Genomic DNA, 115,343 nt, shown 5'->3' with positions numbered 1-115,343 from the left:
GATGGACTGAACTTTTCCAAGCACGCCAGAAGACGCCTGGATGAACGGGGAATCGATATCGACAGCAGGCTGATGGAGCAGCTGGAGCATGCCGTTGAGGGAGCCCGCAAAAAGGGTGCCAAAGATGTGGCGGTAATCGGCCCGGAGAATATTTTTATAGTCAATGTACCAAATAACACTGTGGTGACAACCATATCCCAGCAGGATATGAGAGAGAAAATATTTACCAATATTGACAGTGCCGTTTTGATGTAGCAGGACCTGAAACAGGATGCGCATTCCGTCCGTCCTGATGTGAAGGGCGGAGAACGGCGGAAAGGATGACACATATATGTTAAGATCAATGGATTCTGCGGTAGCAGGACTGAGAGCCCATCAGAACAAGATGGATGTAATCGGAAACAATATTTCCAATGTTAATACCTTCGGCTTTAAATCCCAGACCTACAGCTTTAAGGAGGCTATGTACCAGACCTCCACTGCTTCCACAGGAGGCGTGGTCAGGGATACCACCTCTGCCGGCGGTACAAACGCGGCGCAGTACGGCTATGGCACCATGATGGGTTCCATCGCTATGGATATGACCAGCAGTACTCCCTCCTATGTGGGAGGCTTTAACGCCTGTATTGATGGGGAAGGTTTTTTTATCACTAAGGCGGTAGTAGGGCCGGACGCAGGCTATGGGGTGGACAAGATGAAGGCCTCCGGCTTTGATTATACCCGCGTAGGCCAGTTCCAGATTGACAGCAACGGTTATCTGGTGGACGCCAATAAGAATTTTGTGTATGGGTTTAGGAGACGTGCTGATGATACGGATGCAAAGCCTTTGGAGGATAATCTTAAGCCTCTTAAGGTGCCGAAGGATTTAAACTTCGCTTATGATGGTGACGCGCTCCAGCTAAAGGATGTTCAGGTTAACAGCGCGGGGGAAGTGACCGGCACGGTAGTCTCTACCGATGCGGCTCAGGACGGCAAGACGGTTTCCCTCGGAAAGGTAGCCATCGCCACCTTCCAGAACCCCAACGGCCTTACAAAGAGCGGAGGCGGCTATTACAATGCGTCGGACAGTGACAACACCGGAGCCAGCTCAGCCACCATACCCGGCGGCTCCACCTCTATGCTTATGACTGGCTATCTGGAAGCCTCCAATGTGGACCTGGCCAAAGAGTTTTCAGAGATGATCACCACGCAGAGAGGGTTTCAGGCAAATTCCAAGATCATTACAGTCAGTGACGAGATGCTTGCTGATCTGGTTAACATGAAGCGGTAAAAATGATGAAATGGCCGTATGGACAGGATCAGGATATGGCAGACCGGGCCAGAGAGCTTAGGAGGAGCCGGATGGAAGCTGAAAAGCGGCATCCGGCTGCCGGGCAGAGCATCAGCAGGTCTGAAGAAAACAGGGAGAGAACGATGATTGAAGCAACCCGTTTGAATGGAGAAAAAATCTATCTGAATCTCATTCAGATAGAAAGCATGGAAAGTATTCCGGAAACAAAAATCAAGATGATGAACGGAGATTATTTTCTGGTGAAGGATTCTGTAGATTCCATCATTTATCAGATGAAAGCATTGGCAAACAGCGTGCTGACATTTAAAGATAAAATCAGATAAATATTAATTCTCGCAGGAGGACAACAACATGGATTTAACAACGCTGATTGGCATTGTGTTAGGCGGAATACTGATCGTATGGGGAATTGGACCGGTAAATCTGGGGAATTTCGCAGATACCTCCAGTGTACTGATTGTTGTAGGAGGAACGCTGGCTGCGGTAATTGCAAGCTATCCTTTGCGGCTGCTGATGGATATTCCTAAGCATATGCTGGTGTTGATGAGGGGGAAGAAATACAATATTCCAAAGCTGGTAGATCAGATTGTGGATTTGGCGATGATAGCCAGACAGAGCGGACTTCTGGCTTTGGAGGAGAAGGCGGATGAAATTCAGGATCCCTTTTTCAAGCAGGCCGTGCTTATGATTGTGGATGCCAATGACCCTGATAAGGTGCGCTACATGTTGGAGCGGGAGATGGATGATATGATGACCCGCCATGATGAGGCGGCGGGCATCTATGAGAAGGCTTCCGCTTTTGCCCCTGCTTTTGGAATGATAGGAACGCTGGTAGGCCTTATTAACATGCTAAAGCAGCTGGGACTGGACAGCGGAGAGGCCAATTCCAGTCTGGGTCAGGATATGGCAGTAGCTTTGATTACTACATTTTACGGCTGTGTACTCTCCAATCTTCTCTTTCACCCCATTGCTAAGAAGCTGAGAATCCGCCAGGAGGAGGAGGAGCTTTACTGCTCCACGATTATTGAGGGTATCATTGCCATCCAGGGCGGTGAAAATCCGAAGTTCATACGTGAGCGCCTTCTTTCATGTATGAAACAGTCCCAGCAGAAAAAGCTTCTGCTGAAGGCCGGTAGAGAGGAGAGGCGCACAGAAGGAGGCATCGGAGAAGAGGCATGAAAAAACGTAGGAAATCTGCGCCGGACGGCGGCGGTAACTGGATGGATACATATGGGGATATGGTCACCCTTTTGCTTACCTTTTTCGTGATGCTCTATGCAATGTCCAGCTTAAACCAGCAAAAATGGGAGGTATTTGTAAAAAGCATCTATCCTGATGTTAAGGATCAGGAGCAGATAGCGATTAATGAACATCCCAATGAAGGAACATATGATGTTAGCGGCACGATGCAGATCAATACAGAGCTTCCTGAGAATGTGGATATTAATAAGCTTTATCTGACGCTGGCTCAGAGACTGGAGGAATATGGAGTAAGCGGAGCCACTGTGTCCAGAGGAGAGAATTATACTTTTATACAATTTCAGGATCAGGCCTTTTTTGATGGAGAAAGCTCGGTGCTGACAGCGGAGGCTAAGAATGTACTGGATATTTTCTGCGATACCATTGCGCCTGAGGCAGATCAGATTGGACAAATACAGGTTATGGGCCATACATCTCAGGGGGATCCTAACCGGCCTAATAATCCCCGGACGGATCGGATGCTTTCATCCCTGAGATCGGCGGAGGTAAGCGCCTATATTCAGGAAAAAAACATCATTGATCCAGGAAAGCTGGTAGGGGTAAGCTACGGACAGTTCAGGCCCGTGGCTACCTTTGAGACAAGGGAAGGAAGGGCTGAAAACCGGCGGGTGGAAATTCTGCTCATTGATGCAGATTCAGATACCACTAAATCACTGAATGATTACTATGAAGAGGTTTACAATGGGGCAAATGCCGATAAAACCATTGTTACCGGTGGAGACGGATTTACGGCTGTTGAGAGCAGTCCGGAGAATGTAGCCAGTTTGCTTCCCGAAAGCAGCGCTTCTGCGGAACAGCCTCAGACAGTATCGGAGCAGCAGCCTCCAGCAGGTGAGGCGCCAGAATAATAAGGGAAAAGGTGGCATTTAGCGATGGCAGACGTATTATCTCAAAGCCAGATTGACGAGCTTTTGCGGTCCATGAACGATGAAAAGACGGAGCCGCATAAGGAGATGCAGAACAAGAAGGCTGAGACAGTGGAGAAAGATTACAGCAAGTATGACTTTTACAGCCCCAGAAAGTTCACCAAGGATAAAATGAAAATTCTCACAAGTATATTTGAGAATTACGCCAGAATTATCACATCTCAGGTGAACGGTATTTTCAGGGTAATGACGGATATTACAGTCATAGAGGTTCAGGAATGCCGGTATTATGAGTTTGTGAACTCTCTAAATGAAAATTCCAGTGTGACGCTGACGGATGTCTTTGTGGAGGAGCATAACAAGAATCTGGTTCCTCTCATGCTCTATATAAGCCCTGGCATGGTCATCACGCTCATTGACCATATGCTGGGGGGGTCAAGCGAAGCTGTTAAGGTGGAGGAGGGATACCGTTATTCAGATGTGGAAACGGCCCTTTACAAGAAAATATCTTCCCATCTGGTTCAGGCCTTAAAGGATGGCTTTTCCAATTATCTGAATGCAGAATTTAAAACGCAGAGAATTGAAGAAAATCCCAGCATGATTCAGGACGTGGGACTGGATGAGACAGTAGCCATCATTCATTTTAATGTGGATCTTGCCGGCCTGGCTGTTGAGCGCATTAAAATATGTATGCCTGGAACGCTTCTGGAGTACATGTTCCGGCTGATAGATAATCGCAAGCACATAGCCAGAGGATATGCCTATGAGGATAACCGGGAAAAGATTTTTGAAAATATCCGCCATTCATCACTCCCCGTTACAGGACAGCTTGGCAGGGTAGGACTTGAATTAAGCGATATTTATCACCTCAAGGTGGGCGATGTAATTGATATGAATAAGCCAAAGGACAGCGAGGTAAAGCTGTTTGTGGGTAAACAGTCCTGGTTTTCCGGTACCATGGGCATTTACAAAAAGAATGTTGCGGTTCGGATAAACAGAAGGTTTTACGGAGAGGATGAGAAACGTTCAGAGGAAACAAAGCCTCTGGAAGAAGTGCAGGAAGTCTCCGATTAAAGAATATTCGTAGAATGAATCATTAGATAGAAAAGTGAGGAAAGCAAAAATGGCAAAGATTATGCTGGTTGACGATGCTGCATTTATGAGAATGATGCTGAAAAAGGCACTGACTGAGAGCGGATACACAGATTTCGTGGAAGCACAGGACGGGGCTGAGGCAGTGAAAAAGTACGGTGAGGAAAATCCGGATCTTGTAATTATGGACATTACAATGCCTAATATGGACGGCCTTCAGGCATTAAAGAAAATCCGGGAGTCCGATCCCGACGCAAAGGTAGTTATGTGCACCGCGATGGGGCAGGAAGCGATGGTTGTGGAAGCGATTAAATCAGGAGCGAAGGATTTCGTTGTGAAGCCTTTTAACGGAGAGCGGATTGTTCAGACAGTAAGCTCCATTCTCGGCAAATAGTTCTTATTATTACAGGAGGAAGCAGCATGGCTTTTTTAAGTTCATTTGATATTAGCGCCTCAGGAATGAGCGCCCAGCGCATCCGCATGGATGTGGCTGCTGAAAATATTGCAAATATCGATACAACCCGGACGGAGGCAGGCGGAGCATACCGCAGAAAGGACGTTCTTTTTGAAAGCTATGGATCAGAATCCTTCAGCCAGGCGCTGCGCAATGCGTCTGAGGGAAAAGGCTTTTCCAGCAGGAATGCCGGCGTGAGAGTTTCCGGGATCATAGAGGATACCAGAGAGATGAAGCGAGTGTATAATCCGGGACACCCCGACGCAGATGGGGAGGGCTTTGTGACTCTTCCGAATGTAGACCTTCTTAAGGAAACGGTAGACAGCATGTCGGCCACAAGGTCTTATGAAGCGAATGTCACGGCGTTGAATGCAATGAAGCTGATGGCGCAGAAAGCTCTGGACATTGGGAAATAGGGTTCAGATAAGTAGATAATCAGGAACAAAAGGAGATGAAGCAATGGGCGCTAACAGCTTTAATGAGATGGAGATTGATGCGATAGGCGAGATTATGAATATCAGTCTCGGAGCCTCAGCTACAGCAGTGTCTACACTGCTGGGGGCAAAGGTCAACATAACTACGCCGGTGGTACAGATTCAGACAAAACAGGAATTTGAATTCAAGCGGCTGGAGCCTGCGGTTGGTGTGGAAATATCCTACACAGAGGGCCTGGAAGGCAAAAACATAATGGTATTTAGGCGGGATGACGTCCGGATTATTGTGGGAATGATGATAGGACAGGAAATATCCCAGGAGGATTTTCAGCTGGATGATATTAACATCAGCGCTATCTGTGAGGTAATGAACCAGATGATGGGCTCCTCCGCCACTGCGATGTCGGAATTCCTGGGCAGGACAGTCAATATCTCAACGCCCCTGTCCTCTGAGATAACAGATACGGAAAGCTTTAAGGAAAGCTACTTTGCGGAGGAATCCAGCATGGTTATTGTCAGATTCCAGCTGGAAATTGTAGGGACGCTGAAAAGCGAATTTATTAATATGATTCCTATTCCTCTGGCAAAGCACCTGCTGGTGCCCTTTAAGGATACAATTGTGGCAGCGGAAAAAAATGCGGAGAGTGAAATAAGGACTGCGGCAGAGCTGAAGATGGCTGAGACGGAGCAGGAAAAGCAAAGAGCTGTGGAGGAGGAAATGGAAAGCTCCAAAGAAGAGGCGCCGGAAGCACACCAGCCGGAGTCTTCAGAGCCTGTCCAAGAAGAACCGGACGCTGCTAATAAAGAAGCAGAAAGCCCGTCTGTGACAGAGGTACATATGGAAGCTGAAAAGCCGAAGGAGACAGAAGCTTGTGCTTCAGCCGGCCAGAGCGCCCAGCCAGGTACAGCCTGGATGCCTCAGCCGGGTATGCAGCCGCCTGTCTATGGTTATCCGGCTCCTGGAGATCCTGCCGTGCTTCAGCTTCTGGCGCAGATGCAGCAGACCCAGGTACAGATGATGGAATTGATGAAGAACATGGGGAAAGAGGGGAAAACGGCTCAAAGCAGTTCCATTATACGGCCTGTAAACTCACCTCAGCTTGCGGGAGATATGGATGAGGGAGAGGAAGAGAAGGCGAACCAGGAAATGCTTATGGGCGTTCCTCTGGAGGTTTCCGTGGAAATTGGACGCACAAAGAAGCTGGTGCGGGATATTCTGGAATTTACCCAGGGTACGTTGGTAGTCTTAGACAAGATGGCCGGAGAGCAGGTGGATTTGTTTGTCAATGGACAGTGTATTGCCAGAGGCGATATTGTGGTGGTAGAGGACAATTTTGGAATACGAGTGACTGAGATTGTTTCCAACGGGCTGAATGCGGAGACCCTGCAATGACAGATGGAAGCTATATAACTCTTTTTCAGTCTATTCTGATGCTGGCTTTGGTTTTAGCTCTGGCGTACTGGTGCAGCCGTTTTCTGGGAAAAGGCTGGAACCGGTATTCAGGAAGCGGACGCCTGAAGGTGCTGGATCAGATCCAAGTTGGACAGGATCGGAGGATTCTGGTTTTAAAGGTAGGAGAGCATTGTTATCTGGTAGGAGTAAGCCCTGCCGGTATTCAGCTTATAGATCGGCTGGAGGATGAGCCTGGACAAGAAGCTTGTGAGGAGGACACCGGTAAAGCCCCTGCGGATTTTAAGCAGCTTTTAGAAAAGAAGCTGGGGGCCTGGCGGAAGAAAGGCGGAGGAGACAGATGAACAATCTTCTAATGCAGCTTAACGGCGGAAATGTACCGGCTTTGGACCTGGTGTTCATGCTGACTTTAGTGGCATTGCTGCCGTCGATTGTTATAATGATGACTGCCTTTACCAGGATCATCATTATCCTCTCATTTACAAGAAATGCCATGGGAGTTCAACAGACTCCGCCCAACACGGTATTGGCAGGAATGGCCCTGTTTTTGACCCTTTTTATAATGAGTCCGGTGATTAGCCAGATTAATACAGAGGCCTATCAACCCTATTTGCGTCAGGAGATAACCCAGACAGAGGCAGTGGAACGGATGGTGGTTCCAATGAAGGACTTCATGCTGAGAAATACAGAAAAGCAGACACTGGACAGCTTTGTTGGGATGTCTAATACGCAGCCAAAGGAAAATGCTCAGGATTATCCTCTGACCGTAGTGATTCCTGCGTTTATGACAAGTGAACTGAAGGTGGGGTTTACCGCCGGCTTCCTGATTTATCTTCCCTTTCTGCTGATTGACGTCATCGTATCCACTACCTTGATGTCCATGGGTATGGTAATGCTGCCTCCGACGATGGTGTCGATGCCCTTTAAGCTTTTGCTGTTTATTTCCGTAGATGGGTGGCAGCTTCTCTTTGGAAATCTTATAAACAGCTTTAACCACTAGGGGGAGAGAAAGGAGAAACTATGACAGATCTACAGATACTGGATATCCTCTATCAGACTTTTCAGCTGGCCTTAAAGCTGTCGCTGCCTTTTCTGCTTGTGAGCATGGCTGTGGGAGTGCTCATATCCATTTTTCAGGCGGCCACTCAGATCAATGAGCAGACTCTGACCTTCGTGCCTAAATTCTTGGCCATTCTTGCAGTTATGGGCTTTTTGGGAAGCACTATGCTGGTTATGATGCAGGATTTCACAAAACAGATTTTCGGCATGATAGCGGGAGGTTAAAGGCTGATGTTTATACTTTTCTCCCTGATTGTGATGCGCATGAGCGGAGCCATTGCGCTAAATCCCCTTCTGGGAAGAAGCAATGTTCCCATCAGGGTGAGGACAGCCTTTATCTTTGCTCTTTCTCTCCTGCTTTATGTAGGAGTGGGGGGGAGCCTGGGACATGAGCCTGTGGGGATGCTGGAATATGGGATGATGCTTGTGAAGGAGCTGCTTTTCGGCTTTGCCCTGGGCTTTACCATGGAGCTGACCTTTCTTGTAGTACGTTTTGCCTCATCTGTGATGGATTATTCCATGGGACTTTCCATGGCGCAGATATACGATCCTCAGTATAACACACAGATGACTATCAGTTCCGGATTGTTCTATGCATTTTTGGCTCTTTTGTTTTTGGCGGTGAACGGACATGTGCGTCTGATTGCCATGTTTTTCTCATCGGCTTATCTGATTCCCTTCGGGGAGGTGACTTTACGTCCTGAGCTGACTGAGGCTATGATGGGCTTTTTTTCTACCGCCATTACAATGGGGATGCAGTTAGCCTTTCCTTTGGTAGCGATGGAGCTGATTGCAGAAGCTGCCGTAGGTATCCTGATGCGTATTATACCTCAGATCAATGTGTTTGTAGTGAACTTTCAGGTGAAGATAGTAGTGGGACTGATGATTCTGGTGATGATGTTCAGTCCTATGGCAGATCGTTTGTATACGGTAATCGGAACCCTGTTTACCGATATGCAGCAGGTGGTGCGTTTAATGATGCCATAGAATTGAAAAGGGGGCGGGAGCTTGGCAGGAGGCGGCGGAGGCGAAAAAACAGAAAAACCCACCAGTAAGCGGCGTCAGGATGCCAGAAAGGAAGGAAATGTATTTCAGAGCAGGGACGCTGCTACCGTGGTGGTGCTCTTTGGGGTTTTCTGGGGAATTAAGCTCTACCTTCCTTTTCTCCAGAAGACGATTGAGGAGTGCCTGAATCATTTTATATCTCGCGTAAGCTGGGAGAATCCACTGGGGGAGGCGCCTCAGATATTTATTTATCTGGTGGTCACTGTTGTAAAATGTACCGTTCCTCTCCTGCTGTGGGCCAGCCTTCTTGGGATTTTGGCTCACGGAGTCCAAACCCGTTTTAACGTGTCCTTTCAAAGCGTTAAGCCCAAGCTGAGCAAGCTGAATCCTATCAGCGGGCTGAAAAAAATGTTTGCTCTGCGGAATGTGGTAGAGCTGGTAAAGAACCTGATTAAAATAACCCTGCTTCTGGTTTTGCTCTATGGGATCTTAAAAAAGGATTTGGTGGCCATGTCAAAGCTTCTGGATATGCAGACCATGGCCTCGGCAGCCTTTATGCTCAAGGCAGTGTTTGACCTGGTGGTGAAGGTTTGCGCAGCCTTTACAGTGGTTGCTTTCTTTGACTTCCTTTACCAAAGGTGGGAGTATGAAAAGAACCTAAAGATGACGAAGCAGGAAGTAAAAGATGAGTTTAAGCAGACAGAGGGAAATCCTGAAATTAAAGGCAGAATCAGACGCATCCAGCGTCAGATGGCCTTAAGCAGAATGATGCAGAAGGTGCCGCAGGCAGATGTCATTATCAGGAATCCCACCCATTATGCCATAGCCCTGAAGTATGATCCCAAGAAGCATGGAGCGCCGGTGGTTCTGGCTATGGGGCAGGACGAGCTGGCCCTGCGTATTGTACGGGCAGGGGAGGAAAATGGGGTATTTATCATAGAGAATAAACCTCTGGCAAGGGCTCTTTATGGTTCCTGCAGGCTGGACAGGGAGATTCCGGCAGAATTTTACGGCGCAGTGGCTGAAATCCTGGTTCATATCTACAGGGCAGGCCACAGGGAAGATATGTTCAGATAATAATAGATGGATGGAGTTTCGATGAAGAAGATACTGAGCTATTCGGTGGTACTATTTGTACTGACGGTCATATTATTGTTAATCATACCTCTGCCAGTTGCTTTGGTAGATGTGGCAATCATCATCAATATGTCCTTTTCTATGATGATCCTGGTTACCACCATGACGATCAGGGAGCCCCTGGAATTCTCTATTTTCCCCTCCCTGCTGCTCATAACCACCCTTTTTAGATTGGGAATCAACGTTTCCACGACAAGGAATATTCTGACTAACGGAGGCTCCTCAGGCCAGGTGATCCAGGCCTTCGGAGATTTTGTGCTGAGAGGAAATGTAGTAGTAGGCTTAATTATCTTTCTTATTATTGTATTGATGCAGTTCATTGTTATTACAAAGGGCGCAGAGCGTGTGGCTGAGGTTGCCGCCAGGTTTAACCTGGACGCAATGCCAGGTAAGCAGATGGCTATTGATGCGGACCTAAGCTCTGGCCTTATTACGGAACAGCAGGCCAGAACACGGAGAGAGAAAATTCAGCGTGAGGCCGATTTCTACGGAGCCATGGATGGCGCCACCAAGATTGTAAAGGGCGACGCGGTTATGTCCCTAATTACGACTGCGGTGAATCTGATCGGCGGAAGTATTATCGGTATGGTGCAGTCTGGAGAAAGTATCGGACAGATTTTAAGCACCTATTCCATCGCCACGGTAGGTGACGGCCTTGTATCCCAGATCCCGTCGCTGCTGATATCGACTGCTACAGGCATGATTGTGACAAGAGCTGTATCTGAAGGAAGTCTGAACGAAGACATTTCCAAACAATTTATGGCCCAGCCCTATGCCATCATGATTAGCGGCGTAGTGGTTGCTGTTCTGACTTTGATTCCCGGCATGCCGGTTCTCCAGCTGGCAGTTGTTTCTCTGGGACTGGTAAGCGGAGGATACTATCTTTCCAGAAGAATAAAAGCGGAGCCAACCCTGACGGCTGTAGGCGGCGGCCTTGCAGGAAGCCAGCTTCAGGGGGAGGCTGCCTCCCAGGAAGCGGCGGCCTCAGCCGAGGTTACAGAGGAGGAGTATTATAAGGATGTGAATAATGTCTATACCCTTCTTTCGGTGGAATCCATAGAGATGGAGTTTGGATATAGCCTGATTCCTATGGCAGACGAGTCGGTAGGCGGCAGGCTGATCAGCAGAATTGTGATTTTCCGAAGGCAATATGCACAGGATATGGGCTTTGTTATACCTTCCATCCGGCTCAGAGACAGCTCTGCTCTGAATACCAACCAGTATTCTATTAAGATAAAGGGGGAGGAGGTTGCGAAGGGAGAAATCCTCACGGACTATTATCTGGCCCTGGAGCCGGAGAATTTGGAAAAGGAGATTGACGGAATCGAAACCATAGAGCCGGCTTACGGTATACCAAGCCGCTGGATAAGGCCGGAGGATCGGGAAATGGCAGAGCTTTATGGATATACGGTTATCGATCCTCTATCTGTGCTTGTAACCCATTTATCTGAGGTCATCAAGCAGCATGCCTATGAATTGATTACCCGTCAGGAAATTGTACGTTTGGTAGAGAATACCAAAAAGAAATCACCTGAGCTGGTGGAGGAGGCTTTCAGCGGGCCTATATCCTACAGCCTGTTCCAGAAGGTTCTTACCAGCCTTCTGAAGGAAGGTGTGCCCATAAAGGATATGGAAACCATTCTTGAAACGATGCTTGAAAGTATTTCGGAGACAGGATTACCAATCAAGGATGTGGACGGGCTGATTGAATCCATTCGGACGGCCCTGAAGCGAACCATCACCCGGTTATATTGTGAAGATGGCAGTATGAAAGTGATTACCATGGATTCTGAACTAGAGCGTACGATGGTAGGATGCCTTTCCAAGGGAGAAAGAGGGTACTATCTGGCGCTTAATCCAGATGTTCTGCAAAGTTTGGTACGTCAGATTGCAGAGCAGCTTAAGAAGTTCAGTGGGTTGTCACAGAATCCGGTAATTCTCACCTCCCAGATTATGCGGGTGCATTTTTACCGGCTGATCGATCAGTTTTATCCCAATGTCAGGGTGCTCTCTTTTAATGAGATATCCAACAATGTCCAGATACAGTCAATCGGTAATTTGATTCTTGAGCGTTCGGAGCGAAAAGAAGCATAATGGTGGAGGTGGCCTAATGATGGTGGAGACACAACAGCGGCTGAAAGAAAAAACAAATGAGGAGCTTTTGGAAATGTACCGGGTGGAAAAAAGCCTGGAGGTCAAGCAGGAGCTGACCCTTCGCTATCTATATATTGTACAGACCATTGCTGTTCAGATGAGAGGCATATATGCCGGCTCTCTCCAGATGGAGGATATCATCAACGAGGGGGTCATTGCCATTATGAAGGGGATCGACCGGTATGAGCCGGATCGGGAACATAAATTCGAGACCTTTATATCTCAGAGGATTCGGGGAATGATCATTGACCTGGTCCGTAAGAATGACTGGATGCCCCGAAACTTTCGAAAGCAGAATAAGGAAATTGAGGAAGCCAGAAATAAGCTGGGGCTGACCCTTGGCCGTGCTCCCACGGATGAGGAGATTGCGGATTGTCTGGGACTCAGCGTTAAAAAATGTCAGAAGATTCAGCGTATGAGTGTGATGATGAATGTGCTTTCACTGGACATGGTAGTAGACAACGAGGATGACCGGCAGACCATTCAGCTTCCTAATATAGATATGGATCGGGAGCCGGAGAAGGCCTTTTTAAAGGATGAAGCCCTTAAGCTGCTGAGCGCGGCAGTGAAACGGCTGAGTGAAAAAGAAAAGCTGATGATTTCCCTGTATTATGTGGAGGAGCTGAATATGAAGCAGGTTGCCCAGGTTATGAATGTAAGTGAACCCAGAGTTTCTCAGATACATAGCAATGCCATACGGAAGCTGAAGCAGTATATGAGTGAGTACGTATAACAGATACAGAATCAATATATAAGGAGGAAACACAGATGTACCAGGGATTTTACAATCTGGCATCCGGAATGCTGACACAGAACCGGAATCTGAATGTTATAAGTAACAATATGGTTAATATCCAGACGCCCGGCTATAAGAGGGATAAGATGGTCAGCAGCACCTTTCAGGAGGAGATGCTTTACCGAACCGGCCGTCAAAACAAGGGGAATCCCACTCCCCTGGCTGTCACGTCTAAAATCAGAACTGCTACCCGGACCTACGTAAACTATGACCAGGGAAGCTTTGAGCAGACAGACGGCATATTTGATTTTGCTCTGAGCGGCAATGGGTTTTTCGCAGTTCAGGGTCAAAATGGAACGGTTTATACAAGAAACGGTTCCTTCGGAGTGGATGGGGAGGGCTTTCTGGCTCTGAACAACGTAGGACGGGTTTTGGGAACAGATGGTCAGCCGATTCAGATTGATAATGAAAATTTTACAGTAGATAGTGAAGGGAACATCAGCGTGGAAGAGCTGATCGATCAGGAGACAAGGGAGACGGAGCTTCGCCGGATGGGCACTCTTCAGGTTGTGGACTTTGCAGATTATGGACAGCTTCACAAGGAGGATTATGGCGTGTTTTCCACCAATCAGGCGCCGCAGCAGAGGGAAGGAGCACAGACAGCTGTTTTATGGAAAACAGTTGAAAAATCCAATGTGGATATGGTAGATGAGATGACGTCCATGATGTCTGCTCAGAGAGCGCTTCAAAGCGCCGCTCAGGCACTGAAAATGTACGATCAGATTATGGCAAAGGCTGTGAATGACGTAGGCAAGGCGTAAGGAGGAAGAACCGATGAATCAATCATTTTATGTGGGAGCTTTGGGAGCCGGCAGCAGTACGGAAAAAATGAGCGTTATAGCGAATAATATCGCCAATGTGAATAATACCGGGTTTAAGCCCAAAACAGCGGTGTTTTCAGATCTGCTCAACTATAACCTAAACGATGGGGAAGAGGCTGTTACTGAGCTTCAGGCAGGCAATGGGGTCAGGGTTCAGAGGACCTATACAAGCTTTGATACCTCCGGGGCTGTTCAGACCGGCAGCAGTCTGGACTATGCGATTTTAGAGGACAATGCATTTTTTATGGTTCAGGATCCAACCACAGGAACTATCAGCTACACGAGGGACGGGCATTTTCATAGAGCAGAGCGGGAGGACGGCTTTTACCTGATGACAGATGGGGGAAAGCTGGTTCTGGATCAGAACAGGGAACCCTTAAAGGCAGAGGTGGCAGATGTGGAGCGTCTCCAGGCGGAGATGGAGGAGAATTATGAGGAGATAGAGAACGAGAACGACGAGGATGAAGACAGGCCCCGAATCAGTTTGTATACGTTTGCAAATCCCAGCCGGCTGATAAGCATAGGCAGCAACGAGTATGTTCCTGTGGATCAGGGGGTGGAGCCTGTACGAATAGAAAATCCAAAGCTAGCCGAAGGAGCCCTGGAACAGTCAGGTACAGACCTGTCCAAGGAGCTGGTACGCATGATCGAATGCCAGAGAGCTTATTCCTATGCACTGAAGATGGTTACCACATCCGATGAAATTGAGGCAACGATTAATTCACTGAGAGGCTGAATGTATTAGGAAAGACGAGGAGGCTACATGAAACGAATCAAGTCTTACGGGGATATGAATCTTTTGGAATTGGATGTAATGAAGGAAATCAGCAGCATAGGTACCAGTCACGCGGCGACAGCGCTGTCAAAATTACTTCAAAAGGAGATACGGATTTCCATTCCCAGCGTAAGCATTCTGGGATATGAGGAAACTGTGGAAAGGCTGGGCAGCATCGAGGAGCTAGTAGCCGCCACTCTTGTAAGGATGAAGCGGGATGTGAACGGACTGATGCTGTTTATATTTAAAATGGATTTGGCTAATGCGGTTTTGGAAAAACTCATTGGTAAGACCTATGAGTCCTTTGAAGAAATGGACGAGATGGACTATTCGGCAATGGAGGAGGTAGGAAATATTATTATCTGCTCCTATGTCAATGCATTTGCTCAGCTTGCAGGCGTTGAGATTGATCTGTCTGTTCCAAGCTCAACTGTGAACATGCTGGGAGGAATTATCACAGTTCCCATGGCAGAATACGGCTATGATACAGATAAGCTTATGTATATTAACGCAGAATTTATAATGGATGGAAGGGTTCTCTCGGACGGACTGCTTATGATTCCGGACATAGAATCCCTGAATCATATATTAGAGAAATTAGGGGTTTCATAATGATGGAGAAGCGGCTGACGGTAGGAATCGGGGATATGAAATTTACCAGAGAAAATGGACAGATCATTACCTATGCTCTGGGCTCCTGCATTGGAATCTCCTTTTATGATCCTGTTCTTCGCCTGGGCGCCCTGCTGCACATCATGCTTCCAGAGCGGAATAACCAGGGAGATCCGAAGATATATAAATATGCAGACAGTGGAATACAGGAGACCCTTCGTAAATTATCAGCATTTGGCCTGGTAAAAAGAAGAACGGTTGTAAAGATTGCCGGGGGGGCAAAGATGTTTGATATCAAGGGCAGCGCTGATTTCGGAAATATCGGACAAAGAAATACGGATATGGTGAAGCGGATACTGTCTCAAGAGCAGCTGCGCATACAAGCCTCCGATACGGGAGGCAGCTATGCCAGGACTATGCTGCTGGATGTGTCAAATGGCGATGTTGCCATACGAACGGTAGGGAAACCGGAAAAACATTTATAGGGAGAGGAGTGAGCGGTTTTGGAAAAGGAACAGGAAGGAATTTTGCTGGAATCGGGGACGAATGAAATTGAGATCATGAAGTTTACCATTGCAGGAGAATTTTATGGAATTAATGTGGCTAAGGTAAAGGAAATCATGATGAGTGAGCATGTGAAAATCATGCCTCATGCGCATCCTGCCGTAGAAGGGATATTTAAACCGAGGGATACGCTGATTACAGTGATTGATCTAGGTTTTTATCTCACCGGGAACAGGCTGGAGCATCAATACCGGGATCTGTTTATTATAACCAATTTCAATAAGATGACAGTTGCGTTCCGGGTTCAGAGCATTGAGGGAATCAGCAGGATTTCCTGGAAGGATATTCAGAAGCCGGACAAAACCTTGTCCCAGGGGGATGAGAGCGTTGCCACGGGTATAGCCCAATGTGACGATGTTCTAGTAACTATTTTGGATTTTGAAAAAATTGTGGCAGAGATTGCGCCGGAGACCACCATCCAGGTAGCGGAGGTAGAGCAGATGGGAGACAGACCTCTCTGCGAAAGCCCCATTGTGATCGCGGAGGATTCCATCCTGCTTCAGAGGATGATCAATGACTGCCTGGAACGGGCAGGCTTTATAAATATTAAGAATTTTAATAATGGCCAGGAAGCCTGGGACTTTCTCCGTGAGATTCGATCAGAGGATGCTCTCTATGATAAGGTAAAGCTGATTATAACAGATATTGAAATGCCGGAGATGGATGGACACCGGTTGACGAAGCTGGTTAAGTCAGATGAAAGGCTGCGGAAGATTCCCGTAATTATTTTCTCTTCTCTGATTAACGAACAAATGCGCATTAAGGGAAAGGAACTGGGAGCGGACGAGCAGCTTGCAAAGCCTGAAATCGGGCACCTGGTAGCGGTAATAGATGAGCTTTTACAGCGCTCTTTTGCATAATAGAAATACAATTAAATTTACTATAACACAAAATGCTTGGGATGAAAGCCTCTTTCATAGCGTTTTGTGCCTGAGCAAAGGGAAAGGAATGAATATAAAATGAAATATGAAGTTACAAAAGATCTTGAGACAGGAAACACGCTGATTGACAGTGAACACCGGCAGTTATTTGATGCAGTGAATACACTGATGGACGCTTGCTCTGCTGGTAAGGGAAGGATGACTATAAAGAGTACAGCCCAGTTTCTGGGCGACTATGTAATAAAGCATTTTCGGGATGAGGAAAATCTGCAGAAGAACAGCCATTATCCGGGGTATGCTTACCATAGACAGTTTCATGGAGGATATACTCAAACTCTGAATAATATTTGCAAAGAGATAGAGACGGACGGTCCCACCATATCTGCCTTAAGCAAGATGAACCAGCATATCGGAGTTCTGGTAAGCCACATTCGCAGCGAGGATAAAAAATTAGCTGAGTTCTTAAAACATTAAGCAGAGAGCAGAAATCATAGAGAGGAGCTGGAAGTGAAAAAACATTTTATCATCAGCGCTTCTGCGATTGGTCTGATTTTGGCCCTGGCCTTTGAAGCTCAGGCTAAAGCCCAGGGAGAGTGGGATCAGGCTGAGAATGGCAGGTGGATGTACTGCTATCAGCCGGGAGAACCGGTGAAGGACGAGTGGATTGAAGATGCTGGAAAGGTTTATTATGTAGATTCGTCCGGCTATATGAAAACAGGCTGGGTACTGAACCAGCAGGATGGAAAACGATATTATATGGGGCCGGATGGCGCTATGTGTTTTCATACATTTGCTCCAGATGGACGTTACGCAGGTTCGGACGGTTCAGAATTGAAGGAATATGACGCTTACCGAAGAAAGATCCTAAGCAGCCTGAAGTCTGCCCAAAGCAGCAAGTGGTACAAAAGTGCAGAGGCCCAGGGCCGTCAGCCTGTTTTTCTTTTTTCTGATCTCAATGGAGATGGATACAGGGATCTTGTGATAAAGGACGGCAATGGGACAGATAGTCGTATAATGTCTGTTGCCGTATGGGATAAAGAGGAGAAAACGCTTCTGGCTGCCGCAGAATTTGATCTGGCGAATTCTGGAGATACGGCTGCAGGCGGAAGCTCTATCTACCTGGACGCTGATAAGCAGGAGGTATGGCTGGAGATTCAGGGCTCAGATGGCAGCCTGCAGCTTTTTCAGATGGAAGACAGCAGTCCCAGATTTGAACAGCGCTGGAGCTTTACAGTAGAGATGGATCAATGGGATGGAGCTGATTATAGAGTCAACGGTGATTCGGTTACAAGGGAGGAATGGGAGTATGAACGGGCTTATGCCCTGGCAGAACGGGGAGGACTCCCTCTGGAAGGGTTTTTAACCTTTATAGAGGAGAATATAACCCGTGAGGTGGATCGGATTCTTACATTGGAGGAAGAGGCCCTTTGGCAGTCCTGATTCAGAGGATAGGAACAAATAATAGCGGTATGCTTGCTAATTTTTTACGGAAGCATACCGCTATTATTAACGGCCTTAGTCAGTTGAGTGTGTTGGAGTACCTCAGATGGGGAACGAAGACATGGGAAATGAAGAACCACCTGCCTCAGTATGACACCCCAAGTAGTATTTTATAGGTTGGCACACTACTTGAGGGTATCATATCATTTGACGGTTAGGTATTGATTATTTATGTACCGCTGCTGTCAGACAAGCTCAGGGGTCTTAAGGGAATGCCGGGGCGTATCCCGTATTGTAATACAGGCTTTGATCAATTCTGTCATTATGCGTATTTTAAATTGGTTTTCATAATATCCCAGAAGGAGTGAAAGAGAGTCGCGGCTCACCACTACATATTTTGCAGGAAGGTTGGATAAAGTCAGTGCGTATACATCCGCCCGGCAGCGTTTGCAGGTGCAGACTTGATACTCTTTAAAATAAGAGTCCAAATCCTGGCGGAGAAGCAGGCGCTCCATGATATTAACAAAGGTATATTCCTTTGCCGAAAGGCCCTGGTTGAAATAGCAATCAGGAACAGGGTCAAGGCAGGGAGTCCGCCCGGTGTTCTTAAGCTCTCCCTTTAGCTCCTCCGTCAGGCTGGAGAGAATTTCACCGGAAAGGTGGTCGTTGCGGCTGGTTTCATCTACAACCGTCACCTTCTTTGAGGAAGTGGCTCGGGTTATCTGCTCCCGGCCTTTATCGGAAGCAGGGATATCTGGTTTCTGGGCGCCGCTGGATTCTCCAGAGGGGCCGTTGGTGATAAGATCTAGAATATGTGAGGTTTTGTTTGTCTTTTTAGCCATTGGCTTCTCCTCCTTTTAGATGAATGTCATCTGATATTTCATGTATAAATTCGGCATAATCCCTCACTGCCCCGGAGCGGGGATTGTAGGAGAAGATACTCTCTCCATGAGCAGGAGCCTCAGCGATGGCAACTCCGCTTCGTATCTTTGTGTGAAATACCCTGGAGTTAATTTGGGCGGCAAGCTGCTGAGCCATTTCAAAAACGTCTCTGGAGAGCAGTGTGCGGCGGTTATATTTGGTTAAAAGAATACCCAAAACATTTAGGTTGGGATTAAAGGTGTTTTGGACAGACTCAATGGTTTCCTTTAGCTGGGTAAGACCAACCAGACTCAAAATATCGGAAGCCAGAGGGATGATCAGAAAATCGGATACGGCATATGCATTAACTGTAAGGAGATTCAGCGCCGGAGGAGTATCTATAATAATGTAATCGTAGTCGTTTATAATAGGCGCGATGGCATTTTTTAAAATATATTCACGGGAGGATGGAATAATTTCCAATCCGCTGCTGCTAAGGGTGATATCTGAAATTAGCAGATCGCAGGAATCTGCATGGCAGACAGCATCCTGAACAGAGGCAGAGCCGTTGAGAACGTCCAGGACAGAGTAAGGATGCTCCGGATCTGCTCCCAGACAAAAGCCCAGATTACCCTGAGGGTCAAGATCGATACCAAGCACTTTTTTTCCAACAAGAATAATGCCGGAAGCCAAGGCCGCGGCAGTCGTAGTCTTTCCAACTCCACCTTTCTGATTGGAAACAGTTATGATGATAGACAAAATATAATACCTCCAATAATGATGGGATTATAGATAAAAAATGCTTCTCTCAGATATTATTTTTATTATATAACATGTCGATAAATAAGTATAGATAAAAATATGATTTTCTCAAAGATTCTTAAAAATTTGTGTATGGCAGATAAAACTGAAAGGAGTAATTGCTTATGGCCAGCGTATCGGGAACAAGCAGTTTAGGGAACACAGCCCTTAGAGGATTCGGAGGGATGACTTCCGGTATTGATCGGGACTCTATTATAGAACAGATGACTCTGGGCACTTCAACCAAAATAAGAAACCAGAAAAAGGCGATGACCAATCTGGAATGGAAGCAGGAAGCATATCAAAGCATAAGCGGGAAGATTCTGGACTTGTATGATAATTATTTCAGCTATGCTTCATCCAACAGCTTAAAAAATGGCAGTGTGTTTGCGCGGAATCAGATTACAGTACAGGGAAAGGACGAGTATACTAAGCTTATCAAGGCTTCCGGAACTTCTAAGCTGACGGATCAGCTGTCCATTCTTGGAGTAAAGCAGTTAGCTACGTCCTCTGTACGAAAGTCGTCGTCATATACAGGAGGCAGCCTTGAGACAAAGCTGACGGATCTGTCTCAGGATTTTCAGTATTCCAAGCTGGAAGGAACCCAGCTGCGTTTCGGACAGTGGAATGATAAAGAAAAGGCTTTTAAAAATAGTGTCATCTTTACCCTGCCCTCCACTTACAAGGATGATGCCGGAAAGGTTCAGACCATTGATTATACGGCAGCTCCTTCAGACCTCGCAGACCAGCTGAATAAGGCCATTGAGCAGTCTAACCAGACCTTGGGAGATACAAAGCTTTCAGAAGCTATTAAGTTCCGTTATGATGAGAATTCAGATAAAATGCTGATTGAAGATGCCGGTAACGGCAAGTTTGCTTCCTCCGGTTATTCGATACAGAATAATTCTTCTGCACTTTCTGCTTTTGGGTTTGACTCTCAAGATGGAAACAAGGCTCAATATGATGACGGAATCAGCCTGGAGGAGTATAAAAAAAGCGTGGAGATAAATTCAACAGGTTTTACAAATACCTATATTGGCAAGCAGAATGCAATTGATTACATGAAAGATAAAGCAGTTACCTTTACCTTTAACGGTTCCAGCAAGGAGATCACTTTGATTACAAGTGATGAGGCTGCCGCTTTAAATAGCATATCTGACAAGGCTCAGAAGATGGAGGCCTTTAAAGCAAATATCCAGTCCCGTCTGGACAAGGCCTTTGGAACTGGAAAGGTTGAGGCAAAGATTGATTCGACAGGAGCTTTATCCTTTTCTGCCACGAAGGGAAGCGATACAGTTTCAATTACATCCGATGATAAGAGCATTTTGAAAAACTGGGGAATTGTCTCAGGAGCTTCTAATAAGCTGAATGTAAGCGGTACCCTTGAGGATAACGCCAGTGTTCTTGGATTGCAGAAAACCGATACAGATGCTTTTCCGGCAGATGGCAAGCTTAATCTGGTAATTAACGGAGTATCCATAGAAGGGCTTACCAACCGCAGCTCCATAAGCGACATTGTGGACAAGATCAACTCTACCGCAGAGGCAGGAGTGAAAGCTACCTATGTAGATGCAACCGGCGAGTTTGCACTGGTTTCCTCCGAAACAGGAAAGGGACGCCAGATTTCATTGGATTCCGAATTAGCCCAGAAGCTTTTTGGACAAAAGGGGACTGACGGCAAGTATGATAAAATGGCAGGCTTTACAGACGGTCAAGATGCCATTATCGGCGTAAGCTACGGCAACGGAATGAACGTAACCCTGGAGCGTTCCTCCAATACCTTTGATTTAGAGGGTCTCTCAGTCACGGTATCAGGTGTGTTTAATGCTGATAAATACGATGCAGCAAAGAATACCTGGGACAATAGCGATATATCCGGCTCTGTTACTTTTAGCGCAAAGGCCAATGTAGATTCTGCTGTAGAAACGGTTAAAAAATTCTTTGAGGATTACAATGCTCTTGTAACAGAAATCAACACTCAGGTAACGACCCGCTCTGATTCCAGCTATGGCCCTTTGACAGATGAGCAAAAAAAGGAGATGTCAGAGGAATCCATCAAGAATTGGGAGAAGAAGGCGAAGGAGGGTATTCTGTATGGTGACACAACGCTCCGGGATTTGGGAGCGGATGTAGAAGGCGTATTTCTTAAGTTTCTGAATAGCGGAGCGGATTTTGAAAAACTCAAGGAGATAGGAATTACGTATTCTGATGATATGAGAGATGGCGGAACCCTGGTGTTTGATGAGTCCGCCTTCAGGGCAGCTATGGAAAAGGACCCTGAAAAGGTAGGACAGATATTTACCGGCGGAGGAGATATAAAGAAGGGGCTGTCTCAGATTGTGGAGGATACCTTGACTCCATACGCAACCAAATATGCCAGCAGAAATGGTAATTCCTATGGACGTTTGATAGAAGAGGCAGGATCGGGCAAGATACCGTTGTCTGCTATGAACAATCTGATTTATAATCAGCTTAAGGACATGCAGAGCACCATAGAAAAGCTGAGGACTCAGCTGAAAACAGAGCAGGATCGGTATATTTCCCAGTTTACCACCATGGAAACCCTGATTAGTCAGATGAATACCCAGTCTGGCTGGTTATCTCAGCTTCGAGGATAGGGAATTGGTATGGAGGAAAGGGATTGGAATGGACGGATACAAGCAATATAAGGAAAAGAGTATTTATTCGATGTCACCTCTGGAGCTGTTGCTTATGGTATATGACGAGGCTGTCAAAAATCTGATGAAGGCTGAGTATGCTCTAAATGAAACAGATTATGAGAAATTTGATGATTCCTTGGAGCGAACCACCAGGATTGTACGTTATCTGACGGATATTTTGGATATGAGACAGCCGATCAGCAGAGACTTGAAGCGGATCTACCATTATCTTATTTACGATATCAGCAGGGTAAAGGCGGGAAGAGCCAGACAAAAGGATGAATTAGGGCGTATCCGCCACATCCTTTCCGAACTGAGGGACGGATTTGATCAGGCCAGCAGAAAGGTGCACGATACCCATATAGCTGTACGGCCGGAAGTAAGAGGATAAGATATGGAGCAGATGGAGCTGGATATGAGGCAGGTTTTAAAATTGCTTGAAAAGCGGTATGCTTCTATATTAGAGATTGCAAGGCTTACCAGAGAACTTGAGGACGCTTTGGGGAGGGATGACCGGGCGTCCGCCCTTCTAACGCTTCAGATGCGGGCGGATGAGATGGCGAAGGCAGATGAATATATGGAGGAGATATGGAAGATGGGTGAGAGTAATGCTCAAAACCTTCAGAAACTCCGCTGGCTCTTCCGTACAGAGCCCTCGGCTGCCAGTGAAGAGGGAGAAGAGGAAAGAGCGGTATACTCCCTTCGGAAAAAAATCTGCCAAATGGTTGAAAGACTTCAAGCCTCTGATAAGAGGCTTAGCCAGAGGGTTGCTGGGCTGAAATCCTACTATGGCACAACGATAAAGATATAGCAGCATGCATAGGAGAGACAGATGAATCAACTATTGTTCGAGGGACACCTGCTGGTAGGAATTGTAGCTTCCATCATTGGTCAGAAGGGAATCCATATTGCGCATAAACGTCTGGATTGGGAACGGATGTATCGTCTGTCGGATTACCATAAGGTTGCCAACATTGTGTATCTCGGTATTTTGGGAGATGGAGAGGCTCTTCCAGACAGGTGGAGGGGCTTATTTTCCAAACGCTACCGGGAAGCTTTGATGTATCAGGAAAGCCTGGATGATTCTATCAGAGAGATACTGGCATGTCTGGATATGTATGAGATTCCCTGCACAGTAATCTCACGGGGGGAGGTACGGTCTTTGTATCCTCTTCCTGAGATATCCGATCGCAGCCCTCTGCGTATTATCCTGGATTCGGAAAATTATCCCCTTGCAAAGGGGTTTCTGGTTGATCTGGGTTATGAGACGGAAGAAATATTTACAGGAGCGGGAGAGTGCCTGGCAAAAGGACAGGGACTCAGAGTAGAGCTATACAGAAGGCTTCCCTTCAGGACGGCAGCCTATCATAAAAATGTGGAGTTGATTCTGGAGAGAGCTGAGATAGAGGAGCCTTATGTGCACATACGGGCGCTTGACAAAAAAGATGCCTTTCTTTTGAACATGGCTACAGCAGCCTACCGCTATGTGACGGATATGCTTACCGTGAGAGAAGTGCTGGATTTGTATCTTTTGCATAAGTCCTGCAGGGAGACTTTGGGGGAGGAGGAAATGCTAAAGCGTTTGGAGGGCTTTCGGATACAGAAGCTGGCAGAAAAGATTCTGCGTATTTCCTATATGTGGTTCGGGAATAAGGAGGACACGTACTTTTCACAGCTTCCGGATGAAATAGAAACCTATGATTCCCTTGAAAACCGCCTTCTTACAAAAGGTATACTGAACAGAGAGGAAGATATTCAGGCGCTGGGACTGGAACAGATGATCAAACAGGAAATAGAGAAGGAGCGCAGAAAAGAAAGACGCCGTCTCTTCAAAACAAGACTTAAGACTGCAATGAATGAGACGAGAAAAAAGCTGCGATGGGCTTTTCCTGATTACAGATATATGAGTGCTCTTTACCCTGCCATTGAACGGGTTCCGCTTCTGCTTCCCCTATTTTGGATGATCCGGGGACTCAGATTGGCCTGGCACAGTCGATGGTAAGAGGCATAACATTTGGAAAAACTGATTTACTTACAGGAGGAGGCTGCATGTTGATGCGCTTCCTCCTTGGCCGTCGTCTTTTTTAAATCATAGATGGAAATAATAGCAATTAAAGCCTGGAGCAAGTAATAAATCTTGATTTCTAGAATGATAAGGATATATGCTCTTATCAGCAGGATTATATATATGAATACGAATGCCTCTTTCGTGTTGTTTAAGGGATTGTATAGGGGAAAGCCTGGTTTGGAACTAAAAGCGCTGCCGCACTTACGCTTAAAATATTCGTAAGTGCGGCAGCGTTGTTATGAGTTATCCATCTAGAAAAAAGTTTATACATGCTCATCCGTATCAGCAGATGGGTACAGAAGTGATTGAAGGAAACGGACAGAATCTTTATCCGGTGCCAGTGCGCTTTGATTAGCTAGCTCAGCTTCGGAAAGTTCTTCGCGAAGAATGGAGATATGCTTTGGAGCATCGATTGCAAGGCGGACACCATCTGATCCACAGTCAACTACAGTGATTCGTATATCTCCGCCGATAAGAAGACTCTCATCCTTTTTACGCCTCAGAATTAGCATACTCAATCCCCCTCTCTTCATTAGTAACCGCTGCTGCAATGGATGGGAAAGAGCGGAAAAGATGACGGAATTCATAGTGGGATTGTTCCAAGATTACCTGCATTCCGCGCCGTGTGATGGGATTGATAGCCAGAGGACATTTGAGATTTACCGTGTTCTCCACATAATCCTTTTTTACTACACAGATTGCATAATAGCTCAATTCCCCACTGTCGGATACACCCAGGCAGGAAAGCTCCTCTGGAGAAAGCTCAGGGAAGTAGTCAGGGCAGAGAATAATCGGATTAATCAACACAAAGGCTACCTCAGGTTTTTCAACCGATACTAAGAGGATCATGGTATCCTCATCCTCCTTAAGGAAGAGAGGGAGAAAGCGGGTTAAATGATGAAAGCCAAAAAGGCCATCTTCAAAAATTACTAGATCCTCTTCGTCGTATTCAACTGTTCCATAATAATCGGTTTGTACTGTCATTTATAACAAGCTCCTATGTGTATAAATTGATAGATTCAATGTGGGCTCCTTCATCTCTGGGTGGAACATAGTTAAATCCACCCAAATATTCAAAATGGAGCTCTGGCATTTGAGTGATAATTGTCATAGTCAGGGCAGGGATAAAGGTAACATCTCCCCGGCTTACCCGCATCTCAAAGGCTCCTCGTTCTACTGCATAAGAAGAGTGAAACTCTGTGTCAGCTTCTGTTTCAGACGCAAGAGGCTGGGAAGAACCTTTTTCCTGTACCGTAACTGTATTATCAGAGGAAACAGAGGAGAAGGCATGGGAGGAAGCTACTATATTGGCCTGTCTGGAAGCAGGGGAGGCTTTCAGGACGGAGGATGAGGAAAAGGTCCGGTTTATCCTGACAATATCCGCAATGGGAATGTGCTTGCTATAGCCGCCCTGGCTAATTTGAGTAGAAATGCGGTATGCAATCGCTTTTCTCCGTTCCAGCTCTACAATATCGGAGGGGAGAAGGCGGGCCTGTTCTGTTATGCGAACGAGGCGCAAAGGATCAGATGTAATTTTGATAAGTGGTCCCATTGGCAACCTCCTTGTCTAATAAAATCCTATTTCATAAAATCAAACAGTGACGATCCCATCAGATTAGCTCCAACCTTCAGAGCTGCATTATAGGAATAATTGTTGTTATACATCTCCATAATAGCGGCATAGGGATCGGCTCCCAGCTTATCTTTGTACTGCTCAGTTAAAGAATCCTGAATGGTTTTTAAACGAGTCTCTGTAGTTTCCAAGATCTTGTATTTATTACCCAGATCAGAGTATACGGTGCCTATGGTATGTATAGAAGCTGTCATTGAATCCAGGGTCTTGCCAAGAACATCATGCATCATGCCGTGGGCCTTTTCCTTGTCTGCGGCAGGAGCGTCAGAGTAGTCTTTAATAACCAGGGCTGCTTCTCCGATCAGGCCCAGAGGACTATCAGAGATAGCCTTGGTGAATGAGGCTTTGAATTCAGCGTCAGTCATATTTCGCACTGCGTCGGAGGTGAGTCCGGTGAGCATATTCAAGCCGCCGGTATAGGTATCCAGCAGGGTTGATTTGTCATTGAGCGTTCCATAGCCGACGTCCACTCTCCCCTGCTCGCTCATTGCTTTTTTCAGCTTTGCCAGGTCAGCGTCCTTAACATTAAAATTATATGAGCCATCCTGCTGCTTCTCAAGGCTCATGCTGATCTCTGTGACATTTGTTTCCCCTGGAAACTGGTGGCGGTAGGTCAGTGTTTTTCCATCTGCGCTGAGTGAAAAGGGGGCTGTGGATATATCATTTCCCCCATACACATAAAAATTCTGGTATTGAGTATTCAGAGTATTGACAATGGACTGCTGCTGCTGAAGAAGGCTGTCCCCAATGGTGGCAATATCATTCTGCCCGCTGGAGGTTTCAGTCAGAGCATTTTGTATGTTAACCTTTGCGCCGGAGGAGCCTGACATTACTTCCTGAATGGAGCGGGCGCCAAGCTCCTGCTGATAAAGGCGGTTCTTTATATCTGTAAGCAGCGTAGCCTTGCTCACGGCATCTTGATACTGGTTGTCAATCTTTTGGCCATCATAATAAGCCAGGGGATTGTCCGCCGCGGTTTCATATTCCCTGCCGCTGGAAACCTTATTCATGCTTTTATTAAGCTTGTTGTGCACATCGTTTACCGAGGCGGTAAAATTTCTGTAGGTTGCTGTATTGGTAACACGCATAGGGCTATTCCTCCATTTTATAATTAAAAGGCATATTTACCGTCCTACTACTCCGGTGTTGTTAATGAGGGTATTTAGAGCCTCATCTAAGGTAGTCATAAGCCGGGAAGCAGCGTTGTAGGCGGAAATATAGGACATCATATTCGTAGCCTCCTCATCCATGCTGACGCCTGATATGGAATCCCTGGAATTCTGAATACCGTTCAGAACAGTCATATTGGTCTTCAGCGCCGTCTGATTGCTGCTGGAATCATTTGCTAACAGGGTAGAGGTATTGCTTGTATAATCGGCAAAGGATTTGTTGCCTAAAGCTGTCTGAGGCGCGGACATAGCCTTCAGCAGATCTAAAACAGTGTCCGTAGAGCTGGCTCCGGCAGTGGTGATATGGGTAGCTCCTTTTGCCCAATTCAGGCTGACTCCAATGTTGGCGGCTGTGATGTTTTGAACATTCTCCGTAATAACGCCGCCGTTGTTTGTTGTAGCAGCTTTGTTAATCAGAAGGTACTGATTTTTCTGACCGGCTGGAAGATTGGCGTTGTTTATGTTATTCATTGTTTCAGCAAAAGTTTTGGCCAGAGTATCCAGCTGTCCCATGTAGAATTGGTATCCCCGAAGGGAGCCGTTTGCGCCGCTTTTACCCAGCATGTCAAGACTGGCCTGGACAGAGCCAGAGGAGAACTGCCCCTTGGCTGAAGAAAATGCCGCAGCCTGTCCGTTAGCTGATGCTGCTGGTGTAACTGTGATCTCGGCAGCTGTAGGGTTATCTCTGGTACCAGCGGAAATGCTCAGCTTTGCATAATTTGCGTCGCCCTTTCCCTCGGTTCCGTCCACCAGAGTAAGACGTTGAGCAGCTCCGTTGGCATCCGTATAGAGCAGCTCTACCTTCAGGTCGTCCGGCCATTCCTTCTTGCCGATGACATTGCCTCTGGAGTCATAGTAGTAAAGCTCCTTATCACCTATGCCCTGATTGTTCTGACCGGTAGCGGGATCGATAAACTTCCCGTCATGCTCTGCGTCTTTAAAGTAGGTAACTTCGATAGGCACATAGCTGGCAAGCTCGTCCAGAAGACTGTTGCGCTTATCCATCAGCTCCAGGCTGGGCTGGCCTGTAATTTGGTTTTGCTTAATTTGACGGTTGAGAGTGCCGATTTGGCGAAGAAGGTCGTTGACCTCCTGAACAGCGCCGTTTTCACTGGTGCCGGTTCCGTCCAGACGGCTGAATTCATCCTTTTCGGCATTAAGAATCTTCTGAGAGGAGTTATTCAAAAGATTTGTCAGAGCTTCCATCTTGGAGCGCAGCTCAGTTTCATATACCGGATCGTTTACCTTAGGCGGATCCTGCATTTTTGTCAGTGTTGACTGTATATCAACAAAGGCCTGACATATGCCGGATATGCTGGTTTCGTCCAAAACCTTAGATAAGGAGTCCAGCGCTGTCTGAAAGGCCTCGGTATAACCGGATTTGCCTATCTGGCCTCTGTACTGGATGTCCAGGTAAGGATCCCGGATCTGAGTCACAGCGTCCATACGTACTCCAAAGCCCACGGCTAAAGTGGGGTTATTGGTGTAATGGGAAGGGGAAGCTGTATAATTCAAGCTGGACGTCTGAAGCTGCTGGCGGGTGTATCCCGGTGTGTTCATGTTAGCAAGGTTCTGGCCAGTGATGTCCAGCCGCTTCTGGTTCGCCTGAAGAGCAGATAAAGCGGTTCCAAAACCGGCAAAGGTTGCTCGTACCATAATTATATCCTCCAAGTTTGTTCATTTTATCAAATGGCAAGCTTTAGTAAACACTGGACGGCTTACGGCAGTATGACGGATTACACGTATTTATCCTGCATACGGGAGGGATGGAAGCCTAAGCTTCCTGCCTCCTTAAAGCTGTCCGCTGACTCTGCCCCTTTGGTATTGGACAGAAAAATCTGAAGCTCATGAATACGTGCTCCAAGGATGCGGTTTGCCGCCTCATGGGAAAATCGGAGTCTGTTGATTTCCCGGTCAAGGGAGATGAAAAGAGGGTTAAGTATCTCCCTTTCCTCCTCCGGAGCCTGAGAAAGGATGCTGCGGAAGGTAAGGGATTCCCAGCCTAAGCCTTTAAGTAGCTCTAAGCGGCGCTGCTCCAGGCCCTTCAGCTTCATAAGGAGGGCTTGTTCCTGGCGGATCAAGCCGTCCAAAAGCTCATGCCGTCTTTCGGAAGCTGCAGACGCCTTTTCCTCTTCCTGCTGCGCAAGGTGGCAGACTGTTTCTGTCAGACTTGAAAGCAGGCCTGAAAACTCTGCAAGAATGTTCTGTCTTTCCTGACTCATGTGGACAAAAACTCCCTTCTGTAAAACTGCCCGGTTAATGTAAGCCCAGAAGGCGGCGGGCTATTATATCTGCGTCAGGCTGATAGGTGCCGCTTGCCACCATTTCCTGAAGCTGCTCTATCCGTTTAGGGCCGGGGGCCGGGCTGAGCTGAGCAGCCGTCTGCCATGCCAGAATGCGGGCGAAATCTCCTTCTTCCTTTCCGCAGCGTGGGCCGTGAATGGTAACGGTATCATAATCTCCTTTTGCTTTAGAGACAAGCAGACCGGGTTTGTACGGGGAGGCGGTTTGTATGCGGCGATCCATGCCGGCCGCTTGAATGCCTGTATTCATTTTCATTAAGTCCATCTCCCTTGCACACTGGCCTGAGAACCAGTGCTAGGATTCATTATTGTGCTACACCATAAATATCGGCAATTCTTTTCAGAAGATAAGGGAAAAATCTTTTTAGAGTATTTTTTTGTACAGTACTAATATAAGTTGAAAATGCGCCGATATAATATAAGCGGATTGTTTCATTATTCAGAACAGATACACGGACAGCTTCCGGAACAAACGGAAGCTGGGGCTTATTATAAATTATTGGAGGAAGTATGGCAAATATTTTACAGGTTACACCTCCGGGCGTAAATACGGACAACAAAACCTTGTCAACGGGACAGGAGGCGAAGCATGCTGCGGACAGCCAGCTTATCCAGAACCCGGTGGATTTATCCAGAGTTACCAGGGCAGATGGGAGAGAAGGCGGGAAGACAGAGGATGCCGCCCGGGAGAACAGCTACAATAATATAATTGATTATGGCAGTAATTATGGAGCTTTTGTCAAAAGCCTGGGCGAGAATCAGGAGCTTTCAGCTTTAATGGAACGGCTTCTGTTTGCGGATCTGGCTGGAGCAGGCAGGCTTGGACAGGCGGAGATGGGAGCTCTTATGGATCAGCTGGCTGCCGCTATTACCATGGATTCTCCCCAGCGGCTGCTGGAGTTTATTATGGGACAGGCAGGCTCTCAGATACGGTTTGGAGGCGCTTTTTTTGACGGTCTGAGAATGCTTCTGGCTGAAGGGAATTCCGGCTATCTGCGGGATACGGCTTTGGAATTTTTAAAGGCTTATAACAGCTATTCTTCAGGCGCTCATTTGCTGGAACAAATTCGGACTTTGGGGGAAGATATCAGTCAACTGATGCTGCGCCAGTACAGGGAGGAATTTCGGGATCTTTTGCAGCAGATGAACTGGAAGGCGGCTGAGGGTGATACTGCGGCCAATGGAGCGCTGCTCAATGGCAGGCTGATTCCCTTTCTTTCCTCTTATATATCGAAAACCCATGACTACGGGGGAATACGGGATGCGGCTATGCTGCTGATTATGAACGCGGTGCGCTACGAAGGAGGCAGTGAGGAAAGGCTGACGAGGCTGTTTGGGGAAATGGCGGCAGACGGCAGCTTCGCCAGAATCTTCAAGGGAGATCCGGAGGAGATTCTGGCAGAGCTGCTCCGGGAGGGAACCAGAGCTTATCAGAGCGGTAAGGGGGGATTCGCCGGGGAGCTGTCTGCCCTGTTGGAGAAAGGAGCTGCAGGACAGGCCGGACTGGAACATATCCAGCACTTTTTTACGGCTATGAATGGGCTTCTGGTGAATGAAAGCGTATTCATGCCTTTGCTGCATCTGATTATCCCTTTCCAGTACGAGGGAGAAAATGTGATATCCGAAATGTGGGTGGACCCTGACGGAGAGCGGGAAAGCTCCCAGGAAGGCAGACGGATTAAACTGTTCCTGAAGTTCGATATTAAGAGCCTGGGAAAGTTTGAAATGATTATGAACATTGTAAATGGAGAGGCAGACGTCAGCCTTTATGTGCCGCAGGGGCTTGCGGGGAAAGGAAGAGAGATTGAGACAGGTGTGGAAGGTATCCTGAAGAAGAATGGAATCAGCTTTAAACATCTTTTGATAGGCCGATGCGTGAAAGACAGCAGGGTGGAGGAGGTATTTCCGGAAATCCGTGAGAAGGAGAAAAGGATTAATGTCAGAATTTGATGATTTGATGAAGCAGAAAGCAGTGGCTCTCAAATATGATCCCAAAAGAAACGGAGCCCCTGTCATTGTGGCTTCGGGTATGGGATATATGGCGGAGCGAATAACAGAGGCGGCAACCCGGTCAGGCGTCCCGGTGTATGAGGATGATTCTCTGGCCACGCTGCTGACCCAGCTTAAGCTGGGGGCCGAGATACCGGAGGGGCTGTATCAGGCGATTGTAGATATTTATATTTACTTTTTGGGCTATGTCCCTGAGGGGTCTGGGAAGATGCCGGAAGAGATGCCAAAGGAGAGGACGCCAGATAATGGGGAGCCAGGGGAGGAGGACGCAGCCCTGTAAAGTCAATGATTTCTTAATGGATATTTAATAGATAGCTGCAAGGCTTATTAGATGAGATATAAGCGCTTTATAGTAGTAATTGTGTCAATATGCAGTTTTCAGGGGTTTGCGATCACCTGATTATTTACGGAAGAAAGGGAAAACAGGAGGATAAGGAATGGGAAAAAAAACCAGGTGTATTGCCTTTGTGCTGATAATAGGACTGGGTGTTTTGTGGACATCCTTTTCCGGTCTGGCTGCTACCAAGCCGATTCACACAGTTAATATAAAGATTAATTCCGATCTGCAGCCTGGCAGTCATCTGCCAAGCATCCATATCGGTTCAGGCTCCGCGCCCGATGGAGGAATTATGGTGGATAAGGGTAACTCCCGTTACACTGTAACTGCGGCGCAATGGCTGGATAAAGGTTCGTCTTACGTGCTGGAGGCTGCTTCGGAGCCCCAGATGAGGGTGACACTGGAGCCGGAGGATGTAAGCGAATATTACTTTCTGGCCAGCTATAAGGAATCCAATGTAAAGATCAGCGGAGGCAGCTTTGTATCAGCCAGACGTGATGGGGATAATCTTTTGGTTACTCTGAGGGTAAGACCGGTAAAGGGGGAATTCAATCCCCCCAAGGACGCCTATTGGAATGAAAATAATCTTGGGGAGGCCAGATGGACGGCCCCGGAGAATGATTCAGGCTGCTATGAGCTGCAGCTTTTGCGGGATAACAAAAATGTGTATCGGGTGAGTCAGACTACTTCCCGAAGCTATAATTTTTATCCCTATATGACGGAAAAGGGGGACTATACCTTCAAGGTGCGTACCATACCAAAAACGGATGCCCAGAAGAAATATGGAAGTAAGAGCGACTATGTGGAATCTGGCGAGCTTCAGATTACGGATCGGTATGTTTCCGATGGAAAGGGGCAGCAGAAGAACGGAGCTGCGGCAGTCAGCGGAACCAGGGAAAAGGTAGGATGGTTCAGAGATGAGAATGGATGGCGCTACCGTTATCCTGACGGCAGCCTCTGCCGCAGCAAATGGTCGGAGATTGACGGACTTTGGTATTATTTTGATGAAAACGGGCGCATGATGACCGGCTGGCAGAATATAGGCGGCAGCAGCTATTATTTGCATGGTAACGGTCAGATGGCAGTTGGGTGGACGAAGATTGATGGGAAGTGGTATTATCTGCGGACAGAAACTGAGGATGGCCGGTATCCTGCCGGTTCCATGGTGTCTGGAGGCTGGAGGGTAATAGGACCTTACTATTATTATTTTAATGAGGACGGCAGCCTTTATACAGGCTGGCTCAAGTACGGAGGAAAGTGGTATTACCTCAATACAGTGGATAATAGCCTTCAGGGGGCTATGTTCACAGGCTGGATTAAACGGGATGGAAAAACTTATTTTACAGATTCCAACGGAGAGATGCTGGAGGGCTGGAGCCAGATTGACGGAAGCTGGTACTATTTCTATCCAGGATCAGGAGAGATGGCGTTCAGCACCTGGGTTGACGGAGCTTATCTGGATGCGGATGGAATCTGGAGACAGCAGTAGGAGGAAGTGCATATGAAAAACAACGATATGCCGTATAGAAGAATGGCCGCTGGTCTCACTGCTATTGCGGCAGTACTGGCCCTTGCGGGGGGGAAGAACATGACAGTTCAGGCAGCTGAATCCAGCGTGATTGAGACGGTTTCAGTGACCTTTAAGGCTAGCTTCGGAGAGCCGGAGGAGATACCGGAGCCAGAGATAACGGTAAGCGCAAGAGGGTGCTCTATGGGGGATATTCAGTTCCGCACAGATTATGACAAGTGGAAGCCGGGAAAGAAGGTTCGGGTTGAGGTTACGGTAAACGCAGAGGACGGAAAGGTATTTCCTGCCTCTCTCAACCGCTCTCAGTGCAAGGTAAGCGGAGCAGATTTCGTGTCGGCAAAGGCGCTGGATGACACCAGTCTGCAGGTTAAGGCAGATTACAGGCCCATAATGACGCTGGGAAATACGGAAAAAGCAGGGTGGAGCAGCACCTCCAAAAAGCGGGCGGTGTGGAAATCAGTGCCCTATGCGCCCGGCTATACCCTGACGCTTTATGGGGATGATAGGGTTGTCAAGCGTTTGAATACGGACACTAACAGCGCGAATCTGTCCGAATACATGAAGGATACAGACAAAACCTATTACTATGAGGTAAAGGCGGTGCCCCTTACCTCGGACGAGAAGAAATACCTTCGTGAGGGCGAGTTTGTCACTTCTACCGATCAGGAGTTTGACTGGAAGGATACAGAGAACGGATCCGTGCAGGAGGCAGGAGGAGCGGGAGACGGAGGTTCTCTGAAGGGCGGCAGCTATGTGCTTCCTGATGGCCGCAAAGAAACCAATGTCTGGAAGAAGATCTCCGGGAGCTGGTATTATTTTGATGGAAGCGGAAGGATGGTTACCGGCTGGCTGTTAGACGGCGGCAAATGGTACTATATGAATCAGGACGGAAGAATGGCAACCGGATGGGTGAATCTTAATAGCGATTCCTGGTTTTTGATGGCTGACAGCGGAGAGATGCTGACAGGCTGGCAGCAGCCTCAGCCGGGAAGCTGGTACTTTTTCAATCCGAGCGGTTATATGGAGCGGTATTGGATTCTGGTAAACGGCAAATGGTACTATATGGGGCAAGACGGAAGGATGGCGACTGGTTGGGTGAAGCTCAACGAAAGCTGGTATTATCTCTATAGCGACGGCAGCATGGCTGTTAATACAACTGTGGACGGATGGTCCATCAATGGAGAGGGAGTGGCCTCACAGCGCTGAAGATAAAGAAAAGGAGCAAGAGACATGGGACTGGTGACAACGGCAAAGGGAATCAATGAGTGGAGCGGAAGCAGCCTGAACGGCACCAAAGGGACTTACAAAGCCGGGGCCACAGGCGGGAATTTTCAGACAGCCCTGCTGAATGCGCGTCAAACTGTATCGGTGGATATGGACTCCATCTTTGAGGAGGCTTCTTCTGCTTACGGTGTGCCTGTGAACCTGATAAAGGCGGTGGCAAAGACAGAATCGAATTTTAATCCAAAGGCCGTATCGCATGCAGGAGCCATGGGCGTTATGCAGCTCATGCCGGGAACTGCCAAGAGCCTGGGGGTCAGCGATCCCTTTGACCCAAGGCAGAATATCATGGGAGGAACAAAGTATCTGAGAGAGAATCTGGAGCGTTTTAACGGAGACGTGAGTCTGGCTTTGGCCGCTTATAATGCAGGACCGGGAAGCGTGACGAAATACGGGGGCATTCCTCCCTACAAGGAAACACAGAATTATGTAAAGAAGGTAACCTCCTACATGGGAGGAGACGCTCTTTCTGCCGGACGCAGGGTTTACAGCGGGGGCTCAGGCTATGGAGGGGGAATGACCTACACAGGAGGTTCTTCCTTAGGTAAGAGCCTGTCTTTTGGCTTATACGGAAGCGGAAGCAGTAGTCAGGGTATTGGCTTATACGGAAGCGGAAGCAGTAGTCAAGGTAGTGGCTTATATGGAAGTGAAAGAAGCAGTCAGGGTGTTGGTCTATATGGAGGCGGCAGCCTTTATGGTATGTCATCCGATTCTCTGTCTATGGCGGCTTTGGGCAGCATATCTGTAGATCCGGACAGCAATACAGTGACTATGGACAAAGACAGCTACGTTGCTCTGGTACAGATGCTAAGGCTGCAGATGATGATGGATGCAAGCCGGGAGGTAGGAACAATTACTGTTTAGTGAGAGAAATTGAGGTATAACGTAATGGCGAACGACAGAAAAATGTATTCGATTCTAAAGGACTGTGACCGCTGCCGGGTATATGGAACCGACAACACCCCTTTGGCTGACGCCAGAGTGCAGAGCGTGGGGACAGAGGTCTGGCTGTATTTTAGAACCTCTCGTTTGAGAGACGCCAGAGTAAGGACACAGGTGGATTTTTATGACAGGCAGTCAGGGCTGCTTAGCTGTCTCTGCGAGCTTCTAATCCGCCGGAATCCGGCATTCCCCCAGATACCCGAAATCTGGATGGCAGACTGTAGGATTCTACGGGTGATTAAAATGGTGCAGAGACAGAAGGATGTGAGGGTCAAGACGCATGTGGAATCAGAGTTTCATACAGAGGCAGGAAGGCTCTTTTTTGGAACGGTTCAGAATCTGAGCGCGGGGGGATTGTACCTGCGTACCTTTCAGTCCCTTAAAACTAAGCAGAGACTTACCTTCCGGTGGCGTTCAGAGACTTTAGACAGGAATATTGCCTGTGTGGTCATAAGGGAGGATCCGCCTTTAAAAGGGCTCTTTGGATATGGATGCCAGTTTGTAAATCTTCCGCAAGAGGTAGAGGAGGATATTCGCCATTATGTGTATACAGAGCAGCAGAAAAGGAAAGAGAGATGCGATGAAGCTGAATCTAGTTATGATAGTAAAAAATGAGGAAGCCTCTCTGGGCCGCTGTCTGCAATCGGCAGGACCTTTGGCAGATGAGATCATACTGGCTGACACAGGCTCCACTGATGGAACGAGGGAGCTGGCTTTGTCCATGGGAGCTAGGGTGTGGGATTTCCCCTGGGCAGATGATTTTTCCGCTGCCCGGAATTTTGCTCTGGATCATTCGGATGGAGACTGGAATTTAGTTCTGGATGGAGACGAGTATCTGCGTCCCTGTAGCCGGGAAGTCTTAACCCAGGCAATCGAGGCTCATAAGGGAAGCTGGCTTGGCGGAATTGTCCGGCATGACGCATTTGCAGAGGGGAATGAAATCAGCTGCAGCACGTCTCTGCTTCCACGCCTCCTTCCCAGAGGAGTACGCTACACTGGGATTATTCATGAGCAGCCGGATTGCCCGTTCCCCTGTATTCCGCTTCCTTTGGAGGCGGATCATGACGGCTATTTAAGAAAGGGAAAGGGAGAGAGGAATCTTCCTTATCTTATTCATGCGGTAGATTTGCATCCTGAGGATGGGTATTACCAATTCCAACTGGCCTCAACGCTGCGGAATCTGGGACGCCTTGAGGAGAGCCTGGGGCCCTTCAGAGCTTTTTATCGCTATGGAAACAGGATGGGAGCATACTGGGCGGGGGGAGTAGTTCTTTATCTCTATACGCTGATGGATCTGGGGGGGAGTGAGAAGCTTAAGGAGGCAAAGAAAGTTGTGGAATCGGAGCGGCATTCTCTCAGCGCCTTAGCAGATTTTTCCTTTGTCTGCGGCCTTTTTTATATGAAGCTGGTACTGTCGGAACCCAGCCGCTATATTGCGTATCTGCCTGAGATAGAGAGCTGCTATCTCAGGTGTCTTTCCATTGGGGAGCGGCCGCTGGACGGAGGCGTAACAGGAACCGGCTCCTTTAAAGCAGCTTATAACCTGGGAACCTGGTACGAGGCGTCTGGACAGAGGGAGAAGGCGCTTCAATATTACAGGTTGGCTGCGGGGCAGGGCTATGCTCCTGCCGAAAAACGGCTTCAGGCTCTCCGTTCCTAGCGTATAGCTGAATGGCCTCCACTTGCACAGCCTGCTTTGTAGTATACCCGGTTCAGATTCATCTGGTATTGCCAACTGGCGGCTCTCACAGTTTTGCATGTATCTGACAGAAAGCATGCTGCCGGGAAACTATAAAGCACATCTTATGTTAAGGAAAATCCTGCCGATAATTATACTATACGATAAATGATTAAAAGCATATGCAAAGGTTGATGCATACAGGAAATAAACGAAAGGGGATAGAGGACAGATGTTCATTCAGCATAACATAGGCGGTATGAACGCCAACAGAAACAGAGGGATCACGAACAGCAATCTGAGTAAATCCCTGGAGAAGCTGTCCAGCGGGTACAGAATTAATCGGGCCGGTGACGATGCGGCTGGACTTGCTATCTCTGAGATCATGCGCAGGCAGATCAACGGTTTGGATCAGGCTATGCGAAATGTAAATGACGGAATCGGGATGTCCCAGACTGGGGAGGGAGCCCTGGCGGAGATTCATTCCATGCTCCACCGCATGGAAACCTTATCTGTCCAGGCTGCCAACGGCACCTACTCGACGGTAGCCAGAGAGAATATTGAGGCGGAACGGCTGCAGCTGTTAGATGAGATTGACCGAATAGGCAAGTCTACAGATTTCAACAGTATTCCTATGTTTGACAGCGAGGACCCGCCGCTTCCTATTGTGCCTCCCCAGGCAAAGGAGGCGATTACGCTTCAGATTGGCTATTCTTCTCCGGAGACTCTGGATATGACCCGCTATTACCTGAGCAGCAAGGCGCTGCGGCTGGACGCTACTGATTTTACATCTGAAGATGCTGCCAACGCTTCCGTGGACATAATCAGGGACGCAGTACAGGCTGTCTCCCAGATCCGTTCCCATTTCGGCGCGATCCAGAGCCATTTAGAGCATACTCATAATAATCTGGGCGTTACCAAGGAGAATATGACTGCTGCCGAGAGTCAAATCCGGGATACCAATATGGCTGAGGAGTTTACGGTTTACACAAAGGAGAATATCGTGTTCCAGGTAGGCGCTTCCATGTGCGCTCAGGCCAATGCCGTTCCCCAGGCGATTCTTCAGCTTCTCCGGGGATAGGCTCAATCATAAAATCTTTTTAACAAAGTCTTAAGTTAGAGAGAAGCTTGACGATATATATATTTGTAAGGCAAGCTTCTTTAATATAGATTGAAAAAGCTTTACAGATTTTTCAGCGAAGGGCCCGCGCTGGAAAATACCGGGGACAAGGAGGTTCCTGGCTCGACAACCATGGATGAGGAGGAAACATTATGATTATACAGCACAATATTGCGGCAATCAATTCATTCAGAAATTTAGGAATCAACCAGAGCGCTCTGAATAAGAACCTGGAGAAGCTGTCATCTGGTTACAAGATTAACCGTGCAGGCGACGACGCGGCAGGTCTGGCTATTTCTGAGAGCATGAGATCTCAGATCAATGGTCTGAATCAGGCAACTCAGAACGCTGAGGATTCCATCGGCTTGATCAAGACCGCTGAGGGAGCTCTGACTGAGGTTCATTCCATGCTTCAGCGTATGTCAACTCTGGCAACCCAGGCTGCTAACGGCACCTACAACAGCGTTGCAAGATCAAACATCCAGAGTGAGATCATAGAGCTGAATGCAGAGATCGACCGTATCGCTAAGAACACTGACTTTAACGGAATCAAGCCGATTTCCGCTCAAGGCATGATGACCTTCCAGATTGGACCAAGCTCCGCTGAGACCATTAAGGTTACACTTCAGGGCATGGCGTCTACAGATATCGGAGTAGATAAGATCAATGTAAGCAATGCAACCAATTCAGCTGGTATCAAAGCAGCAAATGAAGCCATCGATACAATCAGAGCTGCTATCGATAAAGTATCTCAGTTCCGCGCTAAGCTGGGTGCTGCTCAGAACAGGCTTGAGCATACGGTTAACAACCTGAGGGTTACCTCTGAGAACCTTACAGCAGCTGAGAGCCGTATCCGTGATACAGACATGGCAGATGAGATTACAGCATTTACGAAGAATAACATTCTTCTTCAGTCTTCCCAGTCCATGCTGGCACAGTCCAATGCAGCGCCTCAGGGCATCTTAAATCTGCTGCGGTAAGAGCAAATTTATATGCAGCCCGGTTCAGGGGCTGCATAAACAAAAGGGTGGATGTAATAAAAAGTCATTTCAAAAGCACAGGCTTGGAAATGACTTTTTATCATATCTTCAGAAAAAACGGAGGAAAACCTATTGAAACCAAAGGCAGGCGTGCGCGTCTCCCAGTGCATGATTGTAAAAAATGAGGAGAAAAACATAGAGAAGGCTCTCTCCTGGGGAAGGGACTTTATGTATGAGCAGATTGTGGTGGATACCGGTTCAACTGACCGCACCCCGGAAATAGCAAGAGAGCTGGGAGCCAAGCTGCTGTTTTACCAGTGGAGGGATGATTTTGCGGCAGCTAAAAATTTTGCCATTGAGCAAGCTGTGGGAGACTGGATTGTATTTATGGATGCGGACGAATACCCGGCGCCGGGGGATGAGGCAAAAATACTGCGCCTTTTAGAGCAGCTACAAGAAACAGATTTTGACGGGATCTCCACCGGTTGGCAGCAGATTGACGAAAGCGGGCAGATCACTGCCTCAGGTACTCAGGTCCGCATCTTTAGGAACCGCTCGGATCTTCGTTACAGGCGCAGAATCCATGAGCAGCTGGCTTCTACGGAAGGACGGGCCCTGCGGCTGGGGGACGCGGTTGCTGATATATCTATTTTCCATACAGGCTATCAGAAGGCCGTCATGAAGGAAAAGAAAAGCAGTGAACGGAATAAAAGGCTGATTTTGGCGGAGCTTAAGGAACATCCTGGAGACAGGGAAATGTTGGGCTATATGGGAGACGAGAGCTTTGAGGAGGGGAACACAGAGGAGGCGAAGAGATGGTACTATCAGGCCATTGGAGGGCTCCATGAGGAGCTTCCGGATAATGACCAAAGAAGCTCAGCCACCTTTTCCAAGCTTTTGCTCATTCTCACTGGCGAGGAATCGGGCAGGGCTCAGTCAGAGGAGGAGGCTTTACCGGAAGAACCTTCCCAGTGGACAGAGGCGGAGGCTGTTTATAGGCAAGCAGTTAAGGCGCTTCCAAAGGAGGCAGATTTCGATTACATTGCTGGACTATATTTTTATAGAAACAACCGGTTAAAAGAGGCCGCAGCCTTTATGGAGCTGGCTTTGGATAAGCTGGGCAAATACGGAAATTCAAACCGGGCTATGTATCTATCAGCCCAATTACCCTCCGCATACAATCTGCTGGTTAAGTGCCTCTGTGAGACAGGGCAGAGGGAGAAATGTGTGAACCAGGCAGTATCCTATCTGAAATGTATGCCTGAGGACATGGCAGTCTTGTCCTGGCTGCTGAGGGCCTTGTCTGTCCCAAACCTTACTGAAAAAGGGATGGGAGAGATTGTGGCATTTTTAGGAAGGCTTTACGATTTTTCTGGACTGAGAGCGAAGCTGCTGGTGACGAAGTGCGCCAGGGCTGCAGGCTGCGAAGCATTGGGAGGTTTTATGGAAAAGGAGCTCTTTACACAGGAGGAACAGAGCATTCTGGGGATTATATAGCGAAGGAGGATAAAGGTTTGAAAAAAAGGAAAAGGGAGGCAGGGATCTCCCAGTGTATGATTGTAAAAAATGAGGAGGAGAATATTGAGAGAGCCCTTTCCTGGGGCAAGGGAATTGTCACGGAGCAGATTGTGATTGATACGGGGTCAACGGATCGGACCGTGGAGCTGGCTCTCAAAGCAGGGGCACAGGTCTACCATTTTCAGTGGATTGATGATTTTGCCGCTGCTAAAAATTTTGCCATCAGCAAGGCTGGCTGTCCCTGGATTGCTATGCTGGACGCGGATGAATATTTTACAAGGGAGGACGCAAACAAGCTGTTAGAATATGTGGAAAAGCTTCAGGATTCCAAATATGGTCAGATTCTTACAGGTCTGGCGAATCTGGATGACGAGGGAGCCATGATAGCGGGGGGAAGCCATGTGCGTGTATTCAGGAACCGGCCGGGGCTGCGCTATAAGAGAAGAGTGCATGAATACCTGGCCTGTGAAGGAGAGAAGGACTGTGATCTGGTGGACGCCTCAGAGGAGCTGTGTATTTACCATACCGGTTATTCAGGAAAGGAATCGGCGAAAAAGCAGGGAAGAAACCGGGAGCTGATCCTTGCGGAGCTTAAGGAGCATCCGGAGGATGGAGAGATGCTGGCCTATCTGGCAGACGAATATTTTTCAGAGGGTAGGTTTGATGAGGCCAGAGAAGCCTATAGAGAGGCTATTCAAAAAATGGAGCCTGTACCCATGGACTATTCTGTAAGAAATGCTATGACCTTTGTTAAATTTTTGTCTATGCTCTCAAAGCAGGGGGTGGACTGTGAGGAGGAGCTTATAAAGGTGTATGGACAGGCAGTAAGCCGCCTGCCCAAGGAAGCAGATTTTGATTATGTTTTGGGGAGATATTACGCAGGGAAGGGAACCTTCGGAAAGGGAGAGGAGCATCTTTCTAAGGCGGTGGGGCTTTTGGAGAAATACGGCAATACATATAAAGCTATGATGCTGTCTGCTCACCTGCCGGAGACCTATGAGCTTTTGGCTGCCTGTTGCTATAATAATGGAAATTTAAGAGGCTGCGTCAACTATGCCACAGTCCTTTTGAGACAGAATCCTTATCTTATGTCCACCCTCTATCTGATGCTTTCTGCCTTCCGGCAGAGTGAACAGGAGGCAGAAGGGAAGCCCTCAGAGGATGCGGCGGAAGTAGCTGTGTTTTTAGGAAGGCTTTACAATTTTAATGCTATGAAAGACAGGCTTTTTGTGCTGAAGGCTGCCATGAAGGCTGAGTACGGCAGCCTGGTTAAAATCATCCGAGGAATGTTTTCAGAGGTGGAACTGGCTTGTGTGGACATGGCAGTTCATAAATAGTACCTGAAAGGCAATAAGATTGAAAAGAGAGGATTTCAAACGTTATTAGAAAATGTGCCTTACCTCTCTGAATCCTTGAGGATCCCTAGGGACCACAAGGGTCCTCCGCTGTCATAGCTGCCCTTCAGCTCATCCATAAGCTGCTGTAAATCCCACTCTACAGTACTATTGGGCAGGCTGTTGGGATCTGCTATATGGACATTTCCATTGTCACAGTAATTGGTGATTACAATAAAATGCCCCACTTTGGTCAGGCTTCCCCTTCCCATAAGGGCTACCAGAAGGCGTCCCTCTTTTAGAATATTTCTTACATTTTCAGGCGTTCGATCAGGTACGCTTTCCACAGAAAGGCCGAAGGCAGAAAGCCCATCAGGAATCAGGCTGTGAGAAGATCCGCTGCCCTGGACAAAGTAGCCGTTAGCGGCAGCCCAGTCGGCAATTTCCACAGGCGTGACTGTGGAGGGAGTGAAGCTGTTAACCACCATAGCCACGGCCGTAGGGCCGCAGCCGTAGCTGCCGATGGGATCTGTACCTCCGTACAGATAGCTGCTCCATCGAGCATCACCCTGGTTGTAATACAGCATTGGGCCCAGGGCTGTGTCCAGCATTACCATATAGATATTATCTTCAAAATAACTGTAGTCGGAGGTATTTGTATTTAAGTCAGATATTTCTCCTAAGTCAGTGGAGGGAGTTAAAAAAGGGATCTCCTCATCACTGGAGGGGAGATGTTCCTGGTATACAGGGGAGGATGGAGTGCCAAAAGGGACAGACTGAGGCTTTGCAGCAGCCTTTTGTCTGGAAGCAGCCAGGATATTAACCTGGTTCCGGATTTGGGAAAGTCTGCTTTCCGCCTCCTGATACAAGCTCTGGCTCCATTCTGCCGCTTCCTTAAAGGTAAAGGGGCGGAAATAAACGAAAAGACTGATTGCAAGGGATAAGGAGGCTGCTACAATGGAAGCAGCTATTATTCGCTCCAATCGGTTTTTATTCTTCATAGTTGCTTTTTTCATAGGTTCTATAGATGGGAAATGATATTTTGAGCAATCGAGTCCAGAGGAGCCTGTGAGCATACAGCCCCTATTTTCCATGCTTCCATGGGCATGCCATACACAACGCAGGTATCCTTATCCTGTCCGATGGTATATGCGCCGTTCTTTCTCATGCGAAGCAGGCCGGCTGCTCCGTCAGCGCCCATACCGGTAAGAAGGATTCCCATAGCCTTTTCACGGGCATGGATAGCCACGGAATCAAAAAGCACATCTACAGAAGGGCAATGTCCGTTCACCTTCTCATCCTTAGAGCAGGAAACTCCATAGCCGTTTCCCATGCGAACGACCCGCATCTGAAGTCCTCCAGGGGCCAGCAGAGCCAGTCCGGGATACAGCCTGTCACCATGCTTGGCTTCCCGCACTTCCATGGAGCATAGACGGTTTAGCCGCTCTGCATACATGGCAGTAAAGCCAGCCGGCATATGCTGGGTGATGACAATTCCCGGCAGAGTAGGAGGGAGCTGCTGCAGAATCTGAAGGATTGCTTCTGTTCCGCCGGTAGACGCGCCAATGGCGATAAGCCGGCCAGCATCTGCGGCGGATTTGTTTACACGTACGCTGGCGGATGCCCCGGAAGCTGTGCGCCCATAGGAGGAGCGTGAAGCGGCTGGCTTTGAGACAGGGGAAGCTTGAAGAGTGCCGGGAAGCTGAACCCTGGCTTTAGATCCGATAACCACCTTGGCTTTCAGCATATTGAGAAAGGCTTCCTTTCCCAGGCTGTTCTCCATATCAGGCTTGCGTACAAAATCCACTGCTCCGGCAGCCAGCGCGTCAAATACACACATGTTCAGGGAGGATACTAGAATAACAGGAATAGGATGTACAGGCAGAAGCTCCTTTAAAAATTCTAGGCCGGACATCCCTGGCATTTCTATATCCAGAGTCAGCAGATCCGGCCTTAAAAGAGGAATCTTATGTTTTGCGTCAAATGCATTGGCGGCATAGCCTACTATTTCAAAGCGGGGGTCCTTTCCAAGAGACTGGACCAGCCAGTTACGAAAAAGGACTGAGTCGTCAACGACCATTACCCGTATTTTTTGCTCCATATATAAAACCTTCTTTCTAATAGCCGCTTACAGGGGGCAGAAGCGGGCTTTCAAGTGCCGGACCTGAGAGCCGGCAGCGCCGGGAGTATAAAGCGGCAGAATAAAACGTTTGGATATTAAGCTTTCCGGTATATAGCCGGAAGAAGGTAGCGGTATGGGCAAACCGACTTGGTAAGACTTTCGGAATGTCCGATAAACAGGTAGCCTCCCGGCACAGTTGCCTCGTAGAACCGTCTGACCAGAGAATCCTTTGTTTCCTGAGAAAAATAGATCATGACGTTTCGGCAAAAAATCAAATCAAATTTCTTTTTGAAGCGTATAGGCTCCATTAAATTGAAGGGCTTAAATATAACGTTGCTCTTAATTGCCGGGGAGACTGCGTATTCTCCTTCGCCTGTGCGGATGAAATATTTCTGTTTCCAGGAAGCCGGAAGAGGAGACAGATTCTCCTCCGTATAGGAGGCAGTCTTGGCTGTGTCCAGGATTTTCTGAGAAATATCGGTTGCCAGAACTCTGGTATCCCAAAGAGGGGCCTTCGAGCCGAAGAACTCCTTCAGGTACATGGAAATTGTAAATGGCTCCTCTCCGGAAGAGCAGCCTGCGCTCCAGATGGACAGCGTCCGATCATGGCTGTGGGACTGGGCCAGGTAAGGCAAAACCACCTCCCAGAGATATTGGAAATGTTCCTTTTCTCTGAGAAAATAGGTGTAGTTGGTAGTGAGCTTGTTCAGCATAGCTGTAACCATTCCTGGGTCTCGGCCGGAGAGAATATCGTCTACATAGGCGGAGAAATCCTGAAAGCCTTGGGCAGCCAGGGAGTTGGAAAGACGGCTGACAATCAGCTGCTTTTTTTTGCTCAGGTCAATTCCATAATGCTTTTGAATATAACGGTACAGCCGCTGAAAATCGCTGTCTGTAAGGTTCAGCATATGATAGAGATCCTCCTGTCGGTTGGTTGTTAGCTGAATTCTTATTCAGCGTTTGCGAGAGCCTGGCAGTCAATGGACATGAGAACGCTTCCATCCTCCATAGTAACCATGCCGTCTAACAGCTTCTGCCTGCGTTTTAGGGGGATCGGGTGAACCTCCTTTAAATCAATATCAGCTACCTGCCGCACCGAATCTACGATAATTCCCATGGGAACTGAATCAATGTTCAGCACAATGACGCAGGTTTTGCCGGTGTATTTGGCGGCCTCCTTTCCCATGCGCTGCTGTATGTCTATCACAGGAAGAATCTGTCCTCTCAGATTGACGATCCCCTTAATATAGGGAGGAACCAGAGGAAGGGGTGTGATGGAGTGGTTGTCGATGATTTCAATCACATATTTTGTGCTGATATAGAGGACAAGATTACCCGACTCAAAGGTCAGGCAGCGCTCAATGGAGGCGCCCTCATTTTTTGGAGTGGCTCCTGCCATGTTCTGCGGTATATTCTGTTCACCCATGACGATTGCTCCTTTCTATATATTTTCCACGGCTGCACCGTGAAGACTCATAATATCCAGAATCAGGCTGATGTTTCCGTTTCCTAATATGGTACAGCCGGTAATTCCGTAATTTTTCAGCTCGAAACAATTCAGATAAACGGGAAGAGGCTTAACAACAACCTGCTGTTCTCCGATTAAATCGTCCACAAAGAGACAGAAGGAACGGTCGCTGGCCTCCACCCACATAAGGATTCCCTTATCAAGCTCTGTCACCTCCGTGTCAATATTGTAGAACTGGTGGAGGCGCACAATGGGATAAAAGTTTCCCATCCGTTCCACCATCTCGCTGTCATCCTCATCATGGATAATCTGATCGGCGGATACCTTAAAGGATTGACGGATATTGGCGATGGGGATGGTAAAAATGGAGCTGCCTACTGTGACCTTCATTCCATCCATAATGGCCAGAGTCAGAGGAATTTTCATGGTTACGGTGGTTCCCTTGCCCAGCTCGCTGGATAAAGAGACAACCCCTCCTACAGATTCCACATTCTTTCTTACAACGTCCATCCCCACGCCGCGTCCAGAGTATTCGGTGACGGTCTGATTGGTAGAAAATCCGGGGGCCATAATCAGCCCCAAAGCCTCCTTGCGGGTATATTCGCTTTCCGGCTTCGTAAGGATTCCCCGCTCTCTTGCCTTTGCCAGCAGCTTATCCGGGTCCATTCCCCTTCCATCGTCAGTGACCTCAATGACTACCTCGCTGCTGGTATGGGTAGCAGAAAGGATGATTTCACCCTGGCGGCTCTTGCCGGCGGCCACACGCTCTTCCTCCGTGTCCTCAATGCCATGATCCATGGAGTTTCGGACAATGTGCATAATCGGATCCTGAATGCTGTCCACAATGGTTTTGTCCACCTCTGTGTCTTCTCCTACAATGGTCAGGCGCACATCCTTGTCCAGCTTTTGTTTCATATCCCGGACAATCCTATTCATTTTCTGGAAAACACCAGAAACAGGCACCATGCGCAATGACATGGCAATATCCTGGAGATCGTCTGTCAGCTTGCGAAGCTGGCGGGCGGACTTCATGAAGTTGTCAAAGCTGTCTCTGCTTAAATGCCGAAGCTCCGGGGAGGAGGTGACCATGGATTCGGTGATAACAATTTCTCCCACAATATCCATCAGGCTGTCCAGCTTCATCAGATTGACGCTGATTAAATTCTGCTTGACAGGCGCATAATTTTTCAGCCCTTCCGTACTGTTGTTTGACGGAGGCTCGGAAACGGGAGTCTTTGCCGCACTCTGGGGCCGGTCTGTCTCGGCGCGAAAAGGAACTGTGGAAGGAGCCTTTGGCTTTTTGGAAGGAACTTTCTGACAGTTAACCCGCTCATAGGAATGGATATGGTTCTGAGACTTTAAAATATCCTCGGCCCGTTTCTCCATTTCCTCAGAGTCAAAGGCAAGATAGAAGCCATTGTCCACAATTTTGGAACAGGTACCCGGATTGCTGTCCAGATCCGGCGGGTAGTGACGGAAAGAGACATCGCAATCCCTTAAGGAGGTGATTATCATAAAGGCCCGCAGGTTTTCCATGCCGATTCCATCTTCCAGAAAAACATGGAGAAAGCAAAGGGCGTCCTTATCATCGGGAACCGTATCATCGCCGGAACGTACAGGGATATCCGCGCTGCCGTCCTCTTCAGAGCCCTTTGGGCCTGCGTTTCCAGCTGTGCTTCCTGTAAAACTCCCGTCTGACGAACTGCCTTCTGCTCCGCTGATTTTTTTCAGAAAAGCGTTTATCTCAGCTGTAAATGCATCCACGTTTTCCAGCAGCGGCTTGCCGCTTTCAACCTTTTCCACCTCGCCTCTCAGACAGTCCTCCGAACGGAACATCAGGTTAAACAGCTCCTTCTTGTGCTGAGAATCCAGAGATTCAATTCCTTTGTCACGTATATAGAAGAACAGATCTTCTACGTGATGGGCAATGGAGGAAAGAGAGCCAAACTCCATCATTGCGGAGGAGCCTTTAATGGTGTGCATGATGCGGAAAATTTCATTAACATCATCCTGAGAAAAGTCACCCAGCTTCTCATCATTCACCAGCAGCTCATCCAACTGATCCAGCAGGGAATTGGTTTCATAGAGGTATGTATCAAGCATACTGTCCATACCATTATCCATATATTCGCACCACCTATCTTTTGTTATTTAGCAGTCTGATACTAGTTTATATTATCGGCAGAATATTGGAATTATTAAGTGCAGGAAGGAGGTTTTTAAATGTTCAGGGAATGGGCCTTGTTTGTGCGAAAGTTTGTGCCTCCCCTCCTATTACTTAAAAATAAAAGTTGTCGACTATATTATTATAATTACAATTTATATTATAGCTCCTTTGAGCTTGAAAGAGAGGGTAAACAAATGAAGAATCTAAAAGTCGGCAAAAAATTTTTACTTACATTTGGAAGTATTGTAGTATTATTTCTGGTGTCGGTGATTTTTGCCAGTGTAGCGATGGTAGGCGCCAGGACAAGTTATGAGGAATTTTACGAAAGGGATTATCAGGCTACCAGCAAGGTTTATGATATACGTGTAAAACTTCAGGGGGAATTAAAAAGCCTGAGTGAGGCGGCTTTAGCCACAGACTCAGCTAAGGTTAATCAATATATCCAGCAGACGCAGGAGTATTACAGTGAAATCCAGTCAGATCTTCAATGGCTGTATTCCAATTATAATGGGGATTTAACCAAGCTGAAGGAGTTTCAGTCGCAGATGGATAAGAACGTAGGCCTTAGAGATGAGATTGCTGATTATGCGACGCAGAATACCTTACAGTCGGATCTTAAGGCAAACAAATTGTTCTTTGAACAATATGAACCCCAGGTGGAGCAGTATACAAATATTCTTTTGCAAGCTCTTAACGCTATGGAATCAGCCAGTGCTGACAGATATAATTCTTCTGCTTCCACACAGACCATTTTATTCAGCGCTGCAATTGTGATTGCTTCCATCGCACTGATAGCTACCATCATCATTTCCTTGAAATTGTCAGGAGATATTCTCAATCCTCTAAGAAAGATAGAGGCATGTATGGATGAGGTGAATAAAGGGAACCTTTCCGCAAAGGTGGATTACGAATCCGGAGATGAATTTGGATCAATGGCAAAGGCTATGTCCAATGTAACTGACGGTGTGAAGTATATGATTGAAGATATTGAACATATAGTCGGTCAGATGGCGGCAGGTGATTTTACCGTTGCCTCCCAATGTCAGGAGCGTTACGTAGGAGATTACCACCGGATTTTCGTTGCTATTAACAAGCTAAAGAGCAGCATCAACGATACCCTTGTGACCCTGGGACAATCGGCGGATCAGGTGGCCTCCGGCTCTGAACAGGTATCGGCAGGAGCCCAGGCGCTTTCTCAGGGAGCGACCCAGCAGGCCTCCTCAGTAGAGGAATTAGCTGCTTCGATTAATGAAATATCCAATCATATTAACCAGAATGCTCAGGATGCCAGCCAGGCGAGAGAAAAGGCGGAGGCTATAGGAAGCGAGGCCAGCGAAAGCAATAAGCGGATGCAGGATATGCTGGCTGCCATGTCAGATATCAGCAATTCCTCCAGCGAAATCGGCAAGATTATTAAGACCATTGAGGATATTGCTTTCCAGACCAATATTCTTGCTCTGAACGCAGCCATTGAAGCGGCAAGGGCAGGAGCGGCAGGAAAGGGATTTGCTGTGGTAGCGGATGAGGTGCGTAATCTGGCCAGCAAATCTGCGGAGGCCTCCAAAAATACGGCGGCATTGATAGAGAACTCCCTTCAGGCTGTGGAAAACGGCAGAAGGATTGCTGACGATACAGCTAATTCCCTTGAGATTGTGGTTGATGGCATTAACGACGCTAACACCATGATGGCGTCTATCAGTAAGGCGGCTTCGGAGCAGGCAGAGTTTGTGACCCAGATTACCCAGGGAATTGATCAAATTTCCAGTGTTGTTCAGACAAACTCCGCAACTGCGCAGGAAAGCGCTGCCGCAAGCCAGGAGCTCTCAGGACAGGCTCAGATGCTTAAGGATCTGGCTGATCGGTTTAAGCTGGATGGGGATTCTTCCGCATTTTCCTCTGGATCTTCCGTACAGAGCGACGTTTCCTACAGCACCATGGACAGCAAGGATGAAAGCATGAATGCTTCCTATGATAGTATGGGCTCCTCATATGATGATAAGTATTGATTAAAAGGCGGAAAAAGCAGGATAAGAAAAAAGGAGGAATGAAAAATGGATGTATCAATGAGTACGGCGCCGGGCAATATAAGTTTTAGCAGCGCCAGATGGATGACAGATATGAACGTTGCCCTTTTGGGTAAGGCTTTGGATACGGCTCAGATTCAGGGCCAGGCGCTCCAGGATATGATGGAGGCAGTTCCCGCTCCTGCCTCACGGCTTCTGGATGTATATGCGTAATATTTTTTCTGAATTTGCCCCATACTATTTCTGGAGGTGATATTCAATGAGAATAGAGAGAAATCCAGATACGGATCGTTATGGTGACGGAGATGTTCCAGAGATCGATACGGAGCGTTATAAGGACGGAGCCAGAGTGGAGGGACTGCCTGAGTCATTCAGAGAGCGTCGGGATGGCCCCGGAGGAAACTAGCTGTCGTTCAAATATGAACCCGCCTGCCTATATGCTGTCCGCTTAATAAGCACAGTCCCCAAGCCTTAACAGAGCGCTGCTGCGTCTGCGTTTGTGGGACTGTATTCCCGAAGCTTTAACCCAGTTCTATACTCGGATTATGGCGGACGGAAATAATTGGAAAGAGTTCGCAAATTGCCAGGTCAAATTCGTAAAAAGCCTCTGGGTACGGCTTTTCAGGAATTGGCCTGGCAATTTCTGAAATTAAATAAAATCCGGTTATAAAAACCTTGCTCTATTGAAACATAGTTTCCACATAATTTCGCATTTCATCACGGGATTTTATTTCTCTGGCTCCGTTGACAATGGAGTCCTGCTGCGGCTTTGGCAGCTTTGCGAATCTGTTCAGGCTGTCAGGGTGCATGGCAAGCTCCATGGTAAAGCCGATGGGGTATTCCTGATTGTCTAATATCATATTTCATCACCTCATGAATAGGGTGTGCAGCCTGCATGACTTTTATGCGGCCAGCATTCATTTACAGTTTATTCATTCATGGGCTTGTCCTGGAAAGACGGTGAAACAGCCTTGACATTTCCGCTGCCATGGTATAGGATAGTGAAAGCGGAACAGGCAGTTCAAACGATTGTAATAGAAGATCAGCACCCAGGAAGCTGCGGCTTTCTGGGTGCTTTCGTATGTTTGTAAGCTTAGGGCTTGCGTCAGGAGAACTTATGCGATATTATATGGCGCCCATGGAGGGACTCACAGGATATATATACAGAAATGCATACCATCGGTGCTTTCGCCCCATGGATAAATATTTTACGCCCTTTCTTTCCCCAAAGCAAAACAAAGGCTTAAGCTTGAGGGAGCTAAATGACATACTCCCTGAACACAATCAGGGACTTTGCGTTGTGCCCCAAATACTGACTAACCGTTGGGAGGATTTTACCCACACAGCCCTGATTTTGAAGGAGTACGGATATGGAGAAGTGAATTTGAATCTGGGCTGTCCTTCGGGAACCGTAGTATCCAAGAATAAAGGGGCAGGGTTTCTGGCTTTGCCGCAAGGGCTGGAGGCTTTTTTGGACAAGGTCTGCCGGGAACTGGATCATATGGGTATGGAACTTTCTGTCAAGACCCGGCTGGGGGTTGCGAATGAGGATGAATTTTATCGGCTGATGGAGATTTACAGCAGATATCCCTTAAAGGAGCTTATCGTCCATCCCAGAAGCCGTGCGGATTATTATAAAAATAAGCCCCGTATGGAGCTTTTTGCATATGCAATGGACGCCAGCTCCTGTCCGGTGTGCTATAATGGGGATATATTTACAGCCAGCGCTTACAGAAGGCTTACCCAGGCCTGCCCGATGCTGGATGCTTTGATGCTGGGCAGGGGAATACTGGCCAATCCGGGGCTGAAGGAGGAGCTTGAGAAGGCCGGAAAGCTGGACAAGGAACGGTTTTGCTTATTTCATGGCCTGGTCTATGAGGGATACAGGGAGATTATGTCAGGAGACAGGAATGTGCTGTTTAAGATGAAGGAGCTTTGGTCCATGATGATTCAGATATTTAATGATAACGGAAGATATATTAAGAGAATCAAGAAGGCCCAGCGGCTGGAGGAATATAAAGCAGCCGTGGACCTTATTTTAAGGGATTTGGATATTGTGGCAGGAGAAGGATTTAAGCCTGAACGGCATTAACGTATCATTTCAATTACACCGCAGGCAATCTTGCTGCCGGAATCCCCGGAGGGCTGGGTTTTAAAATCATCCTCATTGCTGTGAATGATGACGGAACGCCCCAGAATATCCTTGATGGAGAAACGTTTGTCGTAAAAAGCAGTCCAGGCGTAGCCTTCATTTCCAAGTAAAGGCGGAAAATCTCCTGCATGGAAGGGATGAAGTTGGCTGGTGGGATTAAAATGGTCTCCGGTGCGGGCAAAGTTACCGGAGCAGTCACCGTTTTGGTGGATGTGGAAAGCGTAGAAATCGGAGGAGCCGGGAATGCTTTTGTTAGGAAGATTGAAAATTTCAGCCTCCACCAGCACGCCCTGATAAGGTGTTTCATAGAATTTTACAAGGCCGCTTAAGGCAGGAACAGCTTCTCCGCCTCTGACCCAGGCCAGGGCAGAGGGGTTATTGTAGCGTAGAAGGTCGGCAAAGATATCGCCGGGAGTTGATTGATTGGTCATACATATCTCCTTATTGTGCTTTGTTTCTATTAGGATATGCAGACAAGAAAAGAACGTTAACAGGAAGCGCTTTTATAAAGGAGGGGCCGGCAAAAAGGGGAATTGCCGGCCATAGATATGAAAATGCTTCCTGTATGGTAAAAGGTTTATCACCTTACGGATACTACTATATAGGATAAATGTGGACAATATTTGATCATTGACGAAAGATTCCGTAAAAATACTAAAATAGAAATAAATAAATGATAAACAGCGGATATATTTACATTTGCAGCTTATGTCAACTTTGCAAGGGAATAGGTAAATAAAATGGAAGGAAAGGCAGGAATTATATGTACGACAGACTGACAAAACAGGATATAAAGAAAATGGAGGAGGAGATAGAATACCGCAAGCTGGTGGTCAGAAGGGAGGCTCTGGAAGCGGTGAAGGAGGCCAGGGCTCATGGGGATTTAAGCGAAAATTTTGAGTATAAGGCAGCCAAGCAGGATAAGAACCGGAATGAGAGCCGTATCCGGTATCTGGAGAAGATGATCAAGACAGCCAGAATTATATCTGATGACTCCCGGCCTGACGAGGTGGGTTTGAATGACCGGGTGACCATCTATATTCCCGAGGATGACGAATTGGAAAGCTATAAGCTGGTAACGACTGTGAGAGGAAATTCTCTTCAGGGCTTAATCAGTATCGACTCTCCTCTGGGAAAGGCTATCAAGGGACACAAGGTAGGGGACAGGGTGGATGTTCAGGTAAATGACTGCTTTAGCTACCAGGTGGAAATCCGGTCTATTGATAAGACGGCGGAGGGAGAGGAGGATAAGCTTAGGAGTTTCTGAGCAAAGGGGCGTTAAGAAGGACTTCTGCAAAATGCAAATGGGGCAATAGCTTATACAACAATGATTCTCTCTGAAACAGGGGTTAAGTAAAATTTGCAAATCAGCGGTCATTCGACCGCCGACTTTGCTGCTGAAATGAAAATTTTTTGCCATTACGATAAGCCTGGCAGCGTCCGTTATTTAACTTTGACCCTTCCCTCCGCAAAGGATATGATCTGGTAAAGAATAGTCGAGACAATACAAAGAACTACAATGGAAGTCACCACCATAGTCATGGCAAAGGTCTGTGACCCGTAGGTAATCAGGTATCCAAGTCCCGCCTTTGCGCTGAGAAATTCTCCGATAATCACCCCTACCAGGCATAATCCTATATTCACCTTCATATTGCTGATGAGCATAGGAAGAGAGCCTGGAAGCAGAACCTTTACCAGAACATCCTTCCAACTGCCTCCCAGGGAGTAGATTAGAGTTATTTTTGCACGATCCATCTGGGTGAATCCTGTATACAAGGTCAGAATGGAGCCGAACACTGCCACCGACACTGCAGCTACGATAATGGTTTTCATGTTATTCCCCAGCCATACGATCAAAAGAGGAGCCAGAGCAGATTTTGGAAGACTGTTCATGAGAACCAGGAAGGGCTCAAGTATCTGGGCCATGCTTTTGCTGGAACATAGCAAAAGAGCGCAGGTTAGACTAAGGAATGTGCATACAGCAAAGCTTGCAAGGGTTTCCATTAGCGTTACTCCCGTATGAAGAAAAAGGCTGCCGTTCTTTGTCATGGTTACCAGGCATTTTGCGATCATAGTGGGGGAGCTGAAGATAAAGCTGTCGATCCAGCCCCTGTGGGCAGCCAGCTCCCACAGGGCCAGAAGGAGAACCAAAAGCATAATCCGACAGATGGAGATTTGTCGATGACGGCGCAGCTCACCCATGACAAAGGCCTGCTGGGCAAGGGACATCTCACAGGTGGAGCATGCCTCATCCCTTGGCGAAAGCCTGCTGGCCGTCCGGCCTCTGGAAATGGTTTGTTTATTCATATAGTTTCAGCTCCTTCCATACCATATTAAAATAGTTTGAGAATTCCGAACAGTTACGCCGGTCCAGTGGGCGGACGCAGCCTTCCGGGAATTGGATGGTCAAAATATCCTTGACCCGTCCAGGTCTGGGGGTTAGAACCACGATCCGGTCAGCTACGCTAATGGCCTCAGACAGATCGTGGGTAACCAGAATTGCGGTTTTGTGAGCGCCGCGGATAATGGAGCTGATGTCGTCGCAGACAGCTAGCCTTGTCTGGTAATCCAGCGCGGAAAAAGGCTCATCTAAAAGAAGAATATCCGGCTTTAGAGCCAGGGTTCTGATGAGGGCCGCTCTCTGCCGCATACCGCCAGACAGCTCTGAGGGCTTTGCGTATTCGAATCCGGCCAGGCCATAGGCGGACATCATTTCCATAAGCTCAAGCCTGGCAGGTTCGTCCAATCGTTTTTGAATTTCAAGGCCCAGGGATACGTTAGATAAAACATTCCGCCACTCAAATAAATGATCCTTCTGCAGCATATAGCCTATGGCTTCAGGAGATGTTTCCAAAGGCGTGCCGTCAATGAAAATAGCTCCCTTTTCCGGCTTTGTCAAGCCGCTTAGCATAGAAAGTAACGTGGACTTTCCACAGCCTGAAGGCCCTACAATGGCCACAAATTCTCCGGCAGATACGTTAAAGGATATATCAGAAAGGGCCAGCGTCTCACCATCCAGAGAGTGGTAGGAATAGCTGACCCTGTTAACTTCCAGTTTGGGAATCATGAAAAACTCCTTTCCATTACAGATCAATTCCTTAGTGTATTATATGAAACAAGAGTTAAACCGTTCGTGTACAAGTTTGATATAAATACAGAATCAGAAAAGAAAGCAGGCATTCAAAGCCCCTTGGGGCTTTGAATGCCTGACGTGGAGTTAGGTTGATTTTTAGTAGCTCCATCCTACAGGAGTAGGTCTTGCAGGGTCAAAGACCTCTGAAGCCTCAAAGAACTGCGAAAGCCGCTTTTTGGAGGGATCCGTCTGAATCATATCCTGGTACAGACGATAGCCGTCCAGATTGATTCTTGCCATGCGGAAGTAATTGGTTCCCATCTGGCTCCAGTAAGGGGCACTGGCATCTACATTGCAGAAGTAACGGAAGCCCTTGGATTCCAGATAGTTAAATCTTGGATTATCCTGCTTGTAAGGCCGCCAGTCCGCAATATCATTGCCAAAGGGATAGAGGATAATGTCTGTAGGCCCAATTAAGGATTCAACCTCGGCCTCCCATTTATCCGTATCAGCCTGAAACCGTTCCTCTGTGATGGCAAAGCCTTTTGACGGATCCGAATCCACACCCAGCTTCAGATGTCCCCAGCTGTGGCTTGCCAGTTCCCAGCCGTTGTCTTTCAGGCACTGTGCTACCTTGGCCGCCTGCTCTCTGTCCTGCTCATAGTTTGGATTCGTCTGTGCATAGGAGCTGGCTGTCCGGTATCCCAGTATTCCCTCATAGCCTGTAAATGCAATAATGGCTCTTGCGCCCCGATAGGAAAAGTCCGGATGCTCCTGTATGAAATCCTCCAAAAGAGGCACTAAATCATAGGATCCTGTGGAAACGGTTCCATCATCCATCACCATCTCACAGGTGGGCTTTCCATCCTCGCCGATAACAATTCGTTTTGCAAAGCCGTCTCCGTCCATATATGGATAGTAGCACACATCATCCTGGGACATTACAAGAGGTTTTTTGCCTTCAGGCAGCATAATTGTTCCCTTAACAAACCTGGTGGCCCCGTCCTCACCTACGGTCTCATACGCAATATCACGAATCCGCACCAGCACATAGCCTCGCTTATACATGGCTTCCAGCATTTTTAGAAATTCATCCTTGGTAGTCATCACAGAATTATATCCTGCGCTGTCCGTATCCCCATCGAAAGCCTTTGAGGTATCCATAATCAGCGCATGGAAGAAAACATGGGGGATGGTTGTGGTATCAGCTGGTTTAAGGGCTGCTTTTGCTTCTTCATAGCCGGCCACTGCCTGGATAATCCTCTGGTCACTGCTGCTGGGGGAAGCGCTTAACAGCTGGATAGCCTTGTCATAGTCATATCCCAAGGCCAGCCGGTTGGCTTCCTGGATTAGCAGATCTGTTTCATCGGGCTGAGGCTCTGAAGACGCCGGCTCTGCCGGAGCTGATAAAGACCCGGCGCTGCCGGCAGTGGCGGCTGCCTGAATAGAGTGCTTTCCCATTTCTGGCTGCTTTTTTAATACAAAATAAAAGAGTGAGGATACGCCGGTTCCTACTGCCACTGTAATAACAAATAATAGGATGAAGGTAGGAAGATGCTGTGATAATTTTGCCAGCTTCCGCCGCCTTCTTTGTGCCTTGCGATGTTTGTAATCAGCTTTACCCATGACTCTTTACTCCTCAATAATTTCCTGACAGATGTATTCTTCTAACAGTATAGCACAAATTTTTAAAAGTTGGTATACATAAAGGAAAGCAAATACTGGAAAATTACAGTTGAAATTAAGCAGACCTGAAATCTGAAGCGCAGGAAGCTGTCAAACATAACTGGAGTAGGCCGTATTTTCCCTGCACATTAACCAAAGAATGGGCATATGTGGGCTGTCCTTTCCCATACAATTAGTAGCAGAAGAAGATTTCGGAGGAAACTATGAAACGGATTGCAGCCATATGCTTAACCCTTACAGTCCTGCTGCTCCACCCGGCTGCTGCAGCATTGGGACAGGAACCGGAGATTGCCATACCGGCAGGAGCCATTGTCCAGGCTGTGGAGGAAGGGAACAGAGAAATTGATTCCGAGTCCGTAAGCGGGAAACTGGCAGAGGAACAGAATGTAGGTTCTGGTGGACAGACTGAGGGAGAGGAGAGAGGAAGGGAAAGTGAAACTGCTCGGAAGGAGGAGCGCAGCTTAAGCGCAGTGGAGGCAGATACGGACCCTGCCGTTTCCATCGCTGCTCCCTCTGCAGTGCTTATGGAGGCCTCAACAGGTCAGGTTATATATGAAAAAGGGGCCGATGAGAAGCGGAGCCCTGCCAGTGTAACAAAGGTTATGACTCTGATTCTTATTTTTGACGCTTTGGAGTCCGGTAAAATCAAACTTACAGATGAGGTAGTCACCAGCGCCTATGCCAAATCTATGGGAGGCTCTCAGGTGTTTTTAGAGGAAGGCGAGGCTCAGACGGTGGAAACCCTTATCAAATGTATTGTGATTGCGTCGGGCAATGACGCTTCCGTGGCCATGGCAGAATATATTGCAGGCAGCGAGGGGGAGTTCGTGCGAATGATGAACGAAAGAGCGTCAGGGCTGGGCATGAACAATACACATTTTGTAGACTGCTGCGGCCTTACGGAGTCGCCGGAGCATCTGACTACTGCCAGGGATATTGCTATTATGAGCCGGGAGCTGATTAACCGGTATCCCCAGATACATAATTATTCTACTATCTGGATGGAGAATATTACCCATGTAACTAAGCAGGGAACGAAGGAATTCGGCCTGTCTAATACTAACAAGCTATTAAAAATGGCCACGAACTTTAAGGTTACGGGCCTTAAAACCGGTTCCACCTCCATAGCCAAGTACTGCCTTTCTGCAACCGCAGAAAAGGACGGCGTACGTCTGATTGCCGCTATTATGGCAGCGCCAGATTACAAGACACGGTTTGGGGACGCGCAGACCTTGATAAATTACGGTTATGCTAACTGCCGTCTCTATGAGGATAAAGATCCTCTTCCTCTTCCTGGTATGCCTGTAACGGGAGGTGTAGAGGATGAGGTGGGCCTTAAGTATCAGGGGACATTTTCCTATCTGAGCTTAAGGGGGGAGGATTTTGCCGCCATTGAGAGAAGGCTTGTGCTGCCAGAGTCCATGGAGGCCCCCATTAAGCCGGGCCAGAAAGCCGGCATGCTGGAATATACCTTAAACGGCGATTCACTGGGACAGGTAGACATAATTACAGACGGTGCGGTGAGAGAAGCTGGATATATGGATTACCTGAAAAAGCTCATTCATGCATGGCAGCTGGGGTAGGCGCTGCATGGCAGTGTGGAAACGGCAGGGAGGCAGGATAAGAATTTGATTATTTAATATAGGAGATATATAAGATGGAAATATGGATTCCCAGGTATTTGCCGTTTAAGAGACCTGGAGAATCCTTATTTAGAAAAAGGGAATGGGCATTTAAAAAGAGAGGCACCAGAGGCTTTGATAGAACCCCTGGAGAAGCCGGCTGTGAAGGAAAGCAGGAGACTATAAGGCAAAGCTTTTATTTATGACAGTATTGGGACAGGATAGACACTAATTTCTTTACCGCCGTATCGGAAAGCAGCTTTCCTTTTTCCGCTGAAGAAGAAAAGGCAGTGGACAATACACCGGTGGAAGGAATAATATCCTGTTCGATGGGATATTTCATATAGCAGCAGGGCTCTGTCCCCTTTGTGTCGATAATTCGTTCCTCACGGACTAAATCAGGAGCGAAATACATCATTAAGGAGGTTTCTGTGACAGCAGCATGCTCCAGAGCCCAACCGGGAAATGGCCTTTGATTAAACACGGCGTCAATGGTTTCTTGAGAAAGGGGCTCCCACCAGTTGGACGTGATTAAAAGCAGGCTATCTCCATATTTTTGAGAAGCTATATCAAGGGCTTCGACAATAAATGCTTCATTTTCATAGTGTCCATTCATGATAAAGATCTTTCGGAAGCCATCCTTATAAAATTCGTCGATTAATTCTATTATATTCGTCTGGAGTGTGAGTCCGCTTAAATCGACTGTACCAGGAAACAGAGGGCCGCCTCCGCTGAGAGGCTTTGATTTATAGCCATATTTAAGAGTTGGAGCAACAACGGCATCCAGTTCTTCTGCTATCCGGAACGCAAAATTCTCTGCAATAACAGAGTCAACGTTTAATGGCAAATGAGGGCCGTGCTGTTCCATAGACCCGATGGGAAGAATAACAAAGGCATCCGTTTTCAGAGCAAATTCCATCCATGTCATTTTTTCCATTCGAATTAAATCCCAACGTGTGTTCATATCAACCTCCATTCCTCCGCTTTGGATGGCGGAATTAATAGGGATAAAGCCTCCATACCAAAAATCATATATTTACGGTTACCAGTATATAACAAAAAGGACTGATAGACATTGTACGAAGGGTATAAAAATTAACTCAATTCATTAGATGCAGGAATACAGCTGGAGGATAAAAAGATTGGATATAAAATACGAGGCATGTCAGGAAAAAGTATGGTAATTTATGACTAGTATGATTACGCAGGAGGCAGGTATGCAGCAAGGTAAAACATTACTATTAAATGCAAATATATACAATAAAGGCTTATCCGATATTTTAATAGAGGATGGGAAAATACTTGAGATATCTGATCAGAAATTAAGATCTGTGGTCAAAGACGCCAGAAAGGTTGATCTAAACGGAAACCTACTTATTTCTCCCTATGTAGAGTCTCATATCCATTTGGATTATGCTTATACCGCTTTGCGATCAGACGCAAACAATGAGACGGGAACATTGTATGAAGGGATTGACAGATGGTCCCATATCAAGAAAACAGATACGGTACAATCTATAAAGGAACGGGCAGAAAAAGCGTTAAAGAACCAAATATTAAGGGGCGTACAATATGTTAGAACGCATGTGGATATTACGGATTCCCGGCTGATAGGACTGAAGGCTCTCCTGGAAATAAAGGAAACATACAAGGAGCTGGTGCAGTTGCAGCTTGTCGCATTTCCACAGGAGGGGATGTATTGCTATTACAGAGCTGGCGAATTGCTGGAAGAAGCGCTGAAAATGGGGGCAGACGCAGTTGGAGCGATTCCGCACTTTGAGTATACGGAGGATTTGGGGAAGGCTTCTGTAAAAAAAGCTGTTAATTTGGCAATCAAATACAATAAATTAATTGACATACATTGTGATGAAACAGATGACGCGAATTCTCACTTTCTGGAGCAGTTGGCTTATCTGGCTTATGCCAATGGAATAGGCTCAATGACAACGGCAAGCCATACCTCTGCCATGGGTTCCTATAATAATGCATATACATTTCGGCTGCTTCGGCTACTATGCCAAGCAGGTCTGAACGTTGCCGTTTGTCCGGCGGAAAACCTGTATCTTCAGGGGCGTCAGGACAGCTATCCTAAAAGAAGAGGAATTACGAGGGTAAAGGAGCTTATGGAGGCGGGGATAAATGTTTCCTTTGGGCAGGATTCTATTTCAGATCCCTGGTATCCATTAGGTAATGGAAATCTAATGAATATTCTGGATATAGGGCTTCACGCATGCCAGCTGATGTCTTTAAAGGAGATTGACAAAGCGTTGGACTTGATAACCTGGAACGGAGCCAGAACCTTGAATCTGGATACCTATGGAATTAAAGAGGGGAACATGGCGGAATTCATTATATTAGATGCTAAAACTCCATTTGACGCAGTACGCAGCAGAGCAGAAGTGATCGGTTCTGTCAGAAACGGAAGGCTTTTGTTTAAAAGGGAGCAGCCGGCGTACAGGTCAGAGTATAAATTATCAGAATGATAGAGTTGATTGTCAGAGCTTTTGTCGCTGTGCCATGATATAATGGGCAGCCGTGGTTCTTTGGAATTTCTTGACTTTGAAGAGGTAAGGCAGTGAATCAAGGTTTGCACCGTTTTTAGTAAATTGGTTTCATGATCTGCAAAGGTTGATAAATCAAGGGCTTGAAACAAGAACTGAAAACACAATACGACACCGTACATGTGGCGTCCTCTTATCTCAGCTATGGGAGAAAGGGACGCCGTTTTTGGCCTTTAGACAGTTGTGCGCGTCTCCCCTCCACAGGCCAGGAAGAGAGACGTAAGGCAGAAAGGCTGATTTTTTTAAGCCGTTGTCCAATTACTGTTTTGAAGCAGCTCTGGACTTAACTGGTAAATTCATAGTACAGGATACTGAGAAAAAGAGATATTCTTGTCAGGGAACTGTCCAGATTATTATTCAGGGTACGTTTAATAAGGTTTAATCGGTATATAAGGGTGTTCCTGTGAATATATAAGGCATCGGCAGTTTTGATTAGATTTCCGTTGTTTTGAAGATAAAACTTTAATGTATGGACTAATTCCGCTCCATTTTTTTCGTCATATTCCATCAGCAGTTTTAAATTTCTATCCACAAATATGTCAGCGGATGTTGGAATATGATCATGAATATCAAAAAATAAGCGATATAAGGTTAGCTTATCAAAGTGAGCGATTCGATCCTCAGGATTTATTCTGCTTACAAAATATAATGCGCTTTTTGCTTCTTTAAAGCTTGTAGACATTTCCCTTAAAGACGGATAGGAACTGCCAAAGGCCAAAGCAAAATTGCTGGGTGCGTATTTTGTAATAAGAAGTTTGTAAATAGCCGTAATATAGTCGATAGCATTCGTAAGCTGCAATTCTGAATCATCTACGCTGCATAAGCCGATTATATCATTGCCGTAGGGGAGTAAAATAATAGGAAACCGGCTGCCATTTAAAGCCATGATTGTTTTTACAATAGTAAGTGTTTCCTGCGCTGAAGCATTGTTTTCATTGAGAAGTATCTGGGTAAAAGTAAGGATGAATATAAAATGTCTATTTTTAAGGGAGATGGAGTGCAGAGTGGAAAAATCATGGAGCTCCTCCTCTGTTTCACAGGCCGAGAATAAGAGGCGTTCCATAAAAATTTCTCTCTTTTTCTGAATATTCTGTTCAGAAATGATTAAATTAATTATTTCTTTCGTGACATTAAGCAGTTTCAAATCCCAGGGCATCACATAAAGGGGAGTAGAATAATCATCAGCAAGCTCAAGAATCCTAGATGGGATTGTGCCATGACTGGAAATGCTTTCTACCAGCACAAGGCCGGAAATCCGCTTCTTGCTGCAATCTATAATAATATTCTGAAGAAGCTCCCACTTTGCCTGAGGCTGATGGTCTTTGCCATATATGACAAAGAGTAATTCGCCGCTGTTAAGCCATTCTGCAACGGATGGGGTGGTAACTATATAAGGCCAGGTAACGGTTCGGTGAATACCTGAATGGCCCGCTAATAATTTAATGCTCTGAAAATGCTTCAGGCTCATAAGATCTTCACAGGTAATGGACACAATGATTTCTCCTAAAATAGAATCTATAACATAATTATGGTGACATTCAAAATTATACTAGAAAAAAGTGGGAATGTAAATACGGCACAATATATGTGAGGGGATACACGGAAAAGATTGTACATATAGCACAACAATAAACAGGTTTTGTTGTGAACAAAAGAACATTATAATAGAACCTTACATTTGTGACAGAGGTATATATACAGCAATATGATGAATAGATAAAATAAAAGAACAGAATCATAAGGCGGTGAAACAAGAGTGAAAAAAGATGGTTTATTGAATCCACAAATATTAGCTGCCATAGCCGGAATTGGTCATACAGAGTACCTGGCAGTTGCTGATGCGGGCCTGCCTATTCCACCTGGGATACCAGTGATCGATCTTTCATTAATCCGGGGAATTCCAGCCTTTGGTACAGTCCTGAATTCCATAGTGGAGGAAATGGTTGTAGAGTCGTTTGTGGTAGCAGAAGAACTGATGGAAAGAAATGAGACTGTTTATAAGGAGGTAAGAGACATTTTACCGGAAGTGCCATACAGCAGCATTTCCCATGAGGAATTAAAAAAAAGGCTAATTAAAGCCAAGGCTGTTATACGAACAGGAGAAGCATCACCTTATGCCAATATCCTTTTGGTTGCAGGTGTAAATTTTTAAAATTAAAAGGAGGAAAACATGAAGATAGGGTACACAGCGTGGTCTTGGTTACAGGATGAGTACAATAATTGGGAGCCGGTAAGTCATTTGCCAAAACGGGATTTTGAGCAGTCCTTGAGAGATTTGAAGGATTGTGGATACAAGTATATGGAGAATTTCAATATTGTATCTGAAATTTATCAAAATGCCGGAGAAGAGTTTGAGAATGTGATGAAGAAATATAATATGGAGTTTGTCTGTATTTATCACTATCTGACAGATGATTTTAAAAAGGATATGGCTATTGCTGACAGATGCGTTCGATTTGCAAGGGAGCATGGATTTACGCTGATGAATCTGGAGCCTCCAAGAAAGAAGCCTGGGCAGATTGTCAGCAATGAGGAGCTGCAGCTGGTTTGTGACAGAGCCGATGCAATCGCGAGGCTCTGTGGGGAAAATGGCATTCAGCTTAATCTGCATCCTCATTGGGGAACCTATATTGAAGTGGAAGCTCAGATTGACTTTTTCCTCTCCCGAATGAAAGAAGATATTGGACTCTGTCTGGATACTGCTCATACAGTGCTGTGCGGCATGGAGCCTATGTATTTGTTTGACAAATACCTGAGGATGAAAAAAGTTCGATATGTCCATTTGAAGGATATTAATGGGGATCCGGATTCCTATCCTGAATATCCTCCCAGGAGATTTCGCGCCTTAGGGCAGGGAATCATTGATTTTCCGGGAGTGCTTTCAGTGCTGAAACGATATGGATATGATGGCTATCTGACAGTGGAACTGGATTTTAACAGAATTAATAACTATGAATCAGCTAGAACATCAAGAAAATACATAAGGGATGTTTTAGGAATGTAACGGTAAATGGATCAGAAGCAGGAGAAGAAAAATGAAATGTGACGCTGTATGGGTTGCAGAACCCTATAAAATTGAAATAAGACCAGTTGAAATAGCAGACGAGCCAGGCTATGGCCAGATTCAGATAGAGGTAAAGGCATGCGGAGTATGTGCATGGGATTCCTATTTATTCCAGGGAGTGACCGGACCAGGGCCAACGCCCTACCCTATTGGACATGAGGCGGTAGGTGTCGTAAGAAAAGTAGGCGGAGGTGTGACCGATTTTAAAGCTGGTGACAATGTGTTTCTTGGAACTGGCGGAAATGAGATGATGAGCCAGTATTTAAATAATATAGCAGCAGGAGCGGCGAAGCTTCCAAAAGAAATTGATGATTGGAGCAGATGGATTATTGAACCCACCTGCTGTGTGGTTAATCTGCTCAATAAAACCCAAATAGAATCAGGGGATAAAGTCGTATTAGTAGGGTGCGGCTATATGGGGCTGCTGACCTTAATGGGATTAGTAAGGGGCTCCCAGGCCGGGGAGGTAATCGTCTTTGAGAAAAGGCCGGAGAGACGCGATCTGGCAAGGAAATATGGCGCTGACAGAGTATTCGATCCCTATGACAAGGAGGGACAGGCCTGGATTGAAGAGTTAAAGGCTGAAGGTGGGGCGGATGTGGTTATTGAATTTTCTGCGTCAAATTCAGGTTTTGAGCTGGCCAATGAGTTAATACGTCATGAAGCCGGTAAGCTGGTTATCGGCTCCTGGCACCGACATGAAATGTCCTTTGACGGTACAAGATGGCATTTGGGCGGACTGAGCGTATATAACCTGTCTCCTATGAGTAACCGCCATTATACAGATGTTATGAAGCAGACAAAGGCATTACTGGATAAAGGTATTTATACCCCTCAGGATCTTGTGACACATGTGGCGGATTACAGAGATTGTCAACCCATATTTGAAAAATCCATCAGCAAAGAGGACGGATATATCAAAGGAGTAATTACATTTTAATGGAGGAGAGGATTTATGTTAAGGAAAAAGATAGCTGGAATCTTGGGAGTATTATTAGCCGCAGGTTTAATTTTGACAGGATGTTCCAAAGCAAAGGTGAATGAAAGTACTCAGGCTGCTGCCAATACAGAAGGACAAACGCCAGAGGAACAGAATGAAAAGGCTATCATTGGCGTCAGCCTGGCTACCCTGCAGTTCCCATTTTATCAGGATATGCAAAGAGGAATTCAGAACGCTGCCGGAGACGACATAGAGCTTGCATTTGTTGACTGTAACGGAGATGAGCAGGTGCAGATGAATTCCATTGAAAATTTTATTCAGATGGGCTGCAAGGCTGTTATCATGACATACCAAAACTTTGACACCCTGAAGAATATTTGCACGCCATTAAACGATGCGGGTATTCCTATCATCCTATGTGACGCAGGTCCCACTGATTTTGTGTATCAGGCAATCGGAACGGATAACAGAATTGGTGGACGTACTGCAGGAAAGTGGGCGGCAGAACAGTATTTAAAAGATGTAGATAGGAATGAAGCGCTTGATATTATTGTTTTAATTCCTCCGTCTGGAACATCGGCAAAGGCCAGAGCGGAAGGCTTTGAGGAAGAGATATTAAAGGTTTTTCCAAACTCCAATATTGAAACATTTGGAAAGTCGGCTGACAGACAAGATTTTATGTCAACCATGGAGGATGCGCTATCCTCACACAGCAGTCTGGATTTAGTTTTTGGTTATAGCGCCCAGGCTGGAATGGGAGCCTATGATGCAATTATATCGGCTAAAAATGAACATACCAAGGTAATAGGCTTTGATGCCACCGATGAGGAGAAGGGCGCCATTGATAAAGCAGAGGATTCGCCATATGTGGCAACTGTTATGCAGTATCCGGAAAAAATGGGAGAACTTGCTGTGCAGACCATCCGTGATTATATTCTGACCGGAAAGGAGTTGCCGGAGGAAGAAAAATACATCAACGCAGGAGTAGGATTATATACATACGGAGGCAAGATAATAACTGCTGAAGAAATTGCCCTTGACTGATAAATTAAGATAAGTATCTGGGTAAGTGTTGGGCTGCCGCAGATAGAAAGAATAACAACTCTTTTATATCTCGGCGGCCTGATATGCTGTTTTCTGTTTGGAAACAGATAAACTGGGTGAAATGGAGGGATCGATATGTGCAAGGGCAGTGATACAAAAAATATATTGGAGTTTAGAGGAATCAGTAAGTACTTTCCAGGGGTTCAGGCATTAAAAGATGTCAGTTTTACCGTAGGAAAGGGAGAGATACTTGCTTTGTTAGGAGAAAACGGAGCAGGGAAATCAACTCTTATGAAAATATTAGCCGGGGCCTACATAAAGGATGAGGGAGAGATTTATATTGACGGGCAGGCTGCTGATATAAGGTGTCCGGAAGATTCAGAACGCTTAGGGGTGGCAATTATTTATCAGGAGTTTAACCTGATTCCTGGATTAACGGTGGCTGAAAATATATTTATAAGAAGACAGCCAAAGAAAAAAGGAATTATAGACTGGAAGCGGATGAATCAGATGGCTCAGGAAATTATTGATGAAATTGACATAAACATTCGGCCTACGGATATTGTAAATACACTGACAGTGGCAGAGCAGCAGATGGTGGAAATATGTAAGGCAGTTTCGCTGAATTCCAAGATTCTGATTATGGACGAGCCGACTTCCGCGCTGACAGAAAGCGAGACGCAGAAGCTTTTTCATGTAGTTAAAAAGCTGAATAAAAAAAGGGTAACTATGATATTCATTACCCACAGAATGGATGAGGTTTTTGAAATATGTACCAATGCGACAATATTGCGAGACGGTCAGTTTATTAAATCGGCTCCGATTTCCCAGCTCACCCTGGATCAGATTATAGAATATATTGTTGGACGATCGTTAACAGAAATTTACCCTGAAAAGGATACAGAAGTTGGAGATGTTTACCTGGAGGTAAAAGAGCTTACAGATGGAGGAATACATGTGCAGCCATCCTCATTTGTGGCCCACAAAGGTGAAATCCTTGGCTTTGCAGGATTAGTGGGGGCCGGAAGGACGGAGCTGATGCGTCTGATTTTTGGAGCTGATAAAAGTATGGGAGGAAAAATTCTTATTGACGGAAAAGAGGCGCGTATACGCAGTGAGAGGGATGCGATCCGCCATGGAATCGGACTGGTTCCGGAGGATCGAAGGCGTCAGGGATTAGTTCTGGCATTGAATGTCCGCGAAAATATAATAATGGCTAATTACGAACGCCAAAAGACCCTGTTTTATCTGGATCCCCAAAAAGAAAAAAAGGTATGTGCCGAATATATTGACAAACTTCTTATCAAGACGCCGGGGCAAACTCAGTATGCTAAATTCTTAAGCGGGGGAAACCAGCAGAAGATAGCGGTGGGTAAGTGGCTGAACTGTTTCCCCGATATTATTATATTAGATGAGCCTACCAGGGGAATTGATATTAATGCCAAATATGAAATTTACAGTATCATGATTCAACTGGCCCGGGAGGGAAAGGTAATTATATTTGTATCCTCTGAATTGCCCGAACTGATTGGGATGTGCGACCGGATCATTGTAATGCATGAAGGAAAAATATCCGGAGAGGTCACTGGCAAGGAAATGAATCAGAAATCTATCATGTATTTAGCTACAGTAGAGGGGGGGAAGGCAAATGGAAAGAATTAATTTGTTTGAAAAGAGGAAAGGAGAAACCACGGCCAAAGCGGTAGTAAGGAATATCAGTAATTATAGCCTGTATATACTGCTTCTGCTTATGATTACCTTTGTTTCTATGGTATCAGAGGATTTCTTTACAGTAGATAATTTTATAAATCTGTTCCGCCAGATTTCCATTTCCGGTGTAGCCGCAATAGGCATGACATTTGTTATGCTGATTGATGAAATCGATTTGTCAGCAGGAGCAAACGCAGCTTTAGCCGGCGTCATAGCGTGTATGCTTCTGAAGGAAGAGTTCGGTATGCTAGCCGGCTATGGGTATTTCGGCATCCTGGCATCGGTTGTGATTGCGGTTGGTATTTCAGCGGTGTGCGGTGCAGCCTGTGGTATCCTCCATACATATTTAAAAATACCATCATTTATCGTAACATTGGGTGTTTCCTATATCTATAAAGGAATTGCTCTACTTCTTACAAATGCGTACCCGGTTATTGGAATGACGGAAAAATTTGAGGTGATTGGAAGGGGATATATCGGAGGAATACCAGTGCCCATTCTTATTATGGTAATTTTATATTTTATTGCGTGGTTTATCTTAAGATATACAAAATTTGGACGTTCCGCCTACGCAATCGGCGGTAATGCGGAAGCGGCTCAATTATCAGGAATTGCTGTAAAGCGCAATAAGGTTCTGATGTTTGCAATCGGTGGCTTAACAGCAGGGCTTGCCGGAGTAATTCTTGCCTCCCGAATGTTTTCAGGGCAGCCAACTGCATGTGCAAATACAGGTCTTGAGGCTATTGCGGCTGTTACAATCGGAGGCACATCGGCTAAGGCAGGACGGGGAAGAATGTGGGGAACCCTTCTTGGCTCCTTAATTATGGGAATGATTTCCAATGCGTTAAATATAATGAAAATCTCCCCCTACTATCAGTTTGTTGCTTTGGGAGCCGTCCTGGTCATTGCGGTTGCTATTGATAAGCTGAAAGATTAACTGCATTTCAGTAAGACCCTGCTGGCGGTGGCTAATATAATAACGCAGATAGGAATTGCCCGATTTCTGCGGTCTGGCAGCTTGAGCGTCAAAATTACCAGACTGGTTTTTGGACTATGTGAGCCGGCATATTTGGAAAGAAACCCATGAATGGAGTGCGTACAGAATACGTAAGGCTGAAAGGGAGCAGTTACTCTCGCCAAAACAAGTGTTAACTGTGTATTAAAAAAGGAATAAGTCTATAGCCTTTTTAATTGTCTATAAAATTATTATATGAGGAGCTGAAAGAATGAAGGCATTAGTTATGGAGGGGCCTGGAAAAAGCAGAGTGGAAGATGTTGAAATGCCAGTCCCCGGATATGGAGAAGTATTAGTAAAGATGAAATACTGTGGCGTCTGCAGCTCTGAATTGGAGCCGTGGAAGACTGCTGTTAAAGGACAAACCTTTGGCCATGAGCCTATGGGGACAGTTGAAGCTTTAGGAGATGGAGTTACAGGCTTAAAGCGAAACGACAGAGTTACAGGCCTGTGCAGCCCTTGTTACGCACAGTATACAATTATGAAACAGGAACACTGTGTTGTAATACCAGATGAGGTAGCGGATGAGGACGCTATGGGAGAAGCTCTGGCATGTCTGCTGAATGTGGGGGCGCAAATGCAATTGGCAGCTCCGGGTGATCCATTTGTAGTTGTAGGCTGCGGATATATGGGATTGGGTACTATATCTTTAATGCGCGCTATGGGAGCAGGCATGATAATAGGTGTGGATATACGCGAAGAAGCCAGAGAAAATGCGCTAAAATTCGGGGCAGACATTAGCTATTCACCAGAGACAATACCAGAAGAATATTTCTTTTCAAAATATAAGTTTGGTGGTCATGCTTTAGGACCGGGAAAGAAGCGGGAAATGTTTTCAGTTGGATTCAGCCGGGTAGAAGAATTTGCAGGAACGGGCAGTGCGCTGCGGCTGGCAGGAGATATGACCAGTGTGAACGGACATTTGGGAATTGGAGGCTACCATCTGGGAGGAGACAGGAGGATTGATTTCCAGCAATGGAATTATAAAATGATGAGGATTTTGAATACACAAATCCGGGATGATGATTTGGCGATACGTTATTGCCGCCAGGCTCTGGATTTGATAGCAAGAGGGCAGTGGAAATTTAAGGGCACCGTAAGTCCTAATAATATTTATTCATTGGAAGAATTTGATCGCTGCCAGTATGATTTAGAGCATAAGCCTTCTGGCTTTATCAAGGCATTGATTTGCTGTAACGACTAAGTATATGGAGATTTAAACGTGAAAGTACTTAATTTTGGGTCTTTAAACATTGATAGTGTTTATCGAGTGGAACATATTGTAAAGCCTGGTGAGACGGTTTCTTCTAAAAAGGTAAACCTATATCCCGGAGGAAAGGGACTTAATCAATCCATAGCTCTTGCTAAAGCTGGAATTTCTGTTTGTCAGGCCGGCTCCATAGGTAAGGACGGCGCTATGCTTTTAGAGTTTTGCAGGGAGCATGGGGTGGATACGAGATTGATCAGAAGTGTAGCAATGCAGACAGGAAATGCTGTTATTCAGGTTTCTGATACAGGAGAAAATAGCATTGTACTGTTTCCGGGAGCTAATTTTCAAAATGACACAGATTATGTTAAGCAGGTATTAAACCAGTTTGAAGCCGGAGACTTCCTGATTTTGCAGAATGAAATAAACTGCCTGAGAGAAATGATTGATCTGGCTTATGAAAGAGGCATGAAGCTTGTGTTAAATCCTTCTCCGATGAACAGGTATATATTAGAGGCAGATCTGAGAAAGATCACGTACTTTATTATGAATGAAATTGAAGGGTATCAGATTACTGGGAGAATGGAACCGGAAGAGATTCTAAAGGAGATGTCTGGAAGATTTCCAAGCAGTAAGATTGTTTTGACATTAGGAGAAAAGGGAGCCTGCTATCAGGAAGGAGAAAGAAGGGCATTTCAGGATTCATATAAGGTCAAGGCAGTCGATACCACAGCAGCCGGAGATACATTTACAGGTTATTTTTTAGCTGCCATAATCCGTGGGATGAAGATAGAAGAGGCTTTAAAATGTGCGTCAAAAGCATCCTCAATTACAGTTTCAAGGATGGGAGCGGCTGTGTCCATACCATACTGGCAGGAGGTGTTTTGTTAAATGTTGGTTTAAAAGGATTGTAAGATCTGAGTTTTATAATATAAGGACAGAAAAAATATAAGAGCCTGTCTGGCTGTGCATTATTTTGCGGCCGGACAGGCTTTCATCCGATCTGACGGATATTGATAAGGAATGAATGGTATTAGATTGGCTTTCGTATTTAGTTTGCTGCAGTTTCTGAAAACTGGGTGGTAACAAGGCTCTCGTAGGGAACGCGCTCCTTCAGCTCGCCAGCCTCCTCCAGAATATTTTCCAGGAGTTCAAAGCTTTCTTTGGTAAATATGGTGTTGGACTTCCAGGTTTCCTGCTCCTTGTAACGCTGTACAATGGTCGTAATTTTATCTACAGGAGTTTCCTTAAACTGGGGAGCGATGGTTTTTGCGATTTCCTCAGCAGAGTGAGCGTTTACATAGTCCAGACCCTTCTGGATCGCATTGGTAAATTTCTGAATCAGCTCAGGATTTTGTTCAAGATAGCTTTTTTTCACGCAGTAGGCTGTGTAGGGGACATAGCCTGATTCAGTGCCCAGGGATGCCACTACATATCCGGCGCCTTCGCTTTCCAGACTAGTTGCAAATGGCTCAAATTCCACGGTATAGTCAGAGTCGTTACTGGAGAATGCGGCAGCTGTCAGGCCGAAGCTGATGCTCTGGTCAATGGTTAAATCCGTCCTGGGGTCTAGACCGTGTTTTTTAAGTACATACTCAAATACCATCTGAGGCATGCCGCCTGTACGGCCTCCTAATACGTTCTTTCCTTTTAGAGATTCCCATTGAAAGTTATCCTCCGGCTGGCGGCCTACCAGAAAGTTTCCTGCACGCTGGGTCAGCTGTGCGAAGTTTACCGCATAGTCCTGAGAACCCTCCTGATATACGTAGATGCTGGCTTCAGAGCCCATAAAGCCGATCTGAGCGTCCCCGGAAATGAGGGCTGTCATTACCTTGTCGGCTCCTGCTCCATTTACTAGAGTTAAGTCTATGCCTTCGTCTTTAAAGTAGCCTAGTTCAATGGCTGTGTATTGGGGGGCGTAGAAGATGGAGTGAGCCACCTCGCTGAGCGTCAGAGGCGTAAGACCAAAATCAGATGTAGCGGATGCTTTTCCACAGCCAGTCAAGGCAGAGGCAGTTATACCGCCTGCCAGGATAAGGCTTATCAGTTTTTTCATTGAATTATGCTCCTTGTGAGGGTTTGAATATACTGTAGTTTATTAGAAAGGACAAGAGGAAGTGAATGAAAATAGGAAAAAGGAGCGGGAGATTGGCTTTCAGGCGATTGATTAGACAAATAAACCTGTGGTATGATAGACAGATATAAAAGGGAAATGTAGATGGAGGTGCTCAGATGAATTATAAGATAATTGTGCTGGATTTGGACGGTACTCTTACGAATCGGGATAAGATAATTACGCCTAGAACCAGGGCAGCGCTCATGAAAGCTCAGGAGGCAGGCAAGATCGTCGTATTGGCATCCGGACGTCCTGCCGCTGGAGTGGAGCCACTGGCAAAGGAGCTGGAGCTGTCCCGGTTTGGAAGCTATATTCTTTCCTACAACGGAGGGATGATAACCAACTGCAGGACTGGGGAGATTGTGTTCTCTGTTCTGCTGCCTGTGGAAACCAACAGGAAAATTATAGAGCTGTCCAGAGAGCACCGTGTGGATATTCTTACATATCAGGGGGAAGAGATCATTACCAATAATATGGAATGTCCTTATGCAGTGAAGGAGTCCGAAATTAATCATCTTCCCCTAAAGCAGGTGGAGGATATGGCGGAGTACGTGGATTTTCAGGTACCTAAGTTTCTGATGATGGATGACGGGGACTATCTGGCTACTGTGGAGCCAAAGGTCAAGGCAGCTATGGGACGAGATTTCAGCGTGTACCGTTCCGAGCCCTACTTCCTGGAGATTTTGCCAAAGGGTATTGATAAGGCCAGATCGCTTGAGCGGCTTCTTGACAGGATAGGGCTTACAAAGGAGGAGATGATTGCCTGCGGAGACGGATATAATGATTTGACTATGATAAGCTACGCTGGCTTGGGAGTTGCTATGGAAAATGCCGTACTGCCGGTGCGAAAGGCAGCCCAATACATTACCGCCTCTAATAATGATGATGGAGTCGGATTGGTAGTAGAGAAATTTATGCTGTCCTGATAGAAGATACATATTTGTTAATCATATAGATAACTAAAAAAGCTGGCTCCATCTGGACTTTCAGACTTTAATATGTTAAAATGATAGCGTTTAAGGGTTTAATGACCTGAATTTTGCAAAGGGCATGCGGTTGGGGAAGGCCGTATGAAATACAAGGAGAGATCAGGATATGAATAAAAAGATTAAAACAGAAGCGGTAGACCATTTATTTGACGCTATACTGACACTGAATAATCCGGAGGAATGTTACAAGTTTTTTGAGGATGTATGCACGATCAATGAATTGATGTCTCTATCACAGCGCTATGAGGTGGCAAAGATGCTGAGAGAGGGCAAGACATATTTGGAGATTGCAGAGAAAACAGGCGCTTCCACTGCTACCATCAGCAGGGTGAACCGCTCCCTTAATTACGGCAGCGATGGATATGATATGGTATTTTCCAGACTAAAGGTGGAAGGCCCTGATCCGGATTAGGACTGGCTTGGGCGGCATGCAGGTAAGATTAAGATAGGCAGCTTCATAATAAAACACGGCTCCTATGGCTATATAAGCTGGAACCGTGTTTTCCTGTTTCAGAGAAAATGGTTTTTGTTTCATCTGCTATTGTGGGTGCATTTTGCAGCATCCCTTTTTCTGTATCTGCTATCATGTGGCTGCAAACGGATTACATCCTTTACTTCTTTTTCTGGGACGCAGGCGACTCCTCCCGAAGCTGGTCTGCAATCATCTCGATCATCTGGGTTTTCAGGTATACGTCAAATGACAGTTCACAGATAAAGGCGAAGAGCTTAAGATAATCTCTATCGTCTCCTTCCAGAGGCGCGTCCTCAAATGTATCCTGCGCTCTGGAAAACTTGGCTGTCACATCCTCTTTCAAGTGCTCCATCTCCTGTTTCGCCAGTCCAAACACTTCACTGTAAATATCCTCCAGAGACAGTTTAGAAGCCTGGCCGGAGAAATGCTTTTCTGTTATGGGCCTAAATAAAGCTCCAATATCATGAAAGGACAGCAGGCTCTTGAAATAGTAAATGAACACCAGCATAAGTATATGATCCTTGGAGTATTTCTTCTTCACAGGAGGGGGAAGGAGGTTGTTCTTTGCATAATTGTTAATCATGGTCTTAGTTAACACCTTGTCTTCCGGGTGGCGTCTGGTATCCTTTAAGTGAGTTTCCATAAAGGTAGTGACTTGATCCATATATAAATCAATATCAGGAATGTCTTCCGCTTTCACATGGGATAGATGTTCCAGGTAGGCCATAAGATCTCTGAGGCGTTCTTCATTTGTCTTCATATATCAATCTCCATTCTGCCACCATTGGCTGGCGGCACCAATCCTAATGAAAGTGGTTCACACCTTCAAGCTTTCGTGTTACAATAGACCGGTAATAAGGCATTTTGACATAAAGATCGAACTGCCCTATCCTTTTTTACCGGCTCAGAGGTGAGTCTGACTGTATCAAGGCAGGAACACCTTTAAAATAGTTCGCTATGTAAGCCCTCTGTTTGCGGCTGTACCATGTTTTGGCTTGATCTATGTTACATTTGTCATTTCAATTTTACCAACATATCGCTGTATTTATTATATAGTATTCAATACTAGATGACAAGGGGTAATGTGGAAGAATTCACTACAATCACATGAATGAATAACCTGTAAATGAATGTAGGTTATTTGCGATGAAGCAGCATAAGACGAGAACGGAAAAATTTACTTATGCGTTTGTCGTTTGGAAAAATTAGATAGGTGTGCAGGTGTTGCATGAATTTATTTCTATATGTTATACAGGCGGAACCATGATCAGGATGGGGTTATTTAGGAAAAGAACATGCTTTCGGCATAATAGTTGTGCAAAAAGAGCAAACATGCTATACTGGGAACACGGATATTGTCCTGGAGACAGGGCTGGAAGGTGGTAGGACAGAATGAGTATATATGATACATTGAATCCCATGCAGAAAGAGGCGGTGCTCCATACAGAAGGGCCCCTGCTGATACTGGCAGGTGCAGGATCTGGAAAGACGAGAGTTTTGACCCACAGAGTGGCTTATTTGATTGATGAGAAGGGGGTAAATCCCTGGAACATTCTGGCCATTACCTTTACCAACAAGGCAGCAGGGGAGATGAGGGACAGAGTGGATAAGCTTGTGGGCTTTGGGGCTGAGAGCATCTGGGTTAGTACCTTCCACTCTACCTGTGTTAGGATACTCAGAAGATACATTGAATATCTGGGATACAGCGCTAATTTTACAATTTATGACGGGGATGATCAGAAAACCCTGATGAAGCAGGTCTTTAAGACGCTGGATGTGGATACCAAACAGTTCAAAGAGCGAGCGGTTCTGGGCGCTATTTCCTCAGCTAAGGATAAGCTTGTGGAACCAGAGGAATTTCTATTAAATGCAGGGCAGGATTTCCGCTTGAAGCGCATTGGTGAGATATATAAGGAGTATCAGAAGCAGCTTCGGGGGAACAATGCTCTGGATTTCGATGATTTGATTGTGAAGACGGTGGAGCTGTTTCAAAACAGCCCGGAGGCGCTTAACTACTATCAGGAGCGGTTCAAATACATAATGGTGGATGAGTATCAGGACACCAATCAGGCTCAATTTAAGCTGATAAGCCTTTTGGCAGCCAAGTATAAAAATCTTTGTGTGGTAGGCGATGATGATCAGTCCATTTACCGGTTCAGAGGAGCCGATATTGAAAATATTCTCAGCTTCGAGAATGCCTTTCCGGGAGCAAGGGTTATTAAGCTGGAGGAGAATTACCGCTCCACAAAAAATATTCTAAATGCGGCTAACGGCGTGATCCGAAATAACAGGGGGCGTAAGGATAAAACCCTATGGACGGCTAATGAAGCAGGCGCTTTTATTCAGTTCAGACAGTTTGATACAGCCAGGGATGAGGCTGATTTTGTGGCAAGGCAGCTGCGTGACAGCGGCTTCTCTTATCAGGATCAGGCAGTGCTGTACCGTACCAACGCACAGTCCCGTCTGATTGAGGAGCGGTGCATTTTTTACAATGTGCCTTACCGGCTGGTGGGAGGGGTGAACTTCTACCAAAGAAGGGAAATTAAGGATATTCTTGCCTATCTTAAGACCATAGCCAATGGTGTAGATGATTTGTCTGTGCTGAGAATTATCAATGTACCCAAACGGGGAATCGGGGCTACTACCATGGGGAGGGTGACGGCCTTCGCCTCCGAGCATGGCATGAGCCTGTATGCCGCGTTAACAGAGGCTCGGATGATCCCAGGACTTGGAAAAGCGGCAGAAAAGATAGGAAAATTTATAGGCCAGATGGAAGGCTATCGGGCTATGGCGCTGTCGGAGAGCTTTCGTATCAGGGAGCTGATTGAAGGAATATTGGACGAGACAGGATACAGGGAGGAGTTAGAGGCAGAGGGAGAGATTGAGGCGCAGACGCGTCTTGAGAATATTGAGGAGTTGGTAAATAAGGCTGTGAGCTACGAGGAGGACAGTGAGCATCCGACACTGGATGAATTCCTGGAGCAGGTAGCTTTGGTTGCGGATATCGACAGCATGGATGAGTCGGAGGAGCGAGTTACCCTTATGACCCTTCACAGTGCGAAGGGGCTGGAATTTTCCAAGGTGTATCTGGCGGGAATGGAGGACGGCCTGTTCCCCAGCATGATGTCAATTAACGCAGATGACAGGACGGAGCTGGAGGAGGAGCGCAGGCTTTGCTATGTGGGAATTACCAGGGCGAAGCAGGAGCTGGTGATGACCTCGGCAAGGCAGAGAATGGTCAATGGGGAGACACATTATTGTAAGCCCAGCCGCTTTGTGGAAGAGGTGCCCAGGGAGCTGCTGGAGGAGGAAAGGCTGGAGCCTGCGCTTTCAGGCTTTGTAAGGCCTTCGGCCAAGGCAGGATCGGATGGTGAAAATGGGAGGTTGCCGTGGAACCAAAGCTCTGGAGGTTCAGCGCGCACAAGTCTCTTTGGGAAGGGATATAATGCCTATGCTTCCAGGTCAGCTGTCACAGCTAGTGGAAGGCAGGGCAGCGTTAGCGGTAGTTTAGTCTTTGGAAAAGCATTTTCCGTACAAAAAGCAGCCTCGCTGGATTATGGTCCGGGAGACAGAGTAGCCCATGTGAAGTTCGGTTCAGGAACGGTGAAGGAAGTGAAGGATGGAGGAAAGGATTTTGAGGTCACGGTGGAATTCGACACAGCAGGGCAGAAAAAAATGTTTGCTTCCTTTGCAAAATTGAAAAAATTGCAGGCCTAGTTTGCTAAGGGTATATAAGCATAGCGGGGAGCTGGATAAAATTTGTATAAATTGGGATAGTAAATTAAGAAGTTGCATGGTATAATATCCTTATATCTTATACTAGGGTGGTTCGATGCTATGCGAGGGTGTCTCAGTACCAACCCGGTTCCCAGAGCGATAAAATAGCAGGAGGATGTGATATTATATCGTCCGATATTGTACCGGGCTGGTTCAGCAATATCTGAAGGCGGGTTACAGCTAACCGGGTAGCCCCAGAGGAATAGGATTGACAGAGATACGGTATCATAATTAAAAAGGATGTATCTGAGCTTAGCTTGAAATTTATGAAAGGATGTGTATCCAAATGAATCGATTTGACAGAGAACGCTTTGACGCAATGGGAAAAGAGGCTCTAAGCCGTGTAGAGGAAATAATGAACTCCAAAAGAATAAATGAGCTGCTCCACAGGAGAGAGGAAGATGAGAAGAAAAAGAACTGTATTCTGTGGGTATTGGCAATTATCGGCGCAGTAGCTGCAGTAGCTGGTATTGCTTACGCAGTTTACCGTTTCTTCACTCCTGATTATCTGGAGGATTTTGAGGACGATTTCGACGATGACTTTGATGATGATTTCTTTGAGGATGAAGGGACAGAGGCAAAGGCAGATTAACGATCCTGTGACTTATGCAGTCAGATTAAAAAGAAACGTATTCTACCCTAATAGTAAGGAACGGAAAAGTTTGTTTTTACTATTAGGGTGTTTTTTGCCAAACAAATGATCGATACGTTTGATTATAAATTTAGCCCGAAGATTCTTTTTGCCTTTGCTGGCAAGCGGGTTGTAAATGCTACCTTATCCTATCATCCTTTAAGCAAAATATTACCAGCGGTATTTCCTGTCTGATATAATTCTAAACAATGTATTCTAATTTTATCCAGAATATTTCGGTCAAAAGACCCCAGATAAATAATAGTTATCTTTAGATGAAGAAATTCCTTAGACAATGACATAGGATACAGTATGCCTTCCAATCGAATCGTTTACCAAAAGGATCAAAAAAGGATGGAATAATATTTTATTGGCTGAGTACCTGTAATTGAAGCTCTGTGACTTGCTCTTGGGTATACTTTGATGTATGGGTGTCAATCCAGAGAAGCTCCAGCAAAGGCCCCACAGGATTCATCCCTTCTTTTTTCGCATAGGAGAAAAGGAGGGGAACATAGCGCTGGTTCTGACTACAGTCCCCGTTGTAACAGACAGAGAGATAGGAGCCTTTTTCAAGGGTGTACTCCCCTTCTGGATGAAGAATAAAGACGGCATCATAAGTACGGCAGTTTCCTTTTCTCGCGTTCGAAATGTTTAAAAAGGAACCCATCTGATTGTTTCCGATAATATACTGACGATCGTTGCCAAAGCTGACCAGCTGTTTGATCAGCACGTCCATTTCTTCATCAGTACTGTAGCTTTGCATAATCCGGTGGCATGGGCGGTCAGGCAGCTTTTTGAGGAGAATATCACCCAGGGGAAGAGTCTGAGCTTGGATGATGGTCTGACGGCGGGTCAGTATGTTATGCTTTAGTGAGGTAAGCCTTTCGAGCTGCTGGTCAATAAGAGCAAGCTCTTGTTCAAACATGGACATGGTGGAGCGAATGCTTCGCTCCCTAATATAATCCCGTATCTGTTCCATGGAGAAGCCTAGGTCACGCAAATCTCTTATAATGTTAAGACACCATAAATCCTCTGTGCGGTAGATACGGTATCCGTTGGAGCTGCGGTGGGGCACCAGAATTCCAAGAGATTCGTAGTAGCGAAGCACATCTGTACTAATTCCGTACAGAGAAGCGACTTCCCCTATTCTATAAAAAGTTGACATACTAATCTCCTTCTTACATAAATATTTCTGTTAGTTTTAACAAATTTTATGGTATTTCTCAAATTTCTCTTTACCTTGGCATTATACCAAGGTTTATATTTATATTACTTCACTATAACACAGAAGAATCAGGATGCAAAGCTTTCATGATGTTTTCACAATAAATGCATACGTGATTTTTATGAACAAAGAGTTACAATATAAATAAAACGTATATAGCTTTTATGATAGTAGATTGAAAGCCATAATCAACCCCATAAAAGGCTCTACTTATATCTTTTAATGCTTTGTGCCTGAGCAAAACGAAAGGAACGAATATAAAAATGAAATTAGATAGTATATCATTAAAAAGGAGCTTTTGGAGGTTTATCTGGCCTTCGGTAATTGCGCAGTGGATATTCTCGCTTTATACTATGGTAGATGGTTTGTTTGTAGCAAGAGGAGTATCTGAGGTAGCGCTATCAGCGGTGAATATTGCTTCACCCTTTGTACATTTCCTTTTCTCTGTCTCCCTGCTATTCGCTGTAGGTACTTCAACGATAGTGGCAATGTTTCTGGGACAGGACAAACGAAAGGAGGCGGATGAGGCCTATTCCCAGAACCTGGCAGTGCTGGGGATTATATCTCTGGTAATTACTGCTGCTGTCTTTCTGAATTTAGATTCGGTCGCTGCATTTTTAGGAGCTACAGAGCTGACATTGGATTATGTGAAGCATTATATCATATCCATCCTTCCGTTTAGCTGGTGCTTTATTTTCTCTTATTCCTTTGAAGTGCTGGTAAAGACGGATGGGTTTCCGAAGTTTGCTGCCATATGTGTAGCCTTAGCGGCAGTGACAAATTGCCTGCTGGATTGGTTGTTTGTTATGGTATTCAGATGGGGTGTAGCAGGAGCAGGAGCAGCTACAGGCTTGTCTCAGATGCTGGCAGTAGCTTTATATCTGGTACATTTCTTAAGTCCAAGGGCAACCATAGGGTTTGTCAAGCCCTGCTGGAGCTTGGGAAAGCTGTGGAGAGTAGTTAAAATCGGGCTGCCTTCAGGGCTTACAGAGCTATCAGCCGGCATCACGGTTTTTCTTTTTAATCATGCCATTTTGGCCTATATTGGTGAGGAGGGAATTATAAGCTATACCATTATCGCTTATATCAACACCATTGTAGTAATGTCTATGGCAGGCGTTGCTCAGGGGGCTCAGCCGCTGGTAAGCTTTTATTATGGTAGGAGAGATGGATACTCCTGCGGAGTTCTTTTCCGTTATTCAGTTGTAACCATTGTAGCTATGGCCGCAGCCGCTTTCACAGGCTCCTGGGCAGGTGCGGAAGGGCTGGTGTCCGCCTTTATATCTGAGGACATGGCAGAGCTTCGGGTGTACTCTGCTTCTGTATTTCGGATTTTCAGCGTTTCTTTCCTGATAATGGGCTTTAATATAATGATAGGGGGGTTCTTTACTGCGATTGAATGGCCGAAAGCAGCTCTGGCGATTACATTGGGAAGAGGACTGATTACCATGTCTGCCGCATTAGCCATCTGCATAGCAGCTGCCGGAGGAGAGGGTATATGGTGGGCTCCTGCTGTATCGGAGCTGATCTGTCTGGTAATATCTATGGGATTGATGTCCAGGTACAGAAAAAGAAATAAAAGCCTTTCGTTTAATGCATCCAAAGAAGTCTCGCCAGATGTCTGGAAAGACGGTCAACGATATTGAGTTTGCGGGAAGGTTCGTGTAGCTAATTAACAATACGGTGAGGAGGCAGCTGCCAGGATACCAAAATTCATATCAGACATAAATTTACGTTTCGATTTGGAAAATTTTTGGAAAATGAAAGTTATTGATAGTCAATAGGGGTATAAAGTGACTGTGGATAAAGCTGTGGGAATCCGAGAGAATGAAGGCTTGATGAGATTTCCTTGTCATGATAGAATAAAAGAAAACGGCTAGAATGGTCTGGAGTATATTTTTATAAAAAAAGGAAGCGGAGAATATAAGAGTGAAAAAAGGCGAAATATTTGAGGGAGTAGTAGAAACCATTGAATTTCCTAATAAGGGAATTTTACACATAGACGGCGAACGTGTTGTCGTGAAAAATGCAATTTTAGGGCAGAGAATACAAGGTGCAATAACAAAGCAGAGAAAGGGAAGGGCAGAGGGAAGGGTTGTGGCGCTTCTGGAACGCTCTCCATTAGAGATACCGGATGAGGCGTGCCCACATTTTGGTATTTGCGGTGGCTGTATATATCAGAGCCTGCCTTATAAGGAGCAGCTTAAAATCAAGGAAAATCAAGTAAAGTCCCTTCTGGACAGTGTTGTAGAGAACAGAACCTATGAGTTTCAGGGAATTAAGGGAAGCCCTCAGTCTGAAAGATACCGGAATAAAATGGAATTTTCTTTTGGCGATGAGGTGAAGGACGGGCCTCTGGCATTGGGGCTGCATAAAAGGAGCAGCTTTTATGATATTGTGACGACGCAGGACTGCCGGATTGTACACACGGATTTCTGTCAAATATTAGAGGCTACCCGGGAGTATTTTGCCCGGAAGAAGATTGCTTTTTATAAGAAGCTGCAGCATAAGGGGTATCTGCGACATCTTTTGGTGCGGAGGGCGGTAAAGACAGGGGAGATACTGGTGGATTTGATAACCAGCACTCAGCGCGAATATGTGGGGGAGGAAGAGGAGAATAGGCTCTTGGAAGGTTGGAAGAATGCGCTCCTTTCTCTGAATCTAGAGGGGACAATAGCAGGCATACTCCATACGGAAAATGATTCTATGTCCGATTCGGTACAGGATGACAGAACTCAGGTTCTCTATGGGCAGAATTATTTTTATGAGGAGCTTTTGGGGCTGCGCTTCCGTATTTCTCCCTTCTCCTTCTTTCAGACAAATTCTATGGGAGCAGAAGTGCTGTACGAAACTGTCCGAAGTTTTGTGGGGGAAACCAAAGATAAGGTTATATTCGATCTCTACAGCGGTACTGGAACCATTGCCCAGATCCTGGCTCCGGTAGCAAGCAAAGTGGTAGGTGTAGAGCTTATAGAAGAGGCTGTGGAGGCAGCCAAGATAAATGCGGGGCTTAACGGGCTGTCGAACTGTGAATTTTTAGCCGGGGATGTGTTGAGGGTAATAGACGAATTAGAGGATAAACCAGATGTAATCGTGGTGGATCCGCCTAGGGATGGAATTCATCCAAAGGCATTAGGAAAGATTGGGTCCTCAATTAGGGCCCCAAAAATAATTTATATATCCTGCAAACCTACAAGTCTTATTCGGGATCTTGCAGTCCTGCAGGAATACGGCTACGAAGTGCGCCGGGCTTGTTGCGTTGATATGTTTCCAGGAACTTATCATGTGGAGACGGTTGTACTTTTGTCCCAACAAAAACCGGATGACACGATAGAGATCGACCTGGACTTGGATGAACTGGATGCAACCAGTGCCGAGTTGAAAGCCACCTATCAGGAAATCAAAGATTATGTGCTGAAAGAATTTGGCTTGAAGGTTTCAAGTTTATATATTTCTCAGATAAAACGCAAATGTGGAATTGAAGTGGGAGAAAACTATAACCTTCCAAAATCAGAAAATGCAAGAGTTCCACAATGTCCGAAAGAGAAAGAAGATGCTATCAAGGCTGCCCTGAAATATTTTGCGATGATCTAAGACATTGCTGATTTCAAGGAGGAATAACACATGAAAAGCACATTTGAAAAAATGGGTGGAACCTACACACTGGGAGCAGATGGAATTTACTATCCGAATCTTGTCAGTAAAGATGAAGAACCGCATTATGGGAAGTACGGAAGGATGCGAAGGCAGTATCTGAAAGAACATCGTCCGGCAATTTATTCATTGTGTATGCTGGAAGACAAACTGACGGAACATCTGAATGCTGTGGATGATGAGGCACAGGAGAGGATGGATATTCTGGTGCTTCAGATGATGAAGAAGCAGGGAATTACGGAAGAACTGAAAGCTCGTGACCAGATGGTGTGGATTGGAGCTGTAAATAATATCCGAAATGCTGCGGAAGAGATTGTGTTGAAAGAATTGATTTACAGGTAAACAAAGAGCTGAACAAGTAGGACGAAAAATCCCATTTGTTCAGTTCTTTGAGTTTATAAGGGGGTAAAGAGACACTAAATTACAATTCCATATCATGTGATTTTTTCTTGGACCTGCCAGGCCGGCTTCTTCGCATTTCCTGTTTTCGATGATATTCAAGTTCCCATATCCGATGGGAGAAAACATCAGGATCTTCCACATTAAGATAATCTACCTCTTCGGCTGCAATGTCACGGCGGTGATAGTCATAATATTTACCAAAAGTTGCTTTGAGTTGGGTAATCAGCTTATCCTGGAAATCTGGACGGATCTGGATTCGGGTGTCCAATAATTCAAGATATTGCTCTGGTTCCGGACGAAAGGATTCTTCACGGAAAGCCGCTGCATCTTTTTTGAGTTGTGCTTTGAGCGTAACATCCTGAGAATCCAGTACATCCAGATTCTTGTTCATCTGGTCATATTTCTTAGAAAGATTGGTCATGTCTTTATCTGTGGAACACTCTGCCTGAAATATCAGATGCTCTTTCCGGGATTTCAGTTCTTCTATTTCTTCCGTTACTGTGGTTAGCTGTTGATTCAATTTTATATGCTGGATAGGATTCAGAATACGGGTTTTATCCTTCTGTAAATTCAGTTCTTTCTTTTCAGCGATTTTGGCTTTGAGCTTTTTCTTAACGGTATTGTATTTATTCAGGATGGGATGAAAGTGCTGTATCCAGTCATGGATCACTTCTTTTTGCATTTCATTGTGAAGCAAATGATATTGAGTAAATATCATATGATTTCGGATGGCTTCCATCGTTTCTGCAATGACAGGAATAGATCTTTCCACTGCCTGTGCCAGTTTTGCAACCTGTGCTTTTAATTCCCGGAGCATTTTATTATCTGCACGAATCTGGCGGTTGATCTCACAGCGGTCGGATATCATACCTTTCTTTTCCATATTCTGAGCAATATAGCCCTCATGGATGGTAGGCTGTTCGGTGATTCCCTGATTTGCAAAGCTGCGGTGATCGATGGATGCGTGTATCTGATTTTGGGCAAGCATTTTGTTTACAGCCTCTGCCCATTTTTCTCTCCAGAGACAGATTTGCTCTTCGCTGTTCCACCTCTCGGAAATGGGATTTTGCCTGCCGTATCGGGTGCTTTTCGGATGCTTGTCCACACGCTCATATCCTTTTTCCAGTGCTGCAGATGGAGTCAGATATATTTTCTTCTTGCCTGCCTGATAGCGGTATTGCTTCTCCCATCCTTCCTTTTGTGCTTCTTTAAATTCTGCGGCAGTAAAGCCTTTTTCCTTACCATCTTTTATACAAAGATATTCTTTTTCTGTTTTATACTGCCATGTCCCGTTTTCGTTCAATGGACGGACGGTAAGAAGAATGTGTGCATGAGGGTTATGACCGTCGGTATCGTGGATGGCAAAATCAGCACACATTCCCAGATCTACAAAGTTCTTTTGAATAAAATCCCGAATGAGAGATATATTGCTGTCGGTATCCAATTCTATGGGAAGAGCCACAACAAATTCTCTCGCCAGTCGGCTATCTTTTGTTTTTTCAGCAGCTTCCACAGCATTCCAGAGCTGCTCCCGATCCTTCCAATCAGGTGGAGCCATTGGTGGAAGCATTACTTCCTGATATATCAGCCCATGTTTTCGTGTATAGTCATGCTGGATGCCATCATAATCATTGTACATCCGGCTGCAGCTCATATAGGCGGAAGCGGCAACGGCAGACCGCCCGGAGCCCCGGCTGACAACCTTGGCTTCCATGTGGTAAATTGCCATAGGCATGAACCTCCTCTCTGTGATGGTGTATGATTTGAATTTGTCTTTTATGGGGCTGTGGTTTTATTCAAAACTGAATAAAAGTTGCCGGTGGCAGGTTTTATCAGGCAGCCATATCCGGTAAATGTTTTTAGCCGAGTGTTTCGGAAAATCCGAAATACTTACAATCGGATAGAAGCAGATTGTAATGGCTGCATAGCCGGTGTTGCCTGCAACAGCGGATAGCCCTCGGCAGAGCGCACGAGCCTGACCAACGGGAAGGATACCACCGCCTCTTTGAGGTGGTGAGTAAGTGCGCCCTTCGGGAGTAAAATATCTTTATTTAATTTAAAGTCCTTGTAGCCGGATTATCAGTTCCCGCTTCAGGAGATCCAAATCCATTTCCCGGATATGTGGAGCAACGCTTTCCAGAATTGCTCCTTCCTGGATCAATCGGTGCGTTCTGGCGTTACGTTCTTTCCTGCGGTTTCTTGCTTCGGCTTCCTCCTGTCGGTGTTTTGCCTGCAAAAGTGCTTTTTCTTCTGATGTCATTGTTTTTTCTTCTGCCATATCTGGCGTCTCCTTTTCTATGCCCGTATCCGGGCTTTTGGTCTTACAATTCTTTGAATTGGTACTGTTTTGGATGGTCAATGGCAGTGATACTTTCTCCCATGTCTGGAAAGGGAGATTGCAGTATCACCGCCTGAGAATAGTGGTAATAATGAGGTAACATTTTTTGATATTGTTGGTATCGGAATCATTACAGCAGTATTTTTTTCGCTTCCTGCAGATTGGCAGAGGCATTGACCTGTCGGATGTTGCGGTTATTGATACGAATGGGGGCACACCGTTCCAGAATTCGGTCATAAATTCTTCTATGTGCCACGTCAGGTGCATTATTCAGTTCCGTCAATGTGAGATTGGTTGTTACAATCAGCGGTTTTTTGCTGCGGTAACGGCTGTCGATCACATTGAATACCTGTTCAAGGGCAAATTCAGAATTGCGTTCAATCCCTAGGTCATCAATGATTAGCAGGCTGTATCGGTTCAGACTGTCAATGAACTGGTTCCTGTCTTCGAAGTGCATTCCGGTCAGGGTATTCAGAATCCGGGAGAAATTTGTCATCAGCACCAGAACACCTTTTTCCAGAAGAGCATTGGCAATACAGCCCGCAAAGAAGGATTTCCCGGTACCGACATTTCCCCAGAGGAGAAGACCGGAGGAATTGGCTTTCATATCTTCCCAGTTATCCACATATTTGTGGGCGTATGCCATCTCCGGATTGATGCCGTTATCTTTGTCAAATGTATAATCATAGAGTGCCTTATCCTGTAACCCGCTGGCTTTCATCCGTTCGATTTCTGCCTGTTTCTCCAGCAGTTTCCGTTTGTTTTCTTCCTGTTCATAGAGTTCCTGCTGGCATTTGCATCGGATGGGCGGCATGAATACCCTGCCCTGCAAGGTGTACCTGCCCTGTCGGGGTGTATGGCATTTGGCGCAGTAGATCAGGGTGTCGGAGTCATGAAAATATTCATCCGGCTGCAACTCTCTGTTTGGTTCCTGATTGGTCAGTTCTTCTGTAAACTTTTTCATAATGTTTCGTACTCCTCACTTTCGTAAATACTTTGCCGGGAAGGGGGATTGTCCTGCCTTGCCCAGTTGATGATGGTGGCTGCATGGTTTTGGTAGTGCTTTCCAGTGGAAGCCATGTAGCCGGATAACCGTTCGATATATTCCTGCCAGTCTGAAACCGACTGTCTGACTTCTTCCAGTTCCTTTTCTGACAGGAATACATTTTGAAATTTGCCATAGGGAGAGCGTTTCCCCTGGCTCTCTCTTTTTGATAAATCGTTCTTATCTCTCTCTTTCTTATTACAGGACAGTTTTCTGTCTGTCTCAGGGAAAGAATCCTGTCTGTCAGCAGGACAGTTTTCTGTCTGTCTCGGGGAAAGAATCCTGTCTGTCTGGCAGAATGCCCCTGCCGGGAATTTTATATAGATCTGGTTGGGATGCCCGGCTCCCTGACGTTTTCGAAGGATCAGATCCTCCTTTTCCAGTGCTGCCAGGGATGTTTTGATTGTCATCTGGCTTTTGTGGAGAACCTCCGCCATTGCATCGATGGTAAAGTAGAGGAACACATGACCGGATGTATCTGTCCAGCCTTCGTTTTTCAGGGAGAGCCTTGCACGGTCAAGCAGAACCATATAGAGCAGCTTGGTTGTTTCATTCAGCTCCATATCCAGGAGAAACTTGGGAAATACCATATAGGGCGGCAGTATGGTATTTCCTGTCAGAAATTCCGTCATGTGTCCACCTCCTTTGCGTCTCGGCTATTCTCCGAGAAAATCCCAGTCTACATCTGTCTCTGGCTCCGGTTCTTCATGAGACGGTAAGGATGCCCTGCTTTGGGGCTCCCTTTGTGCCATCCCTGCTGTCAGACCGGAAAGGAAGAGGGGAAGCGTTTGGTTCAGGCTCTTTTCCACGGCTTCTATAATCTGAGCGACAAAACGTTCTTCTCGTTCCCGGGTTTCCAGATAGGGGTCTTCCTGTGTGCGATAATATCGGTCAAAATAATCGACCAGTGCAAGGGCGATCACATGGCTGTAGGATTTGAATTCCTGCTTGTCCATGGCTTGCAGATATTCCCATGCTTTCCGTTGCAGTTCTTTCTCCAGATTGAAGCGCAGATTTGTGCTTCTGATGTTGTTTGCCATGGCTTATTCCCTCCTTTTCAGACTCATCAGAGCCAGATATTCATATCCCTTGGCGGTAGCACAGATATCATCAAGGATCGTGACACGGGATTCGTCATACGTCCCGAAATTACGGATCAGGCATCCGCCACCACCGACCACGTACAGCCGCATCAGGTCAGGGTTATACTCATATTTGCGGAGTGTGGCAAAGATATCAGCTACATACTGTCTGGCAACAGCTGTAATACAGTCCAGATATGGGGTAGAGGTATCTGCTGCTTTGAACCGCAGAACCTGTTCTACTGTGGATTCTTCGATCTTTACACCGAACCGGTCGAGGATGGCATTCTTTGCTGCAATCATGCACTGGTTAACCCCAAATTTTTCTGTCCAGCAACGGCTTTCCTGTGCTTTTTTATTGTTGATATACAGGATGTTCATGGTGCCGTTCCCGATATCTGCAAGGAGATTGGTGCCTTTCAGAGCACTCAGAAGGTTTACGATTGCGGGGTATCCCTGTGGATAAAGGCTGCATCCAACAAAGCGGATGTGGTAATCCTTGTTGTTGAAGCGGTAGCTGACTTCTGGATTCTGAAGCAGATAGGAACGGAATTCTTCCCGCTGGTTCCGGATCCATGTCAGGGGAAGCCCGGCAGCCAGATGGACATCTGCTTTCTGGATAGAAAAGACGTTCAGTTCCCTTGCCACTGCCATCAGTGTAAGGAGATAATAGTCTTCATCCATCGTTTTGTCCGATATAAATTCCTTGTGCCCTTCGCCGATCCGGTAATAGATGCCGTTATATTCCAGAGTGTTCCAGGTGAAAATTGGCTCTTTTTTGTAAGCTGTGATTCCGGTGGGTGTGACCGTGTTGGCAGTTTTAATATTGCCGTAGCCATGATCTACGGCGATGATTTTTGTGTTTTTGATTTCTCTCATAAAAAATCCCTCCATTTTTGTATTGATTTCCCTGGCAGTTCGTACCTGCGTGGTACTGGACTGCTGTGGGAAAAGCATACAAAAGATGGAGGGATAAGGCATTGAGAGAAAATTGAGTATGAAATGAGAAAAATGTTTTGAAAATAGGAATACAAGAAGAATAAGATGTTTCGATAATGACGAAGGCTGCATTTTACGGTGACCAACGGCCGCAATTCCGTTTTCTAACGGCCAAATAATGATTTTCATCGGTCGAATAGCACAATCCTCAATCCGAGTCAATGGCAGGGGCTAAAGCCGGCATAAATGCCCCATTGACACGGTTTCGGACTGTACTTATGTGTAATCAAGCAGAATAAAGAATTATTCTGCAACCACCAAATTTGTTGGCTGTTTCGGAATGGAATGAGGCCGTTTTGCTCCATAAAATCGACCGTTCAACTCCGCAATATGCACGAAGACCATTAAATTAGAATTCTTCAGTTTTATATTTGCATTTTACATGAATAAAGAGTATTCTTGTTTGTTAAGAAATGTGATGAAAGGAGTATGAGTAATCCTATGGTGAATATACATTGCCTTACGATCTTACGGGAAGATGAATTTCGTGAGTTGAAGAAAGATTTTCCGCATGATAACGAATTATTACACAGTATAAGATCAATCCGATACTGTAAAGCGGAAGTGTTTCGGGATTGTATTCTGGGAACTTTGCGGGTACCGGAAAAAAATGAAAAACGTACACCGCAGGTTGTCTGTGGATTTTACCTGACAGATAAAGAACTTTTTTTAATTGAGGACAGTGGGGAACTGAAACACTGGATAGAGAAAAAGGAAGAACAGTTTCAGGAGTTGAAATCACCGGATCAGTTTCTTCTTAAGATGATGGAATTGATGATTGAAAATGATCTTCTATATTTGTTACATTTGGAAAAAGAAATTGAAAAGATGGAAGATCAGCTTATAAAAGGTGTTCCAAATAATTTCTTTTCGGTTCTTACAAAGTATCGACAGAAACTATCTGAGCTGGATGCATATTATGAACAGCTGGCTATGATTGGTGATTTATTACAGTCTCAAGACGGACTGCCTATTATCCGTAATACAGAATCGTGGAATCGTTATGCACTTAGGACAGAGCGACTGCAGAACCATGTGCATTTGCTTAGAGAAAATATACTTCAGTTACGTGAACTGTATCAATCTCAGCAAGAAGCACAGCAGAATAAGATTATGTGTATTCTTACAGTTGTCACAACAATATTCCTTCCTTTGACACTTTTGACTGGATGGTATGGTATGAATTTTGTAAATATGCCAGAGCTACAGTGGAAATATGGATATGTTGCAGTGATTGTAATTGCAGCAATAACGATTATTTTTGAAATAATATATTTTAAAAAGAAAAAGTTGTTGTAAGAAATATGTGATTGGTTCTCAGAAAGAAAAGAGTGGCTTTTAAAATAATGGATCAGGTTGAGAAAAATAAATGGCTGCACACAATTTTGTATGCAGCCGAATCTATATGAAGAGGTGCCTTTTTCCTCCTTGGCAAATGTTAGTTTTGGTTATATTTTTACAACCAGAAACGGTTGGAAAAGCATCCACGCATAACGGATACAATACCCTGAAGGATCAGGAAAAATCCGATTGCCCAGGCCATAGCTGTAATACCAGCAAATGGATGTGTGAATGACAGAAAACCAATCACAGTCAGCAGGATTCCAAGTACCGTAAACCAGCCCCAGCCCTTTACTCCAAGTTTTTGAAGGTCAAAAGAATGAACCAATTTGGTGATACCTGAAAAATCAGCCACATTCCTAAAATAAAGGAAATCGTCATTGCGGTAAACCAGCTATTTCCCAGAATGAATAAAGACATCAGTACGGTCAGAATGCCGTCAGCAAGAAACCAGCCGGAGCCTGCCATATAATCATGCCCGGCTGCAAATATCACAATATCTATTATGCCGGAAAACATCATGGCAATTCCAAAGATAATGGGAAGAGCATAAAGAATCTCTCCGGGATTCCTCAAACACCCGATCCCGGTTATAATCAGAAGAATTCCGGCTAAAATCCATAATACTCTTGATGTCGTTTTACTCATACCAAAAACCTCTTTCCGAATTGTATTTGGCGTTTAAAACAGGCAGGGGTTTTATTCCCTGCCCGTTTAAGATCAACCTTCAATGGGAATATAATGGGAGTTGTTTTCAACTGCCTTCTGTTCTTTTGGAATAGTAAAGAAAAGAATACCATTTTCAAATTTCGGATGGATGTCTTCCTTCTGAACCTTGTTTCCCACATAAAAGCTTCTGCTTACATTTCCAGCATAACGTTCGCGGCGGATATATTTTCCTTCCTTATCTTTTTCATCTTTATCCAGACCTTTTGCTGCACTTACCGTTACATAACCGTTCTCAAGCTGGAACTGAATCTCGTCTTTCTTAAATCCGGGAAGATCAATGTCCACTTCATAAGTGTTGTCTTTTTCTTTCACATCGGTCTTCATGATATGGGGAGCATGTTTCCCATACAATTTTTTATCGATGTCCGGAAATGCAAAATCATCCATAAAATCATCAAATAAACTTTCTCCCAAAATACTAGGCATTAACATAAGTCATATCTCCTTTCATGACATAAACTAAAGTTTGCACTATCGGAGAAACCCGAAGTGTTGATTTATGAATATTAGGAGGATGAATCATTTCCATCGCCTTTGTTCTGTGTGTAATATAACACATGTATTAGCACTCGTCAATAGGGAGCGCTAATAAAAATGTGAAGATTTTGTGACCAAAATTTTGTAAACTGAAATGTCACATTTTCCTGGGATTGAAAAACAACCTGTGTGTGCTATACTGAATGGGTGGCGTACTTGAATAATAAACAATAAAGAGGCGATTGTAATGAGTAAAATGAGAGAAGTACCGCTGGGGCTGTTAAAACTGGCGGCAATTGTCTTAGCAGCTACCATAATTGGAAAGATATTTACAGGACTTGGATTTCCGGAGACGAATATTGTTGTGATGTATCTTCTGGCTGTTCTTTTGGTTGCGAGGTTTACATCAGGATATCAGTATGGGATTTTATCTTCAGTGGTTTCACTCCTATGTTATAATTATTTTTTTACGGAACCCTATCATACGCTTGCAGTAAATGATCCCGGGTATCTGATTACTTTTTCAATCATGCTGACAACTTCCATTCTCACGAGTGCCCTGACAACAAAAGAAAAACTATTAACGGAAGAAGCAAATGAAAGAGGGAAAGAAAGCCAGATCTTATATATGCTCTCCAGTAAGTTGTCTGATGCGTCGGATATGGAAGCTGTTTTGAAAATAGCTGCAGAAAGCATCAGCCATCTTTTTCAGGTAAATGTCGGATGTATTTATATTGGAAGACAGTCTGAACCGCTCTACATTCAGCAGTCAGGAAAAGAACAGATTCACAGAGGAGTGCCGGATGCAGAAGAGATTCGGAAGAAATATATGGATCTTCGGACAGAATATCTGGAAGAAGAGGATAGTTATGGTTATCCGGTTAATGGGAGAGAACATTTGCTGGCAGTGGTAAAAATTGATAAAACCGTTCATGCGGAAAAGCTGCAGGAAAAGAAAAAGCTGCTGCATTCTATCATAGAAAATGTCTCCATGGCGATGGAACGTATTGAAGTAACGGTAGAAAGAGTGCGTGACAGAGAAAATATGGAACGGGAAAGAGAACGTGCGAATCTTCTGCGTGCGATTTCTCATGATCTTCGGACACCACTGTCGGGTATCATGGGAACTGCGGAAATGCTGATGGATATGACTGACAAAGAAGACAGACGTCAGGGACTCCTTCAAGGTATCTATCAGGATGCCGACTGGCTGAAATCATTGGTCGAGAATATCTTAAGCCTGACAAGGCTGCAGGATGGCAAGATTGTGATACATAAGGAAATGGAAGCAATCGAAGAGGTGATCGGCTGTGCGGTTGCCCATGTGGAACGAAGCTTTCCAGAGCGGGAGATACAGGTAGAGATACCGGATGAGTTCCGGTTAGTGCCCATTGATGCAAAGCTGATTGAGCAGGTAATTACCAATCTGCTGGACAATGCAGTAAAACACACAAGACCGCAGGAAGCCATTACTGTTTCTGTCAGTTACACAGAAGATGAACTATTGGTTTCTGTCCGGGATGAAGGAGAGGGAATTGCAGAAGCAGATGTTCCAAATTTGTTTAAAATGTTTTATACGTCTAAATCCCGTTCTGCTGATGTAAAAAGAGGAATCGGGCTGGGGCTTACGATCTGTGAGACGGTGGTAAATGCTCATGGTGGAACGATCACCGGAGGGAACCGGACGGATAGGAAGGGAGCAGAGTTTCTCTTTACATTATCGCTTACGGAAGGAGAAAGTGAAATTGTTTAAAGAAAAGATATTGATTATTGAAGATGATATACAGATACAGAATTTTATGGCTTATACATTGGAAAATGCTGGATTTTTTGTGGAAGGCGCAGTAAATGGGAAAGATGGCATCTCCTATATGGTAAGGAAAAATGCAGATCTGATCTTACTGGATCTGGGGCTTCCGGATATGGATGGAATGGAAGTGCTCCATAAAATCCGTGAATGGTCGGAAGTTCCGATAATAATTGTTTCTGCAAGGGATCAGGATAAAGAAAAGGCAGCGGCTTTGGATGATGGAGCGGATGACTATCTGACAAAACCTTTTTCCGCTACAGAACTGATGGCCAGAATCCGAGTGGCACTGCGACACTATTACCGTATGAATCATTTGGAATCAGAGGAAAGACCGGATGATACGGTATATGTGAATGGAGGTCTGAAACTGGATAACGGGGCGCATATTGCCTATAAGGATGACAAGGAGATTCATCTGACCCCTTTGGAATATCAGCTGTTGCTTTTATTTATGCAGAATCCGGGAAAGGTACTTACCTACCATACGATTTTACGGAAGATATGGGGAGAAGGATACGGGGAAGATACACAGGTACTTCGTTCTGTAATGGCTTCCACCCGAAGAAAAATCGAACGGAATCCGGCAAAACCGGAGTATATAGAAACGGAAATAGGAATCGGATACCGGATGCGGGAGCAGGAATTCGTAAAATAAAAATAATTTCAGATGAAAAAAGAGGATGTAAATCGAGCAGTAAAGATTTGCATCCTCTTTTTTCTTACACCATTTTCACAACAGTCGTCTGATCTCACAACTTCTTCACACATTCTGAAAAATCTCACAGGATTCTCACAACCGGTGAATCGATTCCCACACCATTCCCACAGGTAAAAAGATATACTACGGGTACAACTTCAGAAGTGGGTGAGGATCCCTTCTGAAGTTGTGCCTCTGGCGGATCGCAGAGGCGCGCAGTCGAAAGCTCCTTCGGAGCGCGCGCCTCGCGGCAAGTACGCCGGTGGCGTACTTGATAATAAAAGGAGGAGAACCAAATGACTGAGAAATTAGAAAACAGATGTAAAAGGCTGATTGTTCAGCATGAATATAAAGAATGTGAAAAAAAACTGGGAGAGGCAATGCTTCAGAATCCGCATTCCGCAATCCCTCATAACCTGATGGGAATCCTGATGGAAAAAGAGCGTAATCATGTTCTTGCAATGAAACATTTCCGTGCAGCTTATGCACTGGATCCGACTTACATTCCCGCACGATATAACATGGAGCAGTATGGGACCATGTATCCTTCCGGAAGATGTGCCTATACAGAGGAGGATTGTCCGGTGCAGAATGATCCGCAGTTTAAAGTGGTTTACGATGAACATCATGTAGGACATCTTGTAAGAAAATAGGAGGGATTGAAATGACAGGAAAGGGAAATGAATGTACGGTGATCGCTGGATGCGGGCGTCTGGGTGCAAGCATAGCGGGAAAACTTTCAGAAGAGAAAAAAGATGTAATGGTTCTTGATTGTGATAAAACGGCATTCCGGAAATTGCCATATTCTTATGGCGGACTGACGTTAACAGCCAGTGCGACAGATATGGAGAGACTGGAAGCTTCTGGTCTTGCAGATGCTGCGGCTTTTATTGCTGTTACCGATCATGATTGTGTGAATATCTGTGCGGCGCAAATTGCAAAAAAGATGTTCCATATTCCGAAGGTTGTGGCAAGGATCTATGATGAAGAGAAGATTGCACTGGTAAAAGAGATGGGGATCGATACAATCTGCCCGTCAGAATTGTCGGAGAAGGAAATTGCCAATTACATCGAAATCGGAGGTGGAACACATGTGGAATAAAAAGAGAGAACAAAAAAGTATTCTGATCGTGGGAGGATTCCATAAAGCCAGATCCCTTGCCACTTCTTTGCTGAAAAAGGGATATCGTGTGACAGTCATTAATAAGGATTATGAAGCCTGTGAAAAACTGGCAGAAGTGAACAGGCTGAATGTTATTTTCGGAGACGGAAGTAAAAAGTTTATTTTAGAGGATGCAGCTGCCGGAAACTGCCAGGTGGCGATTGCACTGACAGACAGTGATGAGAGTAATCTTGTCATCTGTGAAATGTGTAAACAGTTCTTTCATGTGAAGAAAACAGTGGCTCTTTTAAATGATCCATCGAAAACAGATTTTTTCTACCAGATGGGAATTGACCGGGTGGTCTGTGCACTGAATATGATTACGAACATCATGGAGGAACAGGCAGTCATGGATGAGATGACCAGACTGATACCGGTTGACGAGGGAAGGATTCAGATTCTGGAACTGCCAATTCCGAAAAATTCATTAGTTGCGGGGAAGAAATTATGGGAATTGAATCTCCCCAAGGAAGTGATCATCGGCTGTATCCTTCGGGGAGACCGGAGTCTGATTCCCAGAGGGGATACCCGTATTACAGAAGGGGATGTGCTTCTGATCATTACTTCGGACAAGAGTAAACTTGACCAGATAAAGGAGCTGACGGAATATGCTGCATCGTAATGGAATATCAGTGATGGGGAAAATGATGGTATTAGAGGGCTGTATCCTGTTTGTTCCGCTTCTGGTTCTCCCATTTTACCCCGAAGAAATCGTTTTTATCTGGCAGTTCTTGCTGCCAGCGGCAGTTTCCATTGCACTGGGGATGGTTGTATGCCACAGAAAGAAAAGAAATATGAGCAGCAGCCGGATGGTGGTATTTACCTGGATGTATGGATTCATACTTGCGGTATTCCCATTCTGGCTGTATGGAAATATGACTCCTGTACAGGCTCTTTTTGAATCGGTAAGCGGGTTTACCACAACCGGACTTTCCGTATTGGATGTGGAGCGGCTGCCGCATATTTTCCTTTTCTACAGAGGTTTCCTGCAGTATGTGGGAGGTCTGGGGTTTGTGATGATGATGCTCCTTTTTATACAGGAAAAGGATTCGGTTACGTTGTACCAGGCAGAGGGGCATCCGGACAAATTAATGCCTACCATTGGAAAAACAGCAAAAGTGATTGGAATGATGTATGGATTTTTCCTGATTGCAGGCACGATTTTGTATACCATATGCGGGATGCCTGTTTTTGACAGCATCGTTCATACCATGTGTGCATTATCGACCGGCGGCTTTTCCAACCGGCTGGACAGTATCGGCTATTACCATTCCCTTCCCATTGAATGGATCACCGTTTTGCTGATGATGATTGGAACAACGAATTTTTCTTTGTTGCTGTTATTGTTCCGTGGACGGATCCGGGATTTCCTGCGTGCAAGTGAGATCCGTTTTTTGGCTGGCCTGACCGTGATCACGGTTCCAGTGATGACATTGTTTTTGGCAAAAAGTGGGATATCAGCAGGAGAGAGTACAGAATTGGCTTTTTTTAATGCGTTCTCTGCATTATCCACCACTGGGTATGCTACCTGCAGTTATCGTGAGTGGCCCGAGACAGCGCTGGGTATCATGATCTCGCTTATGATCATTGGCGGTGGGATCGGATCTACAGCAGGAGGAATTAAGCTGGGCAGGGTATGCAGGTTGATGAAGAATCTGGCATGGAATGTGAAGAAAAAGATGATATCGGACCGGACGGTAACGCTCACGTATTATTGTAAGGGAACAGAAAACGAATTACTGGACAGAACACAGGTGGAAGAAGCTTCTACCTATGCGCAGACGTATCTTCTGGTCTATGTGGCAGGGACGATTGCTCTGACATTCTTTTCCGGATGTACCTTACTGGAAGGGGCCTTTGAGTTTGCCTCCTCACTTGGTACGGTGGGACTCTCCATTGGAGTTACGAATGCAGGAACAAGTTCCGTATGCCTATTGATTGAGATCATAGGGATGATTTTAGGGAGACTGGAGATTTTTGTATTGATTCAGGCTTTTTTCAAAAACAGATAATCTTTTTAAGGTTCTTAATATGGGACAGGAGCCTCTTTATACATTTTTAAAAATGAGAATGATAGTATCAGATCATAAAAAGAAAACAAACGAGTGTATCAGGAGGTAAGTTCATGAAATACGGAAAAATGATATATGAAATAGAAAAGTGTATTGAGGATGGTGAATATTCAAAAGGGGAAAAACTGGCAGAACAGGCAATTATTAATAGCCCGAAAACTCCTGCTTTTCATAACCTGTTGGGGCTAATACTTGAAAAAGAATGCCGTCATGTACAGGCGATGAAATGTTTTAAGAATGCATATGATCTGGATCAGGGATATGAACCTGCCAGATATAATCTGGAACGCTATGGGATTTTCTGCCCGATTAAGAACTGTATGTATAGTGTTGAGGAAGAACCTATTGAATAATAAAACTTTATAACTTCTTTAAATGGAGAGCATTCTGCTTAACAGAAATTTATAAGAGAAAGTAGTAGATTAAAAAAGTACTCAAGAAAGAGTGCCAGGACTATGAGAAAAGGAGGCAAAGAGATGAATATCATCACAGCAGTCATAGGAATTTGTGCGACAGCACTATTGATTTATTATTTTGTAATTTTAATGAAGGGAGAAAAGATGTGATGGGAGCGATCATACAATATATATTTTATCTGACGGTGCTCGTCTTGCTTGCAATTCCGTTAGGACGTTATATCAGCAAGGCGATGAATGGGGAGAAAGTTTTCCTGACCGGAATTCTGGCACCGTGTGAAAAAGGAATTTATAAAGTGTTACATATTGATCCGGAAGAAGATATGTCATGGAAAAAGTATCTGGCAAGTGTACTGGCATTTTCCGGATTTGGACTTCTGGTACTGTTTCTTTTACAGGTGTTCCAGAAATTCCTCCCATTGAATCCCCAGCATATAGAGGGGATGAGCTGGGATCTGTCACTGAATACTGCCATAAGCTTTGTGACAAATACAAACTGGCAGGCATACAGTGGAGAATCACAGCTCAGTTATCTGTCTCAGGCTCTGGGGTTGACGGTTCAGAATTTTGTGACACCGGCTACGGGTATTGCAGTTCTATATGCTCTGATCCGTGGATTTACCAGAGTAAAAGGAAATGGTGTGGGAAACTTTTGGGCAGATCTGACAAGATCTACCCTGTATGTTTTAATGCCGCTTTCTCTGGCAGGTGCACTTATGATTGCTTCCCAGGGTGTGCCACAGACATGGAAAGCTGCAGAAACTGTAGAATTGATGGAGCCAGTTGCTTTTGATTCCGACGGCAATTATCTGGATGGAGCCAAGATCGACGGGGAGGCCGTAACGGTAGATGGAAAGGTTGTAGAGGATGCTGAAGTTGTTACAGAAGAAATCATTCCTCTCGGTTTTGCGGCAAGCCAGATTGCTATTAAACAGCTGGGTACCAATGGTGGTGGATATTATGGCGTAAACTCTGCACATCCGCTGGAAAATCCAAACTGGTTCAGTAATTTGCTGGAAATGTTGTTTTTACTTCTGATACCTGCGGCATTATGCTTTTCCTTTGGACGTGATGTCAAAGACAAAAAACAGGGAATCGCAGTTTTTATGGCGATGTTTCTGATGTTAATTGCAGCAATGTCTGTAGTAGCAGTAAATGAGCAGTCTGCATCTACGGCCCTTTCAGAAAATGAATATGTAGATACTTCCACTGACGGACAGGCTGGTGGAAATATGGAAGGAAAAGAAGCAAGATTCGGTATCGGTTCCTCTGTCACATGGGCAACATGGACGACGGCAGCATCCAATGGTTCCGTAAACTCTATGCATGACAGCTATACGCCTCTTGGCGGAATGATCACAATGCTTCTGATGCAGCTTGGTGAAGTAGTATTCGGAGGCGTAGGGTGCGGACTTTACGGTATGCTTGGATTTGCAATATTAACTGTATTTATTGCAGGATTGATGGTCGGAAGAACACCGGAATACCTGGGAAAGAAGATTGAACCTTATGAAATGAAATGGGCAGTCCTGGTATGCCTTGCCACACCAATCGCCATATTGGTATTCAGTGGAATAGCAGCAGCGGTTCCATCCGTTGCAGAAAGCCTGAATAACTTGGGGGCACATGGTTTTTCTGAAATGTTGTATGCATATTCATCAGCCGGAGGAAACAATGGTTCTGCATTTGCCGGTTTTGGTGCAGATACTCCATTTTTAAATCTTACCCTTGGTGGTGCGATGCTCCTGGCAAGATTTCTGCCTATTACCGGAATCCTTGCAATCGCAGGAAGTATGGTAGAGAAAAAGAAACTGGCAGTTACTGCAGGAACCTTATCTACCAGTAATGGAATGTTTGTATTCCTGCTGATCGTGATCGTTCTGCTGATTGGTGCTTTGAGTTTCTTCCCGGCACTGGCGCTGGGACCGATTGCGGAGTTCGTAGGATAAAAATCCGGAATAATCGAATACTTTGATCATAGGGAGGAATCAAAAATGGCAGAAAAACAAAAAATTGCCCTCTCGGATAAAAAAATGGTGATGAGGGCAATCAAAGATTCATTTATTAAGTTAAAACCGAAAACGCAGGCAGGCAATCCGGTCATGCTTCTGGTTTACCTGTCGGCAATTATGACTACCGGGCTCTGGCTCATTTCTCTGATTTTCGGAATTGGAGATGCACCTACCGGTTATACCTGTGCGATTGCAGTGATCCTGTGGTTTACGGTATTGTTTGCAAATTTTGCAGAAGCGATTGCAGAAGGAAGAGGAAAAGCACAGGCAGATTCTTTAAGAAAGGCGAAGAAAGATGTAGACGCCCATAAGATCCCATCCCCGGATCAGAAAGACAGAATTACTGTGATTCCGTCTACCAGCCTTAAAAAAGGAGATTTGGTTCTGGTAAAGGCGGGGGAACAGATTCCCGGTGATGGAGAAGTTGTGGATGGTGCTGCCTCTGTGGATGAAAGTGCAATTACCGGTGAGTCTGCACCGGTCATTCGTGAGAGTGGCGGAGACAGGAGTGCCGTAACAGGCGGAACAACTGTGTTGTCTGACTGGATTGTTGTAAGAATTACCAGTGAAGCAGGGGAAACCTTTATGGACAAAATGATTGCCATGGTAGAAGGGGCAAATCGTAAGAAGACACCGAATGAGATTGCATTGCAGATTTTTCTTGTTGCATTGTCCATCGTATTTATTATGGTTACCATGTCCCTTTATACATACTCCATATTCTCTGCAAAGCAGGCTGGTATAGCGAATCCTACATCTATTACGACCCTTGTCGCATTGCTGGTCTGCCTGGCACCGACAACAATTGGTGCGTTGCTTTCTGCAATCGGCATTGCAGGTATGAGCCGTCTGAACCAGGCAAATGTGCTGGCAATGAGTGGAAGAGCCATTGAAGCGGCAGGTGATGTAGATATTCTGATGCTGGATAAGACAGGAACGATTACTCTGGGAAACCGTCGTGCAGATGCCTTTATTCCGGTAGATGGGGCTTCGGAAAAGGAACTGGCGGATGCAGCACAACTGTCTTCCCTGGCGGACGAAACACCGGAAGGAAGAAGTGTTGTAGTTTTGGCAAAAGAAAAGTTTGGAATCCGGGAAAGAAGTCTTTCTGATAAAAATATGGAATTTGTCCCATTTACCGCAGTGACCCGGATGAGCGGCGTGAATTTTGCCGGAACAGAAATCCGAAAGGGAGCTGCAGATGCAATTAAAGATTACGTGGTAAAAGGTGGAGGAATTTATTCTCCGGAGTGTGATCATATTGTGAAAGAGATTTCATCCAAAGGAGGAACCCCGCTGGTTGTGGCAAAAAACCATATCGTTTTAGGAGTCATTTACCTGAAAGACATTATAAAAGACGGTGTGCAGGAAAAGTTTGCAGATCTTCGTAAAATGGGTATTAAGACGATTATGATCACTGGTGATAATCCTCTGACTGCAGCGGCGATTGCAGCAGAGGCAGGGGTGGATGATTTCCTTGCAGAAGCGACCCCGGAAGGGAAATTACAGATGATTCGGGATTTTCAGAAAAAAGGACATCTGGTAGCCATGACTGGTGACGGAACCAATGATGCACCGGCTCTTGCGCAGGCAGATGTGGCTGTTGCCATGAACAGTGGAACGCAGGCAGCAAAGGAAGCGGGAAATATGGTGGATCTGGATTCCTCACCAACAAAACTGATTGATATCGTAAGAATCGGAAAACAGCTTCTGATGACCAGAGGAAGTTTAACTACCTTTAGTATTGCGAATGATGTATCGAAATATTTTGCGATTATCCCGGCACTTTTTATGGGGCTTTACCCGGGACTTGCCCGACTGAACATCATGGGGCTTTACAGCCCGCAAAGTGCAGTGCTTTCCGCAATCATCTACAATGCTTTGGTTATCATTGCACTGATTCCGCTGGCACTGAAAGGTGTTAAATACAGGGAAGTATCTGCAGGTAAATTATTGTCCAGAAACCTGTTGGTCTATGGGTTAGGAGGAATTGTTACGCCGTTTATCTTTATTAAGCTGATTGACATTCTTCTGGTAACTTTCCATATCGTATAAAGATATCAGATTAAGCTGACCAGTATGGCGCACCAAGTCTCACGTGCGTTCGACTTGAATCAAAGGAGAGTGAGAATATGAGAAAAACATTGTTTTTGAAGATTGTGAAGAATGCTGCTGTGGCATTGGTTATGATATTGTTCGCTGCAGCAATCATTGCATTACGATTTGCTATATGGATGTAAAATGAAAGTCGAGGTAAAACAATATGAAGAAAAAAGGAACCGTGTTCGGTAAAGCGGTTGGTATGGTACTGGCAATGACACTGATCTGTGGTATTTTATACACCACAGTTGTTACAGGAGCTTCACAGCTTTTCTTTCCCGATAAGGCGAACGGTAGCATCATAGAAATAGATGAAAAAAAATATGGCTGTGAGCTTTTAGCTCAGGAATTTACCGGTGAGGAATATATGTGGGGCAGAATCATGAATGTATCTGCCTTTACCGATCAGGATGGAAATACAAAGATGTATTCCGGCCCGTCAAACTTAAGCCCTGAAAGTCAGGAATACAAAGAACTGGTAGAACAACGGGTTGAAAAAATCAAAGCGGCAAATCCGGATGCAGACAAAGAACAGATACCGGAGGACCTGGTAACCTGTTCCGGAAGCGGCCTTGATCCGGATATATCCGTTGCAGCAGCCGAGTATCAGGTGCCAAGACTGGCAAAAGCGAACCAAATGACGGAAGATGAGATACAAGATATGATTGACAAATGTACCAACCATAAAATCTTAGGAATTTTCGGAGAGGAAACAGTCAATGTATTGAAAGTGAATCTGATGTTGAAAGGAATCTTATAATAGACAGGATGGCTCAGAGGTATAAAAATACACTGAGCCTCCGGCGGATGGCAGAGTTGCACATAGGAAAGCAACTTCGTTGCTGTGCAGCTCGCCCGCGAATCCTCTTTGAAATTCGCGATTTTAATTCAGTCTCAAAGACTGAGAGAAGAGGGAGATCATTATGGACAAGGAAAGACCGGATCCGGATAAAATCCTGAGAGATATAGAAAGAGAAGAAGAAAAGAAGAGCAGTGGCAGACTGAAGATATTTTTCGGATACGCTGCGGGAGTAGGGAAAACCTATACCATGCTGAAAGCCGCTCATAGCTTACAGAAAAATCATGTAGATGCGGTGATTGGATACCTGGAACCCCATGCCAGACCGGAAACGATGAAGATGGCACAGGGACTGGAAACTGTTCCTGCAAAACAGGTGGATTATAATGGGATTAAATTGAAAGAAATGGATATAGATGCTGTCTTGCAAAGATGTCCGCAGGTAGTTCTGGTTGATGAGTATGCACATACCAATGCAGAAGGAAGCCGTCATCAGAAAAGATATCAGGATGTGGAAGAAATCCTGAAAGCAGGGATCAGCGTTTATACAACGGTCAATGTACAGCATATTGAAAGCATGTGTGATATTGTAGCCTCCATTACCGGTATTTTTATGAAAGAGCGAATTCCGGATTCCACTTTTGATATGGCAGATGAGGTGCAGCTTGTGGATCTTGAGCCGGAAGACCTGCTTCAAAGGTTAAAAGAAGGGAAAGTGTACCGGGAGGAACAGGCTTCCCGGGCTATGGATCATTTTTTTACCATAGAAAAGTTGACAGCCCTTCGTGAGATTGCATTGCGAAGAACAGCGGACAGGGTAAACCTTGTCACAGAACGGACAAAAAAAGAGGCTGGCGGTGAGTACTACACGGAAGAGAAGATACTTGTGGGAATATCGTCGTCTCCATCGAATTCGAAGATTATCCGGACAGCTGCCAGAATGGCAAAGGCCTTTGGCGGATTACTGGTGGGGCTTTATGTAGAACCACCAAATGCAGAGAAAAGAGGTCAGGAAGATAAAAAACGCCTGAAAGAAAATATCCATCTGGCAGAACAACTGGGGGCAAAAATAGAAACGGTATGTGGAGATGATATTCCTTTTCTGATCGCTGAATATGCAAGAAACTCGGGCATTTCCAAAATTGTCACAGGAAGAAGCGTTCCTTCCCGGAGTTTCTTTCACAAACCTACATTTACAGATAAACTTGCGGCGTATGCACCGGATATAGATATTTACATTATTCCTGACAGCAAAATGGAGAAAGAAAAACAGAAACTCCGGAAGAATATGGATCACACGATGACAATCAAAAATATGCTGAGTGCCATGGTCTGTCTGCTTTTATCAACTGTGATAGGTTTTGTTTTTTATGAAATGAAATTCAGCGATACCAATATCATAACGGTATATATTCTGGGAGTTATGATTACTGCGATCATTACATCAAGCCGAACAATTTCTTTCCTGCAGTCTGCAGCGAGTGTAGTGGTATTCAACTATTTTTTTACAGACCCAAGGTTTTCTCTGGATACTTATGATCCGGGTTATCCGGTTACCTTTGTGATTTCCTTTATCGCAGCTCTTATCACAAGCAATATTGCACTAAAGATGAAAACACAGGCAAGAGAACTGGCAAAACTTGCATATCGTACAAAGATCATCCTGGATACCAACCAGCTTTTGCAAAATGGAAAAACAGTAGAAGAAATAGGAAATACAATGGCTGCTCAGTTGGGAAAAGTCCTGAGTCACACAGTGGTGTATTATGGGCTGGAGGAGGAACATTTGAATGATCCTGTCATATATAATGCAAACGGTGAGAAGGATGAATCTCATTACACCAGACTAATTACCGAAAATGAACATGCAGTAGCCGAATGGGTTTTTAAAAACAATAAACGGGCTGGAGCAACTACGGCAACATTGAGCGAAGCTGCATGTTATTATCTTGCAGTCAGAAGCCTTGATGCGGTGTATGGTGTTGTTGGAATTGAAATTGGGAATAGAGAGATACTGGGTGCTTTTGAGAGTAATGTGTTAATGGCTATCCTTTCCGAGTCGGCGACTGTTATGGAGCGGGAAGTTTTCAGGACCAGGGAAGAGGCTGCAACGGAAAAGGCAAATAGTGAAAAGTTAAGGGCAAATCTTCTTAGATCAATTTCACATGACCTTCGTACGCCACTAACCAGCATTTGCGGAAATGCAGATATGCTTCTGCAGGGAAAACTGAATGAGGACAAAAAAGAAAAAGTGTATTCTTATATTTATGATGATTCTTTTTGGCTGCTTAATCTGGTAGAAAATCTTTTGTCCGTAACCAGGATTGAAGAAGGCGGCATGAAGATTAAGAAACAGGCAGATATGCTGGAAGATCTGATTGAGGAAGCGTTAAAGCATATCAGCAGGAAAAGCAGAGAGTTTGTGATACGGGTCAGTATGGAGGATGAAATGCAGCTTGTCAATGTGGACTCACGACTGATTCTTCAGGTAATTATTAATATTGTAGATAATGCGGTGAAGTATACGCCTTCAGGTGGAGAGATTGTGATATCCACAAAGAAAGAAAAAAGTTTTGTACATGTGCAGATCGCAGATCATGGAAATGGGATTCCGGATGAAGATAAACCGCATATTTTTGAAATGTTTTATACGGCAAATAATGAAATAACGGATTCGAAACGGAGTCTGGGTCTTGGGCTTGCTCTTTGTAAATCAATTATCAATGCACATGGTGGGAAAATAATGGTTTATGATAATGAACCGAAAGGTGCCGTTTTTGATTTTACGGTGCCTGCTGAGGAGGTAGAGATTCATGAATAATTCAAATATATTAGTGGTAGAAGATGATGCTGCCATTCGCAGTCTTATCACAACCGCCCTTGAGACAGAAAACTATAAATATCATGTGGCAAAAAATGGGAGTCAGGCGATTATGGAAGCTGCAACACAGGCACCGGAACTGATCCTGCTGGATCTGGGACTGCCTGACATAGATGGTGTTGATGTAATAAGAAAAATACGTACCTGGTCAACTGTTCCAATTACTGTGATAAGTGCCAGAAGTGAAGACAAAGATAAGATTGATGCCTTGGATGCCGGTGCTGATGATTATATTACAAAGCCATTTTCAACAGCGGAACTTCTTGCAAGAATCAGAGGAAACTATCGAAGGATTCAGTACATACAAAATAATCAGCAGGGGGGAATTCCGGTCTTTCATAATGGTAGCTTAACAATTGATTATCAAATGCAGACAGTATATGTGAAAGAGGAAGAAATTCATGTGACTCCGATTGAATATAAAATCTTATGCCTGTTAGCGAAAAATCTTGGAAGAGTGCTGACCCATACCCACATCACGAAGGAAATATGGGGAAGTTCTTTTGAAGGAGATATTGCATCGCTCAGGGTTCATGTGGCGACTGTAAGGAAGAAAATAGAAAAGAAAGACAGTTCCAATAAGTGTATTCAGACACATGTTGGGATTGGGTATTGTATGGTGAAACAGGATTAAAGAACTGTTTGATGAGAGAATTATAGCTGATTACTAAGCATGTCGAAAGTACGAAATGTAATTGTTAGCTAAATGAGTATGATAACACAGGGGCTTTCTCCCAAAATTGGGAAAAAGTCTTGGCAAAAATAACGGCGGGCAACCATGTCCGCCGTAAAATTATTCCTGTTTATTTATTGAAGCCAAGATACCTTTGGCCAGTGCGATACCAATCTGTGGGTACAATTCTTGAATTTCCTGATATTTCTCTTCGATCAATTCTGGCTCATCTGCCCAGACATTCTCATAGATTTTCATGGCTTTTTTGAAATGGCTTTTTGCCTGTGAGATATTTGCTGTGATCAGGCAGATATTTCCCATGGATTCCTGCACCTGTGCATAATCCAGACAGTGATCTGAATTATAGTGTTTGATAATCTGTGCCAGTTTCTGAAGAGCTGACATTGCCCGCTCCGATTCCTGCATTTCTGTCAATAAGGCGGCGTAATTGTTGATCTGCGGGATACTGTCATTGGTATAAAGCAGATTATTCTGTTCCAGTAGCAAGATACCCTTTTCCATGTGTTCTTTTGCAAGTTCTGTCTGACCGTTCATGCGGTAAAGGCCACCAAGATTGGCATGCAGGTTGGAAACAAGGTGGGCATTAGTTTCTGTGATTTCTTTGATCTGTGCAAGTGCTTCTTTTTCCAGTTTGATGGCTTTTTCTGGTTTTGTTTCCACTGTTGCCTGGTAATCCAACAACAGTGCCCGGTCAGAAGAGGTGCCATGATTATTTCCTTTCAAAAGTTGTTTCAATTCCCGGATAATTTCTTTCATACCTTTCTGGTAGAGGTATTTCTCCATATATGGGAAGACATCCTCTAAAAACAGAAGGTATTTGGATATATCATCTTTTTCAATCAGGTGAATGACATTTTCCACTGTCTGGAACAATTTTTTGTAATAGCTGACCTCCATGCCGTGCATCAAACATATTTTTTGAAGGGAATCCAGCAAAGTGTGACAGCTCGTGATGGAAGGTCTGGTTTCAGAAAGGGCAATTTCCTGAATCATTGGATGTAGGGAAATGGTATGCCGGGTGTTTGCCTGTACAAAACCTGTCTCAATCAGGTCATTGATGTCATTTAAAGTAGTCAGTCCAAGCCAGTCAGCAAAGATGCGGGCGGAAATACCGGCAGGAGGAAGAAAACACAGATCACGCATGATATCCTGTTGTTCCTGTGAAATGGAATAAAGGGAGAACAGGGTGTGAATATGGTTATAGTAAGTTGCCTTGTTGTTCTGTCCGTCTTTGATAGCACTGATTTTGTCTTCATTTTCAAGGGATGCCTTTTCCTCCCGGAGTTTTTCCAGTAATTGCTCAGGAGGCAAAATCCCATTTTCCAGAAGTTTTGCCGCCAGTTCTACCGCAAAGGTATGGCGGTGAACAGTTTCTATGATCTCTTCTACAAGTGTTCGGTGTTCTTCTGCTTCCGAATAAAATGCAGATGTCAGCTGAAACAAACAGGAGGGTTCCCATATTTCTTTTAGCTGCAGAATGCAGTGTCCATCAAATTTACTCCTTGTTGTAAAAAGAATCCGGCAGCGGTATTTCAACACTACTGATAGAAAACTGTCCTGTGTAACAGTCACATTGAAATTATCTATGATGAGCAGGGTATCATCCTTCAGAGAGCGAAGAAAACGGTTGTGTTTTCGGAATCGTTCTTCTTCGCTGTCTTCCGGCAGATCGTCAGTGAAATCCATATCTGTAACTGACTGATGCAAATCGCCAGAATATTCAACATAAAGGATGTTTGTATAATATTTTTTGTATTGCTTTGCATATGCTTTCGCCAGTTCACTTTTTCCAATCCCGGCAATCCCATAGAGAAATACTTTGCTGTTTTCTTCCAGCATTGTGTGTAATTTTCCCAGTTCTTCTTTCCTTCCTACAAAATGTCGGCATGGTCTGGGTACTTCACTGTCCATGATATAATCCAGGACAACCGGGGAGAGGGCACCACCTGCAATCAGTTTCTGGTTTTTGGTATCTCTTTTGACAAATTGACGCTCCATACCAAAGGCGATTAGCTTTGCCAGAAACAGGAGCCGTGAATCCGCAGGTTTGTACAGTAATGCCAGTTTGTTCTTTTTCGCTTCGGATACGGTGGTATCCTGCATAAACAGGGTGTAAACATCCTGCAGTGCCTTGTTGCAGTCGGTCATCAGTGGCAGAAGATTTTGATGTATTGTTTCAGCCAGTTTTTCCTGCTTACTTGGTTTGGCATAGTAAGTAGAGATTTTAGGGCTGATCTTTGCCTGTCCTGTCATCCAGCGGCAGACCAGCCCATTATCAAAAGAAAAATCTTTGTTTTCTGGGCTGTTCATAAAATCTTCAAATACTTCATATAAAAATTCAGGCTGGCTCATCTGGTTACTTTCGCTGATATGATTTTTTAAACATGTCATTATAGAACTAAAATCGCATCGATCCAATCGCAATCCCACCTTTTTGTATCATTTCTTCTTTTATCTGGTATTAAATTTCTTTTATCATAACACAAACGTATGTTCTGCACAACGGCATTTCAGTTTTATGAACAAAAAAATAACAGGGTAACAGTCAATCTGTACTCAATTTCTATTCAATGAGAATCTAAAAACTTTCCTGTAGAATGACCACAGAATAAAAAAAGGGGAAGGAGAAGCTTGTGAAACAGAATGTTGAATTTGAACGGTGCATTGATTTTCTTGTGCGGATGTTAGATAAATATGGCGAAGAGCTGCTCCGGGAACTGGAGGAGGAAAAGAAAAACAATGGACAGGAGAAAACAGAAGAAAATGAAAAAGAGGCGGCAGCTTCCTGAGATGTAAATCGCAGGGCTGTCGTTTCTTTTTGCATGAATTAAATAAATTTTAAAAGTTGGTGTAAAGTATGCGGTTCACTATCGTGTACAGGAACGGTAGTACGCATATCGAATGGTTTGAAATGATTCCGGGTATAGAAATTTAGGAGAAACTCATTGTCTTCACATTCGAGAAATTCCATAACTCCACCCACGGAGTATTTGAGATTGGATATTGTTTCCAGAGCAAATCCCAAAAGAACAGATCCTGCAATTTGTTTTTCTTTTGGCAAGGAATAGTTTTTTCCTAATTGGGCAATCAAATATGCTGCTGTAGTATAAGACTGTGTTTCTTCATCCAGAATGCTGACACGGGCAAGTTTTTTTGCCATGGTTTTGCTGATATTTGCGGCACGGACAGAAATCGGTTTAACTGCAAGAGAAAAATAGCCAACCAGTGAAGCATCTTCGGCATCAAATACCAGATAAGTAATAGACTGATTCTTTTTGGTAAATTCGATTGCATTATGTAATAAAAAGTATTCAACATCAGGGTTCTTTGGACAGGAAAAATCGGAGAGTAAATCGTAAAGACTTTCCTCTCCGATATAAGTCGGTTCGTCTTTATCCAAATATGCCCGAATGTTGATAGTAAAATATTTATCAGACATGTTATTTCTTCCTTTTTGCCATTAAAGCTAAGATTTCTTTCGGATCGGTTAACTGGCGTCCGGGAAGTGTCTGCTTTGGTGTGCGGTCATGTTCTGCCTCCTCAAGAGCAGTAACAAAACGTTTTACGCTTTTCGGGTTGGATACGACAAAATTATGAGTAATGCTTGAAGTAGCCATAATAACACCTCCTCGTTTTGTGGTTTTCTATGTAATTAGTATATGCGATATTGGAGAAAAACACAATGACGGAAATGAAAATAATTCTTGAAAAAATTGTGAAGAATAGGTATTGAACGTGGTTGGAACAAATGATAAAATTGGTTGGGACAACAGAATAAAAAAGGAACAAATATATGGGTCTTTCTGGTTATGAGACCTATAAGCTTATATTTGGGAGGTATACGGAGTAATGATTGATATGAAAGGCTTTGTGGAGTATGAGGATAAGAGATATCCTTTTTCATTTTCTAATTCAAGGTTGGATTTATACCCCGATAAATTTGATTCAAAATCTATAGAAGAATGGTTCGCGCCTTTTGAACGTGGAAAAGTTATTGAAAATATACATTTGCATGGAGTAACGGCGAACAGAAAAAATGTAATATTTGAAGTATCGGAACAGCATTCTGATCAAGAAGGGTTTTTATCGTTCGATGTATATTCTATTTTTGAATATGATTCAGTGCGTTATCAATATTATAATGAGGATGGAAAACATAAATATAATAAAAAAGAGACGAAAATCAGAGGAATAAAATTTAGTGGAATGGATGTAGATGTGTTTTATCCACCAGAAAAAGCATATCTAATAGAAACTTTCCATAAAGAAGAAATTGTGACTAAGGTTGGTGTAAAAAGGATTGTTGAAACTTCATTGGGGTCAATAGAATGGAATGGGGTAAAAATTGAATTTACGGCACAATATACGGTAAATCAATCTTTTTCGCCAGAACCACTTCGTAGCGCAAGTGAAATTATTGCTTCTTTTTCAGAAGCGGTGTCACTTGATTTTGTAAAAGAAATATATTTAGGTGTATATCAGACATTTAGATACATAATGAGACGTAACAATATCGTTTTTAATAATATTGATATTTTTGATATTAGTGAAAAAAATCTGCGGGATATGTTTGGAAAATTTTATGACCTAAGAATGAACGATGAAAAAGAAAACAATTCAAAAGTGAAGCGTAGAGTTCTTTCTTATGATTGTATTGGTGAAAAGTTTGCAGAATTACTTAGAACTTTTCTTGAAGGAATTATTTATATAGATCATTTACCAGACAGCATAGATAAAACAAACAAATTTGGACCAGATAGAATGATTTTTGATTTTGTCGCCTTTGAAAGAGAATATGCAAATCTTTATCCAGAGGAAGAAGTACGTTCAGAAAAATATTTAGAGGCAAAAAATGATGCATTAGTTGCAATGGATGAATTGATTAACAAGAAATCTGGAAAAGTAAAAAGATATTTGACAACATTTCGAAAGAGAATTGCCGCAGATGAAAATAGTCTGGCAGATAGAATATTGTTAGTTATTAAGGATTGTTCATCAATTATGGATCCTTTTTTGATTTATGAATTAGGAAAAGAATACAATACTGAAGTTGACGAAATTACTCCGTTGGAAAATATTGCATCTAAAATGAACACGTTACGAAATGATATGGCACATGGCAATCTTGATATTCAATTGGATAAAGAACATATTTTTGGATTTGCAATTATGGAGACTCTTTTATATGCTATGAGATTAAAAGCATTAGGAATAAAGGACAGAAAAATCCAAGAAGGTATTATTGCGTCGGTTTACAAAGGGATACATATAAAAACAACTAAAAATGGACTGCCAACCTACTGAATTTACCGCCCTATCGAGACACAGGGCGGTTTTTTCATGGGCAGGGAAAGGAGGTATCCCTATCTATGGGGCTTGACTGAAAACGGTCAGGCCCTTTTTTCATGCCATCAAATAAGAAGGAGGTAATGCGAATGGCTGATGATAAATCGAAAATTGTGACTGACGCAACCGGGCCGGACGCTGGCCCGGCCCCGGTACAGCCCGAGGCGGGCGGCGGCACTCCGGCACCCAAGCAGGAACAGCCCGCTCCCGAAGCAGTTTCCCCGGATAAGGTCACGGCTCCCGAGCAGGCGGCAACCGCCCAGCCGGAGAAAGGTGCTGACGCTCCCAAGGAGCAGAAGGCGGCCAGCGTGTCCGTCTTTAACTTCTCTGAAATCATGGCCGAGAAGAAAGCGGCGGGAAAAGCCGCCGCCAAGCAGGAGGCAAAAGTCCCGGGCAAAGGGGCTTCCCCTACGCAGACCAAAGAGGACGGGCCGAAGCAGGAAAAGCCCAAAGAGCAGGAACAGGCACCGAAGCGCCGGGGCCGACCGCCCAAGGCCGACAAGGACAAGGCCGCCGCTCCCGCACAGAAGGAAGCTTCCGGCAAGAAGGATAAGGCGGTACAGAAACCCGCACAGCCGGGAAAAACGGAAAAAGCCGCTCCCTCCGGCAAAGCAGAGAAAGCCCCCAAGGCTCCAAAGCCTGCCAAGGGTGCGCCGGAGGTAAAGGCTCCCGTTCAGGCTGAACCGCCTGCGGTTCCCGCAGGGGCTCCCCGCCCGGCCAAGGACGAGCAGATCGTCTATATCAAGCTGTCCGAGCTCCACGCCTTCAAAAACCACCCCTTCCAAGTCCGCAACGACGAGGAAATGAAGGCTATGGTGTCCAGCGGCCGGGACAAGGGCGTGACCCAGCCCGCTATTGTCCGCCCCCGTGAGGACGGCGGCTATGAGATCGTGTCGGGCCACCGCCGCCAGAAAGCCAGCGAGCTTGCGGGCTTTACGGATATGCCCTGTATCGTCCGTAACCTGACAGATGAACAGGCTATCACGCAGATGGTGGAAGACAATACCAACCAGCGTGAAAATATCCTGCCGAGTGAGCGGGCCAAGGCCCTGAAAATGCAGTTGGAGGCCATCAAGCACCAAGGGGCCAGGGAGGACACTTCGGGCCAACTTGACCCGAAGGACGCCGGGCGGCGTTCCAATGAGATCGTGGCCGAGCGCAACAAGATGACCGTCAAACAGGTACAGCGGTATATCAAGCTCAATGACCTTGTGCCGGATTTGCAGAAAATGATGGACGCCGGACAGATCAAATTCACCCCGGCGGTGGAGCTGGCCTACATCAAACCCAAGAACCAGCGGTATATTGCCGTTGCCATTGAAAGCCAGCAGTCAGCCCCTTCTCTCTCGCAGGCCCAGCGCATGAGGGAGCTTGACCAGAAGGGCGTCCTGAATGGGGATGTGATCGACGGCATTATGATGGAGGATAAGAAGGAGGTAGACAAAGTGATTTTGACAGGTGCGGAACTGAGCAAATACTTCGGGAAGGAAACCGCCCCGAGGGAAATGAAAGACCAGATCATCAAACTTCTGGATGACTGGAAGGGCCAGCAGAAGGAAGTTGCCAAGCCGGAAAAGAAGTCTCCCGAGGCGGAGAAGTAAAGCCCACCTCGGGACAAGTTGGCCCGAGGGTGTATGCGGGGCTCTGCCCCGCACTCCGAAGCTCAAAGGATATTTCATATTCCCCGTCGCCGGGTTTTCAGGTAGCATATCCGGGAAAATCAGTCAAGGGCCACAGCCGCCGCAGGCGGTGCCAAAGGAACCCTTGACGGATTTCTCCCGGATATGCTCTCAGGCGGCAAGCGACGGGGATATATATTCCTTTGAGCCGTCCCCCTTCCCACGGGAAGGGGCGGAGGGGTTGGGCTTATCCAGCGCAGCCTTATTAAAATATGTAGAAACGGAGGGACAAAACCTTGAAACGACCTTTGGCATACATCACCGCCGCATGGTGCGGTGACCCCGACACGGATATGGAGCTTGCGGCCCGCTACTGCCGGATGGCATACGAAGCGGGCTTTTCTCCTATCTGCCCCATTCTCTATCTGCCGCTGTTCATCAACGACGCTATTCCGGAGGAACACAAGAACGGGATTGATATGCGCCGGGATATGTTGCGCCGCTCCCATGTGCTTGTGGTCTGCGGCGGCGAGGTGGACGAGGATGTGAAGAATGATATTGCCGTTGCCAAGCGGCTCAATATCACGGCCACCACCCTTGACGGTATCCTGACCGTCAACCAGCAGGGCCGCCATGATGTTTGAAGCCTATGTGACCAATCTGGGGATGTACCCGGAACGGGGCGTTGAAGTCGGAGAATACCTGAGATTTCCCACTACCATTGAGGAAGTGCAGGCCCTGTTCTCCCGGATTGGCATAGACGGAAAACGCTATGAGGAATACTTCATCACCGATTATCAGAGCGATGTGCTGGGGCTGTATGACCACCTAGGAGAATACGAAAGCCTTGACGAGTTAAATTTCTTGGCGCACCTTTTGGAAGAAATGACCCCGGACGAGCTGGAAAAGCTGGAAGCAGTCATGGACGCCGGGGAGTACACAGGCAGCGTCAAGGATTTAATCAACCTGACTCAAAACCTTGACTGCTTCGAGTTTTATCCCGGAGTGAAGGACGAGGAAGAACTGGGCCGTATGTATATCTTGGAGTTTGAAGCTCTCACGGTGCCGGAGCACCTGATCGACTACATCGACTACGAGGCATACGGGCGGGATGTGCGTATCAACGAGGGCGGGCATTTTGCCCCCGGCGGCTATGTGTTCGACAATCAGAGCAAATTTATCGAGCACTATACCGGGCTGGACGATATTCCCGAGGAATACCGTATTTCCCATGTCTACGCCCGGGACGAGAAGGAGGAAACACGCTCCATTTTGGAGACAATCAAGCAGTTCAAGGAGGCTCCGCCTGTGCCCCACAAGGACAAGACGGGGCCTTCCCATGAGGAACGGTAGACCTCGGGCCAAGTTGGCCCGAGGTTCCACTGTCCGGGCGGCTCCCCGGGGCCCTCCCGGTTCCCCTAAATTTCCCGGAGGAAAGGAGGCAGTATGCAGGAATATGTAGAAGAACGGACAGTTGCCATATCCGTCAAAGCGGGCAAACTCTCGGGGCGGGCGCTGGCGGCGGCCTGCAAAAAAGTTCTGGCAGAAATGAAAAGACACCATGAGGCGGCAAAACGGCCCCACGGCAGGCAGAGCGTAAAGAAGCTGATGAACCACTACGGCACCAAAAGCGCCATGACACTGGTGGGAGCCCCCAGGGACTTTGACCGTATTGCCAAGGAGTTCCATGTAGACTACGCTTTTCACAAGACCAGTCCCGGCCACTATCTGCTGTTCTTCAAGGCAGATCAGGCGGACGCTATCACAGCGGCCTTCTCCAAATACACGGAAAAGGTCATGGGCCGCAGTCAGGAAAGGCCGTCTATCCTCGGCCAGCTCCGGCAGTTCGTGGAACAGATAGCGGCAAGGCCCAAGCAGAAGGAACGGGCCAGAGAGGCGGTGAAGGAAGAACGGTGAGCAAGAAAATCAAGAAATATGTACTTCCATATTTCCCGTATCTCATAGCCTTTTGGTTTTTCTCCAAGTGCGGCACCGCCTACCGTATGGCGGCTGGGGCCAACCTTGGTGAAAACCTGTTCGGCATGGTCAAGACTATCGGCCCGGTGTTTCAGTCCTATGCGCCGGGGCTGGAGCTCTTCGACCTCGCTGTGGGCGTGGCCGGGGCCGTGATACTGTACTTTGTGGTACAGTCCAAAATCAAGAAGGCCCGGAAGTTTCGCAGGGATATGGAATACGGCTCCGCCCGATGGAGTGCATAATCTTAAGTGTAAAGAACTCTACATGGACGCACAGGAGGATATGCACATGAATGATTACAACAAAATCACAGCCCTTTACTCCCGCCTTTCCGTAGGCGACGAGGACAGG

At 45.6% G+C, this 115,343-nt stretch carries 116 protein-coding genes (1 of these 116 running past the window's edge); 80 read left to right on the top strand and 36 right to left on the bottom strand.

All coding sequences use genetic code 11. The features are described 5' to 3' along the window. From FYJ39_RS12605 to FYJ39_RS12495, 23 genes are all read left to right on the top strand, one after another. A protein-coding gene (locus FYJ39_RS12605; RefSeq protein ID WP_235919830.1) for a TIGR02530 family flagellar biosynthesis protein crosses the window boundary here: on the top strand, positions 1-255 show its 3' portion. The gene continues 129 nt to the left of window position 1, outside the view; only the last 255 of its 384 coding nucleotides appear in the window; the start codon falls outside the window, past its left edge; the stop codon is at positions 253-255. 76 nt (positions 256-331) lie between these two features. Continuing rightward, positions 332-1,270: a flagellar hook-basal body complex protein gene (locus FYJ39_RS12600; protein WP_154472807.1), complete on the top strand. Its 939-nt coding sequence runs from the start codon at positions 332-334 to the stop codon at positions 1,268-1,270. Between the two features lie 2 nt (positions 1,271-1,272). Next, the gene (locus FYJ39_RS20940) at positions 1,273-1,614 is read left to right on the top strand and encodes a flagellar FlbD family protein (RefSeq protein ID WP_235919829.1); all 342 of its coding nucleotides are present in this window, start codon (positions 1,273-1,275) and stop codon (positions 1,612-1,614) included. A gap of 28 nt (positions 1,615-1,642) precedes the next feature. Beyond that, complete coding sequence (locus FYJ39_RS12590; RefSeq protein WP_154472806.1) at positions 1,643-2,470, top strand: motility protein A; 828 nt, start codon at positions 1,643-1,645, stop codon at positions 2,468-2,470. Then, the gene (locus FYJ39_RS12585; protein ID WP_154472805.1) at positions 2,467-3,399 is read left to right on the top strand and encodes an OmpA/MotB family protein; all 933 of its coding nucleotides are present in this window, start codon (positions 2,467-2,469) and stop codon (positions 3,397-3,399) included. The genes FYJ39_RS12590 and FYJ39_RS12585 overlap by 4 nt, the downstream gene beginning before the upstream one ends. Positions 3,400-3,423: 24 nt before the next feature. Then, the gene (locus FYJ39_RS12580; protein ID WP_154472804.1) at positions 3,424-4,491 is read left to right on the top strand and encodes a flagellar motor switch protein FliM; all 1,068 of its coding nucleotides are present in this window, start codon (positions 3,424-3,426) and stop codon (positions 4,489-4,491) included. Between the two features lie 49 nt (positions 4,492-4,540). Continuing rightward, complete coding sequence (locus FYJ39_RS12575) at positions 4,541-4,903, top strand: response regulator (RefSeq protein ID WP_154472803.1); 363 nt, start codon at positions 4,541-4,543, stop codon at positions 4,901-4,903. Positions 4,904-4,929: 26 nt separating this feature from the next. Beyond that, the gene (gene flgC, locus FYJ39_RS12570; RefSeq protein ID WP_154472802.1) at positions 4,930-5,379 is read left to right on the top strand and encodes a flagellar basal body rod protein FlgC; all 450 of its coding nucleotides are present in this window, start codon (positions 4,930-4,932) and stop codon (positions 5,377-5,379) included. 43 nt (positions 5,380-5,422) lie between these two features. Further along, a complete protein-coding gene (fliN, locus tag FYJ39_RS12565) occupies positions 5,423-6,790 on the top strand; it encodes a flagellar motor switch protein FliN (protein WP_154472801.1) in 1,368 nt (455 codons plus the stop codon). After that, positions 6,787-7,152 carry a flagellar biosynthetic protein FliO gene (fliO, locus tag FYJ39_RS12560; protein WP_154472800.1) on the top strand — a complete coding sequence of 122 codons (366 nt, stop codon included), beginning with the start codon at positions 6,787-6,789 and terminating at the stop codon, positions 7,150-7,152. Before fliN ends, fliO begins: the two co-directional genes overlap by 4 nt. Next, positions 7,149-7,808, top strand: coding sequence for a flagellar type III secretion system pore protein FliP (gene fliP, locus FYJ39_RS12555; protein ID WP_154472799.1), 660 nt, complete (start codon positions 7,149-7,151; stop codon positions 7,806-7,808). The genes fliO and fliP overlap by 4 nt, the downstream gene beginning before the upstream one ends. Before the next feature lie 20 nt (positions 7,809-7,828). Continuing rightward, positions 7,829-8,092 carry a flagellar biosynthesis protein FliQ gene (gene fliQ / locus FYJ39_RS12550; protein WP_154472798.1) on the top strand — a complete coding sequence of 88 codons (264 nt, stop codon included), beginning with the start codon at positions 7,829-7,831 and terminating at the stop codon, positions 8,090-8,092. Positions 8,093-8,098: 6 nt separating this feature from the next. Continuing rightward, positions 8,099-8,854 carry a flagellar biosynthetic protein FliR gene (locus FYJ39_RS12545; protein WP_154472797.1) on the top strand — a complete coding sequence of 252 codons (756 nt, stop codon included), beginning with the start codon at positions 8,099-8,101 and terminating at the stop codon, positions 8,852-8,854. Positions 8,855-8,875: 21 nt separating this feature from the next. Further along, complete coding sequence (flhB, locus tag FYJ39_RS12540; RefSeq protein WP_154472796.1) at positions 8,876-9,949, top strand: flagellar biosynthesis protein FlhB; 1,074 nt, start codon at positions 8,876-8,878, stop codon at positions 9,947-9,949. Positions 9,950-9,970: 21 nt separating this feature from the next. Continuing rightward, positions 9,971-12,103: a flagellar biosynthesis protein FlhA gene (flhA, locus tag FYJ39_RS12535; protein WP_154472795.1), complete on the top strand. Its 2,133-nt coding sequence runs from the start codon at positions 9,971-9,973 to the stop codon at positions 12,101-12,103. Positions 12,104-12,119: 16 nt separating this feature from the next. Then, entirely contained in the window at positions 12,120-12,896 is a 777-nt protein-coding gene (locus FYJ39_RS12530) for a sigma-70 family RNA polymerase sigma factor (protein ID WP_154472794.1), read from the top strand. A 35-nt stretch (positions 12,897-12,931) separates the two neighbouring features. After that, complete coding sequence (locus FYJ39_RS12525; protein WP_154472793.1) at positions 12,932-13,720, top strand: flagellar hook-basal body protein; 789 nt, start codon at positions 12,932-12,934, stop codon at positions 13,718-13,720. Between the two features lie 13 nt (positions 13,721-13,733). Next, the gene (locus tag FYJ39_RS12520) at positions 13,734-14,516 is read left to right on the top strand and encodes a flagellar hook-basal body protein (protein ID WP_154472792.1); all 783 of its coding nucleotides are present in this window, start codon (positions 13,734-13,736) and stop codon (positions 14,514-14,516) included. A gap of 27 nt (positions 14,517-14,543) precedes the next feature. After that, positions 14,544-15,167: a chemotaxis protein CheC gene (locus FYJ39_RS12515; protein WP_154472791.1), complete on the top strand. Its 624-nt coding sequence runs from the start codon at positions 14,544-14,546 to the stop codon at positions 15,165-15,167. After that, positions 15,167-15,652 (top strand): chemotaxis protein CheD, encoded by a 486-nt coding sequence (locus FYJ39_RS12510; protein WP_154472790.1) that lies wholly within the window; start codon positions 15,167-15,169, stop codon positions 15,650-15,652. The genes FYJ39_RS12515 and FYJ39_RS12510 overlap by 1 nt, the downstream gene beginning before the upstream one ends. An 18-nt stretch (positions 15,653-15,670) precedes the next feature. Next, positions 15,671-16,591 (top strand): chemotaxis protein, encoded by a 921-nt coding sequence (locus tag FYJ39_RS12505; RefSeq protein WP_178258385.1) that lies wholly within the window; start codon positions 15,671-15,673, stop codon positions 16,589-16,591. 99 nt (positions 16,592-16,690) lie between these two features. Further along, positions 16,691-17,086, top strand: coding sequence for a bacteriohemerythrin (locus FYJ39_RS12500; protein ID WP_154472789.1), 396 nt, complete (start codon positions 16,691-16,693; stop codon positions 17,084-17,086). A 33-nt stretch (positions 17,087-17,119) separates the two neighbouring features. Further along, positions 17,120-18,052: a hypothetical protein gene (locus FYJ39_RS12495; protein ID WP_154472788.1), complete on the top strand. Its 933-nt coding sequence runs from the start codon at positions 17,120-17,122 to the stop codon at positions 18,050-18,052. Between the two features lie 245 nt (positions 18,053-18,297). Here FYJ39_RS12495 and FYJ39_RS12490 read toward each other — a convergent pair whose 3' ends face one another. Further along, positions 18,298-18,894: a late competence development ComFB family protein gene (locus tag FYJ39_RS12490; protein WP_154472787.1), complete on the bottom strand. Its 597-nt coding sequence runs from the start codon at positions 18,892-18,894 to the stop codon at positions 18,298-18,300. After that, complete coding sequence (locus FYJ39_RS12485; RefSeq protein WP_154472786.1) at positions 18,887-19,672, bottom strand: ParA family protein; 786 nt, start codon at positions 19,670-19,672, stop codon at positions 18,887-18,889. Before FYJ39_RS12485 ends, FYJ39_RS12490 begins: the two co-directional genes overlap by 8 nt. Positions 19,673-19,839: 167 nt before the next feature. Between FYJ39_RS12485 and fliD the strand changes: the two genes are divergently transcribed. Genes fliD through FYJ39_RS12465 form a run of 4 tightly spaced genes read left to right on the top strand, consistent with a single transcriptional unit; the run spans position 19,840 to position 24,376 of the window. Continuing rightward, positions 19,840-22,332, top strand: coding sequence for a flagellar filament capping protein FliD (gene fliD, locus FYJ39_RS12480; RefSeq protein WP_154472785.1), 2,493 nt, complete (start codon positions 19,840-19,842; stop codon positions 22,330-22,332). A 28-nt stretch (positions 22,333-22,360) separates the two neighbouring features. After that, entirely contained in the window at positions 22,361-22,765 is a 405-nt protein-coding gene (locus FYJ39_RS12475) for a flagellar export chaperone FliS (protein WP_154472784.1), read from the top strand. Between the two features lie 3 nt (positions 22,766-22,768). Further along, entirely contained in the window at positions 22,769-23,185 is a 417-nt protein-coding gene (locus FYJ39_RS12470; protein WP_154472783.1) for a hypothetical protein, read from the top strand. 21 nt (positions 23,186-23,206) lie between these two features. Beyond that, positions 23,207-24,376 carry a nucleotidyltransferase family protein gene (locus FYJ39_RS12465; protein ID WP_154472782.1) on the top strand — a complete coding sequence of 390 codons (1,170 nt, stop codon included), beginning with the start codon at positions 23,207-23,209 and terminating at the stop codon, positions 24,374-24,376. 329 nt (positions 24,377-24,705) lie between these two features. Here FYJ39_RS12465 and FYJ39_RS12460 read toward each other — a convergent pair whose 3' ends face one another. From FYJ39_RS12460 to FYJ39_RS12430, 7 genes are all read right to left on the bottom strand, one after another. Continuing rightward, positions 24,706-24,954 (bottom strand): carbon storage regulator, encoded by a 249-nt coding sequence (locus FYJ39_RS12460; RefSeq protein WP_154472781.1) that lies wholly within the window; start codon positions 24,952-24,954, stop codon positions 24,706-24,708. Further along, on the bottom strand, positions 24,935-25,426 hold the full coding sequence (fliW, locus tag FYJ39_RS12455; RefSeq protein WP_154472780.1) for a flagellar assembly protein FliW: 492 nt from the start codon (positions 25,424-25,426) through the stop codon (positions 24,935-24,937). The genes FYJ39_RS12460 and fliW overlap by 20 nt, the downstream gene beginning before the upstream one ends. Positions 25,427-25,439: 13 nt before the next feature. Beyond that, complete coding sequence (locus FYJ39_RS12450; protein ID WP_154472779.1) at positions 25,440-25,994, bottom strand: hypothetical protein; 555 nt, start codon at positions 25,992-25,994, stop codon at positions 25,440-25,442. A 26-nt stretch (positions 25,995-26,020) separates the two neighbouring features. Then, positions 26,021-27,163 carry a flagellar hook-basal body protein gene (locus FYJ39_RS12445; RefSeq protein ID WP_154472778.1) on the bottom strand — a complete coding sequence of 381 codons (1,143 nt, stop codon included), beginning with the start codon at positions 27,161-27,163 and terminating at the stop codon, positions 26,021-26,023. Positions 27,164-27,199: 36 nt separating this feature from the next. After that, positions 27,200-28,900 carry a flagellar hook-associated protein FlgK gene (locus FYJ39_RS12440; RefSeq protein WP_154472777.1) on the bottom strand — a complete coding sequence of 567 codons (1,701 nt, stop codon included), beginning with the start codon at positions 28,898-28,900 and terminating at the stop codon, positions 27,200-27,202. 80 nt (positions 28,901-28,980) lie between these two features. Further along, positions 28,981-29,466, bottom strand: coding sequence for a flagellar protein FlgN (locus tag FYJ39_RS12435; RefSeq protein ID WP_154472776.1), 486 nt, complete (start codon positions 29,464-29,466; stop codon positions 28,981-28,983). Between the two features lie 34 nt (positions 29,467-29,500). Then, a complete protein-coding gene (locus tag FYJ39_RS12430) occupies positions 29,501-29,803 on the bottom strand; it encodes a flagellar biosynthesis anti-sigma factor FlgM (protein WP_195840429.1) in 303 nt (100 codons plus the stop codon). A 254-nt stretch (positions 29,804-30,057) separates the two neighbouring features. On the opposite strand from FYJ39_RS12430, the gene FYJ39_RS12425 reads away from it, so the two are divergent. From FYJ39_RS12425 to FYJ39_RS12375, 11 genes are all read left to right on the top strand, one after another. Continuing rightward, a complete protein-coding gene (locus FYJ39_RS12425; protein WP_154472774.1) occupies positions 30,058-31,497 on the top strand; it encodes a hypothetical protein in 1,440 nt (479 codons plus the stop codon). Beyond that, the gene (locus FYJ39_RS12420) at positions 31,484-31,837 is read left to right on the top strand and encodes an EscU/YscU/HrcU family type III secretion system export apparatus switch protein (RefSeq protein WP_154472773.1); all 354 of its coding nucleotides are present in this window, start codon (positions 31,484-31,486) and stop codon (positions 31,835-31,837) included. Before FYJ39_RS12425 ends, FYJ39_RS12420 begins: the two co-directional genes overlap by 14 nt. Positions 31,838-31,994: 157 nt before the next feature. Next, positions 31,995-33,383, top strand: coding sequence for an N-acetylmuramoyl-L-alanine amidase family protein (locus FYJ39_RS12415; protein WP_154472772.1), 1,389 nt, complete (start codon positions 31,995-31,997; stop codon positions 33,381-33,383). A 12-nt stretch (positions 33,384-33,395) separates the two neighbouring features. Continuing rightward, positions 33,396-34,628 (top strand): N-acetylmuramoyl-L-alanine amidase family protein, encoded by a 1,233-nt coding sequence (locus FYJ39_RS12410; protein WP_235919828.1) that lies wholly within the window; start codon positions 33,396-33,398, stop codon positions 34,626-34,628. A gap of 24 nt (positions 34,629-34,652) precedes the next feature. Next, complete coding sequence (locus FYJ39_RS12405) at positions 34,653-35,567, top strand: lytic transglycosylase domain-containing protein (protein ID WP_154472771.1); 915 nt, start codon at positions 34,653-34,655, stop codon at positions 35,565-35,567. Between the two features lie 24 nt (positions 35,568-35,591). Beyond that, positions 35,592-36,260: a PilZ domain-containing protein gene (locus tag FYJ39_RS12400; RefSeq protein WP_154472770.1), complete on the top strand. Its 669-nt coding sequence runs from the start codon at positions 35,592-35,594 to the stop codon at positions 36,258-36,260. Then, the gene (locus tag FYJ39_RS12395; protein ID WP_235919827.1) at positions 36,187-37,305 is read left to right on the top strand and encodes a glycosyltransferase family 2 protein; all 1,119 of its coding nucleotides are present in this window, start codon (positions 36,187-36,189) and stop codon (positions 37,303-37,305) included. The genes FYJ39_RS12400 and FYJ39_RS12395 overlap by 74 nt, the downstream gene beginning before the upstream one ends. Positions 37,306-37,555: 250 nt before the next feature. After that, the gene (locus tag FYJ39_RS12390; RefSeq protein WP_154472768.1) at positions 37,556-38,404 is read left to right on the top strand and encodes a flagellin N-terminal helical domain-containing protein; all 849 of its coding nucleotides are present in this window, start codon (positions 37,556-37,558) and stop codon (positions 38,402-38,404) included. 191 nt (positions 38,405-38,595) lie between these two features. After that, the gene (locus tag FYJ39_RS12385; protein WP_154472767.1) at positions 38,596-39,423 is read left to right on the top strand and encodes a flagellin N-terminal helical domain-containing protein; all 828 of its coding nucleotides are present in this window, start codon (positions 38,596-38,598) and stop codon (positions 39,421-39,423) included. Positions 39,424-39,555: 132 nt separating this feature from the next. Further along, positions 39,556-40,920 (top strand): glycosyltransferase, encoded by a 1,365-nt coding sequence (locus FYJ39_RS12380; RefSeq protein ID WP_154472766.1) that lies wholly within the window; start codon positions 39,556-39,558, stop codon positions 40,918-40,920. 17 nt (positions 40,921-40,937) lie between these two features. Continuing rightward, positions 40,938-42,278: a tetratricopeptide repeat-containing glycosyltransferase family 2 protein gene (locus FYJ39_RS12375; protein WP_235919826.1), complete on the top strand. Its 1,341-nt coding sequence runs from the start codon at positions 40,938-40,940 to the stop codon at positions 42,276-42,278. Between the two features lie 59 nt (positions 42,279-42,337). Here the strand turns inward: FYJ39_RS12375 and FYJ39_RS12370 are convergent, their stop codons facing one another. From FYJ39_RS12370 to FYJ39_RS12350, 5 genes are all read right to left on the bottom strand, one after another. Further along, a complete protein-coding gene (locus FYJ39_RS12370; RefSeq protein WP_195840428.1) occupies positions 42,338-43,276 on the bottom strand; it encodes a C39 family peptidase in 939 nt (312 codons plus the stop codon). A 20-nt stretch (positions 43,277-43,296) separates the two neighbouring features. Next, positions 43,297-44,376, bottom strand: a complete 1,080-nt coding sequence (locus FYJ39_RS12365; RefSeq protein WP_154472764.1) for a protein-glutamate methylesterase/protein-glutamine glutaminase — start codon at positions 44,374-44,376, stop codon at positions 43,297-43,299. A 116-nt stretch (positions 44,377-44,492) separates the two neighbouring features. Beyond that, positions 44,493-45,305, bottom strand: a complete 813-nt coding sequence (locus FYJ39_RS12360) for a CheR family methyltransferase (protein WP_154472763.1) — start codon at positions 45,303-45,305, stop codon at positions 44,493-44,495. A 41-nt stretch (positions 45,306-45,346) separates the two neighbouring features. After that, positions 45,347-45,823 carry a chemotaxis protein CheW gene (locus tag FYJ39_RS12355; protein WP_154472762.1) on the bottom strand — a complete coding sequence of 159 codons (477 nt, stop codon included), beginning with the start codon at positions 45,821-45,823 and terminating at the stop codon, positions 45,347-45,349. Between the two features lie 15 nt (positions 45,824-45,838). Next, positions 45,839-47,989 carry a chemotaxis protein CheA gene (locus tag FYJ39_RS12350; protein WP_154472761.1) on the bottom strand — a complete coding sequence of 717 codons (2,151 nt, stop codon included), beginning with the start codon at positions 47,987-47,989 and terminating at the stop codon, positions 45,839-45,841. Between the two features lie 237 nt (positions 47,990-48,226). Here FYJ39_RS12350 and FYJ39_RS12345 point away from each other — a divergent pair, with 237 nt between their 5' ends. The 3 genes from FYJ39_RS12345 to FYJ39_RS12335 are packed head-to-tail and all read left to right on the top strand — an operon-like array spanning position 48,227 to position 50,462. Continuing rightward, positions 48,227-50,038: a methyl-accepting chemotaxis protein gene (locus tag FYJ39_RS12345; protein ID WP_195840427.1), complete on the top strand. Its 1,812-nt coding sequence runs from the start codon at positions 48,227-48,229 to the stop codon at positions 50,036-50,038. Between the two features lie 45 nt (positions 50,039-50,083). Then, positions 50,084-50,269: a putative motility protein gene (locus FYJ39_RS12340; RefSeq protein WP_154472759.1), complete on the top strand. Its 186-nt coding sequence runs from the start codon at positions 50,084-50,086 to the stop codon at positions 50,267-50,269. 46 nt (positions 50,270-50,315) lie between these two features. Further along, positions 50,316-50,462, top strand: coding sequence for an AE-binding protein (locus FYJ39_RS12335; RefSeq protein WP_154472758.1), 147 nt, complete (start codon positions 50,316-50,318; stop codon positions 50,460-50,462). Positions 50,463-50,736: 274 nt separating this feature from the next. Here FYJ39_RS12335 and FYJ39_RS12330 read toward each other — a convergent pair whose 3' ends face one another. Then, the gene (locus FYJ39_RS12330) at positions 50,737-50,916 is read right to left on the bottom strand and encodes a hypothetical protein (RefSeq protein WP_154472757.1); all 180 of its coding nucleotides are present in this window, start codon (positions 50,914-50,916) and stop codon (positions 50,737-50,739) included. A gap of 257 nt (positions 50,917-51,173) precedes the next feature. Between FYJ39_RS12330 and FYJ39_RS12325 the strand changes: the two genes are divergently transcribed. Then, positions 51,174-52,148 (top strand): tRNA dihydrouridine synthase, encoded by a 975-nt coding sequence (locus tag FYJ39_RS12325; protein WP_154472756.1) that lies wholly within the window; start codon positions 51,174-51,176, stop codon positions 52,146-52,148. Here the strand turns inward: FYJ39_RS12325 and FYJ39_RS12320 are convergent. Next, positions 52,145-52,639: a superoxide dismutase family protein gene (locus tag FYJ39_RS12320; protein ID WP_154472755.1), complete on the bottom strand. Its 495-nt coding sequence runs from the start codon at positions 52,637-52,639 to the stop codon at positions 52,145-52,147. The genes FYJ39_RS12325 and FYJ39_RS12320 overlap by 4 nt on opposite strands. 332 nt (positions 52,640-52,971) lie before the next feature. On the opposite strand from FYJ39_RS12320, the gene FYJ39_RS12315 reads away from it, so the two are divergent. Continuing rightward, positions 52,972-53,475: a GreA/GreB family elongation factor gene (locus FYJ39_RS12315; RefSeq protein ID WP_154472754.1), complete on the top strand. Its 504-nt coding sequence runs from the start codon at positions 52,972-52,974 to the stop codon at positions 53,473-53,475. A 176-nt stretch (positions 53,476-53,651) separates the two neighbouring features. Here FYJ39_RS12315 and FYJ39_RS12310 read toward each other — a convergent pair whose 3' ends face one another. The 3 genes from FYJ39_RS12310 to FYJ39_RS12300 all read right to left on the bottom strand — a co-directional run bounded on the left by FYJ39_RS12310 (position 53,652) and on the right by FYJ39_RS12300 (position 56,907). Beyond that, on the bottom strand, positions 53,652-54,515 hold the full coding sequence (locus FYJ39_RS12310; protein WP_154472753.1) for an ABC transporter permease: 864 nt from the start codon (positions 54,513-54,515) through the stop codon (positions 53,652-53,654). Then, positions 54,508-55,275, bottom strand: a complete 768-nt coding sequence (locus tag FYJ39_RS12305) for an ABC transporter ATP-binding protein (protein WP_154472752.1) — start codon at positions 55,273-55,275, stop codon at positions 54,508-54,510. The genes FYJ39_RS12310 and FYJ39_RS12305 overlap by 8 nt, the downstream gene beginning before the upstream one ends. 162 nt (positions 55,276-55,437) lie before the next feature. Continuing rightward, positions 55,438-56,907, bottom strand: coding sequence for a polysaccharide deacetylase family protein (locus FYJ39_RS12300; protein WP_154472751.1), 1,470 nt, complete (start codon positions 56,905-56,907; stop codon positions 55,438-55,440). Positions 56,908-57,170: 263 nt separating this feature from the next. On the opposite strand from FYJ39_RS12300, the gene FYJ39_RS12295 reads away from it, so the two are divergent. After that, on the top strand, positions 57,171-58,550 hold the full coding sequence (locus FYJ39_RS12295; protein WP_154472750.1) for a D-alanyl-D-alanine carboxypeptidase family protein: 1,380 nt from the start codon (positions 57,171-57,173) through the stop codon (positions 58,548-58,550). A gap of 235 nt (positions 58,551-58,785) precedes the next feature. Here the strand turns inward: FYJ39_RS12295 and FYJ39_RS12290 are convergent, their stop codons facing one another. Further along, positions 58,786-59,553, bottom strand: a complete 768-nt coding sequence (locus tag FYJ39_RS12290) for a creatininase (protein ID WP_207708700.1) — start codon at positions 59,551-59,553, stop codon at positions 58,786-58,788. A 253-nt stretch (positions 59,554-59,806) separates the two neighbouring features. On the opposite strand from FYJ39_RS12290, the gene codA reads away from it, so the two are divergent. Continuing rightward, entirely contained in the window at positions 59,807-61,072 is a 1,266-nt protein-coding gene (codA, locus tag FYJ39_RS12285) for a cytosine deaminase (protein WP_154472749.1), read from the top strand. Between the two features lie 361 nt (positions 61,073-61,433). On the opposite strand, the gene FYJ39_RS12280 is transcribed toward codA, so the two are convergent. Then, positions 61,434-62,642 carry a PucR family transcriptional regulator gene (locus FYJ39_RS12280; protein WP_154472748.1) on the bottom strand — a complete coding sequence of 403 codons (1,209 nt, stop codon included), beginning with the start codon at positions 62,640-62,642 and terminating at the stop codon, positions 61,434-61,436. Positions 62,643-62,906: 264 nt separating this feature from the next. Between FYJ39_RS12280 and rbsD the strand changes: the two genes are divergently transcribed. From rbsD to FYJ39_RS12240, 8 genes are all read left to right on the top strand, one after another. Beyond that, positions 62,907-63,302 (top strand): D-ribose pyranase, encoded by a 396-nt coding sequence (gene rbsD / locus FYJ39_RS12275; protein ID WP_287847078.1) that lies wholly within the window; start codon positions 62,907-62,909, stop codon positions 63,300-63,302. Positions 63,303-63,320: 18 nt separating this feature from the next. Next, the gene (locus FYJ39_RS12270) at positions 63,321-64,154 is read left to right on the top strand and encodes a sugar phosphate isomerase/epimerase family protein (protein WP_154472747.1); all 834 of its coding nucleotides are present in this window, start codon (positions 63,321-63,323) and stop codon (positions 64,152-64,154) included. 31 nt (positions 64,155-64,185) lie between these two features. Next, the gene (locus FYJ39_RS12265; RefSeq protein ID WP_154472746.1) at positions 64,186-65,154 is read left to right on the top strand and encodes a zinc-dependent alcohol dehydrogenase; all 969 of its coding nucleotides are present in this window, start codon (positions 64,186-64,188) and stop codon (positions 65,152-65,154) included. Between the two features lie 15 nt (positions 65,155-65,169). Beyond that, a complete protein-coding gene (locus tag FYJ39_RS12260; protein WP_154472745.1) occupies positions 65,170-66,198 on the top strand; it encodes a substrate-binding domain-containing protein in 1,029 nt (342 codons plus the stop codon). A 135-nt stretch (positions 66,199-66,333) separates the two neighbouring features. Then, positions 66,334-67,860: a sugar ABC transporter ATP-binding protein gene (locus FYJ39_RS12255; RefSeq protein WP_154472744.1), complete on the top strand. Its 1,527-nt coding sequence runs from the start codon at positions 66,334-66,336 to the stop codon at positions 67,858-67,860. Next, entirely contained in the window at positions 67,847-68,845 is a 999-nt protein-coding gene (locus FYJ39_RS12250) for an ABC transporter permease (RefSeq protein WP_154472743.1), read from the top strand. Before FYJ39_RS12255 ends, FYJ39_RS12250 begins: the two co-directional genes overlap by 14 nt. A gap of 289 nt (positions 68,846-69,134) precedes the next feature. Beyond that, complete coding sequence (locus FYJ39_RS12245; RefSeq protein ID WP_154472742.1) at positions 69,135-70,127, top strand: alcohol dehydrogenase catalytic domain-containing protein; 993 nt, start codon at positions 69,135-69,137, stop codon at positions 70,125-70,127. Positions 70,128-70,145: 18 nt separating this feature from the next. Continuing rightward, the gene (locus tag FYJ39_RS12240) at positions 70,146-71,021 is read left to right on the top strand and encodes a ribokinase (RefSeq protein WP_328597551.1); all 876 of its coding nucleotides are present in this window, start codon (positions 70,146-70,148) and stop codon (positions 71,019-71,021) included. Between the two features lie 160 nt (positions 71,022-71,181). Here the strand turns inward: FYJ39_RS12240 and FYJ39_RS12235 are convergent, their stop codons facing one another. Then, complete coding sequence (locus FYJ39_RS12235) at positions 71,182-72,186, bottom strand: ABC transporter substrate-binding protein (protein ID WP_154472741.1); 1,005 nt, start codon at positions 72,184-72,186, stop codon at positions 71,182-71,184. A 176-nt stretch (positions 72,187-72,362) separates the two neighbouring features. On the opposite strand from FYJ39_RS12235, the gene FYJ39_RS12230 reads away from it, so the two are divergent. Further along, positions 72,363-73,172, top strand: a complete 810-nt coding sequence (locus FYJ39_RS12230; protein WP_154472740.1) for a Cof-type HAD-IIB family hydrolase — start codon at positions 72,363-72,365, stop codon at positions 73,170-73,172. 169 nt (positions 73,173-73,341) lie between these two features. Then, positions 73,342-73,647 (top strand): YerC/YecD family TrpR-related protein, encoded by a 306-nt coding sequence (locus FYJ39_RS12225; protein WP_154472739.1) that lies wholly within the window; start codon positions 73,342-73,344, stop codon positions 73,645-73,647. A gap of 199 nt (positions 73,648-73,846) precedes the next feature. Here the strand turns inward: FYJ39_RS12225 and FYJ39_RS12220 are convergent, their stop codons facing one another. Next, on the bottom strand, positions 73,847-74,467 hold the full coding sequence (locus FYJ39_RS12220) for a DUF1836 domain-containing protein (protein ID WP_154472738.1): 621 nt from the start codon (positions 74,465-74,467) through the stop codon (positions 73,847-73,849). 632 nt (positions 74,468-75,099) lie between these two features. Between FYJ39_RS12220 and pcrA the strand changes: the two genes are divergently transcribed. Both pcrA and FYJ39_RS12210 read left to right on the top strand, forming a co-directional pair. Then, positions 75,100-77,424 (top strand): DNA helicase PcrA, encoded by a 2,325-nt coding sequence (pcrA, locus tag FYJ39_RS12215; protein ID WP_154472737.1) that lies wholly within the window; start codon positions 75,100-75,102, stop codon positions 77,422-77,424. A gap of 346 nt (positions 77,425-77,770) precedes the next feature. Next, complete coding sequence (locus FYJ39_RS12210) at positions 77,771-78,076, top strand: DUF4366 domain-containing protein (RefSeq protein WP_154472736.1); 306 nt, start codon at positions 77,771-77,773, stop codon at positions 78,074-78,076. Positions 78,077-78,482: 406 nt separating this feature from the next. Here FYJ39_RS12210 and FYJ39_RS12205 read toward each other — a convergent pair whose 3' ends face one another. After that, the gene (locus FYJ39_RS12205; protein WP_154472735.1) at positions 78,483-79,280 is read right to left on the bottom strand and encodes a MerR family transcriptional regulator; all 798 of its coding nucleotides are present in this window, start codon (positions 79,278-79,280) and stop codon (positions 78,483-78,485) included. A gap of 323 nt (positions 79,281-79,603) precedes the next feature. Between FYJ39_RS12205 and FYJ39_RS12200 the strand changes: the two genes are divergently transcribed. The 3 genes from FYJ39_RS12200 (at position 79,604) to FYJ39_RS12190 (ending at position 83,336) form a co-directional block, all read left to right on the top strand. Further along, positions 79,604-80,986 (top strand): MATE family efflux transporter, encoded by a 1,383-nt coding sequence (locus tag FYJ39_RS12200; protein WP_154472734.1) that lies wholly within the window; start codon positions 79,604-79,606, stop codon positions 80,984-80,986. Between the two features lie 283 nt (positions 80,987-81,269). Beyond that, complete coding sequence (gene rlmD, locus FYJ39_RS12195) at positions 81,270-82,934, top strand: 23S rRNA (uracil(1939)-C(5))-methyltransferase RlmD (protein WP_328597550.1); 1,665 nt, start codon at positions 81,270-81,272, stop codon at positions 82,932-82,934. A 30-nt stretch (positions 82,935-82,964) separates the two neighbouring features. Then, positions 82,965-83,336 carry a TnpV protein gene (locus FYJ39_RS12190; protein WP_154472733.1) on the top strand — a complete coding sequence of 124 codons (372 nt, stop codon included), beginning with the start codon at positions 82,965-82,967 and terminating at the stop codon, positions 83,334-83,336. Positions 83,337-83,415: 79 nt separating this feature from the next. Here the strand turns inward: FYJ39_RS12190 and mobQ are convergent, their stop codons facing one another. The 6 genes from mobQ to FYJ39_RS12160 all read right to left on the bottom strand — a co-directional run bounded on the left by mobQ (position 83,416) and on the right by FYJ39_RS12160 (position 88,740). Beyond that, positions 83,416-85,125 (bottom strand): MobQ family relaxase, encoded by a 1,710-nt coding sequence (mobQ, locus tag FYJ39_RS12185; RefSeq protein WP_154472732.1) that lies wholly within the window; start codon positions 85,123-85,125, stop codon positions 83,416-83,418. Between the two features lie 327 nt (positions 85,126-85,452). Next, positions 85,453-85,674: a DUF3847 domain-containing protein gene (locus FYJ39_RS12180; protein WP_154472731.1), complete on the bottom strand. Its 222-nt coding sequence runs from the start codon at positions 85,672-85,674 to the stop codon at positions 85,453-85,455. Positions 85,675-85,864: 190 nt separating this feature from the next. Beyond that, positions 85,865-86,698 (bottom strand): ATP-binding protein, encoded by an 834-nt coding sequence (locus FYJ39_RS12175; RefSeq protein ID WP_154472730.1) that lies wholly within the window; start codon positions 86,696-86,698, stop codon positions 85,865-85,867. Beyond that, a complete protein-coding gene (locus FYJ39_RS12170) occupies positions 86,695-87,411 on the bottom strand; it encodes a replication initiator protein A (protein ID WP_154472729.1) in 717 nt (238 codons plus the stop codon). Before FYJ39_RS12170 ends, FYJ39_RS12175 begins: the two co-directional genes overlap by 4 nt. A gap of 24 nt (positions 87,412-87,435) precedes the next feature. Beyond that, positions 87,436-87,819, bottom strand: coding sequence for an adenylate cyclase (locus FYJ39_RS12165; protein ID WP_154472728.1), 384 nt, complete (start codon positions 87,817-87,819; stop codon positions 87,436-87,438). 3 nt (positions 87,820-87,822) lie between these two features. Further along, on the bottom strand, positions 87,823-88,740 hold the full coding sequence (locus FYJ39_RS12160) for a ParM/StbA family protein (protein WP_154472727.1): 918 nt from the start codon (positions 88,738-88,740) through the stop codon (positions 87,823-87,825). A 561-nt stretch (positions 88,741-89,301) separates the two neighbouring features. On the opposite strand from FYJ39_RS12160, the gene FYJ39_RS12155 reads away from it, so the two are divergent. Then, on the top strand, positions 89,302-90,159 hold the full coding sequence (locus tag FYJ39_RS12155; protein ID WP_154472845.1) for a magnesium transporter CorA family protein: 858 nt from the start codon (positions 89,302-89,304) through the stop codon (positions 90,157-90,159). Between the two features lie 157 nt (positions 90,160-90,316). Here FYJ39_RS12155 and FYJ39_RS21520 read toward each other — a convergent pair whose 3' ends face one another. The 3 genes from FYJ39_RS21520 to FYJ39_RS12140 form a co-directional block, all read right to left on the bottom strand. Further along, positions 90,317-90,556, bottom strand: a complete 240-nt coding sequence (locus FYJ39_RS21520) for a DUF308 domain-containing protein (RefSeq protein ID WP_353847258.1) — start codon at positions 90,554-90,556, stop codon at positions 90,317-90,319. Then, positions 90,493-90,849 (bottom strand): DUF308 domain-containing protein, encoded by a 357-nt coding sequence (locus FYJ39_RS12145; RefSeq protein WP_154472726.1) that lies wholly within the window; start codon positions 90,847-90,849, stop codon positions 90,493-90,495. The genes FYJ39_RS21520 and FYJ39_RS12145 overlap by 64 nt, the downstream gene beginning before the upstream one ends. Before the next feature lie 72 nt (positions 90,850-90,921). Next, on the bottom strand, positions 90,922-91,362 hold the full coding sequence (locus tag FYJ39_RS12140; RefSeq protein ID WP_154472725.1) for an Hsp20/alpha crystallin family protein: 441 nt from the start codon (positions 91,360-91,362) through the stop codon (positions 90,922-90,924). A 292-nt stretch (positions 91,363-91,654) separates the two neighbouring features. Between FYJ39_RS12140 and FYJ39_RS12135 the strand changes: the two genes are divergently transcribed. The 12 genes from FYJ39_RS12135 (at position 91,655) to FYJ39_RS12080 (ending at position 105,990) form a co-directional block, all read left to right on the top strand. After that, positions 91,655-93,160, top strand: a complete 1,506-nt coding sequence (locus tag FYJ39_RS12135) for a DUF4118 domain-containing protein (protein WP_154472724.1) — start codon at positions 91,655-91,657, stop codon at positions 93,158-93,160. Beyond that, entirely contained in the window at positions 93,153-93,872 is a 720-nt protein-coding gene (locus FYJ39_RS12130; RefSeq protein ID WP_235919825.1) for a response regulator transcription factor, read from the top strand. Before FYJ39_RS12135 ends, FYJ39_RS12130 begins: the two co-directional genes overlap by 8 nt. Before the next feature lie 338 nt (positions 93,873-94,210). Beyond that, complete coding sequence (locus FYJ39_RS12125) at positions 94,211-94,567, top strand: hypothetical protein (RefSeq protein WP_195840425.1); 357 nt, start codon at positions 94,211-94,213, stop codon at positions 94,565-94,567. Positions 94,568-94,578: 11 nt separating this feature from the next. Next, complete coding sequence (locus tag FYJ39_RS12120) at positions 94,579-95,016, top strand: NAD-binding protein (protein WP_154472722.1); 438 nt, start codon at positions 94,579-94,581, stop codon at positions 95,014-95,016. Continuing rightward, entirely contained in the window at positions 95,006-95,698 is a 693-nt protein-coding gene (locus FYJ39_RS12115) for a potassium channel family protein (RefSeq protein ID WP_154472721.1), read from the top strand. Before FYJ39_RS12120 ends, FYJ39_RS12115 begins: the two co-directional genes overlap by 11 nt. Next, positions 95,685-97,088: a TrkH family potassium uptake protein gene (locus FYJ39_RS12110; protein WP_154472720.1), complete on the top strand. Its 1,404-nt coding sequence runs from the start codon at positions 95,685-95,687 to the stop codon at positions 97,086-97,088. The genes FYJ39_RS12115 and FYJ39_RS12110 overlap by 14 nt, the downstream gene beginning before the upstream one ends. A gap of 113 nt (positions 97,089-97,201) precedes the next feature. Further along, a complete protein-coding gene (locus FYJ39_RS12105; RefSeq protein WP_154472719.1) occupies positions 97,202-97,501 on the top strand; it encodes a hypothetical protein in 300 nt (99 codons plus the stop codon). Positions 97,502-97,710: 209 nt separating this feature from the next. Further along, positions 97,711-99,513: a potassium-transporting ATPase subunit KdpA gene (kdpA, locus tag FYJ39_RS12100; RefSeq protein WP_287779214.1), complete on the top strand. Its 1,803-nt coding sequence runs from the start codon at positions 97,711-97,713 to the stop codon at positions 99,511-99,513. 45 nt (positions 99,514-99,558) lie between these two features. Next, complete coding sequence (gene kdpB, locus FYJ39_RS12095; RefSeq protein ID WP_154472717.1) at positions 99,559-101,631, top strand: potassium-transporting ATPase subunit KdpB; 2,073 nt, start codon at positions 99,559-99,561, stop codon at positions 101,629-101,631. A 208-nt stretch (positions 101,632-101,839) separates the two neighbouring features. Continuing rightward, positions 101,840-102,436 (top strand): potassium-transporting ATPase subunit KdpC, encoded by a 597-nt coding sequence (kdpC, locus tag FYJ39_RS12090; protein ID WP_154472716.1) that lies wholly within the window; start codon positions 101,840-101,842, stop codon positions 102,434-102,436. A gap of 163 nt (positions 102,437-102,599) precedes the next feature. Next, a complete protein-coding gene (locus FYJ39_RS12085) occupies positions 102,600-105,296 on the top strand; it encodes a sensor histidine kinase (protein ID WP_154472715.1) in 2,697 nt (898 codons plus the stop codon). Then, a complete protein-coding gene (locus FYJ39_RS12080; protein ID WP_154472714.1) occupies positions 105,289-105,990 on the top strand; it encodes a response regulator in 702 nt (233 codons plus the stop codon). Before FYJ39_RS12085 ends, FYJ39_RS12080 begins: the two co-directional genes overlap by 8 nt. A 159-nt stretch (positions 105,991-106,149) precedes the next feature. Here FYJ39_RS12080 and FYJ39_RS12075 read toward each other — a convergent pair whose 3' ends face one another. Further along, on the bottom strand, positions 106,150-108,468 hold the full coding sequence (locus FYJ39_RS12075; RefSeq protein WP_407923841.1) for an NB-ARC domain-containing protein: 2,319 nt from the start codon (positions 108,466-108,468) through the stop codon (positions 106,150-106,152). A 215-nt stretch (positions 108,469-108,683) separates the two neighbouring features. Between FYJ39_RS12075 and FYJ39_RS20520 the strand changes: the two genes are divergently transcribed. Next, positions 108,684-108,839: a hypothetical protein gene (locus tag FYJ39_RS20520; RefSeq protein WP_235919824.1), complete on the top strand. Its 156-nt coding sequence runs from the start codon at positions 108,684-108,686 to the stop codon at positions 108,837-108,839. Positions 108,840-108,877: 38 nt separating this feature from the next. On the opposite strand, the gene FYJ39_RS12070 is transcribed toward FYJ39_RS20520, so the two are convergent. Together FYJ39_RS12070 and FYJ39_RS20515 are read right to left on the bottom strand one after the other, a co-directional pair. After that, a complete protein-coding gene (locus tag FYJ39_RS12070; RefSeq protein ID WP_154472713.1) occupies positions 108,878-109,489 on the bottom strand; it encodes a GNAT family acetyltransferase in 612 nt (203 codons plus the stop codon). A gap of 1 nt (position 109,490) precedes the next feature. Next, positions 109,491-109,667, bottom strand: coding sequence for a hypothetical protein (locus FYJ39_RS20515; protein WP_178323747.1), 177 nt, complete (start codon positions 109,665-109,667; stop codon positions 109,491-109,493). A 232-nt stretch (positions 109,668-109,899) separates the two neighbouring features. Here FYJ39_RS20515 and FYJ39_RS12065 point away from each other — a divergent pair, with 232 nt between their 5' ends. The 6 genes from FYJ39_RS12065 (at position 109,900) to FYJ39_RS12040 (ending at position 115,234) form a co-directional block, all read left to right on the top strand. Continuing rightward, positions 109,900-111,354, top strand: coding sequence for a hypothetical protein (locus FYJ39_RS12065; protein WP_154472712.1), 1,455 nt, complete (start codon positions 109,900-109,902; stop codon positions 111,352-111,354). A 131-nt stretch (positions 111,355-111,485) separates the two neighbouring features. Beyond that, positions 111,486-112,997, top strand: coding sequence for a ParB/RepB/Spo0J family partition protein (locus FYJ39_RS12060; protein ID WP_235919823.1), 1,512 nt, complete (start codon positions 111,486-111,488; stop codon positions 112,995-112,997). A 314-nt stretch (positions 112,998-113,311) separates the two neighbouring features. Beyond that, positions 113,312-113,659, top strand: coding sequence for a DUF7768 domain-containing protein (locus FYJ39_RS12055; protein ID WP_118572189.1), 348 nt, complete (start codon positions 113,312-113,314; stop codon positions 113,657-113,659). Continuing rightward, positions 113,652-114,368, top strand: a complete 717-nt coding sequence (locus FYJ39_RS12050) for an antirestriction protein ArdA (protein WP_154472839.1) — start codon at positions 113,652-113,654, stop codon at positions 114,366-114,368. Before FYJ39_RS12055 ends, FYJ39_RS12050 begins: the two co-directional genes overlap by 8 nt. Before the next feature lie 93 nt (positions 114,369-114,461). Continuing rightward, positions 114,462-114,932, top strand: coding sequence for a PcfB family protein (locus FYJ39_RS12045; protein WP_154472710.1), 471 nt, complete (start codon positions 114,462-114,464; stop codon positions 114,930-114,932). Next, positions 114,929-115,234, top strand: a complete 306-nt coding sequence (locus FYJ39_RS12040; RefSeq protein WP_195840424.1) for a conjugal transfer protein TraG — start codon at positions 114,929-114,931, stop codon at positions 115,232-115,234. The genes FYJ39_RS12045 and FYJ39_RS12040 overlap by 4 nt, the downstream gene beginning before the upstream one ends. Positions 115,235-115,343 lie beyond the last annotated feature (109 nt).

This window comes from Clostridium porci, from assembly GCF_009696375.1.
Taxonomy (GTDB): Bacteria; Bacillota; Clostridia; order Lachnospirales; family Lachnospiraceae; genus Enterocloster; species Enterocloster porci.
Note: the sequence above shows the minus strand (reverse complement) of the source record. Positions and strands in the feature narration are given on the sequence as shown.

Coding starts and splice junctions, on each gene's coding strand:
- FYJ39_RS12180 (WP_154472731.1), bottom strand. CDS start 85,674: ATGGCAGAAGAAAAAACAATGACATCAGAAGAAAAAGCACTTTTGCAG.
- FYJ39_RS20515 (WP_178323747.1), bottom strand. CDS start 109,667: ATGGCTACTTCAAGCATTACTCATAATTTTGTCGTATCCAACCCGAAA.
- FYJ39_RS12470 (WP_154472783.1), top strand. CDS start 22,769: ATGGAGCAGATGGAGCTGGATATGAGGCAGGTTTTAAAATTGCTTGAA.
- FYJ39_RS12415 (WP_154472772.1), top strand. CDS start 31,995: ATGGGAAAAAAAACCAGGTGTATTGCCTTTGTGCTGATAATAGGACTG.
- FYJ39_RS12395 (WP_235919827.1), top strand. CDS start 36,187: ATGTGTATACAGAGCAGCAGAAAAGGAAAGAGAGATGCGATGAAGCTG.
- fliW (WP_154472780.1), bottom strand. CDS start 25,426: ATGACAGTACAAACCGATTATTATGGAACAGTTGAATACGACGAAGAG.
- FYJ39_RS12170 (WP_154472729.1), bottom strand. CDS start 87,411: ATGACGGAATTTCTGACAGGAAATACCATACTGCCGCCCTATATGGTA.
- fliP (WP_154472799.1), top strand. CDS start 7,149: ATGAACAATCTTCTAATGCAGCTTAACGGCGGAAATGTACCGGCTTTG.
- FYJ39_RS12345 (WP_195840427.1), top strand. CDS start 48,227: ATGAAGAATCTAAAAGTCGGCAAAAAATTTTTACTTACATTTGGAAGT.
- FYJ39_RS12110 (WP_154472720.1), top strand. CDS start 95,685: ATGCTGCATCGTAATGGAATATCAGTGATGGGGAAAATGATGGTATTA.
- FYJ39_RS12155 (WP_154472845.1), top strand. CDS start 89,302: ATGGTGAATATACATTGCCTTACGATCTTACGGGAAGATGAATTTCGT.
- FYJ39_RS12475 (WP_154472784.1), top strand. CDS start 22,361: ATGGACGGATACAAGCAATATAAGGAAAAGAGTATTTATTCGATGTCA.
- FYJ39_RS12460 (WP_154472781.1), bottom strand. CDS start 24,954: ATGCTAATTCTGAGGCGTAAAAAGGATGAGAGTCTTCTTATCGGCGGA.
- flhA (WP_154472795.1), top strand. CDS start 9,971: ATGAAGAAGATACTGAGCTATTCGGTGGTACTATTTGTACTGACGGTC.
- FYJ39_RS12190 (WP_154472733.1), top strand. CDS start 82,965: ATGAAAAGCACATTTGAAAAAATGGGTGGAACCTACACACTGGGAGCA.
- fliO (WP_154472800.1), top strand. CDS start 6,787: ATGACAGATGGAAGCTATATAACTCTTTTTCAGTCTATTCTGATGCTG.
- FYJ39_RS12260 (WP_154472745.1), top strand. CDS start 65,170: ATGTTAAGGAAAAAGATAGCTGGAATCTTGGGAGTATTATTAGCCGCA.
- kdpB (WP_154472717.1), top strand. CDS start 99,559: ATGGCAGAAAAACAAAAAATTGCCCTCTCGGATAAAAAAATGGTGATG.
- FYJ39_RS12405 (WP_154472771.1), top strand. CDS start 34,653: ATGGGACTGGTGACAACGGCAAAGGGAATCAATGAGTGGAGCGGAAGC.
- FYJ39_RS12300 (WP_154472751.1), bottom strand. CDS start 56,907: ATGGGTAAAGCTGATTACAAACATCGCAAGGCACAAAGAAGGCGGCGG.
- FYJ39_RS12115 (WP_154472721.1), top strand. CDS start 95,006: ATGTGGAATAAAAAGAGAGAACAAAAAAGTATTCTGATCGTGGGAGGA.
- FYJ39_RS12225 (WP_154472739.1), top strand. CDS start 73,342: ATGAATAAAAAGATTAAAACAGAAGCGGTAGACCATTTATTTGACGCT.
- FYJ39_RS12515 (WP_154472791.1), top strand. CDS start 14,544: ATGAAACGAATCAAGTCTTACGGGGATATGAATCTTTTGGAATTGGAT.
- FYJ39_RS12270 (WP_154472747.1), top strand. CDS start 63,321: ATGAAGATAGGGTACACAGCGTGGTCTTGGTTACAGGATGAGTACAAT.
- FYJ39_RS12510 (WP_154472790.1), top strand. CDS start 15,167: ATGATGGAGAAGCGGCTGACGGTAGGAATCGGGGATATGAAATTTACC.
- FYJ39_RS12600 (WP_154472807.1), top strand. CDS start 332: ATGTTAAGATCAATGGATTCTGCGGTAGCAGGACTGAGAGCCCATCAG.
- fliQ (WP_154472798.1), top strand. CDS start 7,829: ATGACAGATCTACAGATACTGGATATCCTCTATCAGACTTTTCAGCTG.
- fliD (WP_154472785.1), top strand. CDS start 19,840: ATGGCCAGCGTATCGGGAACAAGCAGTTTAGGGAACACAGCCCTTAGA.
- FYJ39_RS12325 (WP_154472756.1), top strand. CDS start 51,174: ATGCGATATTATATGGCGCCCATGGAGGGACTCACAGGATATATATAC.
- FYJ39_RS12500 (WP_154472789.1), top strand. CDS start 16,691: ATGAAATATGAAGTTACAAAAGATCTTGAGACAGGAAACACGCTGATT.
- FYJ39_RS12430 (WP_195840429.1), bottom strand. CDS start 29,803: ATGAAAATGAATACAGGCATTCAAGCGGCCGGCATGGATCGCCGCATA.
- FYJ39_RS12255 (WP_154472744.1), top strand. CDS start 66,334: ATGTGCAAGGGCAGTGATACAAAAAATATATTGGAGTTTAGAGGAATC.
- FYJ39_RS12080 (WP_154472714.1), top strand. CDS start 105,289: ATGAATAATTCAAATATATTAGTGGTAGAAGATGATGCTGCCATTCGC.
- FYJ39_RS12425 (WP_154472774.1), top strand. CDS start 30,058: ATGGCAAATATTTTACAGGTTACACCTCCGGGCGTAAATACGGACAAC.
- fliN (WP_154472801.1), top strand. CDS start 5,423: ATGGGCGCTAACAGCTTTAATGAGATGGAGATTGATGCGATAGGCGAG.
- FYJ39_RS12545 (WP_154472797.1), top strand. CDS start 8,099: ATGTTTATACTTTTCTCCCTGATTGTGATGCGCATGAGCGGAGCCATT.
- FYJ39_RS12450 (WP_154472779.1), bottom strand. CDS start 25,994: ATGGGACCACTTATCAAAATTACATCTGATCCTTTGCGCCTCGTTCGC.
- FYJ39_RS12520 (WP_154472792.1), top strand. CDS start 13,734: ATGAATCAATCATTTTATGTGGGAGCTTTGGGAGCCGGCAGCAGTACG.
- FYJ39_RS12140 (WP_154472725.1), bottom strand. CDS start 91,362: ATGTTAATGCCTAGTATTTTGGGAGAAAGTTTATTTGATGATTTTATG.
- FYJ39_RS12315 (WP_154472754.1), top strand. CDS start 52,972: ATGTACGACAGACTGACAAAACAGGATATAAAGAAAATGGAGGAGGAG.
- FYJ39_RS12590 (WP_154472806.1), top strand. CDS start 1,643: ATGGATTTAACAACGCTGATTGGCATTGTGTTAGGCGGAATACTGATC.
- FYJ39_RS12065 (WP_154472712.1), top strand. CDS start 109,900: ATGATTGATATGAAAGGCTTTGTGGAGTATGAGGATAAGAGATATCCT.
- FYJ39_RS12060 (WP_235919823.1), top strand. CDS start 111,486: ATGGCTGATGATAAATCGAAAATTGTGACTGACGCAACCGGGCCGGAC.
- mobQ (WP_154472732.1), bottom strand. CDS start 85,125: ATGGCAATTTACCACATGGAAGCCAAGGTTGTCAGCCGGGGCTCCGGG.
- FYJ39_RS12355 (WP_154472762.1), bottom strand. CDS start 45,823: ATGGGTGAACAGAATATACCGCAGAACATGGCAGGAGCCACTCCAAAA.
- FYJ39_RS12070 (WP_154472713.1), bottom strand. CDS start 109,489: ATGTCTGATAAATATTTTACTATCAACATTCGGGCATATTTGGATAAA.
- FYJ39_RS12420 (WP_154472773.1), top strand. CDS start 31,484: ATGTCAGAATTTGATGATTTGATGAAGCAGAAAGCAGTGGCTCTCAAA.
- FYJ39_RS12160 (WP_154472727.1), bottom strand. CDS start 88,740: ATGAGAGAAATCAAAAACACAAAAATCATCGCCGTAGATCATGGCTAC.
- FYJ39_RS12575 (WP_154472803.1), top strand. CDS start 4,541: ATGGCAAAGATTATGCTGGTTGACGATGCTGCATTTATGAGAATGATG.
- flgC (WP_154472802.1), top strand. CDS start 4,930: ATGGCTTTTTTAAGTTCATTTGATATTAGCGCCTCAGGAATGAGCGCC.
- FYJ39_RS12230 (WP_154472740.1), top strand. CDS start 72,363: ATGAATTATAAGATAATTGTGCTGGATTTGGACGGTACTCTTACGAAT.
- FYJ39_RS12400 (WP_154472770.1), top strand. CDS start 35,592: ATGGCGAACGACAGAAAAATGTATTCGATTCTAAAGGACTGTGACCGC.
- FYJ39_RS12135 (WP_154472724.1), top strand. CDS start 91,655: ATGAGTAAAATGAGAGAAGTACCGCTGGGGCTGTTAAAACTGGCGGCA.
- FYJ39_RS12045 (WP_154472710.1), top strand. CDS start 114,462: ATGCAGGAATATGTAGAAGAACGGACAGTTGCCATATCCGTCAAAGCG.
- FYJ39_RS12435 (WP_154472776.1), bottom strand. CDS start 29,466: ATGAGTCAGGAAAGACAGAACATTCTTGCAGAGTTTTCAGGCCTGCTT.
- kdpC (WP_154472716.1), top strand. CDS start 101,840: ATGAAGAAAAAAGGAACCGTGTTCGGTAAAGCGGTTGGTATGGTACTG.
- FYJ39_RS12370 (WP_195840428.1), bottom strand. CDS start 43,276: ATGAAGAATAAAAACCGATTGGAGCGAATAATAGCTGCTTCCATTGTA.
- FYJ39_RS12445 (WP_154472778.1), bottom strand. CDS start 27,163: ATGCGTGTTACCAATACAGCAACCTACAGAAATTTTACCGCCTCGGTA.
- FYJ39_RS12385 (WP_154472767.1), top strand. CDS start 38,596: ATGATTATACAGCACAATATTGCGGCAATCAATTCATTCAGAAATTTA.
- FYJ39_RS12490 (WP_154472787.1), bottom strand. CDS start 18,894: ATGGCTAAAAAGACAAACAAAACCTCACATATTCTAGATCTTATCACC.
- FYJ39_RS12390 (WP_154472768.1), top strand. CDS start 37,556: ATGTTCATTCAGCATAACATAGGCGGTATGAACGCCAACAGAAACAGA.
- FYJ39_RS12305 (WP_154472752.1), bottom strand. CDS start 55,275: ATGATTCCCAAACTGGAAGTTAACAGGGTCAGCTATTCCTACCACTCT.
- FYJ39_RS12120 (WP_154472722.1), top strand. CDS start 94,579: ATGACAGGAAAGGGAAATGAATGTACGGTGATCGCTGGATGCGGGCGT.
- FYJ39_RS12525 (WP_154472793.1), top strand. CDS start 12,932: ATGTACCAGGGATTTTACAATCTGGCATCCGGAATGCTGACACAGAAC.
- FYJ39_RS12125 (WP_195840425.1), top strand. CDS start 94,211: ATGACTGAGAAATTAGAAAACAGATGTAAAAGGCTGATTGTTCAGCAT.
- FYJ39_RS12245 (WP_154472742.1), top strand. CDS start 69,135: ATGAAGGCATTAGTTATGGAGGGGCCTGGAAAAAGCAGAGTGGAAGAT.
- FYJ39_RS12085 (WP_154472715.1), top strand. CDS start 102,600: ATGGACAAGGAAAGACCGGATCCGGATAAAATCCTGAGAGATATAGAA.
- FYJ39_RS12200 (WP_154472734.1), top strand. CDS start 79,604: ATGAAATTAGATAGTATATCATTAAAAAGGAGCTTTTGGAGGTTTATC.
- FYJ39_RS12265 (WP_154472746.1), top strand. CDS start 64,186: ATGAAATGTGACGCTGTATGGGTTGCAGAACCCTATAAAATTGAAATA.
- pcrA (WP_154472737.1), top strand. CDS start 75,100: ATGAGTATATATGATACATTGAATCCCATGCAGAAAGAGGCGGTGCTC.
- codA (WP_154472749.1), top strand. CDS start 59,807: ATGCAGCAAGGTAAAACATTACTATTAAATGCAAATATATACAATAAA.
- FYJ39_RS12360 (WP_154472763.1), bottom strand. CDS start 45,305: ATGCTGAACCTTACAGACAGCGATTTTCAGCGGCTGTACCGTTATATT.
- FYJ39_RS12465 (WP_154472782.1), top strand. CDS start 23,207: ATGAATCAACTATTGTTCGAGGGACACCTGCTGGTAGGAATTGTAGCT.
- FYJ39_RS12145 (WP_154472726.1), bottom strand. CDS start 90,849: ATGAGTAAAACGACATCAAGAGTATTATGGATTTTAGCCGGAATTCTT.
- FYJ39_RS12290 (WP_207708700.1), bottom strand. CDS start 59,553: ATGAACACACGTTGGGATTTAATTCGAATGGAAAAAATGACATGGATG.
- FYJ39_RS12175 (WP_154472730.1), bottom strand. CDS start 86,698: ATGAAAAAGTTTACAGAAGAACTGACCAATCAGGAACCAAACAGAGAG.
- FYJ39_RS12440 (WP_154472777.1), bottom strand. CDS start 28,900: ATGGTACGAGCAACCTTTGCCGGTTTTGGAACCGCTTTATCTGCTCTT.
- FYJ39_RS12310 (WP_154472753.1), bottom strand. CDS start 54,515: ATGAATAAACAAACCATTTCCAGAGGCCGGACGGCCAGCAGGCTTTCG.
- FYJ39_RS12350 (WP_154472761.1), bottom strand. CDS start 47,989: ATGGATAATGGTATGGACAGTATGCTTGATACATACCTCTATGAAACC.
- FYJ39_RS12235 (WP_154472741.1), bottom strand. CDS start 72,186: ATGAAAAAACTGATAAGCCTTATCCTGGCAGGCGGTATAACTGCCTCT.
- FYJ39_RS12585 (WP_154472805.1), top strand. CDS start 2,467: ATGAAAAAACGTAGGAAATCTGCGCCGGACGGCGGCGGTAACTGGATG.
- FYJ39_RS12340 (WP_154472759.1), top strand. CDS start 50,084: ATGGATGTATCAATGAGTACGGCGCCGGGCAATATAAGTTTTAGCAGC.
- FYJ39_RS12210 (WP_154472736.1), top strand. CDS start 77,771: ATGAATCGATTTGACAGAGAACGCTTTGACGCAATGGGAAAAGAGGCT.
- FYJ39_RS12295 (WP_154472750.1), top strand. CDS start 57,171: ATGAAACGGATTGCAGCCATATGCTTAACCCTTACAGTCCTGCTGCTC.
- FYJ39_RS12330 (WP_154472757.1), bottom strand. CDS start 50,916: ATGATATTAGACAATCAGGAATACCCCATCGGCTTTACCATGGAGCTT.
- FYJ39_RS12105 (WP_154472719.1), top strand. CDS start 97,202: ATGAAATACGGAAAAATGATATATGAAATAGAAAAGTGTATTGAGGAT.
- FYJ39_RS12205 (WP_154472735.1), bottom strand. CDS start 79,280: ATGTCAACTTTTTATAGAATAGGGGAAGTCGCTTCTCTGTACGGAATT.
- FYJ39_RS12250 (WP_154472743.1), top strand. CDS start 67,847: ATGGAAAGAATTAATTTGTTTGAAAAGAGGAAAGGAGAAACCACGGCC.
- FYJ39_RS12410 (WP_235919828.1), top strand. CDS start 33,396: ATGAAAAACAACGATATGCCGTATAGAAGAATGGCCGCTGGTCTCACT.
- FYJ39_RS20940 (WP_235919829.1), top strand. CDS start 1,273: ATGATGAAATGGCCGTATGGACAGGATCAGGATATGGCAGACCGGGCC.
- FYJ39_RS12220 (WP_154472738.1), bottom strand. CDS start 74,467: ATGAAGACAAATGAAGAACGCCTCAGAGATCTTATGGCCTACCTGGAA.
- FYJ39_RS12530 (WP_154472794.1), top strand. CDS start 12,120: ATGATGGTGGAGACACAACAGCGGCTGAAAGAAAAAACAAATGAGGAG.
- FYJ39_RS12320 (WP_154472755.1), bottom strand. CDS start 52,639: ATGACCAATCAATCAACTCCCGGCGATATCTTTGCCGACCTTCTACGC.
- FYJ39_RS12580 (WP_154472804.1), top strand. CDS start 3,424: ATGGCAGACGTATTATCTCAAAGCCAGATTGACGAGCTTTTGCGGTCC.
- FYJ39_RS12165 (WP_154472728.1), bottom strand. CDS start 87,819: ATGGCAAACAACATCAGAAGCACAAATCTGCGCTTCAATCTGGAGAAA.
- FYJ39_RS12365 (WP_154472764.1), bottom strand. CDS start 44,376: ATGGAGCAAAAAATACGGGTAATGGTCGTTGACGACTCAGTCCTTTTT.
- FYJ39_RS12335 (WP_154472758.1), top strand. CDS start 50,316: ATGAGAATAGAGAGAAATCCAGATACGGATCGTTATGGTGACGGAGAT.
- FYJ39_RS12050 (WP_154472839.1), top strand. CDS start 113,652: ATGTTTGAAGCCTATGTGACCAATCTGGGGATGTACCCGGAACGGGGC.